The organism is Variovorax sp. 05L425 (assembly GCF_056397705.1).
Map to the genome: position 1 here is coordinate 56731 of NZ_JBFTNY010000008.1, position 115343 is coordinate 172073.

At 64.2% G+C, this 115343-nt stretch carries 90 protein-coding genes and 7 pseudogenes (2 of these 97 only partly in view); 62 read left to right on the forward strand and 35 right to left on the reverse strand.

What is annotated here, in order from left to right:
* A protein-coding gene (locus AC1DN9_RS11340; RefSeq protein ID WP_478100116.1) for an AraC family transcriptional regulator crosses the window boundary here: on the reverse strand, positions 1-10 show its start. Its footprint begins 1025 nt before the window's first position; the window shows 10 of its 1035 coding nt (coding positions 1-10); its start codon is at positions 8-10; the stop codon falls past the left edge of the window.
* Positions 11-213: 203 nt separating this feature from the next.
* Between AC1DN9_RS11340 and AC1DN9_RS11345 the strand changes: the two genes are divergently transcribed.
* From AC1DN9_RS11345 to AC1DN9_RS11385, 9 genes are all read left to right on the forward strand, one after another.
* Positions 214-1860, forward strand: a complete 1647-nt coding sequence (locus AC1DN9_RS11345; protein ID WP_478100118.1) for an AMP-binding protein — start codon at positions 214-216, stop codon at positions 1858-1860.
* 20 nt (positions 1861-1880) lie between these two features.
* Positions 1881-3521 (forward strand): alpha/beta fold hydrolase, encoded by a 1641-nt coding sequence (locus tag AC1DN9_RS11350; protein WP_478100120.1) that lies wholly within the window; start codon positions 1881-1883, stop codon positions 3519-3521.
* A 162-nt stretch (positions 3522-3683) separates the two neighbouring features.
* Complete coding sequence (locus AC1DN9_RS11355) at positions 3684-4823, forward strand: ABC transporter substrate-binding protein (RefSeq protein ID WP_478100122.1); 1140 nt, start codon at positions 3684-3686, stop codon at positions 4821-4823.
* A 144-nt stretch (positions 4824-4967) separates the two neighbouring features.
* Positions 4968-6296: an eCIS core domain-containing protein gene (locus AC1DN9_RS11360; RefSeq protein WP_478100124.1), complete on the forward strand. Its 1329-nt coding sequence runs from the start codon at positions 4968-4970 to the stop codon at positions 6294-6296.
* Between the two features lie 208 nt (positions 6297-6504).
* Positions 6505-7854, forward strand: a complete 1350-nt coding sequence (locus AC1DN9_RS11365; RefSeq protein ID WP_478100126.1) for a 2-hydroxycarboxylate transporter family protein — start codon at positions 6505-6507, stop codon at positions 7852-7854.
* Positions 7855-7971: 117 nt separating this feature from the next.
* On the forward strand, positions 7972-9258 hold the full coding sequence (locus tag AC1DN9_RS11370) for an ATP citrate lyase citrate-binding domain-containing protein (RefSeq protein WP_478100128.1): 1287 nt from the start codon (positions 7972-7974) through the stop codon (positions 9256-9258).
* A 32-nt stretch (positions 9259-9290) separates the two neighbouring features.
* On the forward strand, positions 9291-11993 hold the full coding sequence (locus AC1DN9_RS11375) for a CoA-binding protein (protein WP_478100130.1): 2703 nt from the start codon (positions 9291-9293) through the stop codon (positions 11991-11993).
* Between the two features lie 54 nt (positions 11994-12047).
* Complete coding sequence (locus AC1DN9_RS11380) at positions 12048-13892, forward strand: sensor histidine kinase (protein ID WP_478100132.1); 1845 nt, start codon at positions 12048-12050, stop codon at positions 13890-13892.
* Entirely contained in the window at positions 13889-15247 is a 1359-nt protein-coding gene (locus AC1DN9_RS11385) for a sigma-54-dependent transcriptional regulator (RefSeq protein WP_478100134.1), read from the forward strand. The genes AC1DN9_RS11380 and AC1DN9_RS11385 overlap by 4 nt, the downstream gene beginning before the upstream one ends.
* A gap of 21 nt (positions 15248-15268) precedes the next feature.
* Here the strand turns inward: AC1DN9_RS11385 and AC1DN9_RS11390 are convergent, their stop codons facing one another.
* Complete coding sequence (locus AC1DN9_RS11390) at positions 15269-16315, reverse strand: Gfo/Idh/MocA family protein (protein WP_478100136.1); 1047 nt, start codon at positions 16313-16315, stop codon at positions 15269-15271.
* A gap of 79 nt (positions 16316-16394) precedes the next feature.
* Positions 16395-18782: a penicillin-binding protein 1A gene (locus tag AC1DN9_RS11395; RefSeq protein ID WP_478100138.1), complete on the reverse strand. Its 2388-nt coding sequence runs from the start codon at positions 18780-18782 to the stop codon at positions 16395-16397.
* Positions 18783-18933: 151 nt separating this feature from the next.
* Between AC1DN9_RS11395 and AC1DN9_RS11400 the strand changes: the two genes are divergently transcribed.
* Genes AC1DN9_RS11400 through AC1DN9_RS11410 form a run of 3 tightly spaced genes read left to right on the forward strand, consistent with a single transcriptional unit; the run spans position 18934 to position 21053 of the window.
* Positions 18934-19350 carry a hypothetical protein gene (locus AC1DN9_RS11400; protein WP_478100139.1) on the forward strand — a complete coding sequence of 139 codons (417 nt, stop codon included), beginning with the start codon at positions 18934-18936 and terminating at the stop codon, positions 19348-19350.
* Between the two features lie 3 nt (positions 19351-19353).
* The gene (locus tag AC1DN9_RS11405; RefSeq protein WP_478100141.1) at positions 19354-20454 is read left to right on the forward strand and encodes a PHA/PHB synthase family protein; all 1101 of its coding nucleotides are present in this window, start codon (positions 19354-19356) and stop codon (positions 20452-20454) included.
* A complete protein-coding gene (locus AC1DN9_RS11410) occupies positions 20451-21053 on the forward strand; it encodes an N-acetyltransferase family protein (protein ID WP_478100143.1) in 603 nt (200 codons plus the stop codon). Before AC1DN9_RS11405 ends, AC1DN9_RS11410 begins: the two co-directional genes overlap by 4 nt.
* A gap of 64 nt (positions 21054-21117) precedes the next feature.
* On the opposite strand, the gene AC1DN9_RS11415 is transcribed toward AC1DN9_RS11410, so the two are convergent.
* The gene (locus AC1DN9_RS11415) at positions 21118-21417 is read right to left on the reverse strand and encodes a hypothetical protein (protein WP_478100144.1); all 300 of its coding nucleotides are present in this window, start codon (positions 21415-21417) and stop codon (positions 21118-21120) included.
* Positions 21418-21569: 152 nt separating this feature from the next.
* On the opposite strand from AC1DN9_RS11415, the gene AC1DN9_RS11420 reads away from it, so the two are divergent.
* Genes AC1DN9_RS11420 through AC1DN9_RS11430 form a run of 3 tightly spaced genes read left to right on the forward strand, consistent with a single transcriptional unit; the run spans position 21570 to position 25372 of the window.
* Entirely contained in the window at positions 21570-22730 is a 1161-nt protein-coding gene (locus AC1DN9_RS11420) for a mandelate racemase/muconate lactonizing enzyme family protein (RefSeq protein WP_478100145.1), read from the forward strand.
* A gap of 38 nt (positions 22731-22768) precedes the next feature.
* A complete protein-coding gene (locus AC1DN9_RS11425; protein WP_478100146.1) occupies positions 22769-23908 on the forward strand; it encodes a M24 family metallopeptidase in 1140 nt (379 codons plus the stop codon).
* A 24-nt stretch (positions 23909-23932) separates the two neighbouring features.
* Positions 23933-25372, forward strand: coding sequence for an amidohydrolase family protein (locus AC1DN9_RS11430; RefSeq protein ID WP_478100148.1), 1440 nt, complete (start codon positions 23933-23935; stop codon positions 25370-25372).
* A 47-nt stretch (positions 25373-25419) separates the two neighbouring features.
* Here the strand turns inward: AC1DN9_RS11430 and AC1DN9_RS11435 are convergent, their stop codons facing one another.
* From AC1DN9_RS11435 to AC1DN9_RS11445, 3 genes are read right to left on the reverse strand one after another with little or no spacing between them, the layout of a single operon-like run.
* Positions 25420-26454, reverse strand: coding sequence for a CobW family GTP-binding protein (locus AC1DN9_RS11435; RefSeq protein WP_478100150.1), 1035 nt, complete (start codon positions 26452-26454; stop codon positions 25420-25422).
* A gap of 2 nt (positions 26455-26456) precedes the next feature.
* Complete coding sequence (locus AC1DN9_RS11440; protein WP_478100152.1) at positions 26457-26927, reverse strand: RidA family protein; 471 nt, start codon at positions 26925-26927, stop codon at positions 26457-26459.
* Positions 26928-26953: 26 nt separating this feature from the next.
* Positions 26954-27700 carry a GntR family transcriptional regulator gene (locus tag AC1DN9_RS11445; RefSeq protein ID WP_478100154.1) on the reverse strand — a complete coding sequence of 249 codons (747 nt, stop codon included), beginning with the start codon at positions 27698-27700 and terminating at the stop codon, positions 26954-26956.
* A gap of 227 nt (positions 27701-27927) precedes the next feature.
* On the opposite strand from AC1DN9_RS11445, the gene AC1DN9_RS11450 reads away from it, so the two are divergent.
* The 17 genes from AC1DN9_RS11450 (at position 27928) to AC1DN9_RS11530 (ending at position 43495) form a co-directional block, all read left to right on the forward strand.
* Positions 27928-28902, forward strand: coding sequence for an ABC transporter substrate-binding protein (locus AC1DN9_RS11450; RefSeq protein ID WP_478100156.1), 975 nt, complete (start codon positions 27928-27930; stop codon positions 28900-28902).
* 12 nt (positions 28903-28914) lie between these two features.
* Entirely contained in the window at positions 28915-29739 is an 825-nt protein-coding gene (locus tag AC1DN9_RS11455) for an ABC transporter permease (protein ID WP_478100158.1), read from the forward strand.
* Between the two features lie 70 nt (positions 29740-29809).
* Positions 29810-30598, forward strand: coding sequence for an ABC transporter ATP-binding protein (locus tag AC1DN9_RS11460; protein WP_478100160.1), 789 nt, complete (start codon positions 29810-29812; stop codon positions 30596-30598).
* 14 nt (positions 30599-30612) lie between these two features.
* Positions 30613-31701, forward strand: coding sequence for an NAD/NADP octopine/nopaline dehydrogenase family protein (locus AC1DN9_RS11465; RefSeq protein WP_478100162.1), 1089 nt, complete (start codon positions 30613-30615; stop codon positions 31699-31701).
* Complete coding sequence (locus AC1DN9_RS11470; RefSeq protein ID WP_478100164.1) at positions 31698-32588, forward strand: dipicolinate synthase subunit DpsA; 891 nt, start codon at positions 31698-31700, stop codon at positions 32586-32588. The genes AC1DN9_RS11465 and AC1DN9_RS11470 overlap by 4 nt, the downstream gene beginning before the upstream one ends.
* Positions 32585-33931 carry a dihydroorotase gene (locus AC1DN9_RS11475; protein ID WP_478100166.1) on the forward strand — a complete coding sequence of 449 codons (1347 nt, stop codon included), beginning with the start codon at positions 32585-32587 and terminating at the stop codon, positions 33929-33931. Before AC1DN9_RS11470 ends, AC1DN9_RS11475 begins: the two co-directional genes overlap by 4 nt.
* Before the next feature lie 2 nt (positions 33932-33933).
* Complete coding sequence (locus AC1DN9_RS11480; protein ID WP_478100168.1) at positions 33934-34608, forward strand: hypothetical protein; 675 nt, start codon at positions 33934-33936, stop codon at positions 34606-34608.
* A gap of 1 nt (position 34609) precedes the next feature.
* Positions 34610-34804, forward strand: coding sequence for a 2-hydroxymuconate tautomerase (locus AC1DN9_RS11485; protein ID WP_478100170.1), 195 nt, complete (start codon positions 34610-34612; stop codon positions 34802-34804).
* Entirely contained in the window at positions 34804-35793 is a 990-nt protein-coding gene (locus tag AC1DN9_RS11490; RefSeq protein ID WP_478100171.1) for an isochorismatase family protein, read from the forward strand. The genes AC1DN9_RS11485 and AC1DN9_RS11490 overlap by 1 nt, the downstream gene beginning before the upstream one ends.
* Before the next feature lie 320 nt (positions 35794-36113).
* Positions 36114-37355 carry an MFS transporter gene (locus tag AC1DN9_RS11495; protein WP_478100172.1) on the forward strand — a complete coding sequence of 414 codons (1242 nt, stop codon included), beginning with the start codon at positions 36114-36116 and terminating at the stop codon, positions 37353-37355.
* Positions 37355-38233: a dihydroorotate dehydrogenase electron transfer subunit gene (locus tag AC1DN9_RS11500; protein WP_478100174.1), complete on the forward strand. Its 879-nt coding sequence runs from the start codon at positions 37355-37357 to the stop codon at positions 38231-38233. Before AC1DN9_RS11495 ends, AC1DN9_RS11500 begins: the two co-directional genes overlap by 1 nt.
* Positions 38226-39176, forward strand: coding sequence for a dihydroorotate dehydrogenase (locus AC1DN9_RS11505; protein WP_478100176.1), 951 nt, complete (start codon positions 38226-38228; stop codon positions 39174-39176). The genes AC1DN9_RS11500 and AC1DN9_RS11505 overlap by 8 nt, the downstream gene beginning before the upstream one ends.
* A gap of 11 nt (positions 39177-39187) precedes the next feature.
* Positions 39188-40444, forward strand: coding sequence for a hydantoinase/carbamoylase family amidase (locus tag AC1DN9_RS11510; protein ID WP_478100178.1), 1257 nt, complete (start codon positions 39188-39190; stop codon positions 40442-40444).
* 8 nt (positions 40445-40452) lie between these two features.
* A complete protein-coding gene (gene pyrC, locus AC1DN9_RS11515; protein ID WP_478100180.1) occupies positions 40453-41493 on the forward strand; it encodes a dihydroorotase in 1041 nt (346 codons plus the stop codon).
* Between the two features lie 59 nt (positions 41494-41552).
* Positions 41553-42458, forward strand: coding sequence for a helix-turn-helix domain-containing protein (locus AC1DN9_RS11520; RefSeq protein ID WP_478100182.1), 906 nt, complete (start codon positions 41553-41555; stop codon positions 42456-42458).
* Positions 42459-42476: 18 nt separating this feature from the next.
* A complete protein-coding gene (locus tag AC1DN9_RS11525) occupies positions 42477-43172 on the forward strand; it encodes an orotate phosphoribosyltransferase (RefSeq protein ID WP_478100184.1) in 696 nt (231 codons plus the stop codon).
* Positions 43169-43495, forward strand: coding sequence for a hypothetical protein (locus AC1DN9_RS11530; RefSeq protein ID WP_478100186.1), 327 nt, complete (start codon positions 43169-43171; stop codon positions 43493-43495). Before AC1DN9_RS11525 ends, AC1DN9_RS11530 begins: the two co-directional genes overlap by 4 nt.
* A 112-nt stretch (positions 43496-43607) precedes the next feature.
* Here the strand turns inward: AC1DN9_RS11530 and AC1DN9_RS11535 are convergent, their stop codons facing one another.
* The gene (locus AC1DN9_RS11535) at positions 43608-48440 is read right to left on the reverse strand and encodes an NAD-glutamate dehydrogenase (RefSeq protein ID WP_478100188.1); all 4833 of its coding nucleotides are present in this window, start codon (positions 48438-48440) and stop codon (positions 43608-43610) included.
* Between the two features lie 127 nt (positions 48441-48567).
* Between AC1DN9_RS11535 and AC1DN9_RS11540 the strand changes: the two genes are divergently transcribed.
* From AC1DN9_RS11540 to AC1DN9_RS11565, 6 genes and pseudogenes are all read left to right on the forward strand, one after another.
* The gene (locus tag AC1DN9_RS11540) at positions 48568-49023 is read left to right on the forward strand and encodes a DUF3293 domain-containing protein (protein ID WP_478100190.1); all 456 of its coding nucleotides are present in this window, start codon (positions 48568-48570) and stop codon (positions 49021-49023) included.
* A 23-nt stretch (positions 49024-49046) separates the two neighbouring features.
* Positions 49047-49160, forward strand: a pseudogene (locus tag AC1DN9_RS11545) (4-hydroxy-2-oxovalerate aldolase); the annotation flags it as partial.
* A pseudogene (locus tag AC1DN9_RS11550) lies at positions 49157-49387 on the forward strand (4-oxalocrotonate decarboxylase); the annotation flags it as partial. The pseudogenes AC1DN9_RS11545 and AC1DN9_RS11550, both read left to right, overlap by 4 nt.
* Positions 49388-49818: 431 nt before the next feature.
* The gene (locus tag AC1DN9_RS11555) at positions 49819-50583 is read left to right on the forward strand and encodes an SDR family oxidoreductase (RefSeq protein WP_478100192.1); all 765 of its coding nucleotides are present in this window, start codon (positions 49819-49821) and stop codon (positions 50581-50583) included.
* An 85-nt stretch (positions 50584-50668) separates the two neighbouring features.
* Positions 50669-50893 carry a hypothetical protein gene (locus AC1DN9_RS11560; RefSeq protein WP_478100194.1) on the forward strand — a complete coding sequence of 75 codons (225 nt, stop codon included), beginning with the start codon at positions 50669-50671 and terminating at the stop codon, positions 50891-50893.
* 47 nt (positions 50894-50940) lie between these two features.
* Complete coding sequence (locus AC1DN9_RS11565; protein ID WP_478100196.1) at positions 50941-51351, forward strand: trimeric intracellular cation channel family protein; 411 nt, start codon at positions 50941-50943, stop codon at positions 51349-51351.
* A gap of 130 nt (positions 51352-51481) precedes the next feature.
* Here the strand turns inward: AC1DN9_RS11565 and AC1DN9_RS11570 are convergent, their stop codons facing one another.
* Entirely contained in the window at positions 51482-52156 is a 675-nt protein-coding gene (locus tag AC1DN9_RS11570; RefSeq protein ID WP_478100198.1) for a hypothetical protein, read from the reverse strand.
* Positions 52157-52486: 330 nt separating this feature from the next.
* Between AC1DN9_RS11570 and AC1DN9_RS11575 the strand changes: the two are divergent.
* The 3 genes and pseudogenes from AC1DN9_RS11575 to AC1DN9_RS11585 all read left to right on the forward strand — a co-directional run.
* Positions 52487-52607: pseudogene (locus AC1DN9_RS11575) on the forward strand (integrase); the annotation flags it as partial.
* Positions 52608-52626: 19 nt separating this feature from the next.
* Positions 52627-52803, forward strand: coding sequence for a BrnT family toxin (locus AC1DN9_RS11580; protein ID WP_478100384.1), 177 nt, complete (start codon positions 52627-52629; stop codon positions 52801-52803).
* A pseudogene (locus AC1DN9_RS11585) lies at positions 52787-53008 on the forward strand (BrnA antitoxin family protein); the annotation flags it as partial. The gene AC1DN9_RS11580 and the pseudogene AC1DN9_RS11585, both read left to right, overlap by 17 nt.
* 42 nt (positions 53009-53050) lie before the next feature.
* Here the strand turns inward: AC1DN9_RS11585 and AC1DN9_RS11590 are convergent.
* The 7 genes and pseudogenes from AC1DN9_RS11590 to AC1DN9_RS11620 all read right to left on the reverse strand — a co-directional run.
* Positions 53051-53497 (reverse strand): annotated as a pseudogene (locus tag AC1DN9_RS11590) (IS6 family transposase); the annotation flags it as partial.
* A gap of 38 nt (positions 53498-53535) precedes the next feature.
* Positions 53536-54867 (reverse strand): MFS transporter, encoded by a 1332-nt coding sequence (locus AC1DN9_RS11595; protein ID WP_478100200.1) that lies wholly within the window; start codon positions 54865-54867, stop codon positions 53536-53538.
* 59 nt (positions 54868-54926) lie between these two features.
* Complete coding sequence (gene mhpA, locus AC1DN9_RS11600; protein WP_478100202.1) at positions 54927-56471, reverse strand: bifunctional 3-(3-hydroxy-phenyl)propionate/3-hydroxycinnamic acid hydroxylase MhpA; 1545 nt, start codon at positions 56469-56471, stop codon at positions 54927-54929.
* Position 56472: 1 nt separating this feature from the next.
* Positions 56473-57333, reverse strand: a complete 861-nt coding sequence (locus AC1DN9_RS11605; protein WP_478100204.1) for a fumarylacetoacetate hydrolase family protein — start codon at positions 57331-57333, stop codon at positions 56473-56475.
* Complete coding sequence (locus AC1DN9_RS11610; RefSeq protein WP_478100206.1) at positions 57330-58235, reverse strand: VOC family protein; 906 nt, start codon at positions 58233-58235, stop codon at positions 57330-57332. Before AC1DN9_RS11610 ends, AC1DN9_RS11605 begins: the two co-directional genes overlap by 4 nt.
* Positions 58232-59290: an amidohydrolase family protein gene (locus tag AC1DN9_RS11615; protein WP_478100208.1), complete on the reverse strand. Its 1059-nt coding sequence runs from the start codon at positions 59288-59290 to the stop codon at positions 58232-58234. The genes AC1DN9_RS11610 and AC1DN9_RS11615 overlap by 4 nt, the downstream gene beginning before the upstream one ends.
* Before the next feature lie 15 nt (positions 59291-59305).
* Entirely contained in the window at positions 59306-59731 is a 426-nt protein-coding gene (locus AC1DN9_RS11620; RefSeq protein WP_478100210.1) for a GlcG/HbpS family heme-binding protein, read from the reverse strand.
* Between the two features lie 108 nt (positions 59732-59839).
* Between AC1DN9_RS11620 and AC1DN9_RS11625 the strand changes: the two genes are divergently transcribed.
* From AC1DN9_RS11625 to AC1DN9_RS11665, 9 genes are all read left to right on the forward strand, one after another.
* Entirely contained in the window at positions 59840-60748 is a 909-nt protein-coding gene (locus AC1DN9_RS11625) for a LysR family transcriptional regulator (protein WP_478100212.1), read from the forward strand.
* 399 nt (positions 60749-61147) lie between these two features.
* A complete protein-coding gene (locus AC1DN9_RS11630) occupies positions 61148-61693 on the forward strand; it encodes a rhodanese-like domain-containing protein (protein WP_478100214.1) in 546 nt (181 codons plus the stop codon).
* A gap of 179 nt (positions 61694-61872) precedes the next feature.
* Positions 61873-62565, forward strand: a complete 693-nt coding sequence (locus tag AC1DN9_RS11635) for a hypothetical protein (protein ID WP_478100216.1) — start codon at positions 61873-61875, stop codon at positions 62563-62565.
* A gap of 381 nt (positions 62566-62946) precedes the next feature.
* Positions 62947-63963 carry a CysB family HTH-type transcriptional regulator gene (locus AC1DN9_RS11640; protein ID WP_478100218.1) on the forward strand — a complete coding sequence of 339 codons (1017 nt, stop codon included), beginning with the start codon at positions 62947-62949 and terminating at the stop codon, positions 63961-63963.
* An 83-nt stretch (positions 63964-64046) separates the two neighbouring features.
* Positions 64047-65003: a TauD/TfdA dioxygenase family protein gene (locus tag AC1DN9_RS11645; protein WP_478100220.1), complete on the forward strand. Its 957-nt coding sequence runs from the start codon at positions 64047-64049 to the stop codon at positions 65001-65003.
* Between the two features lie 15 nt (positions 65004-65018).
* Complete coding sequence (locus tag AC1DN9_RS11650; RefSeq protein WP_478100222.1) at positions 65019-66218, forward strand: ABC transporter substrate-binding protein; 1200 nt, start codon at positions 65019-65021, stop codon at positions 66216-66218.
* Between the two features lie 165 nt (positions 66219-66383).
* A complete protein-coding gene (locus AC1DN9_RS11655; protein ID WP_478100224.1) occupies positions 66384-67292 on the forward strand; it encodes a carbohydrate ABC transporter permease in 909 nt (302 codons plus the stop codon).
* Positions 67279-68190 (forward strand): carbohydrate ABC transporter permease, encoded by a 912-nt coding sequence (locus AC1DN9_RS11660; RefSeq protein WP_478100226.1) that lies wholly within the window; start codon positions 67279-67281, stop codon positions 68188-68190. The genes AC1DN9_RS11655 and AC1DN9_RS11660 overlap by 14 nt, the downstream gene beginning before the upstream one ends.
* Before the next feature lie 48 nt (positions 68191-68238).
* Positions 68239-69306 carry an ABC transporter ATP-binding protein gene (locus tag AC1DN9_RS11665; protein WP_478100227.1) on the forward strand — a complete coding sequence of 356 codons (1068 nt, stop codon included), beginning with the start codon at positions 68239-68241 and terminating at the stop codon, positions 69304-69306.
* Between the two features lie 102 nt (positions 69307-69408).
* Here the strand turns inward: AC1DN9_RS11665 and AC1DN9_RS11670 are convergent.
* Positions 69409-69858 (reverse strand): annotated as a pseudogene (locus AC1DN9_RS11670) (ABC transporter substrate-binding protein); the annotation flags it as partial.
* Between the two features lie 146 nt (positions 69859-70004).
* Positions 70005-70664 (reverse strand): FHA domain-containing protein, encoded by a 660-nt coding sequence (locus tag AC1DN9_RS11675; RefSeq protein ID WP_478100229.1) that lies wholly within the window; start codon positions 70662-70664, stop codon positions 70005-70007.
* Between the two features lie 897 nt (positions 70665-71561).
* On the opposite strand from AC1DN9_RS11675, the gene AC1DN9_RS11680 reads away from it, so the two are divergent.
* A complete protein-coding gene (locus AC1DN9_RS11680; RefSeq protein ID WP_478100231.1) occupies positions 71562-75344 on the forward strand; it encodes an AAA family ATPase in 3783 nt (1260 codons plus the stop codon).
* On the opposite strand, the gene AC1DN9_RS11685 is transcribed toward AC1DN9_RS11680, so the two are convergent.
* The 3 genes from AC1DN9_RS11685 to AC1DN9_RS11695 are packed head-to-tail and all read right to left on the reverse strand — an operon-like array spanning position 75332 to position 80225.
* Positions 75332-76552 carry an ABC1 kinase family protein gene (locus tag AC1DN9_RS11685; RefSeq protein WP_478100233.1) on the reverse strand — a complete coding sequence of 407 codons (1221 nt, stop codon included), beginning with the start codon at positions 76550-76552 and terminating at the stop codon, positions 75332-75334. The genes AC1DN9_RS11680 and AC1DN9_RS11685 overlap by 13 nt on opposite strands.
* A 26-nt stretch (positions 76553-76578) precedes the next feature.
* The gene (locus AC1DN9_RS11690) at positions 76579-77319 is read right to left on the reverse strand and encodes a hypothetical protein (RefSeq protein WP_478100234.1); all 741 of its coding nucleotides are present in this window, start codon (positions 77317-77319) and stop codon (positions 76579-76581) included.
* A complete protein-coding gene (locus AC1DN9_RS11695; protein WP_478100235.1) occupies positions 77316-80225 on the reverse strand; it encodes an FAD-dependent oxidoreductase in 2910 nt (969 codons plus the stop codon). The genes AC1DN9_RS11690 and AC1DN9_RS11695 overlap by 4 nt, the downstream gene beginning before the upstream one ends.
* Positions 80226-80394: 169 nt before the next feature.
* On the opposite strand from AC1DN9_RS11695, the gene AC1DN9_RS11700 reads away from it, so the two are divergent.
* Entirely contained in the window at positions 80395-81144 is a 750-nt protein-coding gene (locus tag AC1DN9_RS11700; protein WP_478100237.1) for an OmpW/AlkL family protein, read from the forward strand.
* Positions 81145-81156: 12 nt separating this feature from the next.
* Here the strand turns inward: AC1DN9_RS11700 and AC1DN9_RS11705 are convergent, their stop codons facing one another.
* The 6 genes and pseudogenes from AC1DN9_RS11705 to AC1DN9_RS11730 all read right to left on the reverse strand — a co-directional run bounded on the left by AC1DN9_RS11705 (position 81157) and on the right by AC1DN9_RS11730 (position 87713).
* Positions 81157-81423: a DsrE family protein gene (locus AC1DN9_RS11705; protein WP_478100238.1), complete on the reverse strand. Its 267-nt coding sequence runs from the start codon at positions 81421-81423 to the stop codon at positions 81157-81159.
* Between the two features lie 114 nt (positions 81424-81537).
* Entirely contained in the window at positions 81538-81825 is a 288-nt protein-coding gene (locus AC1DN9_RS11710) for a biotin/lipoyl attachment domain-containing protein (protein ID WP_478100386.1), read from the reverse strand.
* Between the two features lie 84 nt (positions 81826-81909).
* Positions 81910-83064, reverse strand: a pseudogene (locus tag AC1DN9_RS11715) (molybdopterin-dependent oxidoreductase); the annotation flags it as partial.
* 163 nt (positions 83065-83227) lie between these two features.
* Positions 83228-83686, reverse strand: coding sequence for a hypothetical protein (locus tag AC1DN9_RS11720; RefSeq protein WP_478100239.1), 459 nt, complete (start codon positions 83684-83686; stop codon positions 83228-83230).
* Between the two features lie 107 nt (positions 83687-83793).
* A complete protein-coding gene (locus tag AC1DN9_RS11725) occupies positions 83794-84810 on the reverse strand; it encodes a DHHA1 domain-containing protein (RefSeq protein ID WP_478100241.1) in 1017 nt (338 codons plus the stop codon).
* A gap of 14 nt (positions 84811-84824) precedes the next feature.
* Entirely contained in the window at positions 84825-87713 is a 2889-nt protein-coding gene (locus AC1DN9_RS11730; RefSeq protein ID WP_478100242.1) for an adenosylcobalamin-dependent ribonucleoside-diphosphate reductase, read from the reverse strand.
* Between the two features lie 139 nt (positions 87714-87852).
* Here AC1DN9_RS11730 and AC1DN9_RS11735 point away from each other — a divergent pair, with 139 nt between their 5' ends.
* On the forward strand, positions 87853-90549 hold the full coding sequence (locus tag AC1DN9_RS11735; RefSeq protein WP_478100244.1) for a bifunctional acetate--CoA ligase family protein/GNAT family N-acetyltransferase: 2697 nt from the start codon (positions 87853-87855) through the stop codon (positions 90547-90549).
* 7 nt (positions 90550-90556) lie between these two features.
* Here the strand turns inward: AC1DN9_RS11735 and AC1DN9_RS11740 are convergent, their stop codons facing one another.
* Positions 90557-91963: a phenylacetate--CoA ligase family protein gene (locus AC1DN9_RS11740; RefSeq protein ID WP_478100246.1), complete on the reverse strand. Its 1407-nt coding sequence runs from the start codon at positions 91961-91963 to the stop codon at positions 90557-90559.
* Positions 91964-92063: 100 nt separating this feature from the next.
* Here AC1DN9_RS11740 and AC1DN9_RS11745 point away from each other — a divergent pair, with 100 nt between their 5' ends.
* From AC1DN9_RS11745 to AC1DN9_RS11775, 7 genes are all read left to right on the forward strand, one after another.
* Entirely contained in the window at positions 92064-93383 is a 1320-nt protein-coding gene (locus tag AC1DN9_RS11745) for a lytic murein transglycosylase (protein ID WP_478100248.1), read from the forward strand.
* 67 nt (positions 93384-93450) lie between these two features.
* Positions 93451-94020 carry a YbhB/YbcL family Raf kinase inhibitor-like protein gene (locus AC1DN9_RS11750; protein WP_478100249.1) on the forward strand — a complete coding sequence of 190 codons (570 nt, stop codon included), beginning with the start codon at positions 93451-93453 and terminating at the stop codon, positions 94018-94020.
* Positions 94021-94039: 19 nt separating this feature from the next.
* Positions 94040-94813 carry a YoaK family protein gene (locus AC1DN9_RS11755; RefSeq protein ID WP_478100250.1) on the forward strand — a complete coding sequence of 258 codons (774 nt, stop codon included), beginning with the start codon at positions 94040-94042 and terminating at the stop codon, positions 94811-94813.
* Positions 94814-94848: 35 nt separating this feature from the next.
* Positions 94849-95838, forward strand: coding sequence for a zinc-dependent alcohol dehydrogenase family protein (locus tag AC1DN9_RS11760; RefSeq protein WP_478100388.1), 990 nt, complete (start codon positions 94849-94851; stop codon positions 95836-95838).
* Positions 95839-96011: 173 nt separating this feature from the next.
* Positions 96012-96491, forward strand: coding sequence for an H-NS family nucleoid-associated regulatory protein (locus AC1DN9_RS11765; protein ID WP_478100252.1), 480 nt, complete (start codon positions 96012-96014; stop codon positions 96489-96491).
* A gap of 192 nt (positions 96492-96683) precedes the next feature.
* Entirely contained in the window at positions 96684-100775 is a 4092-nt protein-coding gene (locus AC1DN9_RS11770) for a GMC oxidoreductase (protein WP_478100254.1), read from the forward strand.
* Positions 100687-102351, forward strand: coding sequence for an alkaline phosphatase D family protein (locus tag AC1DN9_RS11775; RefSeq protein ID WP_478100256.1), 1665 nt, complete (start codon positions 100687-100689; stop codon positions 102349-102351). Before AC1DN9_RS11770 ends, AC1DN9_RS11775 begins: the two co-directional genes overlap by 89 nt.
* Here the strand turns inward: AC1DN9_RS11775 and AC1DN9_RS11780 are convergent.
* The 4 genes from AC1DN9_RS11780 to AC1DN9_RS11795 form a co-directional block, all read right to left on the reverse strand.
* Positions 102326-104119, reverse strand: a complete 1794-nt coding sequence (locus AC1DN9_RS11780; protein ID WP_478100258.1) for a sensor histidine kinase — start codon at positions 104117-104119, stop codon at positions 102326-102328. The two genes, AC1DN9_RS11775 and AC1DN9_RS11780, sit on opposite strands and share 26 nt — an antisense overlap.
* On the reverse strand, positions 104109-104756 hold the full coding sequence (locus tag AC1DN9_RS11785; protein WP_478100259.1) for a response regulator: 648 nt from the start codon (positions 104754-104756) through the stop codon (positions 104109-104111). The genes AC1DN9_RS11780 and AC1DN9_RS11785 overlap by 11 nt, the downstream gene beginning before the upstream one ends.
* A gap of 179 nt (positions 104757-104935) precedes the next feature.
* Positions 104936-107032: a response regulator gene (locus AC1DN9_RS11790; protein ID WP_478100261.1), complete on the reverse strand. Its 2097-nt coding sequence runs from the start codon at positions 107030-107032 to the stop codon at positions 104936-104938.
* 43 nt (positions 107033-107075) lie between these two features.
* On the reverse strand, positions 107076-107693 hold the full coding sequence (locus AC1DN9_RS11795) for a response regulator (protein ID WP_478100263.1): 618 nt from the start codon (positions 107691-107693) through the stop codon (positions 107076-107078).
* A gap of 677 nt (positions 107694-108370) precedes the next feature.
* On the opposite strand from AC1DN9_RS11795, the gene AC1DN9_RS11800 reads away from it, so the two are divergent.
* On the forward strand, positions 108371-109042 hold the full coding sequence (locus AC1DN9_RS11800) for a DUF1266 domain-containing protein (protein WP_478100265.1): 672 nt from the start codon (positions 108371-108373) through the stop codon (positions 109040-109042).
* A gap of 291 nt (positions 109043-109333) precedes the next feature.
* Here the strand turns inward: AC1DN9_RS11800 and ppk2 are convergent, their stop codons facing one another.
* Together ppk2 and AC1DN9_RS11810 are read right to left on the reverse strand one after the other, a co-directional pair.
* On the reverse strand, positions 109334-110167 hold the full coding sequence (gene ppk2, locus AC1DN9_RS11805; protein ID WP_478100267.1) for a polyphosphate kinase 2: 834 nt from the start codon (positions 110165-110167) through the stop codon (positions 109334-109336).
* A gap of 23 nt (positions 110168-110190) precedes the next feature.
* Positions 110191-112134, reverse strand: coding sequence for a Na/Pi cotransporter family protein (locus AC1DN9_RS11810; RefSeq protein ID WP_478100269.1), 1944 nt, complete (start codon positions 112132-112134; stop codon positions 110191-110193).
* Between the two features lie 93 nt (positions 112135-112227).
* Between AC1DN9_RS11810 and AC1DN9_RS11815 the strand changes: the two genes are divergently transcribed.
* The gene (locus AC1DN9_RS11815; protein ID WP_478100271.1) at positions 112228-114978 is read left to right on the forward strand and encodes an HAD-IC family P-type ATPase; all 2751 of its coding nucleotides are present in this window, start codon (positions 112228-112230) and stop codon (positions 114976-114978) included.
* Positions 114979-115005: 27 nt separating this feature from the next.
* Here the strand turns inward: AC1DN9_RS11815 and AC1DN9_RS11820 are convergent, their stop codons facing one another.
* Positions 115006-115343, reverse strand: the final stretch of a protein-coding gene (locus tag AC1DN9_RS11820) for a LysR substrate-binding domain-containing protein (RefSeq protein WP_478100273.1). 601 nt of this gene lie beyond the right edge of the window; only the last 338 of its 939 coding nucleotides appear in the window; the start codon falls outside the window, past its right edge; it ends in the stop codon at positions 115006-115008.

The window sequence follows — 115343 nt, forward strand, 5'->3', positions numbered from 1 at the left end:
GATGCCGCATGTCGATGTCTCCACGTTCCGCGTGCTGTATGCCGCAAAGCCAAAAAACTGGCCGCCATTGTCACTGACGGCATTGGCATGGATTTCTACGATACAGCCACACGAGACGAGAGGCACTGCGACGAACACCGATGAAGCCCGCAGCCCCATGTGCTCTCCCGGCCCGCGCATTCGTTCGACCATCCACGCAAAGGACAGCGTTTCATGAGATCCCAGCCCTGGCTCGCCAGCTACCTCGACTACGGCATTCCAGCCGACGTCGACTTCCACGCCCACCGCTCCGTGACGGCCATGCTCGAAGACGCGATGACGCGATTCGCCGGCAAGCCAGCCTTCCGCGCCTTCGGCCAGACCCTGACCTATGCCGACGTGGACCGCCAATCGGCTGCCTTCGCGGCATCGCTCCAGCACGAACTCGGCATCCGCAAGGGCGACCGCGTCGCGGTCATGATGCCCAACCTGCTGGCCTTTCCGATCGCCTTCCTGGGCATCGTGCGCGCCGGGGCGGTGCAGGTCAACGTGAACCCTCTCTACACGGCCCGCGAGCTCGAGCACCAGCTCAACGACTCGGGCAGCGAGGTCATCGTGGTCTTCGATGGCGCCACGCCCACCCTGGCCGAGATCCTGCCCCGGACGCGCATCCGATCGGTGATCACGGTCTCGCGCGGGGACGGCGGCAATGTCGCTCTCCCCGGACCCGCGGTGGACCCACGGATCGGCGAGAGCATCGCCTTCCCGGAGCTGCTTCGGCGGGGATCGACGCTGCAGCGCCGGCCGGTGGCGCTCGACGCGGCCGACCCGCTGTTCCTGCAATACACCGGCGGGACCACCGGCGTCTCGAAGGGTGCCTGCCTGTCGCACGGCAACCTGGTCGCCAACACGCAGCAGTTCAAGGCCTTCATGCCGGACGCGACCCGCGAAGGCGCCGAGGTCGTCGTGACCGCGATTCCGCTCTATCACATCTTCGCGCTCATGGTGAACTTCATCACCTACTTCTCGGTGGGCGCCGAGAACTGGCTCGTCGACAACCCGCGTGACATGAATGCCTTCATCGACGTGCTCAAGGAGGCGCGGCCCACCGTATTCATGGGCGTGAACACGCTCTATGCCGGACTGACGATGAGCCCCCGCCTCGGCGAAGTCGACTTCTCCAGGATGCGGCTGGCGGGCGGCGGCGGGGCGGCGGTTCTGGATGCCACCTCCGCGAAATGGAAGGGCATCACGGGCAGCTTCATCCGCGAGGGCTACGGCCTGTCGGAGACGAGTCCGGTGCTCAGCTTCAACCCGGAGGCGATCCAGCACTTCACGGGCACCACGGGCCTGCCCGTGCCCGGCACGGACATCAAGCTGCTCGACGAGAGCGGCAACGAAGTGCCGATCGGCCAGCCCGGCGAGGTCTGCGCCAAGGGGCCGCAAGTGATGAGCGGCTACTGGAACCAGCCGGAGGCCAATGCCGCCGCCTTCACCGAGGACGGCTACTTCCGCACGGGCGATGTCGGCGAGATCGACGAGCGCGGCTTTCTGCGGATCGTCGACCGCAAGAAGGACATGGTCATCGTTTCGGGCTTCAACGTTTTCCCCAACGAGATCGAGGCCGTGGTCGGAAGCTGCCCCGGTGTCGCCGAATCCGCCTGCATCGGCATCCCGGACGCCAGGACCGGCGAGGCGCTGAAGCTCATCGTCGTCAAGGCGCCAGGCGTCGCGCTGACCGCGGACGAGATTCTTGCGCACTGCCGCTCGAAGCTCACGGCCTACAAGGTGCCCAAGATCGTGAGCTTCACCGAGAGCCTGCCCAAGAGCACGGTCGGCAAGATCCTGCGGCGCGAGCTGCGCGACCTTGCCGCTTCTTGAACCTCCAGGGAGCATCGATCATGACCACGCTTTCGCAGGGCATCGCGACCCAACCCGACGACCTGATCGCCGCCGCCGGCGACATCGCCGGCCGCGCGTTCCGGGCGCCGCTGACTGTGCTCGAACATGAAGCGAACGCCGTGCGCGACCTCGCGCAGGTGATCGCGGGCCGCTCGGATATCGCGCCCGCTCCGGGCGACCGCCGTTTCAGCGGCGAAGGCTGGCAACAGAACCCGTTCCACAAGCGCTACATGCAGGGCTACCTGGCATTGACGAACGCGGTGGGCGGCTTCATCGACGACCTGGGCCTGGAAGCAAAGAAGGCCCAGCGCGCCAAGATGCTCACGGGCCTCATGACCGAGGCCCTGTCACCGAGCAACGGGCTCCTGACCAACCCCGAGGCGCTGAAGAAAACGGTCGCGACCGGCGGCCGCAACCTCATCGACGGGCTAAAGAACTTCGCTGCCGACATGCGGCACAACGACGGCATGCCCGCGCAGGTCGACAAGAGCGCCTTCGAGGTCGGAGGCAACCTGGCCGTGTCGCCCGGGGCAGTCGTGTTCCGCAACGAGGTGCTCGAGCTGATCCAGTACCGGCCTTCGACCGCCAAGGTCCACGCGAGGCCGCTGATGCTCGTGCCGCCGCAGATCAACAAGTTCTACGCCTTCGACCTCGCGCCCGGCAAGAGCATGGTCGAGTTCCTCGTCGCGAGCGGCTTCCAGGTCTTCGCGGTGAGTTGGCGCAACCCGACGCGCGAGCACGCCCACTGGGGCCTGTCGGAGTTCGTGCATGGTCTCGTGGAAGCGCTGGCCGCGGTCAAGGAGATCACCGGCAGCAAGGACGTGAATATCCAGGGCGCCTGCTCGGGCGCAATGACCGTCACTGCGCTGCTGGCGCATCTCGTGGCAAGGAAGGACCGCAGCGTCAAGTCCTTCTCGCAGATGGTCGCGGTGCTGCAGCAGGGCGAGGACTCGCAGCTCGGCCTGTTCGCATCGCCCAGGACGCTGGCCCTGGCCAAGGCCGCGTCAGCCGGCAAGGGCGTGCTCGAGGGCAAGGACATGGGGCGTGTCTTCGCATGGATGCGCCCCAACGACCTGGTGTGGAACTACTGGGTCAACAACTACCTGATGGGTAATGCACCGCCGGCCTTCGACGTGCTCTACTGGAACAACGACACGACCCGGCTGCCGGCCAAGTTTCACGCCGAGATCCTCGATGCGGTCGGCAAGGGCAGCTTCGCCGAGCCCGGCGCGCTGAACGTCGCGGGCACGCCGATCGACATCTCGAAGATCACCGTGGACCGCTATGCCGTCGCAGGGATCACCGACCACATCACGCCCTGGCGCGACTGCTATCGCACGGCGCACATGCCGGGCGGCAAGGTGACCATGGTGGTTTCCTCCAGCGGACACATCCAGAGCCTCATCAATCCCCCGGGAAACGCGAAGGCCAAGTACTTCGTCAACGAGGAAGCGCCGAGCGATCCCGATGATTGGCTGGACGGTGCAACCTCCCTGGCGGGCTCTTGGTGGACTCACTGGCGTGAATGGCTTGCCGCGCGCTCGGGCCGTCTGAAGAAGGCGCCGACAGAGTTGGGCAGCGCCGAGCATCCAGCCGGCGAAGCCGCACCAGGGACCTATGTGCACGAAACGAATGGCTGACTCGACCAGGGCCCGAGCCGCCACGAAGCGCGGCGCGTTCCGTTCAAGACTTCGTCACTGCGGCCGCGGGCTGAGGAGAAAACCTAAGCAAGCGTGATCTACTTCACGCCAAAAACCTACTGTGCCGTAGTTTTGTCATGTGGGCTTCTTAGCCTCGCATCGATGAACCACCCGAACTCTCGTCAGCGCCGCCGCCTGCTTCAGGCTGCGGCTGGAACCGCCATGCTGGGCGCCTTTGCAGTTGTGCCGGCAATGGCTGTCGCCCCATCACCCGGACCGCGGGTCACGCAGTTGCTTGATATGTCGCCCGACCAGCAGGAGTTGTCGCGCGACTATGCGACCGGCATCCGCCTCGCGTTTGCCGAACTCAGGAAGGCCAACCTTCCCGCACCGCAGCTCTACACCGTCGAGACGGACGGTACGCCCCTCGCGGCCCGAAACGCAGTCCAGCTCGTCAAGAACGACCCAGCCCAGGTGGCCTTGCTGGGAACGGTGGGCGAGGGGCTGGCGCTGGCCACCCTGAGTGAAGCCAGCCAAGCCAGGCTGGACATCGCCCACGTCGCGCCCTGGCTTGCCGATTCGCAGTTCGACGGCGATGCGCGCCTGTTCAGCCTCTTCGCTTCGAGGGAAGACCAGATTCGCTATGTGCTCAGGAACCTCGCCAATCTCGGCGTCTCGGAGCTCGGCATGGTGTACCCCAACCCCGCCCACGCCGAAGCCCTTCGAGCGGGCACCGAGGCGATCGGCGAGAGGCTGAAGATCAAGGTTCGCAGCCTGGTCATTCCTGTCGGGCAGGATCCGGCGGTCTTCGCGTCGAAGGTGCGTGCGGACGCGCCTTTCTTCCTGGTCTTCATGGGGGAGGGCATCGAGCTTGCACAGTTCACCCGTGGCCTGAGCGGGCGCGGCGTGCAGCGCTACGTCGTGTGCCTCGCCGACGTGGACAGCAACACCTTCATGCAATTGAACCCCGGGAAGTCGGTCCCCATCATCTTCACGCAGGTCGTGCCCAACCCGCACTCCAGCAAGGTAGCGGTGGTGAGGGCCTATCGCGATGCGCTTGCGCGCCTGTTCGATGAGCCGCCATCGCCGATCAGTCTCGCTGGTTACCTGGCCGGCCGTTACGCCGCTCAGGTGATCGCGGGTGCGGGGCCCAATCCGACGCGGTCGAAGGTGCTTTCGGAGTTTCAGCGACGCAAGCCCGTCGAGCTGGATGGATGGCGCGTCGAGTACATGAACGGATCGCGTGCGAGCAGCTTCGTCAGTCAGACGCTGCTGAACACGCAAGGAGCGTTCATCGGCTGAGATGGCGTCCTGTCGGTTGCAATCTGCCGTGGCAGCCACTTAGACTCACCGTCTCAACGCCACGGCCGCCCCCGCCGCTTCCCGGCAGGGCCGCAATGCGGGCCGCAAGTTGCAGTGAACGCGTTCACAAACAAGGGGATGCCGATGCGCAAGTTCGCCGCGAAGCCAGCATCCAGCCGGCGATCGACGACGGGCACGTCTGCCATCGGCGCGGCTCCCTTCATTGCATCCAAACGAGGCTCCGGCAAGGCGTTGGAGCCTGCGGTTCAACGGGACATGGAGCGACACTTCGGCCACGATTTCTCGGCGGTCCGCGTGCATGCGGAGGGCACCGCTGCAGATGGCGCTCGCGCACTCGGCGCACTGGCCTACACAGTCGGTTCCGACGTTGTCTTTGCGCCCGGAGAGTACCAACCTCGGAAGGCTGCCGGCGTGCAACTGCTCGCCCACGAACTGACCCATGTCGTGCAGCAAAGTCGTGGCGGCTCACCGCCCGGCCGAGCGCAGGAGCAAGATGCCGAAGCCGCAAGTCGGGCAGTGAGTTCAGGCATCAAGGCGCGTGTGCAGGCACCAAGCGGGATCGGGTTCGCAGCCCAGCCCACTTCGCCTGTTCCTGATCCAGACGAATACATACCGATCACGGGCGCGCCCGAGCACAAGCCACTGCCGGAGACGACGCCGGAGGTGTTGGGCAGAACGGACTTGGACGAGATCCTGACGACCAATACGAGGCTCCGAGCGCGCGTCGAGAATGTGGCAAAGGAACTCGACATCGACCCCGGGCTCCTGGCTGCCGAGCTCTTGGCCGAGGAGGGAGCCTCCGTATGGTCGGGTACATCCGGCACGGTGCCATCGGAGAAGCTCGGGCTCGACGATTGGTTCGGAAAGGGCGAGAAGCCTCAACTCAAGAGCGTCATCGCAGCACATCCTGGTCTTGGACTGAAGTACGACGATGTCAAAGCCACCGGAGAAAGCTGGGACACGTCGACCGAGAAGAAGGGGGGCGCGCTGAAACCGCGAGGACGGTTGGATGCCGACAAGGCCGTCGCTGCCTTCGGCGTCTACTTGAAGATGCAGGAAAAGGTGCTGCGCGGCGCCATACAGTCAAGGGCCTCCGCATTGCGTAACTCTGCCGTCCGATCGCTGGATGATTTGACCCCGGAGCAGCGGCTAACCGTTCTCAGGGTGGGGCTGAACGCGGGCGTGGGCGTCGCGCTGGACCTTTTCTTGCGCCTCTCGAAGGGTGGAGATATCCCACGCTCCGGCAAGACGACCCGCGACGCGACCAACGCATCGCGGACGGCGGTACTCCATATGGCGCGGGCCATTCATCTTGCCCAGGCGATCTTTGGCCGCTCGCCGAGCGACTACAGACCTCCTGCGGTACCGATAACCAACAGGGAGGCAGCCGTGATCTTCGATCATCCGGAACTCAAGAAGCTTCCGGACTACATCGTCCCCCACCACTACTAGGGAAATCCCGAATCCGGCAGAACGGCTTTCCATAGCCTGCAACCGACACTCACACGACTTGTCGTAGCGCAGTTGGGCCCTGCGCCGCAGAGCGACAAGAAATCTCCTTTGAAATCAAGCACTTGGGCGGACCGACGCCCACCGCCGGCAGTGGCATGACGGTTGCTCTTGCTTGCGGGACACCCCAGCTTAGCCAAGGAGACAACTGATGAAGACGCCCAACGCGACACTTTCGCCGCCCGCCGTATCGACAACCCACAAGGGCTTTTGGCCCGAGGGTTGGTGGAAGCTCATGGAGTTCCGTATCGGCATCATTCCACTGCCGATCTACGTGTTGGCGGGCGCGCTCATCGCGGGCCTCGTTGCCACCGGCAAACTGCCCAACGAGATTTCGCTTGCGATTGTGATGTTCGCCTTCTTCGGCTTCACGCTGGCCGAGATCGGCAAGCGGATTCCGGTGATCCGCAACATCGGCGCCGCGGCCATATTCGCCACTTTCATCCCGTCGGCACTCGTCTACTACCAGGTGCTGCCGGACCAGATCGTGAAGGTCACGACCGACTTCACCAAGGTCAGCAACTTCCTCTACCTGTTCATTGCGTCCATCATCGTCGGAAGCATCCTGAGCATGGACCGGCAGGTGCTGATCAAGGGCTTCCTGAAGATCTTCGTACCCCTTGCGGCGGGCACGGTTGCCGCAGGCGCGGTGGGCACGGCCGTGGGTACGGCGCTCGGACTGGGCGCGCACCACACCTTCTTCTTCATCGTCGTGCCGATCATGGCCGGCGGCGTCGGGGAGGGTGCCATCCCCCTGTCGATCGGCTATGCCGAGATCCTCCACCAGGACCAGGGCGCCCTGTTTGCGACGGTGCTTCCCCCCGTCATGCTCGGCAGCCTGACCGCCATCATCCTGGCGGGCACCTTGAACTTCGTGGGCAAGCGCTACCCGCACCTCACCGGCGAAGGCCGCCTTCAACCCGGCGAGCATGACGACATGGACACGTCGAGGGAGGAGATCACCGGCCACATGGACGTGACGCACATTGCCGCCGCCGGCATCACCGCATTGACGCTGTATCTCGTAGGCATCATGTGCCACCGCCTCTTCGGCCTGCCCGCGCCGGTCGCGATGCTGTTCATCGCAGTCATCGTGAAGCTGACGCAAGCGGTCTCGCCGCAACTGCAGGAAGGCGCATTCGTGGTCTACAAGTTCTTCTCGACGGCCGTGACCTACCCGCTGCTGTTTGCCATTGGCGTGTCGCTGACGCCATGGGACAAGCTGATCGCCGCCTTCAACCTGCCGACCATCATCACCATCGTGGCGACGGTGGTGACGCTGATGTCGGTCGGGGCGGTCGTCGGCAAGCTCATGAGGATGTACCCCATCGAGGCCGCCATCGTGAACGCATGCCACAGCGGCCAGGGCGGCACGGGCGACGTGGCCATCCTGACGGCGGCGAACCGCATGACGCTGATGCCGTTCGCGCAGATCGCAACCCGCATCGGCGGCGCGATCACCGTGACGGTCGTGCTGATCGTCCTCGCGCGCATCTCCTAGCGCACGACCTCCGGCGCGCATCCTGGCGCGCACCTTCCAGTCAGTCGGTACCTGACGCGCCTTCCCAGGCGCGCCACGCTTTTCCTCTATTTCCCTCTTTGTTTCTATGGAGTCGTCATGCAAGTTACAGGTATGTTGCACGGAGCCAAAATGCTCCAGTTCGTCGGGTTCCCGACGACCGAGGTCCTGGGGCCAAGCGCCAGCGAGGAAGAGATCAAGGCGATGCTCGACAAGCACAAGCTGATCTTCATCAAGCCGGTGTTCAAGGGCGGCGTCGGCAAGAAGGGCAAGGCCGGCCTGATCGGCAAGGCGAAGGACCTGAAGACTGCGCTGGCCGAAAAGGAGCGCCTCTACTTCGTCGAGCACCGCGTCGGCAACGTCGTCTCCAAGGCCAATGGCGTGACCTTCGAAGCCGGCGTGCCGGCCGAGCACGAGATCTATTTCTCGATCACCGACTCCACGCATTTCCGCGCGCCGACGATGACGCTCACGCATCACGGCGGCATGGACATCGAGGAGCTCGACAAGACGCAGATCGTGCAGATTCCCTTCGATCCGCTGACCGGCCTCAAGGCCTTCGTGGTCGCCAATGCACTGTCGGCGCTCGGTGCGCCCAAGCAGATCATCTCGCCGCTGGTGCAGCAGTTGCCCAAGCTGTGGGAGCTGTATCACGACTTCGGCATGACCACGCTGGAGCTCAACCCGATCCGCATGCGCGAGGACAAGAAGGGCCGTCTCACGCCAATCGCCTGCGACTTCAAGTGCGGCTTCGACCGCGACGATCCGCGCTGGCAACGCCTCAACCTGCCGAACAGCCTTTTCGCGGTCGACTACTCCGATTTCGAGCAGGAGATCAATCAGCTGCGCACCTACCAGGGCCAAAGCGATGTGTACGTGATCAACTCGCGCGGCACCATCCTCGCGCCCACGTTCGGCGGCGGCGCCAACTCGCTGGTCACGCAAATGCTGGGCGACCAGGCCATCATCTCTTCGGACTTCGGCGGCAACCCACCCTACGAGAAGATGAAGGAGGTGGCTCGCATCTGCTTCAAGCACTGGATCAAGCAGACCAACGTGCTGTTCATCATCGGCGGCAAGTCGAACAACACCGACATCTTCGAAACCTTCCGCGCCATGGCCGACGCGCTGCGCGAGCACTTCAGCCAGCATGGACCGACGCCCCTGTATGTGGTGATCGGCCGTGGCGGACCCAACCTGGTTCGAGGCATGGGCGCGATGCGCGACACGCTCGACGCGCTCGGCGTGCCCTACAACTTCTTCGGCTTCGATTCGGACATGAGTGAAGTGGTGCAGTACGCCAGGCAGATCGACGAATGGATGAAGGCAGGCGGACGCGAGCAGATCGCCGCCCGCCTCGGCATGAACGCGCTGCAAGCCGCCTGACCGCAACCCCCAACACTCTCCAGGAGATCACCATGTACAACAAGCAAGGCGTCGGCGAGTTCAAGTATTTCGTCGGCGTGAGTTCCCTCGCACAGATCGCCACCCGTGAAGACCGGGTGTGCGTGCTCAACATCCTCGGCGGCGAGTCCAGCGAGGTCACTCCGGTCGGCCATGTGTACTCGGGCGGCAACGTCGTTTTCGGCACGTCGCCCGGACGCGCGGGCCAAGTCCTCGAAACGTCGATGGGCAACGTGCCCGTCTACAACAACGTGCTCGAAGGCCTGAACGCCGGACATCGCTTCAACTGCGGCGTGATCTACCTGCCGCCCTCGGCGGCGCGCGACGGTGTGGCCGAATTGATCCGCGTGAATCCGGAACTGAAGAAGATCTTCATCGTCACCGAGAAGCTGGCTGTGAGCGACTCGCGCGAGATCCGCGCCATGGGTCAGGCCAACGGCGTCGACATCTTCGGCGGCAACAGCCTCGGCGTGGCGGACACCTGGAATCAGGTGCGCATCGGCGGCGCACTCGGCGGCGACAGCCCCGAGGAAGCGTTGCGGCGCGGCTCGATCGCGATCTACTCGAACTCCGGCAACTTCACGACGACCATCGCAACCTACCTGCGCATGGCGGGGTGGGGCACGACCACCGCCATCTCCAGCGGCAAGGACGTCTACATCCAGTTCGCGGCGCCCGAGTTCGCGTTCGCACTCGCCAACGACAGCCGCAGCAAGGCGGCCGTGCTGTATGTGGAGCCGGGCGGCTACTACGAACTCGACGCCCACTTCACCAAGCCAGTGGTGGCCTGCGTCGTGGGACGCTGGAAGTCGCAACTCACGCGCGCTGTCGGTCACGCCGGCGCCATGGCGGGCGGTGCGGACGACGCGGCATCGAAGGAGCAATGGTTCCTCGACAAGTTCGGGCTGGACCGGATCTTCACGCCCGATGATCCTGTGGTTTCGTCGAAGGGTGCGGTGGTGACGAACATCGCCCACATTCCCGCCGCGCTGACCGCCGTCATGCGCGAGAACGCGTGCCGACCCGACTTCGAACCCGAAGGCAGCCTGGCGCTCAAGAGCTGGTTCAACAGCCATCGCGGCCTGCAGGTGCCCGTCGCGCTCGATCTTCCAACCGTGGAAGCACCCGCGCCTTATGGGCTTCAGATCGCGGCGCTGAACCGGCAGATCGGCGCGGTGTTGCCGCGCCAGACCATGAAGGACGCGTCGGGCGCATCGCAGATGGACCCCAAGTCGCAGGTGACCAGCCTCCATGGCGCATCGATGCTCGATGCGGCGCAGTACCCATTCGAAGCCAATGTGAGCTTGTCGCTGCTGCACGAGGCGGGCGGCGTGAACGACCGGGCATTGATCAACGTCGCGATCGGTGCCCATCTCAATCTGCATGGCAAGCCAGCGCTCGCAGCGGCCCAGGCGGCACGCGAAGCCGGCAATGCACCCAACAGCGTGTTGGCTGCAGCGGCGAGCATCGTGGGTCCGCGTTGCCAGATCCGCGCGCGCAAGGCAGTCGCCGCATTGATCGAAGGCTTTGCCACGGCCGGCCTGACCGACGCGCTCGACGAGACTTTCGACACCGGCAAGGTCCGGATCGCCGATACCAGCCTCTTCACCGCGACCGAGCCCGATGCAGCCGCGCAGTCGATGCTGGCGGGCCTGCGCTCGCGCGGCGCCAAATCGGTTTTCGCACGCTACCTCGAAAGCTTGCCGGGCTACCCCACCGCGGATGCGATGTTGGCCGCCATCACGACGACGCTGGCCTGGGGGCCGCTGATGCGCAAGCGCGTCTCGCGCCTCACGGCAGAAAGCCTGCCCTGGTGGATGCATCTGTTCGGCACGCTGATCGGCGCGTCGGTCGCAGCCGATCAGCATGGGCCCGACAGCTTCTGCGGCATCCCTTCTGCAGACATCCTCGAGCGTCGCCCCATCAGCGAAATCGCCTTCACCGCCTTGTTCGGCCTCAAGCCGAACGCCAGCGACCTCCATGGTTTCCAGTTGCTGGTGGGCTTGCTGCTATCCAACGGGCCGGGCACGATTTCGGCGCAGGGCGCCAAAGGCGCTGTGTCGGCGGACGGCCCGGAAGACCCGGAGCGCGTTCAGTTGAACAAGGCCTTGATCGGCTTCCTGACCCACACCGGCTTTGCGCATGGCGGCAACGGTTTCGAAGGCATTGCGTTCCTGATCGAGCAGTTCAAGGACTCAGGCCTGACCGACCCGAGTGACCCCGCACACGGCATCGATCTGAAGGCACTCGCGCTGCGCTATGTCAACGCCTACGCGCAGTACAAGTCCGACAAGAAGACCAGCGGCAGCCTGGACATCCAGAAGATCCCCGGCGTGAATCATCCGGTGTTCAAGGACAAGCCAGTCAATCACGACCCGCGTGAAGTTTTCATCCGCGAGTTGCTCGCCCGCCGCGGCGAGTACAACGTCTTCCACGATTTCTACAGCACGCTGGTGCAGACGTTGTTCGAAGCCGGCGTGTCGCGCAACGTCTATTGCGTGAACATCGACGCAGTGATCGCGGCCTTGCTGCTGAAGATGCTGTGGCAGCCTTATCTCAAGGGTGAATACAGCGGCGATGCGCTGGAGACCGCGGCCTTCACCATCTTCCTGTATCCGCGCATGCTGGGCTGTGCCGCCGAGATCGACGACCACATGAACCGCGGCCGCAACATGGACACGCGCACGCCCGCGTCGCGGTGCGTCTTCGTGGCCTAGGAGGAGAACCGCGTCCGTGCCAAACTCGGCTGGAACGCACCTTTTGGAGACAACTTGAGGCGTTTGAAAGTCAAGCCTCCGCTGCTCGCACTCGGCGCAGCGCTAGCCTTCACCGTTGCCGCGGCGCTGCTTGTCAATGGCGCAGCGATGCGGTCCGGCCTGGAGCGCCTTGGCGAGGCCGCCCGGCATCGCCTCGACATGATCACAACGCAGCTCGACGGCGAGCAGGCGCGCTTCGGCTACCTGCCGTCGCTGCTTGAAATGACGCCCACCGTGTTCGAGTTGCTCAAGACACCGGACGACGCGCCGCTGCGCGATGAGGTCAATCGATACTTGCAGGGCATCAACGCAACGGCGGGTTCCGCGACGCTCTACGTTCTGGACAGCAACGGCCGAGGCGTGGCTGCATCGGACTGGAATGAAGTCAGCACGCCGATCGGCGTCGACCTGTCGTTTCGCCCCTATGTGCAGGATGCGCTCTCGCTCGGGCACGGGCGCTTCTATGGCGTTGGCGTGACGAGCAAGCGCGCGGGCTACTACCTCGCCTTTGCACTCTTGCAGGACGGCCAGCAGCGCGGCGTCGCCACGGTCAAGGTCGACCTGGAGGGTATGGAGCGTGGCTGGCGCAAATTCCCCGGCGACGTGGTGGTCGTGGACGAGCGAGGCGTGATCATTCTGTCGTCGCGCGAGGAATGGAGGTTCCGGCCGCTTCAACCCCTGGCGCCGCAAGTGCTCGCAGCGATTGCCAGCACCCGGCCCTATGGCGACGCCAAGCTGAAGCCGATGGCTTGGAAGATCAATGAGAAGCCTGCCGCGGATACATCGCTGGTCAACGTGGAGGGCCGCAGCTACCTGGTCACCGCGCGCCCCGTCAACATGAATCAGTGGCAGCTGCTGGTGCTGGACGACACCATGCCCGTCAGGACCGACGCCCGGCACTCATGGGAGGTCGCGGCCCTGGGCATGTTGCTGATCTGGATGTTCGCTGTGCTGCTGTGGCAACGGCAGCGCGCAGTACGCCAGAAGCTTGCCAGCCGGGCGGCGCTGCAGCGGGCTCACGACAGCCTGGAAACCAAGGTTGAGCTTCGCACCGCGGAGCTGCTCGGGGCCAACGCCCTCCTGGCCAACGAGGTCGAGGCCCGCAAGGCCATCGAGACCGACCTGCGCCAAACGCAGAGTGAACTGGTGCACGCGGGCAAGATGGCCGCCCTGGGCCAAATGTCGGCCGGGATGGTGCATGAACTCAATCAACCGCTCGGCGCAATGCGCACGCTCTCCGACAACGCCTGCGTGCTGCTCGACCAGCAACGCATCGACGATGCGCGCGGCAACATGCAGCGCATTGCCCACCTCGTCGACCGGCTCGGGCGCCTGACCTACCAACTCAAGGCATTCGCCCACAAGACCGAGGTGCCGCGTGTGCCTGTCGCGATCCTGACCGTCGTGAACAACGCGAAATTCCTGGTTTCTCACCGGCTGCGCGCAAACGGTGTCGAACTCGATGTGCAAATCGAGTCGCCGGCGTTGGCCGTGCTTGCCGAAGAAGCGCGACTGGAGCAGGTTCTTGCCAACCTGATGGGCAATGCGAGCGACGCCATGGCGACCTCGCCGGTAAGGCGGCTGCAAGTCAAGGCAAGTGCAGTGGGCGACCAGTGCCGCATCGCCGTCAGCGACACCGGTCCCGGAATCCGCGAGGATGTATTGCCGCGTCTGTTCGAGCCTTTCACCACCACCAAGCCTGCAGGCGAGGGACTCGGCCTGGGCCTGATGATTTCCGCCCACATCGTCCGTGAATTCGGGGGTAGCCTGAAAGCCGAAAACATGGAGACTGGTGGCGCTTGCTTCGTGATCGAAATGCCACTCGCACCTTCACCATCAACGCGAAGGGATTCAAATTGAGCAACGAGACCGACATCCGCGTGATTTTTGTGGAAGACGACGCCGACGTGCGCCTCGGAAGCAAGCAGGCGCTCGAGCTTGCGGGCTTCGAAATCGATGCCTTCGCCGCGGCCGAGGAGGCGCAGCCGCGCATCGCGGCCGGCGTGCCGGCTGTCGTGCTGTGCGACGTCAACTTGCCGGGAATCAGCGGCACCGAGTGGCTGGGCCGCATCCGGTCCATCGACGCCGACCTGCCTGTCATCCTGGTCACGGGGCATGGCGACATCGCCATGGCGGTCCGGGCCATGCGCGACGGCGCCTACGACTTCATCGAGAAGCCCTTTCCCTCGGACCACCTGGTGGCCGTCGTGCGACGCGCCATCGACAAGCGTCGCCTGACATTGCAAGTGCAATCCCTGCATGAGCAACTCGAAAACTGGCACGGCATACAGGCCGCGATGATCGGCCGCTCGGCGCAGATGGAGCGCGTACGGCGCACGGTGCTCAAACTCGCTGCGACATCGGCCGACGTCATCATCTACGGCGAAACCGGCACCGGCAAGGAACTGGTTGCACGTTGCCTGCACGATCACAGCGATCGTCGTCGCAACCACTTCGTCGCTCTGAATTGCGGCGGACTGTCGGAAGCTCTGGTCGAGAGCGAACTGTTCGGCCACGAGGTCGGCGCGTTCACCGGCGCCACCCGCATGCGCGTCGGCAAGTTCGAGTATGCGCACCATGGCACGCTGTTTCTCGACGAGATCGAGAGCATGCCGATGCCGGTTCAAATCAAGCTTCTCCGCGCACTGCAGGAACGCAGCATTGAACGCCTCGGTACCAACAAGCCGATTGCCGTCGACTGCCGGGTGGTGGCCGCAGCGAAGGAGGACCTCAAACTTCTGAGTGACAAGCAGAAGTTCCGCGCCGATCTTTACTACCGCCTCGGCGTCGCCTTCGTCGAGTTGCCGCCGCTGCGCGAGCGTCGCGAGGACATTCCGGTGCTGTTCGAACACTTCACGCTGCTGGCTGCGAGTCGCTTCGAGTGTGCCGCGCCAATTCTGACAAACAGCCAGCTTGCTGAACTCATGGCGCATGCGTGGCCCGGCAACGTGCGCGAACTGCGAAACGTCGCGGACCGCTTCGCGTTGGGTTTGATGGGTGACCGTCTCGACCTGTCGAAGAGTCCCAACGAAGACGCGGCGACCTTGCCGGAACAGGTGGAACACTTCGAGCGTGCGGTGATCGCCGACGCCTTGCGCCGGCATCGTGGCGACGTGGCCGTCACCGCAAAGGCATTGGGCCTGCCCAAGCAGACGCTCTATGACAAGTTGCGGCGCCTCAAGATCGCCACCGATGAGTTTCGTGGCGCTGAGTGAGTGAGTCAGCGCCGGGCCATTTCAATGCCGAGGGCCAACCAGGGACACGGCTCGTCCTTCGACCGCACTTCTGGCCAGTGCCTCAAGCGTGGCAGCGATGTCGATGCTGGCCGCCGCTGCGCGATCGATGGCGGCAAAGTCGTTTTCCGCGATCACTTTGGCGAACGCCTCGGCTGCAAACCGAAAGCCGCTGCCGGATTCGGCATGGACGTCTTCGAACGGCGTTGCGGTCGTTCCGCGGCGCACGCGCATCTGGCTGGGCAGGTACCCGTGGGGATGCGTTCCGGTATCAGTGCTGGTGTGATTCAAGAACTCGGTGGTGATCACGCCGTTGGTGCCGATGATGCTGGCGAACCGATGAATGCAGACGTCCATCGCGCACGAGAGTTGCGCACGCCGGCCGTCGGCGTAGTAGAGCGTGGCCGTTGCGCTCATGTCGACGCCGGATGCCGCCCAGTTGGCATCGGCGAGAACCCGCTCCGGCGCACAGCCCATCACCAGGCGGATCAGGCTCAGTGGATAACTGCCGGCATCCAGCAGCGCGCCGCCGCCCAACTCCGGTTTCATTCGGATGTTTGTCTGAGGGCTGGGCAGCGTGAACCCGAAGCTCGCCTGGATCGATCGCACGGAACCGATGGCCCCGTCGCGCAGCAGATCGACCAGGTGGCCGGTCTGTGGCTGGAAATACCAGGGATAGGCTTCGAGAAGCATCACGCCGTTCGCCTTGGCCGCATCGAACATGGACCGGGCTTCGGCATGATTGAGCGCGAGCGGCTTTTCACTGAGCACGTGCTTTCCGGCCGCCGCTGCCTTGATGGCCCATTCGGCGTGCATGCTGTTGGGCAGCGGCAGATAAATGGCGTCTACACCAGGATCCGTCAGCAAGGCCTCATAGGTGCCGTGCGAACGGGCAATGCCTTGTGCCGATGCGAAGGCCACGGCTGTCTCGGCATTGCGGCTGGCGACGGCCACGATGTCGACCGTGGGACTCGGCGCGACGTCTCGCGCGAACTGTTTGGCAATGTTGGCACAGCCGAGGATGCCGACGCGAAGAGGCGGAGTGTTCATGAGATCAATGGAAGGCAGGGGGCAAGAAATTCCTCGTGGCCCGCATGAAGGTCAAGCACAGGGCGGAGAAGCGCCCAGTCTAGTTGCGGAACATGTCAAGGATTCGGCTGCGTTCGTCCGAAACTGACTCCTCCTTCACAGGCGCGGAAGCCTCGGCTGGTGTGGGTGTGAACATCCCCCCTGGATTCGCAAGCTCATGGCCCGGCGCGTTGTCGTCGTAGTACCACTCGCCGCCGACATGGACCACCCCGTCGGGCGGCAGAAGCTCAGTCACGGGCACGCCCTTGATCGCGGTCTCCATGTAGCTTATCCAGATCGGTAGGCTCAGGCTGCTGCCCGTCTCTTTGTCTCCCAGGCTGCGAGGCGTGTCGTATCCCATCCATGCGATCGCGGTCATCGTCGGTTGGAAGCCTGCGAACCAGGTGTCGATCGAGTCGTTGGTGGTTCCCGTCTTGCCATAGATGTCGTCGCGCTTGAACGCTTGATACGCCTTCGCGCCGGTACCGCCCTTGACGACGCTTTGCAGCAGCGTGTCCATGATGAAAGCATTGCGCTCCGGAATGGCGCGCGTCGTTTCGTTGAGCAGTGTGGGCCGCGGCTCGACCAACACTTTGTCCTTGCGGTCCGTGATGCGCGTGATCAGGTAGGGATTGAGGCGATAGCCGCCATTGGCAAACACCGAGTAGGCCGTTGCCATCTGCATGGGCGTGACCGCACCGGCGCCTATCGCCATGGGCAGATAGGCGGGGTGCTTCTCGCGGTCGAAGCCGAAATTCGTGATCCAGTCCTGCGCGTAACGGATACCGATCGATTGCGCGACGCGAAGCGTGACCATGTTGATGGACTTCATGAGCGCCGTGCGAAGGGGTACCGGTCCGGAGAAGGTGCCTCCATAGTTCTTCGGCGCCCATGGTTGCCCGCCTGTCGTGGCCGCATCGAAGAAGAGCGGGGCATCATTGACCACGGTGGCTGGCGTGAATCCTTTTTCCAGAGCTGCCGAATAGATGAACGGCTTGAAACTCGAACCTGGCTGACGCCACGCCTGCGTGACATGATTGAACTTGTTCTTGCCGAAATCGAAGCCGCCCACCATCGCCTTGATGGCGCCGTCGCGCGGATCCATGGCGACGAATGCGCCTTCGACCTCGGGTAGCTGGGTGATCTCCCACAAGTCTTTCGGCGTCTTCGCAAGGCGGATGACCGCCCCGCGACGGATCATGATGTTGCGCGGAGCCTTGTCCGACAGGCCCGATTGCACAGGCCGCAGTCCGTCTCCGATGATGTGCAAGGTCTCGCCGTTCGCACGGACGGCCGTGACCTCTTTGGCACTGGCCTTGAGCACCACGGCAGCAATCAGGTCGCCGTTGTCGGGGTGCTCTGCAAGCACGTTGTCGATCGCGTCGTCGCGTTCTTTCGGATCGCCGGGCAGTTCGATGAATTTTTCGGGTCCACGGTAGACCTGGGTTCGCTCGTAACCCATGATTCCGTCGCGCAGGGCCTTGTAGGCGGCCGTTTGATCGACCGCCGAGATCGAGGTGTAGACCCTGAGGCCCCGGGTATAGGTGGCTTCGCCATACTGCGCGTAGATCAGTTGTCGCGCAGTTTCGGCGACATATTCGGCGTGCAGGCTGACGGGGTCCGGGGCGTCGCGCAAGCGAAGCTTCTCTTCCCTGGCTTGCGCTGCCTGCTCAGGCGTGATGAAACCGTTCTCCTGCATCCGGTCGATCACATAGAGTTCGCGTTCTCGCGCCCGCGCAGGATTGTTGGCCGGGTTGTTGGCGCCGGGCGCTTTGGGCAGGCCCGCCAGCATCGCGGCTTGCGCGATGGAGATGTCCTTGAGCGGCTTGCCGAAATAGGCCTCCGAGGCCGCGGCGAAGCCGTACGCCCGCTTGCCCAGGTAGATCTGATTGAGGTAGATCTCGAAGATCTGATCCTTGGAAAGGAGTTGCTCCAACTTGAACGTGAGCAGGACCTCGTAGACCTTGCGGGTCACCGTTTTCTCCGAACTCAGGTATGCGTTGCGCGCCACCTGCATGGTGATGGTCGAGGCACCCTGGCTCCTCACTTTGTTCAAGTTTGCGACCCCGGCACGCACAAGGCCTTTGAAGTCGACCCCGTTGTGGTCATAAAAGCGCGCGTCCTCGGCCGCCAGCACGGCGTCCTTCATCAGCTTGGGAATTGCCGAGATCGGCGTGAATTCGCGGCGCTCTTCACCAAATTCGCCAATCAGAATGCCTTCTGACGAGAACACACGCAGCGGCAGCTTCGGTCGGTAGTCCTGAAGCTCGGAAATTTCCGGCAGGTTCGGATAGGCGGCCACCAGTGCAGTCAATATGACGAACGACAAGGCCAGCGCCCCCGCCAAGACCAGCCCGGTGAGCCAAAACACCACGCGCAGGAGCCAGGATCGCCAGGATCTTGAAACCGGCTTGTCGGCGTGTTCCGAAAAATGCGGTCGATCGGCCATGACAGCAAGCAAATAGCTCAGTTGCGCAGTGTCGCCGAAAATGCCGCTGTCGCGCGTATCCGCGCCTGGACGTCCACAAAGTCGGCCACGAGGATTACCATTTGCAGCCCGGCCGAGGCCTCTCGGCCGTGCGGGAGACAGGAGATGCGAAATGGCAAGCTCGTTCCTTGGCGATCCGCTGCAGATGTGGCGGGACGCCGTGACCAGACTCGAGAAGGACGTCAACTCGCTCGCGACCGGTGGCCTCGGCAACCAGGAGGTCGCTCGCTCGCTGCACCAGTTCTCGACGGTCTCGATGGGCATGCAGCAGATGCTCGAGAAGTTGATCGAGAAGTATCTGGAGAAGGCCAACCTGCCCAGCCGCAAGGAGGTTGGCGAGCTCGCGGCTTCGCTGCGCCGCATCGAAGAAAAGCTCGATCGGTTGTTGCCGCCGGAACCAGTTGCATCGAGRCCCGCGCGTACACGCAGACCGCCTGGCGAAGCACCGACACCGGCGGTGAAGGCTGCGCCGGCCGTCCGAGCGGCAGCGAGCCCCGCGCGTCGTAGCTCCCGAAAGAGCAAGGCCTGAACGATGGCCACACAGACCACCGCTTCACCCGCCGTCAGGACGCCCGATCCGGCGTTGACCGAACGCTTGCGTCTGGAGGTCGAGCGCGCCGTCCAGCGTGGCTTCAAGAGCATCGAACTGCTGGGGGCGCCCCCGCCCGCGGTCGGCGGCACACCCAAGCGTGTGCTGCACAGCCGCGGCACGCTCGAACTGGTGCACTACCGTGCCGTGGCCGATGAGGTGTATCGCGTGCCGTTGCTGTTCGTGATGGCGCCGACCAACAAGGCCTACATCCTCGATCTGGCGCCGGGGCAGAGCTTGATCGAATACCTGCTTTCGCGCGGCTACGACATCTACCTGATCGACTGGAACGCGCCGGACGACAGTGAACGCGACTTGAAGATCGAGAACTATGTGCTCGATTTCATTCCGGACTGCATCCGCCGCGTTCAGGAGGATTCGGGCGAGCAGGACGTGACCCTGGTCGGCTATTGCGCGGGCGGCATGCTGTCGGCCATCCATCAGGCCCTGCATCCCGATGGGCCCGTGAAGAACCTGGTCTGCTTCACCACGCCGATCGATTTCACGAAAATGGAGCTGTTCCGATCGCTGTCGGACCCGCGCCATTTCGACGTGGACCGGTTCGTCGACCGCGTGGGCGTCGTGCCCTCGGACATCGTCGTCGCCGGCTTCGACGCGCTGCGTCCCGCCAGTCGCATCGCCGGGCAGGTCAGGCTCTGGGACAACCTGTGGAACGACCAGTTCGTCAAGGGCTTCCGGATGATGGAGCGCTGGGGCAACGATACCTTGCCGCTACCGGGCGGCTACTTCCGCCAGACGACGCACGAGTTGCTGCGGAAGAACGCCCTGTACGAGGGGACCTTGCACATTGGCGGGCGACGGGTCGATCTCGGAAAGATCACGGTGCCTCTGCTGCATGTGGTGGCGCAGTTCGACCACATCGTGCCGCCGGACTGTGCGCGCCCGCTGGTCGAGCGTGTCGGTTCCGACGACAAGGAGCAACTCGTGCTGCCGGGCGGTCACATCAGCATTGCCGCCGGGCCCAACGCGGTCAAGCGGATGTGGCCGGCACTCGATTCATGGCTGCAAGGACGTTCGACATGACAGAAGTAGAAGCATTGCGCAACTACCCGCGCCGCATCGAATGCGGCGATTCACCCGTCGACATCGCGCGCATGCGCAGCGGCGATCGCGACGCGCTGGTTGCGTTCGTTGCGACACTGCCGGCGCACGACCTGCTGTTCCTGCAACGCGACATCAGCCACCCGAAGGTCGTCGATGCCTGGATGCGATCGATCGACGCGGGAGAACTGACGAGTCTCGTCGCGCGCGACGGCGACGTGATGGTCGGGTGCACCGCGATCTTTACCGACGCGCTGAGCTGGTCGCGCCACGTGGGCGAGCTGCGCGTGCTGGTGTCGCCCGCGTGGCGCGGCAAGGGGCTCGGCCGGGTGCTGATCCAGGAGTGCTTTGCGCAGGCTCTCGAACTCGGGCTCACGAAGCTCGTGGCGCAGATGACCACCGACCAGCGCGCCGCGATCGCCGTCTTCGAGGAACTGGGATTCCGGGCCGAAGCGCTGCTCGGCAATCACGTGGCCGACCGAGAGGGCAGACGGCACGATCTGGTGCTGCTGAGCCACGACGTGGGCGCAGTGGTGGTCCGCAATGTGTTGTATGGCCTGAGTGAAGCGCTCGGCGGATGACTCGCGCGGTCCTACTCGTCGATGCACGGAGAGGACACGTTGAACTTCGTGCCCGCGGACGATGCTATTCGACCGCCGTCGCTTCGATATGCCGCTCGAACCTTTCCAGCAGCAGATGCATTGCCTGTCGAGCCACGGCAAATTCATCGCACGCCGCGCGGGCGGCCATGTCCGCCTCATAGGCTGAGGGCGTCTCGAACACGCATTCCCACCGAACGTCGGGACCAGGGCCTTCAAGCTTCGTGAAGATCCGACCTGCCGGCAATCCCAGGCGTGTCCTGATTGCGCTGGCATGCCGGCGTTGCGCCAGCACGGCATCCGCCCTTCCGGGCAAGGCGTAGTAGTTGGTGATCTCAACAATCATGGTTTTGCACTCGTGCTGCGTTATCGCCTCCCTCAAGGGATTCGCGTATTGACAAGAATTCTACTTGATCACAAACTGTGATCACAGTATTCTTCGCACGTCGGCAGATGGTCTGTTCGACACGCGCGAGCTGATACGCGAGGAGCCGAAACATGCCAACGATTCAAACCATAGAGACAGTTCTCGTCCAGCTTCCGACGCGGCGCGAGCACAAGTGGACGGGCCTGACGGAGTCCATCGGCCGTTACTTGCTCATCAGGATGACGGACAGCGACGGCCGCGTCGGGTGGGGAGAGGCGCCAGCCCTGAAAGACTGGGGCGGGGAGTTCGGCCGCTACTTCGGCGAATCCACGGCGATCGCCAAGCTGGTGATCGAGAAGTACCTCGCGCCGTCGTTACTCGGCGTCGAGCTCGGAAACTTCGCCGAAATGCACGCCCGCATGGACGCCGTGGTCCGCGGATATCCCTACGCCAAGGCCGCGGTCGACTTCGCCGCCTACGACGTCACAGGGCGCTGGCTGGAATTGCCGGTGCACATGTTGCTGGGGGGCAGGGTGCGGTCCCGTATCCCGGTCACGCATTCCATCGGCCTGATCTCGATCGCGGAGGCGGAGAAGGAAGTGGCGCAGGTCGCCGCCGAGGGCATCAAGACGATCAAGATCAAGATCGGCGTTGATGCGAAGCGCGACATCGACATGGTGCGCACCGTCCGTGGCGCGGTGGGCGAAGACGTCGAGCTCTGCGTCGATGCCAACGAAGGCTATCGCACCCCTGGCGAGGCCATCTCCACGGTGCGCGCGATGGAGAAGTATCGGCTCAAGTATGTCGAGCAACCCGTCATGGGCATCGAGCGCATTGCCGAAGTGGCGCGCGCCATCGACCCGCCGGTCATGGCGGACGAGTCGGCCTGGAACGCCCACGATGTCATCCAGATCAGCGAGCACCGTGCCGCGCAGATCGTGTCGATCTACACCACCAAGCCCGGCGGTCTCTACAAGGCCATGGAGGTGGCCGCTGTCTGCAGGGCTGCCGGGATCATCTGCAACGTCAACGGATCCGTCGAGACAGGCGTCGGCAATCTCGCAAACATCCATCTGGCCGCCGCGGCGCCAGCTGCCACGCTGTCGTGCGTCGTTCCCGTGTCAACGCCGGCCGAATGGCAGAAGGGCCAGGTCGGCGGCATCTATTACCGCGACGACCTGATCGTCGCCCCCATGAAGCTCGTGGATGGTGCCATCGAGGTCCCGACCGCTCCGGGCATGGGCATCGATGTCGATCTCGGAAAGGTCGACAAGTACCAGGTGCGCGACTGATCACCGCCGTCCCACTCTCATCACCAGGAAAACTCAAGATGCGCAAAGCAATCATCGAACGGCAGGTCAAGGCCATGGCCGAGAACGGACTCGACGCCATGGTGTCGTGCTCGCCCGAAAACTACGCCTATGCAACGGGCTTTGTCGTGCCGTCGCAACCGCTGATCCGGCACCGCCACGCGATGGCTATCGTCCGCGTCGATGGCAAGACCGAATTGTTCTCGGTCGACATGGAAGCCAGCACGGTCAAGCGGCGAGCGCCGGACGTGCCCACGCGCATCTGGGCTGAGTTCACCGACGACGCGATGCTGGTCCTGGCGGACCAGTTGAAGAAGCTCGGACTCGGCGAGGCGCGCATCGGCATCGAGATGGACTACCTTCCCGCCGGCGATCTTGCGCGCCTGCAGAAGGCATTGCCGGAGGCCCGCTTCGAACGCTGCGAACACATCCTCGCGCGGCTGCGCCAGATCAAGACACCAGAAGAGATCGCCTTGCTGCGCCGTCTGTCACGCATCGCCGACCAGGCCATCACCGATGCGCTGGCATCCGTCAAGGCCGGCGATTCGGAGATGGACATCGCGGGGCACCTGACCCGCAACGTCTATGCGCTGGGCGCGGAGCATTTCAAGCTCATGATCATCGCGACGGGCGAACGCAGTGTGCTGCCGAACGTGGGCCCGAGCGAACGCAGGCTCAAGCCGCGTGACGTCTGCCGCATCGAGATCTTCTCGGTGATCGACGGTTACCAGGCGGGGGTGTGCCGCACCGCCGTCGTACAGGAGGCGCCTCCGCATGCGGAGCGGATCTGGCAGCACCTCGTCGACTGCAAGTACCGGATCATGGAGCTGGTAAAGCCCGGCGCAAGCTGCCGCGCCATCTACGATGCATTCATCGCGAAACTCGCCGAAGTGGACCTGCCGCCGATTTCTTTCGTCGGGCACGGCATCGGCCTGCACCTGCATGAAGATCCCTACCTCGGAAAGACGCCTATCCTCGGCCGGCCTGGCAGCGACGCCGTGATCGAGGAAGGCATGGTCCTGGGCTTCGAGCCGCTGTGCTACGAAACCGGCTTCGGGTTCGGCATGCAGAACAAGGACATGCTGCTCGTCACCGCCAACGGCTGCGAACTGTTGTCCGACTACGCCGACACCGACAAGCTGCTGGTTGTCAAAGGCTGAACATCAACACTGGAAAGATCATCCATGCGTACGCTGATCGAGCACCTTGAATTCGCGTTCCTTGTCGACGCCAGGGACACCGTCCTTCGCGACGCCAGCATCATCATCGAGAACGACCGCATCCTCGACATCGGCCCCGCCGAGCAGGTTACCGCAAGACACAAAGGCGGCAAGTTCGACCGCGTGATGGATGGTCGAATGCTCGGCATCTGCCCGGGCTTCGTGGACAGCCACGTCCACCTGTCCGAAACGCTGTCGCGTGCCGTGTTTCCCGACAACCTCAATACGCGGGCGTGGGTCTTCCACTGGGCCAAGCCCTTCTATGCTCACATCACGGAAGAAGACGAGTACTGGGGTGCGTTGCTCGGCATCACCGAGATGCTTCGCAACGGGACGACGTGCTTCATCGACATGGGCTCGCAGTACGACCCGGGCATCACCGTCCGCGCGATGGAAAAGACCGGCATCCGCGGCGTGACAGGACGACATGCGGCAGACAATCCGCCGGCCGAACTGCCGCGCGGCTGGACGGAGGAGATGGCGCGGCACCACTTCTTTCCGAGCGCCGAGGCTGCTCTCGCCGAGCTCGAGGCCTGCGTCCGCAAATACGACGGCGCCCTCGGCGGCCGCGTGCGCTGCTGGGTCAACATCGAGGGCAAGGAGCCCTGCACGCTGGAACTGCACGTCGGGGCCCAGAAGCTCGCGGAGCGCCTCGGCGTCGGCACCACCTATCACCTCGCCACATCGATCGAAGAGGCGAAGGTCTGCGAGGGCAAATACGGCATGTGGCCAATCACGCGCATCGACCGCGCAGGTGGCATCGGCTCCAATCTGGTGATTGCGCACGGCGCTGCCGTCAGCGACGAAGAGGTGTCCCTGCTCGCTCGCCGCGGCGCCAAGGTGGCCTTCTGCCCTTGCTCATCGTTCAAGCTCGGCAAGGGTGCGACCGCGATCGGAAAGTACCCGGAGATGGTCGCCGCGGGCGTCACGGTCGGTCTGGGCACCGATGGCGTGTCCGCGGCCGGGAACATGAACCTGATGCGGCAGATGCTGCTCGTTGCGGGCATGTTCAAGGATGCGCGCATGAAGCCGGACATCTTCACCGCACGACAGGCGCTGCGGGCTGCCACGATCGACGGCGCCAAGGCCGCCATGTGGGACCACGACATCGGGTCGCTCGAAGTGGGCAAGAAGGCGGACTTCATCCTCTTCGACCTCGACCACATCGAATGGACGCCGTTTCACGATCCGCTGCAGGCGCTGGTGTTCTCGGCATCCACCGCTTCCATCTCGCAGACCTGGGTCGATGGGCAAACGCTCTACAGCGACGGCAAGGTGCACGGCGTCGATGAGGCCCAATTGCGCCGCAAGGCCAGGGAACTCGCCGCCGCGGCTGTGAAGCGGGCGGGCCTGCACGAAGAGGGCGTCGAGACGACGACGACCCTCTATGACAGCGGCAACTGATGGCAAGCCGAGGCCAGGTCGTGGTCACGGATGCGATGTCGCAGTATTCAGGCGGGGGTGAGGTCGTAGACGGAGCGCAGTGAGTTCTCGATCGCCCTGGCGGTCAGGTCGCGTGCGATGAAGACGATCCATCCGGGCGAGGCTGTCCCATCGGGCCAAGTTGGCAGCCGGTCCAATGGGTAGAGGACATGTTGCACGCCCTGGACAACCACGGGCCGTTCGTCGTCCGCCACGCCCAACAGGCCTTTCACGCGCAAGATCGAGTCGCCCCTGTTCGCGAGCAGCAACTCCAGCCAGTCGACAAAGACGCTCCACTCGACCGGGCGCTCCAACTGGACGGTGAACGTCCGGATCGCCTCGTCATGACTGCCCATCAGCGGACCCAGTGGTGCGTTGCCGGCCTGCCGATCCTCGGCCGCCATCGGCAGGATCGGTCCGGATCGCCGCCATTGGGCTTCGGATTCCTCGAAGACCGCACGAGCCGCCAATCGGCCTTTGCTGGCAGTGGCGAAGATCGCACCTGGGTTTGTCGCCCGCAGCTTTTCGAGCAACACCGCGCAGTCCGACTCGTCGACCAGATCCGACTTGGTCAGGATCACCCGGTCGGCGGTGGCCAACTGCTGTCGGGCTTCTCGATGGCGGACCAGCGTCTGGTCGCCATTCACGGCATCGACGGTGGTGATGACCTGCCCAAGTCGGAACCACGGCGTCAGGATTTGCTCGCTGAGAATGGCTTGCATGATCGGCGCAGGGTCGGCCATGCCCGTGGTCTCGACGACAACGCGCGCAAACGCGGGGATGTCGCCGGTGCGCATCAGCGCATTCAGCTCTGCCAGCGTCGACACCAGGTCGTCCCGCACCGAGCAGCAAAGGCAGCCCGAACTGAGCAGCACCACGTCTTCGGCGACTTCCCGCACCAGAAGATGGTCAAGACCCGCTTCGCCGAATTCGTTGATGACGACCGCGGTATCCGACAAATCCGGATCGGCCAGCACGTGACGCAGGAGCGTCGTCTTGCCGCTGCCGAGAAAGCCGGTCAGCACATGGATCGGCACTCGGCTGTCGAGTCCGGCGCTGCTCATGCTCAGGCAATCTCGAAAATGGCGTCCACTTCCACCGCCACGTTGCGCGGCAGCGAATTGCAGCCGACCGCCGCGCGCGCGTGCCGGCCCGCGTCGCCGAACACCTCGACCATCAGGTCGGAAGCGCCGTTGATGACCTTGGGGTGCTCGCCGAACTCCGGCGTTGCATTGACGAAGCCGCCCAGGCGCACGCAGCCCACGACGCGGTCGAGGCTCCCGCCGAGCGCGGTGCGCAGCTGCGCGAGGATGTTGATCGCGCACAGCCGCGCTGCCTTCTGTGCGTCTTCGATCGACACGTCCCCTCCGACCTTGCCGACGTACTGGTCCTTGCCGCCCGCACTCGGCACCTGGCCTGCGATGTACATCATGGAGCCGCTCTTGCGCGCCGGGATGTAGTTGGCCGCGGGGGCGACCGGGTTGGGCAACTCAATGCCGAGTTGCTTGAGACGGGCGTCGTGTCCTTGCTGAGTCATGTTCTTCAGGTCCTCGATGGGTGGGTTCAGTTGCCGAAATAGAGGTCGTCGAGCGGGGCAGTCAGCAGGCTTGCCGTCTCCGGCTCGACGAGGGCGGGCGCAAGTGACTGCGCGGTGTTCCGAATGTCGCGAAGGATGCCGCGCTTGGCGACAGCGGGCTTCTTCGCCTCCAGTCCTTCGAGGATCTCGACGTGCGCCGATGCATCCCATGGCATGTCGGGCGAGAGCAGCGACAGGTACATCGTCGGCCCGAACTGCAGCCAAAGGGACTCCACGAGTGGCATGACGACTTCGGTTCCGGCCGCCTCATACAGCGTGAAGTGAAAGCGCTGGTTCGAAGAAAGGCAACCGATCAGATTGCGCTTGGCGATGGCATCGAGAAGCTCGCTGTTGATGGTCGTGAGCGACTTGAGCAGGGCAGGGGTGCAATTGCGGCACGCCATCTCCGTGGCCAGTCCCTCGATCAGTTCCCTGACGGCGAAAAGCTCGTTGAGCTTCTTGGGCGTGAGACGGGGAACGCGAACCGATCCTGTCGAGGTGTCCTCCAGCGCATTGATCACGACGAGTCGCGTCAGCGCCTCGCGAATCGGCATCGGACTGGTGCCGAAACTGGCGGCGAGCTTGCGCAGGCTCATCACCTGGCCCGGTACGAAAGCGCCCACCATCAATCCTCGTCGCAACCTCTGGAAGACCTCTTCCGGGACGCTGCCGCGTGCCCGTCTGCTCGGCTCTTCCGCGTTATGTGCTTGACGGCGGCTGGCGATCTTTTCCATGGCGCTCTCTTTTGGAATGTGTGCTTCGTGTGGAGTGCGGGTTAACCCGGTTGTTGGCGATTATATGTGTGATCACACTTCGTGATCAAGATATGCAGAAGAGCAGAACACAGATGCGAGATCGCCAACCCTAGGCCCGGCCAGCCGCTCACGCAAGTTTCGGCCCCGGTTCACCCACTCAACCATATGGCAGGTATTTCATGCGGTTCCATTATTCGGCTATTTCATTGAATTCCAGCATTCGAGCGGCGGCCGTTGCGGCGGCGCTCACGCTGACCTCGGCAGCCTGGGCCGCGGACGATGTCAACGTCCGCTTCAGCTGGAAACTCAAGGGCGAATACGCCCACATGTACCTGGCGCAAGAGCAGGGGATGTATGCGGCCAACAACCTCGATGTCCGGATGGGTGAGGGCGCGGGAGCACCCGCTGCACTGGGAGCGCTGCTGCAGGGCCAGGAAGACGTCGTGATCATGCCCGCCATCTTTGCGGTGTCGGCCATCCAGAAGGGCATGCCCGTCAAGATCATTGCCCTCTATCAACCGAAGACACCCGTGGTGCTGATCTCGCAGCCAGACAAGCCGGTGCTCAAGCCGAAGGATCTCGAAGGCAAGACGGTCGCGCACTCCGTCGGTGAAACGGGGACCTCCTACCTGGCGGTCTTCTGTGCCGTCAATCACATCGACTGCACCAAGGTGAAGAAGGTCCAGATGGACGCGCAGTCGCGCGTTCCGCAGTTCCTGCAGAAGCAGGTTGACGTGGTCAGCGTCTACAAGAACAACGACCTCCCGATCATCGAGGCGCGTATCGGCACGAAATTCCCGTCGCTCGACCTGGCGCAGAACGGCCTGGCGATCCCCGGACTGGCCGCGGTCTCGAGCAACGCCACGATTGCGAAAAAGCCGGACGTGCTCAAACGCTACCTGGCGGCGGTGAACCAGGGCATCGATGCGACCCGAAAGGACCCCAAGGCCGCGACCGCCGCGATAGCGAAAGCCTGGAAGGGCGGCCCCGCGCCCGAAGTGATCGAAGCGCAGGTGCGCGCGACGATGGAAGCCATCGAAGTGCAGCCCGGCAAGCCGCTCGGGTGGACGGACGCCCAGACGATCGCGCAGGCGCTCGAGCTCCTGAAGACCGACGAAGCCATCGGCACGCCGAAGCCGGCCGACGCCTTCTTCACCAACGACCTGCTGACCCAGCCGTAGCCAAGGTGATCCATGACTGAACTGAAACTCCCCGGAATGGTCGCGATGCCCGTCTCTAGAAGCACGAAAAAGAAACCGCCACGAGTCAGATTCTTCGAGCGCTATGCCTCCGTGCTTCTTGCGATCGGCGTCCTCGTCGTATGGCAGTTCGCGGTGCCGCTGTCCGGCCTCTCGGAATTCGTGCTGCCGACGCCGCTCGCCATCGCGAAGCGAATGGTGACCGACTTCAACCTGCTCGCGACGCATTCGTACATCACTCTGCTCGAAGTGCTGGGCGGCTTCCTCTCGGGCGTGGTGGTCGGCATTCCACTCGCGCTGGCGATCTTCTATTCGAAGGTCTTCGAGCGTGCGGTCTATCCGCTTCTCGTGGCGCTGCAGACGGTCCCGAAGATCGCACTCGCACCGTTGCTGGTGCTCTACCTGGGCTACGGCTGGGCGCCGAAGATCAGCCTGGCCTTCCTGATCTCGTTCTTCCCGATCGTGATTTCCACCGTGGTGGGCCTGCAGTCGCTCGACAAGGGCCTGGTCAACATGGTCCGCTCGATGGGCGCGAGCGAGGCGCAGACTTTCTTCAAGGTTCGCTTGCCGGCGGCGTTGCCGAGCATCTTCGGTGGCCTCAAGGTCGCGATCTCGCTGGCAGTCATTGGCGCCATCATCGGCGAGTACATCGCTGCCGAACGCGGTCTCGGCTACCTGCAGCTCCAGGCGAACTCGCAGTTCGACACCACGCTGAATTTCGCAACCGTCGTCACGATCTCGCTGATCGGTGTGCTGCTCTATTTCGTCCTTTCTCTTGTCGAGAGCAAGGTTTCGTTTCACCGCGAAAGCGCCAAGTGATGGGAATCCGCCATGAACGTGAAGAGTTTGAAGGAATGCGTCTTGCAATCCGGCGCGGGGAGTCGACGCGATGAGTAGTGCAGCCGCCGTCACCATCGAAGGTGTCTCGAAGTCCTACGAGGTGCGCACGGGCGATGACGTGCTCGCGCTCGACCGTGTCGACCTCAACATCAAGCCCGGCAGCTTCGTCGCGATCGTCGGCCCCAGCGGGTGCGGCAAGAGTACGCTGTTGTCGCTGCTGGCAGGCCTGACGCCGGTGAGCTCCGGTCGATTGGGCATCGATGGCGACATCGTCGTCCGTCCGCATCCCAAGGCCGGTGTCGTGTTCCAGTCCGACCTGCTGCTCTACTGGCGCAGCATCCTCGACAACATCCTGCTGCCCATCGAAATCAAGGGGCTGGACCGAAAGGCCTACGCCGATCGCGCGCGCGAACTGCTGGCGCAGGTCGGGCTCAAGGGCTTCGCAGACAAGTTCCCCTCGGAACTCTCGGGTGGCATGCGTCAACGTGTGGCGATCTGCCGTGCCTTGATCCAGGAGCCCGGGCTGTTGTTGATGGACGAGCCCTTCGGCGCGCTCGATGCACTGACGCGCGAGCAGATGATCATGGACCTGCAGACCATGTGGATGCGACTGCGCAACACGGTGCTGTTCATCACGCACGGCATCGACGAAGCGGTGTTCCTCGCCGATCGCGTCATCGTCATGTCGCCGCGGCCCGGCCGCGTGGATCTCGATCTCGCCATCGACATTCCAAGGCCGCGCCGCTGGAGTGGTATCCACGAAAACCCTGCCTTCCAGCACTACGTGCGGCAGGTGCGCGAGATGTTCGAAGCCAAGGGCGTGCTCGTCGCGCACTGACCAGAGAGGCAGGAATGAAAGTATCCATACTGGGCGCCGGCGCCGGTGGGGCCGCGGCCGTTGCCGAACTCACGCGGGCCGGGCATGAAGTTGTTCTCTGGAACCGCTCTCCCGAAACGCTCGTGCCCTTCCAGGCACTGGGCGGCGTGCGCTACGAAGGCGTGCTGGGCGAAGGCACCGCACGGCCGGCACTGATCACGGCGGATCTCGCTGAGGCCATCAAGGGCGCCGATGCAGCGGTGGTAACGCTGCCGACCTTTTCTCACGCGCCGGTTGCTCGCGCACTCGCCGCCGCGCGCTGGCCGGCGAACCGGCCGGTGGTGCTGAATCCCGGGCACACCGGCGGCGCATTGGACTTCGCGCACGCCTATCGAAGCGTGCGCGCCGATCTGCCGCCGATCGCCGAGTTCTCGACCCTGACCTATGTCGCCCGCAAGTACCAGCCCGACAGCGTGACCGTGACCGGCCGAGCGCGCCAGGTGCGTGCGGCGGCGCTGCCCGGTGGTGACTCGGCGCTGGCCGTCGCTTGCGAACTGTTCCCCGGGGCTGCGCCGGTCGGCGACGTGCTCGCCTCTGCGCTTGCCAATGCCAACCTGGTGCTGCATCCGCCGGGTGCGGTTCTCGCAGCGGCCTGGGTCGAAGCGACGCACGGCGACTTCACCTTCTATGTCCAGGCGATGACGCCCGGGGTTGCGCGCACCATGCGTGCGCTCGACGATGAGCGACTGGCCGTGGCCGCGGCCTTCGGCCATCGTCTGCCGAACCTTGTCGAAGAAATGAAACTGATCGGCACCGTCGAATCGACAGTCACCGACACGCAGGACTTCGTGGCCGCGATCGCGGGCGGCGAGGCCAACAAGCGAATCAAGGGCCCCGACTCCCTGCAGCACCGGTACTACCGGGAGGACTTCGGCCACGGCCTTCTTCCCTTCCTCGAAATCGCCGCGATCGCCGCTGTGGCCACGCCGGTCGCCCGCGCGCTGTACACGCTCGCGCAGGCGCTGGTCGGCATCGACTACAGCAAGGGCGGACGCACCGCCGAAGCGATGGGCATTGCGGGCCTGTCGAGATCCGAACTTCTTCAACGTGTGAGGCAGCCATGAATTGGGACAAAGTCGTCATTGCGATCGTCGGCGGCGATCGTCGCGAACAGGAAATTGCCCGCTGTGCGGTTGCGGCCGGAGCCCAGGTACGCGCCTACGGCTTCCCGTGGCCTGAGCAGGGCATCGCCGGCGTCAACCACGTGTCGAACGCGCGCGAGGCGCTGGAAGGGGCCGACATCGCGCTCTTTCCCATCCCCGGCATCGCCCCGGACGGCGCGCTCTTTGCGCCGCAATGTGCCGAACGCGTCATCCCGGACCGCGAGATGCTCGCCGGCATGCGGCGCCCGGGACACATCATCCTGGGATGGGCCGACCCCAGGCTCAAGGCCCATTGCGAGGCGCTCGGCATCAGCCTGCACGAGTACGAGTGGGACGAGGACCTGATGCTCCTGCGCGGACCCGCGATCGTCGAAGGCATGCTCAAGGTGCTGATCGAGAACACCGATATCACGATCCACAAGGCCAAGATTTGCTTGGTCGGGCAGGGAACGATCGGTTCGTTGGTCACCCATACGCTGCTGGGACTGGGCGCACATGTCCACGTCGCCGCGCGCAATGCAGTGCAGCGCGCCGCGGCCTACGCCGCGGGCGCCGAATCACATGAACTGTCCGATGTGGCCCTGGTGCTTCCGGACACGGACATCGTCATCGCGAGCGTGCCTGCGCGTGTTCTCGGGCGCGAGTTGCTCGAGACATTGCCCAGGCATGCCCTGCTCGTCGACCTCGCAGCGCCGCCCGGCGGCATCGATCGTGACGCCGCACAAGAGCTTGGGCTCAAGTTCGTCTGGGCCCGCGGACTCGGGGCACGCGCGCCCATCACTGTCGGCCGCAGCCAATGGAGCGGCGTGCGTCGCCGCATCGACAACATCTTGAAGGAAAAACAATGAGCGCCGATCTGGTGATTCGCAACGCACGGGTGGTTCGCCACGACGGAGAGTTTCACGGCGGTGTCGCCGTGAAAGACGGCAAGATCATCCTGACCGGCGCCGACAGCGCCTTGCCGAAAGGCCATCGCGAGATCGACGCCGGCGGCCGCGTGCTGATGCCCGGCGTGATCGATCCGCATTGCCACCTGGGCGTCAAGTACCCGTATGCAGAAGACATGCGCACCGAGACGGCGGCGGCGGCTTCCGGGGGCGTGACCACGGCGCTGCTCTACATCCGAAATCTCAAGCCCTCCTACTTGCCGTTCTACGAAGAACGCAAGGCACTCGGCGAGGAGAACGCGATCATCGACTTCGGTTTTCACTTCGGCATTCAGCGCGAAGAGCACATCGCCGAGATTCCCGAGATCGTCGCGAAGACCGGGGTGCGTTCGTTCAAGTGCTACTTCGGCTATGAGCCCGACAACCCGATCGGCATCGTCCCGGCGACCGATGGTTGGGTGTATGCCGCGATGCGCATCCTGGCGAAGATCCCCGGCGCGCTCATCAACGTCCATTGCGAGAACACGCAAATCGCCGCCTGGATGAAGAACGAGATCAAGGCGACAGGTCGACAGGATCTCGGCGCCTATACCGAATCCCGCCCGGCCTTCTGCGAGGTGGAGACCATCCGCCGAATGATCTTCCTTGCGGAGCGAACGGGCTGCTCGCTGCACCTGGTCCACACCTCCGTCGGCATGGGCCCGGTGCTGGCTGCCGAGGCGCAGGCGCGCGGCGTGCACGTCACCGTCGAGACCTGCCAGCACTACCTCACCCGCACGGCCTACGACAGCGACCTGGACATGCGCGCCAAGATCTCGCCACCGCTGCGCGACAAGGAAGAGCAGGAGGGCTTGTGGCGCGGCGTGCTGAACGGCTCGGTCTATAGCCTGGGCACCGATCACGTTCCGTTCCTGCCCAAGAAGCTCGAAGACCTTTGGTCCGAATTGCCGGGCGTGGTGTCCTTTCCGTGGGAGCTTTCGCTGATGCTGCACTTCGGAGTGCATCAGCGCGGCTTGCCGCTGTCGCGCCTGGTCCAGCTCAACTCGGCCAATCCTGCACGCCGCTTCGGCCTGTGGCCACGCAAGGGCAACATCGAAGTTGGTTTCGACGCCGATCTCGTGCTGGTCGACCTCGACGAAGAGCGCACGGTCCACCATACCGGCAAGGGCACCTGCATCTACGAAGGCTGGAAGCTCAAGGGATGGCCCGTGCTTACGGTGGCCCGGGGCGCCATCGTCTACGAGAACGGCAAGGTCGACGAAAGTCTCTTCGGCCGTGGGCGCTGCCTTTCCAATCCCTCGTGACCATGGAAACCGGGATTTGCGCAGGCGTGACGCGTGGTGTAGCGCCACGCACCCGGAGCGTCAGCGAGCGCATCGGAGACCTGCACGAGGCGGCGCGGGAACTCGCCGCGCTCCGGCCGCGCCCACGACTGGAGCGGCTGTCGGGCCTCCACAACCCCTGGGGCCATGCGGCTGGGCTTACCGATGCCTGGCGCTTCCTGGACTTGTGCGAGGACCCGGCCATCGTGGATCGCGTCGAAGCGGCGATCGGGCCCGACATCGTTCTGTGGGATTCCGAGCTGCACCTCGAAGCGGCCTCATACCAACGCTTCGTTCGCGAAGGGCGGGAAGGGCGCTACTGGCCTGTCATGCCACCGGCAGGTGCCGTCGTGCTCGTGGCGCCGAGGCATGCGCAGCCAGTGACGTGCCTGGAACTGAGCTGCGTCGCAACCGGCTTGCCGTTGCTGGATCCGGACGAGCCTGTGTACGTGATCCGCTACATGCCGGCGACCAGCAGCTTCCTTCGCGACGGGCGCGCGCTCGCCAACTGGATCGCCATGGAAGAACAGCCACTGATCAATCATGCCGCGCGGCCACTCTGGCTCGTGCGCGGCGAAGACCGTGCGGGCAACGATTTCGTCACGGGCTTCTCACCCCCGGTCCCGCGTTGGGCAGGAATTCAACCTAAGGAGCACTGACATGCCGTTCGTCATCGTCGAATTTTGGGAAGGTCGCACGGTCGACCAGAAGCGCAACCTCGTCAAGGCCATCACGAAGGCCATGGTCGACGAGGCAGGCTGCAAGCCGGAGCATCTTCACGTCGTGATTCATGACACGCCGAAGGACAGCTGGGGACGCGCCGGCGTGCTGGGCATCGACATGGAGGAAAAGTGATGAATCTCGACGAACTCGATCCCCGTACCTCGGCACTCCTGGTCATTGATCTTCAGAACGCCTTCATCCACGACAACGGAACGCTCGGTATCTCCGGCGTCAACACGAAGCGCCTCTCGTCGATCGTCCCGGCCCTCGCGGAGTTGATCCCGCGTTGCCAGGCGGCGGGCATTCCAGTGGTCTGGACCGTGCAGGAGCACTTCGCGGTGGACGCGAGCCGTGCCCGCAAGAAGCTCGCAGGCCACACGGCACGGCGCAAACAGGTCTCCGCTCTTGCCGGCAGCTGGGACGAGGAGATCGTCGACGAGTTGAAGCCGCTGGCCGCCTTCAATCCGTCCTACGTCATCCGCAAGCACCGCTTCGGCGCCTTCTACGAGACCCGCCTCGAGATGATGTTGAAGATGCTGGGCACCCGGACGCTCTTCGTGGCCGGAACCACGACGAACGCCTGTGTCGAGACGAGCATCCGCGAGGCCTATCTGCGCGACTATGACGTCGTCGCATTGAACGATTGCATCTCCGGCGTCAACGGCGAGTGGGAAGAAACGGCGAAGCAGGTCTGGAAGCAATACTTCTGCGAGCTGTCGGACTCCAAGGAGATGCGCGGCTGGATCGACTCGAAGTCTGCGCCGCGCACGCTCGGCTATGGCCACATGCTGCTGATGGTTCAGGACGTGGAACGCTCCACGGCTTTCTATGTGAACCAGCTCGGCTTTTCCATTCGGCCCGCGAAGCCATTGGCTGACGGCCGGCCGTTCACCGCCTTTCACCAGGGCATCGCGATCGTCGGGGGCCGGGCGCCGGCACACCGGCAGATCGATCACATGGCTTTCGAGGTCAACGATGTCCGCGCGCTGCGGGAGCGGCTGAAAAAGGCCGACGTCGAGTTTCAGCAGGATCTGCACGACGGGCCCTATGGCCTGACCATCTATGTCACCGATCCCGACGGAACCAGGGTCGAGCTATATCAGGTCGCTGCGACCGCCTGAGTGACCCGCGTCGCCGGCTGGCGGCGACGATCATCCCTACGGACGACACACGGCGTTATCGCCGTGTGTCGTTTCGTCTCATGACACCAAGGAACCTCCATGCTGATGGGCGTGCCGGCCGAAACCGCGCCAGGCGAGACAAGCGTGGTCGCGACTGCGGAGACCGCTAAGGGTTTCTACGAACCAGAAATCTCTTTGTTGGTCTCTATTTCGAGACTAAGATCGAAAACAAGAACCGGCGCAGACCCCAGCCCATAGGAGTCACCCGTCGGCCGAACAACCTCCTGGTGCCCGTGGCGCACCTCGTTGGAGCTATGTACGTGGACACGACTCTCAAATCGGTGGCGAACCCCCCAGACAGCGAAAAGGTCAGCGGGTATGCGTGGAAGGCACTTGCCGGTTCAGCGATCGGCTATGCAATGGATGGCTTTGACCTGCTCATCCTGGGTTTCATGCTCTCGGCCATCTCTGCCGATCTGCATCTGACCCCCGGCCAGGCCGGCTCGCTGGTGACCTGGACGCTCATCGGGGCCGTTGCAGGCGGCATCGTCTTCGGCTCGCTGAGTGACCATTTCGGTCGCATTCGCGTAATGACCTGGACCATCTTGCTGTTCGCCGTCTTCACCGGCCTTTGCGCATTCGCCCAAGGCTACTGGGATTTGCTCGTCTACCGCACGATCGCCGGCATCGGCCTCGGCGGCGAGTTCGGCATCGGGATGGCATTGGCGGCCGAAGCGTGGCCGGCCAACAAACGCGCTCGGGTTTCCTCGTATGTGGCGTTGGGATGGCAGGCCGGCGTGCTCGCAGCCGCCTTGCTGACGCCGCTGCTGCTGCCGCACATCGGATGGCGCGGCATGTTTCTGGTTGGCATCTTTCCGGCCATCGTCGCCTGGGTCATCCGCAATCGCCTCCATGAACCGGAAGTCTTCGTTCGCAAGCCAAAGGTCAAGGGTTCCAAGCTGAAGGCATTCCAGTTGCTCGTCAAGGACAAGCGCACCACGCGCACCAGTCTCGGCATCGTGATCCTTTGCTCGGTCCAGAACTTCGGCTACTACGGCATCATGATCTGGATGCCCAGCTTCCTGGCCAGCAAGCTCGGTTTCAATCTCACCAAGTCGGCAATGTGGACCTCAGTGACCATCCTTGGGATGATGGCCGGCATCTTCGTGTTTGGCCAGATCGCAGACCGCATCGGCCGCAAGCCCAGCTTCCTTCTCTTCCAGGCTGGCGCCGTCGCGATGGTGCTGACCTATTCGCAACTGACCGATCCGATCACCATGCTGTGGGCGGGCGCAGTGATGGGCATGTTCGTGAACGGGATGCTCGGCGGCTACGGCGCGCTGATGTCCGAGGCCTACCCGACCGAAGCGCGGGCCACTGCACAGAACGTGCTCTTCAACATCGGCCGCGGCGTCGGCGGATTCGGACCGGTGGTAGTCGGGGCGCTGGCGACGGCATATTCGTTCCAGGTCGCGATTGCCCTGCTGGCTTCGATCTACGTGCTCGACATGTTGGCGACGCTGTTCCTCATTCCTGAGCTCAAAGGCAAGGAGCTCCAATGATGCAAACGTCTGCCGACCACCAGTCGCCCGCCAGCGGCAAGGCCTGCTTCCAGCGCAATGCCGACAGCGTCGCATCGCATCGCTGCGAAGTCACCGAACACCGCTGGATCAACGACCGCTACAAGTACCTCAGGTTGACTTCGCAAGCGGACCTCGCCGGCTCTACCAAGCCCGGCCAGTTCTACCAGCTGAAGTGCCCCGGCACGAACGACCTGAGCCCGTTCCTGCTGCGGCCCATGAGTGTCTACGGTGTCGGGCCCGAAGCCGGAACGATCGAATTCCTCTACAACGTCACCGGCGTGGGCACCCATGCGTTGTCGCACCTCGATGTCGGTGCCTGTATGGACATCGTGGGGCCGTTGGGCAACACATTCGCACTGGAGCCAACTTTCAAGCGAATCATGGTCGTGGCGCGCGGCGTCGGCCTCGCCACGATGGCACCGCTGCTCCAGCACGCGGCAAAGACGGGCATCCGGATCACCGCCGTCATGTCGGCGCGCACACCGAAGGACCTGATGCGCGACGAGTTCCTGCGCGGCGCCGATGCCGACGTTCATTGCGTCTTCGACAGCGAAGGCAGTTCCTCGGTCGAGGCCATGGAGCCGCTGGTACGCCGTCTACTGCGCGCCGGGCATCACGACGTGGTCTACACCTGTGGATCGCACCGCATCCTCATGCTCCTGCAGCGGGTGCTGAAGGACTTTCCAGCCACGCGCGGCGAAGTCGCCATGGAACAGCGAATGGCCTGCGGCATGGGCGTGTGCCTTTCCTGTGTCCGCTTGTTCGACAAGGGCGGCGACAAGCAATTCCTTCGCGTCTGTCGCGAAGGCCCCGTATTCCCCATCAGCGACGTCGTCGGGGAGGTGGAGTTTGGCTAATCTGTCCGTCAAGGTCGGAGAGCTAGGCCTCCGCAACCCGGTGATGCCCGCCTCGGGCTGCTTCGCGATCGAATATGCCGAAGCGCTCGACCTCAACAAGCTCGGTGCGCTCGTGATCAAGAGCGTGTCCCCGAAAAGCCGCGCCGGAAACCCGACCCCGCGCGTCACCGAAGCCTACAGCGGCATGCTGAACTCGATCGGCATCCCGAGCAAGGGCCTGGCCTACTACCGCGATTCGGTGCTGCCGGCCTACACGCAATACGACACGCCCGTCGTGGTCTCGATTTCCGCGGACACCGTCGACGAGTTCGCCGAGGCAGTGGCCGAGATGTCATTGCCGGAGGTGGCCGTGGTCGAAGCCAACATCTCGTGCCCGAATCTCGAGGCAGATGGCATGGCCTTCGCCATGACGCCCGAGACCACGTACAAGGTGGTCAGCGCGATTCGTCGCCGCACCAGCCATCCGTTCTGGGCCAAGCTCACGCCGAACGCTTCGCACATCGCAGCCGTCGCCAGGGCGGCCGAGGAAGCCGGCGCCGACGCGCTGGTGATGGGCAACACCGTACTGGGCATGTCGATCGACGTGCGCACGCGCAAGCCGAAGCTCGGCAACGTGATGGGCGGCCTGTCGGGCCCGGCGATCAAGCCGATCGCGCTGCGGATGGTCCACCAGTGCTATCGCAGCGTGCGGATACCGATCATCGGATGTGGCGGCATATCCTGCGCGGACGATGCCGTCGAGTTCATGCTCGCCGGCGCCAGTGCGGTACAGATCGGCACCGCATCTTTCATCGATCCGGGCGCGATGCAGAAGATCATCCACGGGCTCGAAGCCTACTGCCGGGAGATGGGCGTGGAGAACATTCGCGAACTGACCGGGCAGGTCAAGCTCGACCGACAGTTGTCGGACCGGTGGCTGCGCTTTGCGCAGCAGTCGGGTTGATGGGCGAGGCCATGAGCGTTCTCGGCCTTCAATCCACCGCCGAAAAGCTGTTCTCCGACGTGCGTGATCTGACCTTCGATGGCGTCGGCGTCACGCGCGAGAGCTACGGCCGCGGCGAATCGGCGACCGCCGACTATCTGCGCGAGTTCGCAAAGGCACAGGGGCTGGACGTGCATGCCGATCGGGCGGCCAACCTGGTGTTTCGCCTGCCCGAGGCCGGCGCGTCGTCCTCGGTCTCGTGGGCCGGATCGCACATCGACTCCGTGCCGCAAGGCGGGAATTTCGATGGCTATGCCGGCGTCGTCGCCGGACTGCTTTGCTTGCTGGAACAGAAGCGCAGCGGCGAGGCCTACCACCTGCCCCTTGAAGTCATTGCGTTCCGTGGTGAGGAGAGTGCCTGGTTCGGCAAGGCCTACATGGGCTCCGGCGCGCTGTTCGGCAAGATCGGCGCGGCGGACCTCGACCTCCAGCAGCGCACGACGCGCGAGACAATGGCCGACTGCATGCGAGCCTGCGGCGCTGACATCGAGGCGATCCGCACCCAGCAAGTGCTCATCGACAAGGCCAGGGTGAAGGCCTATCTCGAACTGCACATCGAGCAGGGTCCGGTGATGATCGCCCGCCAGTTGCCCCTGGCCGTCGTCTCGGGTATCCGTGGCAACGTACGACACAACCGTGTCGTGTGTCATGGCGATGCGCAGCATTCGGGCGTGGTGCCGCGCTGGCTGCGCCATGATGCGATGTTCGCGGTGGCCGATTTGATCATGCGCATCGATGCGCACTGGCGCGCCCTGCTCGAACGCGGGATCGATCTCGTCGTGACGACGGGCATCGTGAGCACCGACCCTGCCGAGCACTCGATCTCGCGCATCCCGGGGCAGGTCAGCTTCAGCCTGGAGGCGCGCAGCAAGAGCAACGACACGCTGGAGGCGTTCTATCAACTGATGCGCGCCGAGTGCACGGCCATCGAACGGGAGCGCGGCGTCCGGTTCGAGTTCGACCGTCGCCTGCTGAGCGATCCGGCCACCATGGACAAATCGATCTGCGAGGTCCTTTCGAACGCCTGCTCAGCGCAGGGGACGCGCTTTGAAGTGATTCCCAGCGGAGCGGGGCACGACGCCTCCTTGTTTGCCAACGCCGGCATCCCCAGCGGCATGCTCTTCGTGCGCAACCAGAATGGCTCGCACAATCCGCACGAAGCGATGGACATGGGCGACTTCATGCTCGGCGTGCAGGCCATGCACGGCGCCTTCGCCCAGTTGGCATGAGGCACCTGATGAATCAATCGATCACCCTGCGCCGCCCCGACGACTGGCATCTGCACTTGCGCGACGGCGAGGTGCTCGAAGCCGCGCTGCGATACACGACGGACCAGTTCGCTCGCGCTGTCGTCATGCCCAACCTGAATCCGCCGATCACTACGGTCGCAATGGCACGCGCTTACCGCGACCGGATCCTCGCCGCGCTCGATCCGGGTGTGCGGTTCACGCCGCTGATGACGGCCTACCTCTGCGACAACACGCCTGCCGAAGATCTTCGGCAGGGGTTCGAGGAGAAGGTCTTCGCGGCAGTCAAGCTCTATCCCGCCGGCGCGACCACCCATTCGGAACTGGGCGTCACTTCGACCGCGAAGGTCGCCAAGGCGCTCGAGACGATGCAAGTGATCGGGATGCCGCTGCTCGTGCACGGGGAAAGCACTGATCCATCGGTCGACGTGTTCGACCGCGAGGCCGTGTTCATCGAGACCACGCTCCGCCCCCTGTTGCGAGATTTCCCGAATCTCAGGGTCGTGATGGAGCACATCACGACCGAGCAGGCTGTCGAGTTCGTGCTCGCCGATGCGAGTGGCCGTCTCGGCGCAACCATCACGCCACAACATCTGATGTTCAATCGCAATGCCATCTTCACGGGCGGCATCCGGCCGCACTTCTATTGCCTTCCTGTCCTCAAGCGTGAGCGCCATCGCCTGGCACTGCGAAAGGTGGCGACGTCAGGGGACCCGAGGTTCTTTCTGGGCACCGATTCGGCTCCTCACTATCGCGTGCTCAAGGAAGCGAGATGCGGCTGCGCCGGCATCTTCAACGCGCCGACTGCGATGCAAAGCTACTGCACCGTGTTCGACGAGGAGCATGCGCTCGACCGGCTCGAAGCCTTTGCCAGCCTCAACGGCCCACGCTTCTATGGCTTGTCGCCGAATGAAGAAACGGTGACGTGGACCCGCACGGACTGCCTGGTGCCCGACGACGTGGTGCTGCCCGGCGGCGCCACGATTCATCCTTTCCTGGGCGGCACCACCGTATCGTGGAGCCAGCCCTGATGACCTCTGGACCGCCATCTCCTATAGTCTCTTTTTCGATTCAAAGATTGGAAAGTGAGATGGACGCCGCCAATCAAGCCTACAAGTCCTCGATCGACTACCTGGCGCTCGGCAACCGGTTGCGGGCCTACCGGGTGGGTGCGTCCTTGCTCGCCGAGGACGTCGCGGAAAAACTCGGCATCTCCAGGGCTGTCGTCTACCGGCTTGAGAAGGGCGAGATCGTCAAGATCGAGACCTTGGAGCGTCTGGCAGCACTGCTGGACACCTCGATGGCATCTCTGCTCGGCGTCGAAGTCGAGTACTACCCGACGGCTCTCGGCCTCTTCGAACGGATGCGCCAACTGGAGGAGTCCGCCGATCGCATCCTGGCGCACTTCGAGCCGATCTCGCTGCTGCTCACGTCAGACGATTACCTGCCACTGCTGCGGGAAATGCTCGCCGAAGCTTCCCCTCGACGTGATGTCAAGTCACCCAGCGCCGCCGACATCGACAAGATGCTCCAGATCATGGAAGAGCGGCGCGCGTTCTTCCAGAAACGCAGGCCGCACATCGTGAGTCTGATCGGCCTGCGCGAGCTCGAACGCTTCATTCAGACCGGCCTTGTGGGCAGGGTCGACCTGCCGGAGAAGACCAGGGCCGTGCGCAGGCTCGCCGCAAGACGTGAAGTCGAACGCATCGCCGACCTGATGGAAAGCGAGCCGATCGACGTGCAGATCGGACTGATCGATGACGCCATGCCCGCATCGACCTTCCAGGTGTTCTCGAGCCGGGCTGGCAGCGTGCTTGCGGTCAGTCCGTTCCGCCTCGGCGAATTGCCCAACGTCAGGAACGGCATCGCCACCGTTACCGCATCGCCCGAGGCGGTTCGCATGTACGAGGCCATGATCGGCAAGCTCTGGAAGGCTGCCTACAAGGGCAGGGCGGGCGCGCAGCATCTGCGAAAACTGCTCGCACTCCTTCAGTAGATTGAACGGACTCCCATGATGACCTCACCACAATTTCCCCAAGGTCGGGCCCAGGCGGTTGCCGCCCAATTGATCGACGCGGGATGCGTGACTTTTCGCGCCGACGAGCCTTTTCGCCTCCCGTCGGGGTGGGCCAGCCCGGCCTACATGGATTGCCGGCGGCTCATCTCATTTCCCCGCGTGCGAAGGGAACTGGTAGGCCATGCCATCGAACGATTGCAGGCCAGCGGGAGTCTGAGAGACGTTGCGTCGATTGCCGGCGGCGAAGCCAGTGGTATCGCCTTCGCGGCCTGGATGGCGGAAGCGCAGGATTTGCCGTTGCAGTACGTCCGCAAGCGAGCGGCTGGAACGAATCAGATCGAGGGTGTGGTCCCCAGGGGTTCCAAAGTGCTCCTCGTCGATGACATGATGGCTGCGGGCGCTTCGAAAGTCGCATTCGTCAGCGCATTGCGCGGCGTCGGCGCCGTCGTGGAAGAGGTCTTCGTCATCTTCGACTACGGCACCTTCGAAGCCGAGGCGCTACTTTCGACGCTGGGCGTGAACGTCCATGCGTTGGCCAGTTGGCGCGACATCCTGGCCGTCGCTCGGGCACGCAACGATTTCGGCAACGCCGCGCTGGACGAACTGGACGAATTCCTGTCTGATCCATCGGCGTGGTCGCAGGCACGCGGTGGATTGGGCGCCAACCACTCACTCGAAAAAGCAACGTCATGAACTTCAAGCAAATCTCCGATCAATTCAACGACTCCGGTCTGGGCACCGACGCCTTCAAGACGCTCTACAAGTCGGCGTTCGATCTCATGAAAGAGGATTCGTCCAATGCAAGCCTCTACTTTGTGATCGGCACGGCCGCTCGCGCATTCGTGATGCGGTACGAGGACCAGGCACTCTCCGGCGAATTCGTCGACGAGGCCAAGGCGACCATGCATCGCATGAACCAGAAAATTCTGACCGCGCTGGCATCCGAGCCGGCGGAGCGCCTGCGCTTGTCGAGCGAGGTCGCAATGGACTACGAATGGAATGTGACGGCATTCTGAAACGGACAGCAGCGACGACGAGCAGGAACACGATGACAAGAACCGGAAGGACGCCGGCAAATCGGACTAATTCCGTTTCGCGTGCTTGACGCTGCGCGCAGCGATCAGGGCACTATCCCAATGCCCGCAGTTCCCGCAATGCGACAGACAGCATCGAGGCGTCAGGCGCCGGCACTGCACGCAGTTCGCCCATCAGTTCCGCCGCGCGTTCGAGCGTCCGGCCATTCGCGGCGTGCCATGCCTCGACCAGTGCCGTCGGCGACTCGATTTCGCCGCCCCCGGCCAGCACCGCTCCGGTGATCGAGCGTTGCATGCTCGACAGGTCGTCCAGCATTGCGCCCTTCGCGAGCATCTGCCAATGCTGGTCGCCGGGCAGTGCCGCGATGCGTTCGCGCAGCCACGGCATGCCGAGGCGGTTCGCGAGGTCGAAGTAGATCGCAGCCACCAGCGCCACCGGCCACCTGGCGCTGCCGGCGATCTCTGCGATGTCGAGCGTGGCGTACAGCGCGTCGAAGGTGACAACGCGCTCAGCCAGTTCGCGCGGCACGCCGCCGGCCACATAGTGCGAGACCGCGGCATCGACGCGGGCGCGCCCATCGGCGTCGAGCAGTTCAGTCAGCCGTTTCGACAGCGCCTCGACGTTCGGCGTGAAGTGCGCAATGGTCGATTCCATGTCCTCGTTGAGGCGCCGCGAGCGAAGGAACCACTTGGTGCCCCGCTCGAGTTGCCGGCTGGTGTCGATCAGCAGGCTCGACTGCACGGCGTCGTCCACGCGGTTGTCGAGCGCATCGATCGACAGCCACAGTGGCACCATGCCGAAGATCTCGCGGCTCATCAGGTAGGCACGCACAACCTCGAACGCACGGGCGCCGGTGGTCTCGACCAGGCGATGCACGAAGGTGCTGCCGATGCGGTTGATGGTGCTGTTGGTGACGTGCGTGGCGATGATCTCGCGCCGCAGCGGATGCCTGGGCATGTAGGCCGCGAACTTCTCGCCGAGCAGCTTCGGGAAGTATCGCCCCAGCGCCGTCGCGACCCACGGGTCGTCGGGCAGCGGCGAAGCCAGCAGTTCGTCGTAGACCCAGATCTTGCTGTAGGCCAGCAACACCGCGCGCTCGGGACCGGTCAGGCCCTGTCCCTGGGCGCGCCGCTCGGCCAGTTCCTCGTCGGATGGCAGATACTCGATCGCACGATTCAGCCGCCCGGCCTTCTCGAGATACTGCATGAACCGGGTCTGCGCATCGAGCAGCTGCGGCGCGATGCGCCCCGTGACCGACAGCACCTGCGTCTGGAAAATGTTGTCGCGCAGGACCAGCGCGGCCACGTCGTCGGTCATTTCCGGCAGCAGCGCATTTCGTTGCTTCTCGGTGAGCTCGCCTTCGGCGATGGGCAGGCCGACCAGGATCTTGATGTTGACCTCATGATCCGAGGTGTCCACGCCGGCCGAATTGTCGATCGCGTCCGTGTTGATGCGCCCGCCCGCCAGCGCGAACTCGATCCGGCCCAATTGCGTGCACCCGAGGTTCCCGCCTTCGGCGAGCACCTTGCAGCGCAGTTCCCCGCCGTTCACGCGCAGGGCGTCGTTGGCGCGGTCGCCGACTTGGGCGTGGCTCTCGCTTGCAGCCTTCACGTACGTGCCGATGCCGCCGTTGTAGATCAGGTCGACCGGGGCCTTGAGGATGGCGTTGACCAACTCGGTCGGCGTGAGCGCATCGGCGGTGATGTCGAGCACCTGCTTCATCTGCGGCGTGATCGGGATCGACTTGGCGCTGCGCGCGTGGATCCCGCCGCCCTCGGAGATCAGCGCCGCGTCGTAGTCGGCCCACGATGATCGCGCCAGCTTGAACAGGCGCTCGCGCTCGGCAAAGCTCTTCTGCACGTCGGGGCTTGGGTCGAGAAAGACGTGCCGGTGATCGAACGCCGCCACCAGCCGGATGTGCGGGGAGAGCAGCATGCCGTTGCCGAACACGTCGCCCGACATGTCGCCGATTCCGGCGACCGTGAAGTCGGTCGTCTGCGTGTCGATACCCATCTCCCGGAAGTGGCGCTTCACCGATTCCCAGGCGCCGCGCGCCGTGATGCCCATGGCCTTGTGGTCGTAGCCCACCGAGCCGCCGGAGGCAAAGGCGTCGCCGAGCCAGAAGCCGTATTCCTTGCTGATGCCGTTGGCGTAGTCGCTGAAGGTGGCAGTGCCCTTGTCGGCCGCGACCACCAGGTATGGATCGTCGTCATCGTGGCGCTTGACCTGCGCCGGCGGCACGATCTTGTCGCCGATACGGTTGTCCGTGATGTCGAGCAGACCGCGCAGGTAGTCCTGATAGCAGGCCACGCCTTCGCGCAGGTAGGCATCGCGATCGCTCGCGGCGGGTGCGCGCTTGAGCACGAAGCCGCCCTTCGAGCCCACCGGCACGATCACGGTGTTCTTGACCATTTGCGCCTTCACGAGGCCCAGCACCTCGGTGCGGAAGTCTTCCGGCCGGTCCGACCAGCGCAGTCCGCCGCGTGCGACGCGGCCGCCGCGCAGGTGCACACCCTCGAAGCGCGTCGAGTACACGAAGATCTCGAACATCGGCTTCGGCGCCGGCAGGTCGGGCACCTTCGACGAATCGAACTTGAACGACAGGAAACCGCGCTGCCGCCCCGCCGCATCGCGACGCCAGTAGTTGGTGCGCGTGGTGGCCAGGATCAGCGACAGGTACTGCCGCAGAACGCGGTCTTCCGACAGGTTGGCCACGTTCTCGAGCGCGGCTTCGATCGCGCGCACCTTCTCGCCGGCCAGCGTGTCGTCGCCGCCGCCGGCCTGCGCCGGATCGAAGCGCAGCTTGAAGAGTTCGACCAATGCGCGCGCAATGGGCGCGTTCGCCACCAGCGTGCTTTCCATGAAGGGTTGCGACAACGCGAAGCCGATCTGCCGCATGTACTTCGCGTAGGCGCGAAGCACGACGATCTCGTGCGCGGGCAGGCGCGCTGCAAGCACCAGGCGGTTGAAGTCGTCGTTCTCGACCTCGCCGCCGAGAACGGCGGCGAACGCATCCTCGAACACCGGTCGCAGCGCGTCGACCTCGATCTCGGCATCGCCCAGCGCGCTGCGCAGTCCGAAATCATGGACCCAGATGGGCGACGCGCCCTGCAGTGCAAGGCGGTACGGATGTTCGTCGAGCACCTTCATGCCCAGGTGTTCGAGCATCGGCAGGCTGGTCGACAGGATGAGCGGTTCGCCGCGCCGCAGCACCTTGAAGCGCAGCGTGCCTGGGGACGCCTCGAGCGGCCGGTAGAGATTCATGCCGAGCGGTTGCGTGTCGCTCAGCTGCTCCATCAGCTCGATGTCGTGCACGGCGGCGCGCGCCGCGAACTCGTCCCGGTAACCGGCCGGGAATGCGCCGCCGAACTGGCGCAGCAGCGCGTTGCCGTGCGCTTCGCCGGTCGCCTCGATCAGCGCCGACTTCAGGTCGTCGTCCCAGCGGCGGGCGGCGACAGCCAGGCGCTGCTCGAGATCGCGTACGTCGAAGGGCGGGATGCTGCCGGGCCGGGTGCGCACGGTGATCTGGATCAGGGCCAGGACTGATTCCGACAGCTGCACGTTGAACTCTGAACTGGTGCCATTGAGGGCATGGATCAGGATCGCCTGCCACTTCTCGCGCAGCTCGGTCGTGTAGTTCTCGCGGGGCGCGTAGATCATGCACGCCACGAAACGTTCGAACTGATCGCGCCGCACGAACAGGCGGAAGCGCTGGCGCTCGCCCAGGTGGAGGATGCCCATGGATGTGGACAACAGCTCGTCGGCGCTGGTCTGGAACAGCTCGTCGCGCGGATAGGTTTCGAGGATGTTGACGAGTGCCTTTCCCGAGTGGCTGCCGCGCGCGAGCCCTGCGCGCGCGACCACGTCGGCCACCTTGCGCCGCAGCAGAGGAATGTCGGCCGGGCTGGCGCTGTAGGCCGTGGAAGTGAACAGGCCGAGAAAACGGTCTTCGCCGCAGACAAGGCCTTCGGCATCGAAGCGCTTGATGGCGATGTAATCGAGGTAGCCGGGCCGGTGCACGGTGGAGCGCGAGGTCGACTTGGTGACCACCAGCAAATTGGGTCGGCGTGCGTAGGCGCGCACCTCCGGGGGCAGCGCCGCGAAGGCGGCTGCCGCATCCTTGGTCGTCTCGCGCAGGATGCCGAAGCTCGAATCCGGCAGGACTTTGAGGGCGTCCTCGCCGTCGACCTTCACCAACTCGTGGCTGCGGTGACCCAGGAAGGTGAAGTGGTCATCGTTCAGCCAGCGCAGAAAGGCCTGGCCTTCGGCGAGTTCCTGCGGCGGGATTGGCGGCGCGCGCTCGTCGAGGCCCCGAACGATGTCCAGTACGCACTCCTTCATCGCCTTCCAGTCGGCCACCGCCGCCCGCACGTCGCCGAGCACGCGCGCCAAGTCGGTGGCAAGCGCCTCGAGGTGGCCCGCGTCGGCCACGCGGTCCACCTCGACGTGGATGAAGGACTCGCGGCGGGCATCGGGCGAAGGCGTCTCTGTAGCCAACCCCTGGAGCGTGCCTTCGCTGTCGCGGACCACCCCGACCAGTGGGTGGATGATCAGGTGCAGGGTCAGCCCGTGGCGATTGACTTCCATGGTCACCGAATCGACGAGGAACGGCATGTCGTCGTTGACCATCTCGATGATGGTGTGCGTCGACTGCCAGCCGTGCTCCGCGATCGTCGGGTTGAACGCCCGCACCCGGGCGTGACCCGGCTTGCGGTTGCGCGCAAAGCCCCAATGCGACAGCGCGGCGCCGTACAGGTCGGCCACTTGGCGATCCGCCAGGTCTTCAGGGTCCACCTGACCGAAGTACTGCCGCGCGAAGGCGGCGAGAAGGTCCGTCTGGTCCGGGGCGACCTTGGCGTGAATCAGTGCAACGACCTCGTCCAGGCGTTCGCCTCGGCTTCCTGTCACGGATGCATCGGTATCCATGCTTTTCTCCTGATCGGCGCGATGTAGGCCACTGTGGAAGCGACCGGGCGGAAAAGCAAGGGGCCGACTGCACCTGCGCAAACCCTTCAGCCTGATGGTGCCATCCAGGACGGCGGGAAAATGCCGCATGTCGTTGCTGGCCGTCAGTCACGCAAATCCCAGCGTTGAGGAGGTTATCGCCTCCTACCGCGCCGCGCACTACTGCATCGAGCCTGCAGGTGCATCCGCTGTGATACTGCGCATCGGTGAGCGGTCAGCCGGGTTGGCTGCGATATACAGCGAATTGGGCGTGGACAGCTGCGCATTCCTCACCGCTTCGAACCCGTTGGGGGTTGCCTTGCGCGATGCGGACAACGCGGTCGCCATGACTGCGCTCTGCGTTGATGTACACGCATTGGGTCTCGCGCTGTTGCCCGGCGTCAGCAGAGATGGAGACCCTGCCAGCAGTTGGCCCGGCGAAGAGAGCGTTGCAGTCCTCGGCATCAGTCGAGACGCGGCACGTGAGCTAGGGCATCGCTACCAACAGAACGCCATCGTATGGGCAGGCTCCGATGCTGTGCCCGAGCTGATCCTCCTTCGATAGCCCGGAGCCCGCAGCAAACGGCAATGGTGGTCGAACTCGGACGGCGCGGCATGGTTGGCGGCCAGGAAGACATGATCGAGGACACCGTGATGACACTCGCGCGGGCGCGAGGCGCGGCGCAGGAGGCGACGGCATGAACCTCGACCTGAAGACGATTGCCGCGCTCGCGGAGCATCTGGAAAGCTGCGAACTCGGCGCGTGGGACACGCCGAAGATCACCGACGAGTATCCCCAGATGGACTGGGACGACGCCTACGCGATCCAGAACGAGATCCGTCGGCGCAAGATCGCGCGTGGGCATCGAATTGTCAGTCTCAAGGCCGGCCTGACGTCGCACGCGAAGATGAAGCAGATGGGCGTGACCACGCACCAGATAGTTTACATAATGCAAATTGTATGACCTTATCCTGTGGGCCCCAAGTTGTAATGTCGCGTTTCAGCAAAGTTCAGATGTCGCGCAAGCCTGCTCGGCTTTGCCCTCTGCCCTCGCCTTCAGGGGTTGCGCGTACAGGTACAGCTTGCGCTCTCGGAGAACCGAACAAGCGCGACGTGGCCCTGTCTGAAATTGAGGCATCGCGTTGGGAAGTGCATCAGGAGCCAATCCGACCGTGGAGAACATAGGCCGCTGATACGACCGAAGCCTGCTCGCTTTCGCGCTCGATTTTCATTGCGACTCTTTCCAGTCATGTTCGAAGAACCCGAACATCTGCATCGAAAACATGGCACGGCAAATTCGAAGCCAAGGAAGATTATTGGGGCACGGTAAGTCACCGTTTCAACCCAAGGAAAATCATCATGAGTCGTCTGAAGGACAAGGTTGCCATCATTACCGGTGCGAGTTCTGGTATCGGTCGCGCGACCGCATTGTTGTTCGCCGCTGAAGGCGCCAAGCTGGTCGTTGGCGCCCGGCGCAAGGCGGAGCTCGAGAGCCTCGTCGCGGACATCGAGCGGGCGGGCGGCACGGCAGTCGCAGTGGCTGGCGATGTGCGTTCCGAAAGCTATGCAAGGGAATTGGTCGCTACCGCCGTCAGCCGCTTCGGTCGCCTGGATATCGCCTTCAACAACGCCGGCGTGCTGGGCGAAGCCGGCGACAGCACCACCGTGTCCGAGGCGGGATGGAGCGACACCATCTCGGTGAACCTGACGGGGTCCTTCCTCGGCGCCAAGCACCAGATCGCCGAGATGCTCAAACACGGCGGCGGCTCTGTCATTTTCACGTCCACCTTCGTGGGCTACAGCTTTGCATTCCCGGGGGTGGCTGCCTATGCCGCGAGCAAATCGGGCCTGATCGGCCTGACACAGGCCCTGGCTGCCGAGTACGGGCCGCGCAACGTGCGCGTCAATGCCATCTTGCCGGGTGCAGTCGAAACGGACATGTACCGTCAGATGAACGACACGCCCGAGAAGACAGCTTTTGTGGGTGGCCTGCATGCGCTCAAGCGTGCAGCGCAACCCGAAGAGCTTGCGCGCTCGGTGCTCTATCTGGCGTCCGACGACTCCACTTTTGTAACCGGCACCGCGGCCCTGGTAGACGGCGGCGCTTCGATCACACGGACCTGACACACACGCATGCGCTGAGCCCGAAGCGGCGTCGGCCCGGAACCGCACCGCCTTCTTTTGATTTCCAAACCCGGACAGAGTCGAGGTGCGGGTCTGGGCCGAACTCCTGCCGCTCGGCTCCGAGCGGGATCCCCTCGCCCGTTTGCAACTGCGCCCCGGCAATACGCGCTCGGACGACTACATCCAGCAGATTGCACAGGGCGTGGACGCCGAACTGGAGGGTCTTGATTTTCCCGGGATGTTCCGCCAGCGGGATGAATTGTTGATTCAGTTGATCGCGGCGAAGGCGGCGAAATCGCAGATCCCGTAGCCGGCGGAATTGCCCGAGTACCCTGGCCTGAGGCGCATCATGCACTCATGAACGTCCACGAACTGGCCCTTGCCGGCCTGAACGACCACCGCTTGTTCACTGCGCTCGATGTTCGACTCCTTGGCCTGGGGCTGTTCGCCGTGACCGGCGCGCAAAAGGCCATGATCTTTGGTCACAGCGCCGAGGTGGCCGTGCTGACGGGCGTGGCCACCGTCGTGGGCGGCGGTGTGATGCGCGACCTGCTGCCCAATCGGGTGCCGGTGATCCTCCGGCGGGAGATCTATGCGTCGGCTGCGCTGGTGGCCGCCGTCATCGAGGTGGCTGGCGAGCGCCTCGGATGGGTGTCGAACGGGCGGACCTGGATCGCCTTGATGGCGTGCTTCGCACTGCGTTACCTGTCGCTGCGCTACAAGTGGAACTTGCCGCGCGCTTCCGGACGCGACCGCAAAGGCGACTGATTTCGACCAAGCGCCGAGCGATATCGAGGACGGCGCTGCGGGCCGAGGCCACCGCATCGTCATTCGGGTTCGATGCCGGCCGCGCGAATCACCCGCCGGATCCAGCATGAGCTGGTGGCTTGCGAGAAGCTCAGATGATCTTGAGTCGGCGCAGTTCCGGCGCCAGGCTCACGCCCCCTGCCCGCTTCACGGCCTGGTTGACGGCGGCGCGCAGCGAGCCCAGGTCCTCTTGCACCATGCGCTGCACACATTCGAGCGCGGTGCTGCGCTCGAGCATGCCCTGATAGGGCTCGTCATTTTGCCCGATTGCCACGATGGCCTCGTCGTTCGCAAGGCGGTACAGCAGCAGCATCCAGTGGTGGTTTTCCAGCAAGGGGCACTCGTGCTGGCGGGCCTGGGCGTAGGCCGGAGAAGCAGCCACGGCGCGCACCGCGCACGCGAAGGCCGCCAGGACTTCAGGTGAGGCAGTTGCATTACCGCCCTCGCTTGCCACAGCAATGCACGCCGCGGCACGCACCAGGTCGCTGCTGGGGCCGCCCTTGCCGCTGCCTTGCTTTTCGTGCTCTTCGTAGAGCGCCGTCAACTGCCCGGGCGCAATCGCTGCGCCGGCTAGCCAGAGGCTGCTCGTGTCCACCAGGTAGACAAAGGCGTCCACCGACTCCGGTTCGCGATCCGGGTGGAGGTCCAGGCCCCAGTTCGGGCTCGGCTCATTGAGACTCGCGACGACACCTTTCCAGAAGGCGGCTTCCGGAGCGGTGCTGCACGCGCATTGGCGCAGAAGTGCGTCGAGCCTGGGTGAGGTCAATCTGCGAGTCCTGAGGGGCGTCGATCAAATCGTATGCCTGTACACGGCCGAACGCACGCGCTTCTTTGGAATTCTCGTGCTCTTCTCTGTTCTCACCCTCATATATTCCCAAGCCTGAGGGCCGCGTTCGGCCAAGAGAGAAAGGCACGCTCATGCAGCATGACGACGCAGATCACGTTGAAATGTCGACCCGGAAGGCAGCGCCCACAACCATCGATGAGTACGTCTCGGGATTTCCGCCGGATGTGAAAGCGATTCTTCAGAAGATTCGGCAGACCGTGCGAAATGCTGCGCCCGCTGCGGAGGAAGCCATAAGCTACCGGTCCGGTCACCTGCGACGACACCCTCCGAGGAAAACGCGATCGCGCCCTTCTGCTGTTCGCCTGGGCCACCGAGTAGGCGGCGTCGCTCGGAGGTGGCCGCGGCGACCCTGGAGAACCTGCGGCGCATTCAACGCACCCTTGCTGCTTTTGGAATATGCCGCGCACAGCCGTCAAGAATCCCGGCTCCACGCCTTGGGCAAAACCGACGACGGGCGCACATTGCACATCACATTCACTTTGCGCCAATCGAGCCTGTTGATTCGCGTCATTTCAGCCAGGGACATGCACCGAAAGGAGCGAGCCATTTATGAACAAGCAGACTAAGGCGATCCCGAAGTTCGCCACCGAAGCGCAAGAGCGTGCGTATTGGGAGAAGCATGACTCGACGGACTACCTTGACTGGTCGAAAGCCAAGAAGGTAGCGCTGCCCAACTTGAAACCCACGACCAAAACCATTTCGCTGCGCCTGCCTCAGCACCTGCTGGACTCAATCAAGGTCGCGGCGAACGCCCGCGATGTGCCTTACCAATCGCTGATCAAGGTCGAGGGGCAGATCCTACGGCCACGCGCTGGCTTTGGCGGCCGGATAGCTACGCAACTGGTCGGTGACGATTTTGCGCGGTACCTCCGGGCAGGCGGCGAGCACGCACTTGAAGAAGCGCTTTGCTGCGAGCTTGTCGCGGCGCTTCTGCAGAAGAATTTCGAGTTCAGCGCCATGCTGATCGACGGCGCGCCACAGCAAGTAGGGCTCGCCGCGCAGCGTCACGAACATCTCGTCCAAATGCCAAGTCGATCCCGGCTTGCGGCGCGCAGCCTTGACGCGATGCGCAAAGCTCGCGCCGAATTTGTCGCACCAGCGCTGGATCGTCTCGTAGCTGACGACAACACCGCGCTCGAACAGCAACTCCTCGATGTCGCGCAGGCTCAGTTGAAATCGAAAATACCAACGCACCGCCTGGCTGATCACCGCCGCCGGGAACCGATGACCGTGATAGAGCGATCTCGTCGTCCTTTGCATCGGGGAAGCTTACGCCATCGGCAACGTGACAATGCCGCCTACAGCGCGCGGCGCGACGATTCGGGCGCGAACAGGATGCCGATGAAGGCGCACACGGCAATCACCTCGAAGTAGATGATCACCGGCATGAAGCTGGCGTCGTTGCCCATCAGGCCTGTGGCGATCAGCGGTGCCAGGCCGCCGCCGAGCACGATGCCTAGTTGCTTGCCGAGCGAGCCGCCGCTGACGCGCACTTCGGTCGGAAACTGCTCGGCGGTGAACGCCGCTTCCGGCGCGAACATCATCGCGTGCACCACGCCCAGGGTGATGACGAGCGCGCCGCTCATCAGAATGACGTCGCGCATGTCGACGATCTGAAGGAACACCGGGAACCACACCGCCGCGAGTGCAATGCCCAGCAGCAGCAGCGGACGACGGCCCCAACGGTCGCTGGCCATCGCGATGAGCGGGACCATGACCATTTCGAGGACGTTCGCGAGCGTAGTACCTGTCGTGATGCCCGATGGGGACATGTGCAGGCGCTTGACCGCATAGCCGAGCACGAACACCGTGGCAAGGTATTGGAACGAGCTGTGCACCATGTTGATGAGCACCGCGCGCACGGTGGGCAGCTTCCACGACCGCAGCACCTCGACGATCGGCATGCCCGCGACCTGGCGACGCGCCTTCAGTTGCTTGAAGAGCGTGGACTCGTCGACTTGCAAACGGACATAGGTCCCGACAGCAACCATCACGATGCTGAGCAAGAACGGCACGCGCCAGCCCCATTCCTGGAAGGCCTGCGTGCCAAAGGCGCCAGTCATCATCGCGATCAATCCCGACGCGACGATCACGCCGACCGGTCCTGATGCGTTGATCGCTGATGCGAACAAGCCGCGCCGCTTGGCGGGCGCCCCCTCGAGCGTCAGCGTCACGGCGTTCATGTACTCGCCCCCGAATGCGAACCCCTGCACGAAGCGCAGCACGATCAGCATGACGGGCGCCCACAGGCCCGCGCTCGCATAGGTCGGCAGGCAGCCGATGAGGAAGCTGGCGATGCCCATGATCAGCAGCGTCAGCATCAGCACCACCTTGCGCCCGATCCGGTCGCCGTAGTGACCGAACACGAGACCACCCAGGGGGCGCGCGGCGAAGCCGATCGCGAAGGTGGTGTAGACGGCCAGCGTCCCTGCCAGCGCGTCCATCTTCGGGAAGAAGGCTTCCCCGAACGCAATGGGCGCGATGAAGGCGTAGCAGAAGAAGTCGTAGTGCTCGATTGCCGACCCGAGCGAGGCGGCTGCCAGCAGGCGCGCGTGCGCCGCGCCGCTGCGGGCCGCCGGCGCCGCCGGGGTTGGCAGCTCCGGGGCCGTGGCGGTGGAAGGTGAGTTCATTGCATGTCTCCAATTGTGTTGTGTTATTTAGTCGTCGGGATACGGTATTCGCCGCGAATTCAGCGCATGCGTGCACGCCATTCGTTCACCAGGTCCTGCACCTCCGCGGGCATGCTCGCGACGCCGAACACGTAGTGGTCGGGTCGCACCAATGCCGCGACGCATTCATGGCGGCGCATCCAGCGCGCCAGCACCTCGTCCGTCTCGACGAGTCCGGCGTCGCCGGCAGTCACGACGGTCAGTCCGTCCGTGAGAGCCGGACGAGGCGCGGAAGGGAGCAACACCAGCCGCCATCCGTGTCCGGCCACTTCGTCGAAGCGCAATCGCTCGCCGCGCTGCATGAGCCACGGCTGAGGAAACAGCAAGCCGTTGGCGGAATGCGGGGTGCGCGAGAGCAATCCACACGTGAGATGAGGCAGAACCTCCTGGCGAGGCACGTCCTTCACCACGCCGCCCGTTTCGGCGAGCAGCCTGCGGTCGCGTTCGCGCGCCTTGGCCGGATCACGCTCGCAGATCACCGCGCCGATGGCCTTGATGCGCGTGGTCAATTCCTGCACATGCGCCTTGCGTTCCTCGCCGTAGCTGTCCAGGAGCGCCTCCGCGGCCGGACCGGTCACTTCGCCCTTCAGCACGCTGGCGAGCTTCCAGCCCAGGTTGGCGACGTCGCGCACGCCCTGGCACATGCCCTGTCCGAGGAACGGCGGTTGCTGGTGCGCCGCGTCTCCGGCGATGAATACGCGGCCATCACGCCAACGGTCGGCGACCAGCGCATGGAAGCGGTAGCTCGCCTGACGCCACAATGTGCCGTCCTCGGGCGTGAGCCAGCGCGACAAAAGCTCCCAGGTGCGCTCCGGAGTTGCCGCGACCTTCGGGTCTTCGCCTTCCTTGAGCGAGATCTCCCATCGGCGGTGATTTCCTGGGCCGATGACCAGAGTGCAGGGCCGCTCGGGATCGCAATACTGCACGCTCGTCAGAGGCAGCTTGGCAAGCCCGCGCTGGTTGACCAGCACGTCGACGACCAGCCATGGCTCGTCGAATGTCAGGTCTTCGAGGTACAGGCCGGCGTTGTCGCGCACCGAGCTCGAGGCGCCGTCGCAGCCGATCACATAACGCGCGCGCAACGCTGAGGTCGAGCCGTCTTCATGCTTCAGCGCAAGCACCACGACTTCATCGTCCCGTGTCTGCGCGGTCACTTCGACGCCGAGTTCCACGTTCACATTCGGCAAGCTGTGCACGCGGGCGCGAAGCGCCTCTTCCACCGGCGGTTGGCTGAACACATTGGACGGCGTGTAGCCGAGCGGATACGGCGGTGCGACCATCGTGAGACGCTTGATCAACTGGCCGTCGACACCGAAATATTCCGAGGGCGTGAACGGCTCGACGTGCGGCATCACCTGATCGATCACGCCGATCTGCTGGAACACCCGTAGGATCTCGTGGTCGAGCGCGATCGCACGTGGCTTGTCATAGACCTCGCGTGTCCGGTCACCGACCCAGACTTTCAGGCCGGCGCTGCCGAGCAACGCTGCAGCGACCGCGCCCGTCGGGCCGAAGCCGACCACGGCGACGTCGTACACGTCGCGTTCCTGAGGGAGCGCGGTCATCCTATTTTTCGTCGACAACGGTGTTCACGAGCGTGCCAATGCGCTCGATCGCGACTTCGAAGCGGTCGCCGGCCTTCATCCACACCGGTGGCGTGCGGCTCTGGCCGACACCCGCCGGCGTTCCCATGACGATCACGTCGCCAGGCTCCAGCGTCAGGCACTCGGTGAGCAGCGCGATGGTCTCGGCAACGCCCCAGATCATGTCGGTGGTGTTGGCGTCCTGCATGATCTCGCCGTTCAAACGTCCGGAGATGCGCAGGCCTTCGGCCCCGCGCGGCAGTTCGTCGGCGCTGACGAGCACGGGACCGAAGCCACCGGTGGCGTCGAAGTTCTTGCCGATCGTCCACTGCGGCGTGCGCTTCTGGTAGTCGCGCACCGAGATGTCATTGAAGCAGCTGTAGCCGAAGACGAGATCGAGCGCCTGCTCCTGCGACACATGCTTGCCGCGCTTGCCGATCACGACGGCGAGCTCGGCTTCATAGTCGAACTTCTCCGACACGCGCGGGCGCAGCGCCTGCGCGCCGTGCGCCAGCAGCGAGCTCGCGCCGCGGTAGAAGAACCACGGGTACTCCGGCTTCTGGCGCCCGCTCTCCTTCGCGTGGTCGTAGTAGTTCAGGCCCAGGCACACGATCTTGCCAGGCGCCGGCACGAGCGGCGCAAGCGCCAGCGACGCCAGCGGCTGGCGCGGCGCACCCGATGCCAGCGCCGCCTTGGCGACCGCGCAGAGGTCTATGCCGGCAAGCAGCGCCGCGCGCAGGTCCGCCGGGACTTGCGGCTGTGCGTCGTTCAGATCGACGACAGCGTCGCCTTCGACGGCGCCCAGGCGCGGCTGGCCATTGCGCAAGTAGGTGGTGAACTTCACTCCAGAATCTCCTTGATAAAAAAAACAGAACGCTGCGCTTCCTTGAGGCGCGGACTTGGCGGTTGGGAAATGCCCCATTGGTCGACGCGGCCGGGTGGCCATGTCCAGTCGCCGGGACCGCCGACGCGATAGCTGTCGTCGATCTGCTCGACTTCGGCCGTGTATTCGATGACTTCGCCGAAGGGGCCGACGAAGTAATTGAAGGCGTTGTCGCCAGGACCGTGGCGGCCAGGACCCCACTCGATACCGAAGCCCGCATCGCGCATCCGACCGCCGCCGCGCATGACCGAGTCGAGATCGGGCATCAGGAACGCGATGTGATTGAGCGCGTCGTTGTCCGCATCGCCCAACGCGATCGAATGGTGATCACGGTTGCAGTTCATGAAGGCCATGATCCGCGTGCGATCGGACAGCGTGAAGCCGAAGGCGCTCTCCATGAAGCGACGCGTTGCGTCCACCGCATGGCTGTTGAGCACCGCATGCGCGAGGCGGACCGGGCGGTCCCGCTGCTCGGTCGCGTCGGCGTGGCGCTCGTCGCCGTGCACGATCTGGAAAATGCGGCCGTCCGGGTCGCGAACGGTGAGGCCGGTGCCGCCGCCGAGCTCGGCCAGCGGCGCGATGGCCCGAAGGATCTGGCCGCCCGCCGCCACTGCGGCATCGGCGATCGAGGACAGTGTCGCGGCACTTCGGGCGCGCAAGGTCACGCAGCGAATCGCCGTGACCGGTGCCGCACGCAGCGCAAGCAGGTGATGATCAGCACCCGTGCCGCGCAGATAGATCGCGCCGGTGCCGCGCGACACCACGCTGAGCCGCCAGACCTCCGTGTAGAACGCCTCGGCGCGTTCGAGGTCGGGAACGTCCAGCGCTACGCTGCGCAGGCCTTCAATCCAGGGAGAGCTCATGGTGTCTCGGGTGTTTCGGGTGTGTCGGAAGCGATGCCGAGAAAGCGCTCGGCATTGCGATGGACGAGCGCGGCGACCGTGTCCTCGTCGAAGCCTGCGGCTTCAACGTGCGCCACGGGCGTGCGGTCATGAAAATTGAAGGGGTAGTCGGTGCCCAGCATCAGTTGGCGCTCGCCAAACGCCGATACCAGATGCCGCAGCGTGGGGACATCGAACACCAGCGTGTCGAAGAAGAGCTTGCGCGCCTGGTCGACCGGCGACTCGCGCACCTGATCCTTGAGCGCCGGAAAGACCTGCCACCCCTGCTGCAGCCGGGGCAACAAGGTTGCCAATGTGCCGCCGCCGTGGCTGAACGCGATGCGCAGGCGCGGACAGGCCAGCATCAGGTTCGCAGTGATCACCGACGCGGCAGCGAGACCGACGTCGGTCGGATAGGCCAGCACCTGCTGCAGAGGCGCTGGACCGACGAGCCTGTCCATGCCAGTGGGCTTCAGCGCATGCACGAAGACGGCGACGTCCAGCGCCTCGCAGGCCTGGAAGAAGGGCAGGAACCGCGGATCTCCGATTGCCACTCCGTTGACGTTGCTGCCGATCTCGACGCCCGCGAGGCCCAGTGCGCCGACAGCATGCTCAAGCTCGGCGATCGCGAGGTCGAGGTCCTGCAGCGGCACGGCCGCCAGCCCGATCAGTGCGCCATCGCCTTCGGCCACCATGGCGGCGGTGTGTTCGTTCAAGTAGCGAATCAGCGTCTGTGCTGCGGGCGCGTCCAGCCAGTAGCTCAGCAACTCCGGCATGGGCGAGATCACCTGACGCTTCAAGCCCATGCCCGGAAGATCGGCCAGCCGGCGTGGTGCGCTCCAGCACTTCTCCGAAACGGTCCGATACTGCTTGCCCGCGATCATCACGTGGCGATGGCACATGCCGTTCTGGTCCGGCGCCGCAATGGTCGAAGGCCAGGACGAAGGAACGGCGCTACCCATCCAGGCGGGAAAGCGTTCGGGCACGACGTGCGCGTGCACGTCGACGCCATTGCAGGCATGGCAATGAGGGCGCATGGTGCGGGTCCGCGGTCAGGCGGCCAGAAGGCCGATGGCCTTCACTCCGGCGATGCAATCGGCTTCGTCTTCGTCGCCCGTGCCGCCGGAAGCGCCTGCGGCACCCAGGATCCGACCTTCGCTGTCCTTGATCAGGACGGCGCCGATCTGCGGCAGGAAGCGCCCGTTCGCCGTGGCGGCCAGCGTTGTGAAGAAGTTGGGGTTGCCCTTGGCACGCTCGGACAGCGTGCGGCTGTTGACCCCCATGCCGACCGCGCCCCATGCCTTGCCGGTGGCAATGTCGATCCGAAACATGCTGGCCCCGTCTTCGCGCTGCGCCGCGATCAGATGACCTGCGGCATCCAGAACGACGACCGCCAGCGGCGGATGGCCGGCGGCACGTGCGGCGCCGAGCGCGGCAGCAATGAGGTCGTTCGCAAAGGCGAGCGTGAGTTCGGTCATGACTTGTCTCCAGTCCAGCGCGATGCTGTTTTCCTTGATCTGGCGCGAAGTCTAGGCAGCCGCATCGAATCCAAGAAGCCCATTCCATGGATTCATAGAATCCATGCCATGGATATACGGCAAATCGACCTCAACCTGCTCGTGGTGTTCGACGCCATGCTCGAACACCGCAGCGTCACGCGCGCCGGCGAAGCCATCGGCCTGAGCCAACCCGCGACAAGCGCCGCAGTCGCGCGCCTGAGACTGATGTTCGAAGACCCATTGTTCGTGAAGGTCGGCGCGCAGATGCAGCCCACCGCGCGAGCGCAGGCGCTACAGGTTCCGGTGCGGCGCGTCATCGACGCAGTCAAGAACGAAATCCTTCAGCCGGCCGGTTTCGATCCCGCGCGCAGCGAGAGAACCTTTGTCGTGATCACGCCGGACATCGGAGAGATCCACTTCGTTCCGCCACTGATCCGGCGGCTGGCAGAAGCCGCGCCGAGCCTGCGGCTCAGTGCGGTTTCACGTCCGCCGGAAGCTGCCGCCGAAGCACTGGCCAGCGGCGCGGCTGACCTCGCGCTGGGCTACTTTCCGGATCTCAAGGGCGCCGGCTTCTACCAGCAGAAACTGTTCGAGAACCGCCATGTCTGCATGGTGCGCCATGACCACCCGCATGTGGACGACGGACCGCTCAGTCTGGACCAATACCTCGCCTTGCGGCACGTCGTCGTCCGGCCCGACGGGCGTGAGCATGTCTTTGAGCAGTTTCTCGCCAGGAAGGGCCTTCGGCGACAGGTTGCGCTCGAACTGTCTCATTTTCTGAGCCTGTTGCCCATCATCGAAAGCTCGGACCTCGTCGCGACCGTCCCGAGCGACTTGGCATACGTGTGCCAGCGCTATGCAAAGGTTCGAATCCTCGCGTCACCCATTGCTTCCCCGGCCATTCCGGTGCATCAGTTCTGGCATCGAAGAGCCAATCGGGACCATGCGAACAGGTGGCTTCGCACACAGGTGCAAGCGCTGTTCGCGGGTCACTAGCGAGACCGGCGGGACTGAGCGCGAAGCAGGTGGTCCACTGAGCAATCTTGATGTAGGTCAATTCGGGTCCTTCGGCGCCAGCAGCCACCAACTCGCGCCGCCAGGCTTGAAGCAGCGAACTCTTGCCGCATCCGGCCGGCGCCTGAATGAAGGCGAGCCGGCGACCATGGTTGTTGGCGAGCCGCGCGAGGAGCGCCACACGCGGCAGCAACTGACCGCCGGCGCGCGGGAGCGATCCGGGATCGTGCTGCGCGTCGATGGGTCGATGGGAAGGCGCTTTCGGCATCAGAACGGATTCTCGTGCAGAGCCTGCAGCGCGGTGCAGTGCCGACGCCCGGTTGCGACCGAGCACGAGGCGCAGGCCGCTACCTGGCACTGATCTCACTTGGACGCCGTGGATTGGCCGAGCCACTCCTGCGTCGCGGCTGCAGCGGCGTTCATGGCGGCACCGATCTGCGGAGTGGCCAGGAAAACGTTCTCCTCGCCGATCATCTGAAGCATCCCGGTACGCCCGAACGTCTTCATTTGGTCGACGTCGGCCCGAGCTTCGATTTCGAACGCCGGCATCTTCCGCGGGCTCACTACCTGCTGCCCTCGACCCTGGACCCGCTGGCTGCCCTTCAACAGAATGGACACCGCATCGTCTTCAGCTCGCCGGACGGACTGGCTGCCCGTCTCGTGGCCCGCGATGCGCGTAAGCGGTGGCCCGAGAGCGATGCAACCTGGCTCGTGGGCGGCACCGAAGCGTGGAGGGCAGCGGGTCTGCCGATCGAACAAGCCTGGGAGCCCGCCCAACTCCTCACGCCCATTGACGATGACTGGGGCTCCGTCATGCGCGTGCCGGCATCGCGGCGCGACCGCGCATGGACCGACTACCTTGTCTGGGAGCGAGGCCTGAGCGACCGCGTCGCGCGCGACCCCACCGTGCGCTTCCATTTCTTCTGAGCTCACATCCATGCAGGCCGCATAAGGTTGCACGCTTTCATTCGTTCAAGAACGTATCCATTGCAGGCATAGGCCTGCTGACTCCACCGCCGCGACCTCGCTTGCAGTTTCACAATCGCCATCGACATACTGCGCGAAAAATGTCCTTCACATTAACTTCAAGGCGGAGGGGCTGAGAGATGAAGAAGTACATTGCAATCCTCGCGGCAGCGCTCGCCGCGCCTGCCTTGGCTGGTGCGCTGGACGGTGTCCCCGTGCTGGGGACCGCTCCGGGTGGCGTCACGATCTACGACAAGCCATGCCTCAGCGGCAACAAGGCTGATGAAGGCTTCGTTGCCGTTCGCGGACAGCAAGCCGGATGCTTCATCGAGGAAGGCAACTACAAGGCCAGGATCGAATGGCTTTCCAGCGGGCGGATCGAGCGTGTTGACGAAGCGAAAACCCGCGCGCCCGCCCCGCCGGTGTACCGCGACCAGTACGGCAACCAGACCAAGTCGCCGCTCCAGCTGTGCAAGGAATCGCGAGCGGCAGGAAACCCGGTGACGGAATTCTGCTTCAGGCAGTTCCAAGGCGAGGCGTGGTTTGGACCGGGTGGCCCGCTTCACCCCAGCGATAAGCCTGGGCCGTCTCCGGAGGATGTCAAAGCCAAGCAGGATGCCAAGCGCGCGGAACAGTGCGCGAAGGAAGCGCGTGAGATCGATTACTACATCGGTGTACGCGAGCAAGGGCGCAGCTATCGTGAAGTTTCAAATGCCCTCCGAGGCGTTGGGACGCCTGAGGACGTTCAGCGCCACACCCGCCTGCTGGACTTGGTCTACAACTCTGACGCCGCGCACATCGAGGCGTTCAAGAAGGGATGCACACAACGATGAATACCAAATCCTGCCGCGCAACGACCTATCTCAGAGTATCGAAACCGGATGACGCCGCCCAATCGAGATGGGGCGCGCGCTGCCTACTTCAGCGGAAACAGGCAACATGAGGAGATCCTCGGGTCATCGAATGGAAGCGGACGCGATTGTCGGAACGGGCAATGGGCACTGGCCGAAGCACCGGCGACCCTGCGGATTCTGAGGATGCCCGGCGTGCCTGCAAACGAAGGAATGCGCGTTTGCAGATGCGTTTTCCATTGGCCGCAAGGACTCAGATCATTCCCTTATTTGAAAGCAACGAATCGGTAGTTCGGGATCTGAAAGTACGCCAGCAGAATCGGCCGCCTATTGCCATTGGCACTGCTTTCTCGTTCAGGTCCCATGAATTTCCAACAGTTGCGTTCCGTCCGCAAGGCCGTTCGTTGCGGCTTCAATCTCACCGAAGCCGCCCATGTCCTTCACACCTCGCAGCCGGGTGTCAGCCGACAGATCCGTGAACTGGAAGACGAACTCGGCGTCGCGCTGTTCGCCTGTGCGGGCAAGCGACTGACGGGCCTGACGGCGCCGGGCGACCATCTGCTGCCCATCATCGAACGCGTGCTGCTCGAGAGCCAGAACCTGCGCCAGGCCGGACAAGAGTTCCTTGCGCAAGAGGACGGCCTGCTCTCCATCGCCGCGACGCACTCGCAAGCGCGTTACGCATTGCCGATTGCTGTTCAGGAGTTCCTGGGCAGGTTTCCCAACGTGCAATTGCACCTGCGCCAGGGCTCGCCCAAGCAGATTGCGCAAATGCTGCTCGACGGCGAAGCCGACGTCGGAATCGCCACGGAAGCGTTGAGCGACTACCCTCAACTCGTCACGCTGCCGTGCTTTCGCTGGACGCATTCAGTGATCGCACTGCCGGGCCACCCCTTGCTCGACGGGCCGCTGACCATCGAACGACTGGCGGCCTACCCGCTCGTCACCTACGACAGCGGCTTCACCGGGCGCACGCGCATCGACCAGGCGTTCGCAGACGCCGGCCTGGAGCCCGACCTGGCCATCACCGCGATGGACGCCGACGTCATCAAGACCTACGTCGAACTCGGCATGGGTGTCGGGATCGTCGCGGGCATCGCATTCGAAGCGGAGCGCGATGTCCGGCTGCGCGCGGTCGATGCGGGGCACCTGTTTGGCATCAACCTGACGAAGGTCGCGGTACGGCGCGGGGTCTACCTGCGCAGCTTCGTCTACGCCTTCATCGAGGCATTCGCGCCCACCTTGACGCACACCGCGGTGGAAGACGCGCTCGACGGAGGCGTGGCGGAGCGGAAGAGCGAGTCGTTTCCCGCGTCGGCGCTGGTGCAACTGCTCGCGCACAAGCCGAATGTGAACGGCGAGGCCCTTTCAGCACATTGAGTTGGCGCTGCGATGCGCAGCTCGTTCCGATGACGGTTCGACCGTCCCCCATCACGACTTCCATTCCTTCAGGAGAATTCCCGATGAGCCACGACATCTCTTCATCCATCGACACCAGCATCGGCGACCTGCGCATCAGGCGCGTGGCCGGTCACATCGGTGGCGAGGTCCAGGACATCAAGCTCGGCGGCGATCTGCCGGCCGACGCGATCGAGCAGTTGAACGCCGCACTGGTCAAGCACAAGGTGCTGTTCTTCCGCGGCCAGGATCATCTGGACGACGCAGCGCACCAGGCCTTCGGTGCGCGATTCGGTCGCACGGTCGCGCACCCGACCGTGCCCCCGGCACAGGGCACGAAACTGTTCGAACTCGATGCCTCCAAGGGTGGCGGCAGGGCCGACTCGTGGCACACCGACGTGACCTTCGTCGATGCCTTTCCGAAGATCTCGATCCTGCGCGCCGTGACCATTCCGGCCTATGGCGGCGACACCGTCTGGGCCAATACGGCCGTCGCCTACGAGCGCCTGCCGGCCCAACTCAAGCAACTGGCCGACAGCCTGTGGGCTGTCCATAGCAACGACTATGACTATGGCGCTGACCGCGTGCTGGTCGAGAAAGAACGCCTGCGCCACCACCGCAACGTCTTCGTGTCCGCCGTCTACGAAGCCGAGCATCCGGTGGTGCATGTGCATCCCGTGTCTGGCGAGCGCGCGCTGCTGCTGGGCCATTTCGTCAAGAAGCTCGTGGGCCTGTCGAGCACCGAGTCGACGCGGATTTTCGAACTGCTGCAGAACCGCGTCACGCGGCTCGAGAACACGGTGCGCTGGAATTGGCGGCAGGACGACGTGGCGATCTGGGACAACCGCGCGACGCAGCACTTCGCCATCAACGACTACGGCAACCAGCCCCGCCTGGTCCGCCGCGTGACCGTCCACGGCGACACCGCGGTGGCGCTCGACGGCCAGCGCAGTCGCACGCGCAGCCGACCTGAAGCAACCAACGATGCGCGCATCGACGAAGTCATTTCCGCCACCGCCTGAACCTGAGACATTGCCATGACCCAGGAATTCTCCGCTCACGATCGTCATCGCCGCGCTTTGCTCCACGCAGGGGCCGCACTCGGCGCGTCGACATTGCTTCCAGGCCTCGCGGCTGCGCAGGCCGGCGCCAGGAAGTACGCCGGCGTGACGCTCAATGTCTCGACCTTCAGTGCCGCCTATCCCAAGCTGCTCCAGCAGTGGCTGCCCGAGTTCGAGGCGCTCACGGGCGCCAAGGTGAACTTCGACGCACCTTCCTTTCCGGTCTACAACCAGCGCGCCGACCTGGAGCTGTCGACCAAGGGCTCGGCCTATGACGTGGTCAACGTCACCTTCATCTACTCCAGCCGCTGGATCAACTCGGGCTGGCTCACCCCGCTCGACGACTTCATCAGGAATCCCAATCTCACGCCGGCAGACTGGGACATCAACGACTTCCTGCCCGGCGCGCGCGCGCCGGAAACGGGCAAGGACGGCAAGCTCTATGGCGTGCCCTGGACGGCCGAAGCGCTGTTGACGGCATCGTCCCGCTTCGACCTCGTGGAGAAAGCCGGACTGGCCTTTCCGGACACCACCGACGATCTCGTGAAGGTGCTGCGCGCCGTCAACAAGAAGGAACGCGTTGCCGGCTTCGTCGCCGACAACCACTATGGATGGACCTTCGTTCCCTACCTGCACGCCTTCGGCGGCGACGTGTTCCGGAAGGCGCCCGACGATTTGTTCCCCACGCTGGACACCCCCGAGGCGATCGCGGCCGGCGAGTACTACGCCAACCTGCTGAAGGAGTTCGGGCCGGACGGCGCCATCACCTACCAGCCGGACCAAGTCACGCAGGCGCTCAAGCTGGGCCGGGTGAACTTCACCGATGCCGGGCAGTTGCACCTGGCGCAGTTGGGCGACCCGGCCACGAGCAAGACGATCAAGACCGTCAAGTTCGGTCTGCTGCCCAAGGGACCGGCCGGACGCTTTCCCGGCACTGCGGTGCATGGGCTGGGCATCCCTGCAGGGTCGAAGCAGAAGGAAGCGGCCTGGGCCTTTATCCAATGGGCATTGAGCAAGCAGATCACTTCGCGCGCGGTGGCGGCAGGCTACGGTTCGCCGGCGCGGCGCTCCGACATCGACTCCGCGGAGTTCCGGAAGAAGCAGATCATCAACGGAAGCAATCTCGCGCAGCTGTCGCTCGATTCGATCGAGCTGGCGGCGAAAACCGGCCACTGAAGTACCGCACCGTCTCGGTCTACCCGCAGGTCGACCAGCAGCTGAACAAGGCGATCGAGCTGATCGCCAGCGGCCAGCTCACGGCCAAGCAGGCCTTCCAGCAGGCACAGGCCAATTCGATCGCCGAGCTCAAGCGCGCCGGCGCGAAGCTCTGAGGACTTGGGTGTGGCGCATGCACTTCCTGCAGGCAGCTGGCAGACGGAGCGGCGCCGCGCCTTCCTGCTCGGCCTTTCGCCTTCGCTCATCGTCCTGCTGCTGATCACGCTGGTTCCGGCCGCCGCCTTGGTGGTGGCGAGCTTCACGCCCCTGCAGCTCACCGATCCTTCGGCCACCTTCCGCTTCGACGACCCGCTGGTCAATTACCGCCAGTTGCTGCATGACGATCGCTTCCTCGCATCCGTCGCGGTGCAGCTGAAGCTCTCCGCGTCCAGCGTGGCGCTGCAGTTGGGGGTCGGGCTCGGCTTGGCGCTGCTGCTGAACGGAAAGTCCCGAGTGCTCGAGGGCGCCAGGACGGTGTTCCTGATCCCGATGGTGCTGCCGCCGATCGTCGTTGCCCTGATCTGGAAGATCATGTACACGCCCGACGTCAGTCCAATCCATCGCACGCTCGAAGCGATCGGCTGGCCGGTGCGTTCGCTGATCGCCAACCCCGACACCGCCCTGTGGGCGATCTCGCTTGCGGACACGTGGCAATGGTTTCCCTTCACCATGCTGATGGTGCTGGCGTCGTTGCAGATGATTCCGGACGAGCCGCTCGAAGCCGCGACGCTGGAGGGCGCCAGTCGCTGGCAGCTGTTCCGGTACATCGTGCTGCCCTACATCCGCCCCGTGCTCGTCGTGTGCGGACTATTCCGGCTCATCGACAGCTTCAAGGCCTTTCCGCTGATCTACGTGCTGACCAATGGCGGGCCCGGGTCGGTGACCGAAGTCACCAACTACTACGGGTTCATCCAGGCGTTCAACTTTTCCTATTGGGGCTATGCCAGCGCGATCGCGACCGTCATGCTGGTGGGTGTCTTCGTTTTGAGCTGGCTGGTCGGAAAGCTGGGATGGAGCGAGCATGACAAGCGCTAGCCGTGCATGGGGTATCGACATCGACGAACGGGAGCCCAGCGGCCGCGAAGACGTCTCGGCGACCCGCCTTCGAGCGCCCGCCCGGCGTCGATCATGGCTCTCGCGGCATGGGCGCGCGCTCACCGTCGCGCTGCTTCTGCTCGTCGTCCTGTCCCCCTTCCTCTGGCTTGTGCAACTCGCCTTCCGGCCAGCGGCCGAAATCTTCGAAGACAGCCTGCTGTTCGTTCCGACGCTGGACGGCTTCATCAGCCTGCTGCAAGGCAATTTCCTCAAGTCGTTCGGCAACAGCCTGCTCGTGAGCACGCTCTCCACCGTCTTCTCGATGCTGATCGGCGTGCCCGCGGCCTACGCCCTCACACGCTGGGAGTTCAGGGGGCGCAACCGCGTTGCGCTATGGATCCTGGTGACGCGCATGGCACCGCCCATCGCCTTCACGATTCCCTTCTTTCTCGCCTATCAGTACCTCGGGCTGCAGGACACGGCGATCGGTCTCGCCATCGTCTACCTGACCTTCAACCTGGCGATCGTCATCTGGCTGATGCAGACCTTCTTCGAGGCGGTGCCGGCATCGCTCGAAGAGGCGGCATGGATCGACGGCTGCGGCGTCTGGCAGGCGTTCTGGCGCGTGTCCCTGCCGCTCACCGCGCCAGGTCTCGCGGCCACCGCGGTGCTGTGTTTCATCTTCTCGTGGAACGACTTCTTCTACGCGCTGATCCTGACCAGGACCAACGCCATCACGGCGCCGGTGGCGATCGTCAATTTCCTGCAGTACGAAGGATGGGAGTGGACCAAGATCGCCGCCAGCGGAACGCTTGTGATGCTCCCCGTCGTGGTGTTCACGGTACTCGTTCGAAAGTACCTGGTGCGCGGTCTCACGGCCGGCGGCATCAAGGACTGACCGTTCCCCCCTTCCTCCTCCTTTGTTCCTCGACTCCTCGATACCTCCATGGCCTCCATCACCATCCGCCACCTCACCAAGAATTTCGCGGCGACGCCCGTCATCCGCGGGATCGACGTCGAGATCCGGGACAGCGAATTCGTCGCACTGGTCGGGCCGTCCGGCTGCGGGAAATCCACCCTGCTTCGCATGATCGCGGGCCTGGAAAGCGTCGACACGGGCGAGATCTTTCTGGGGGAACGGTGCATCAACGACGTCGCCCCGCGCGACCGCGATGTCGCCATGGTGTTCCAGAACTACGCGCTCTACCCGCACATGACGGTCGGCCAGAACCTGGGCTTCGGTCTGAAGATCCATGGGCTCAGGCCTGACGACATCGCACGCCGTGTGCAGCAGGCGGCCGACACCTTGGGCCTCGGCGACCTCCTGCAACGGCGCCCGCGCCAGCTCTCGGGCGGCCAGCGCCAGCGCGTCGCCATGGGGCGCGCCATCGTGCGGCAGCCTCAGGCATTTCTGTTCGACGAACCGCTGTCGAACCTCGATGCCAAGCTGCGCGTGCAGATGCGAACCGAGATCAAGGCGCTGCACCAACGCCTGGGCACCACCACGGTCTACGTGACCCACGACCAGGTGGAGGCGATGACCATGGCCGACCGCATCGTCGTGCTCAAGGACGGACGGGTCGAACAGGTCGGCGCGCCGCTCGAACTCTACGACCGGCCCCGCAATGCCTTCGTGGCGGGCTTCATCGGCTCGCCGGCCATGAACTTCATCCCTGGACACCTGCAACTCGACGGCGCCCCATTCGTATTGACGGACGACGGCTTGCGCCTGCCACTGGCAACGGTGACGCACGGGTCGCACGGCGATCGCGTGCTCTATGGCGCGCGCCCGGAGCACTTCACGATCGATCCGGGCAGTGGGCTGTCCGCCGAGGTGATCGTCGTCGAGCCGACCGGCGCAGAAACACAGGTCGCGCTGCGCTTGTCCGGCCAGACCGTCATGACAGCATTCCGCGACCGCATCAACGCGCGACCGGGTGACCACCTGGGATTCTCGCCGGTGGCGGCCAAGGCGCATCTTTTCGACGCCGCCGGCGGCCAGCGGCTGAACTGAGGGCACTCAGTTGTACAGAGACGGCAGCGGCGCTTCGTCCTTGCCCTTGGCCGCGGGTTCGCCCAGCGCGAGCATGAGCCGATTGGCCCAGTTGAAGAATGCGGCTTGGCTGATGGATGGGCTCCAGACGTAGTCGCCGCCCTTGGTGAAATCGGGGTGCGAGTTGGTGAAGCCCAACTGCACCAGGCCTGCGCGCTGGTAGATCGGCGAGGCGGCCATCGATGCCGGACTGGAGAAGTCGCCGAGCTCGATCTGGATGCGCTTGTCATTCACAAATTTCTGCGCCAGGCCGACGGCCTGCCGCGGGTCGCTTTGGCTGTCCTCGAACACGTAGGTCAGCGGGCGGCCGTGGATGCCGCCGGTGGCGTTCACGTCCTCCAGCGCGAGATCGAAACCGGCCTTCCACTGGGCGCCGTACTGCGCGTTCTGCCCGGTCAGCGGGCCGCTGACGCCGAACCACACGGGGTCGCCGGCAGCCGGTGCGGCGGATGCGACGATCGGTGCCAATAGAAACGCGGCTGCGAGGTGGAGAAAGGCTTGACGGTGCAACATGCGGAGCGCTCCAGGACAACGGAAGACCGCGATTCTTCGACGGTCCTGTAACGTTGGGAACGAAGAAATCGGCGCGATCTTCATCGAAATTCGAATAAGGCCTCCCAGATTTTCTGACGAAGGCCGCTGCGATCCCGCCATGCGCCTCAGAAATCCGACGACCTGACGACGATTGGCTCTCGGCGTGTGCCGTTGTAGCGCGACCAAGCAGCCACGTTGATGGCCACATGGTTCTCTTCGTACGCACTCACCGCACGGCTCGCGCCATCGGAGGCTTGCACATAGGCACCGAAATGGGATGCCAGCGCGTCGTCCGTGATCAGCGCGTCGATCTCCCGGCCTTGCGCGGGCAAAGTAAAGGCCACACCGTTGCCGACCCAGCGCGCGCCACGCGAGCCTCCGATCCGGTGGCCGCTGGCATCTACTCCAACAACGGGCTCCAGCGGCGCCGGCTCCGTGTCGACCGATTCCACGATGGGTTCCGGCGCAGCATCCGGAATGACCTCGCCCGACAGCACGTCCCTGCTGATAAAGAGCATCTCGAAGTCGCAGATCTGAATGATGTCGTTGTCCAGCAGCGGGCGCACCGACACGTCCTCGCCGTTGACGAGCGTGCCGTTGGTGCTGTGGAGGTCGTGAAGGGTGACGAAATTTCCGTGCCGCCTGAGGATTGCGTGGACCTTGCTGACGGTGCCCGCCGCAAGCACGAGATGATTGGTCGGGCCGCGCCCGATCCTGAACTCCCCTTCGAGTAGCCGGATCATGCGCCGCACGACGGCATTCCTCGTCACGATCAGCGTCGGCATCGCTCGGACCCTCCTTGCGCATCGATGGTAATGCTGCAGAGCCGCAATTCACGTGCCAGTCACGTGACGAGAGCAGTGAGATCAACTGATACAGGCCGCGCGTTGGCGTTTCCAGGCGTCTTCATGCTGATGGCGCCTCCGCGAATGCCGGGTGAGCGAGGGGTGGCGTGAGACTTGGTACGGCACGGGTCGTCGCCTAAAAAAGCCGCAGGCGCTTGTCGCCAACACAAGCCAACCAATAGGCCCCGTCTTGAATCCCTGCTATTTCGCAAAAGCTCTGCCCGTGAAGAGCGCTGCGCGCTGATCGGCGTTGACCGAGCGTGATGGCTCCGTCACCGGAAATGTTTCGTTGGCAGGCCGTTGGCCGGCAGCGCCTGAGCTCGACGCCGGATTGAGTCGACCCTCAACCTTCAATCCAAGAAGTGATTCATGGTCAACGCACGTTGGCGCCGTATGCTCTCCTCGGCCGTGCTCGGAGCCGCTGTCTTCGGCGCCCGGCATAGCCGAGGGCCGAGAAGACGAGTTCCGTTCCATTGCGAGTCGTGAAGTGGCGTGAATTCATTGCATGCCAAGTAGAAATGTCGCAAAGTCTGCGCCCCCCACGAGGTCGATCAGGGCTGAGCCGCGGGGGACGCCAAGCTGCCGTAGCCCGCCTTGGAATTGTGTGCGACAACTGGCATTGTTGATCCAGCGTTCCTGCGGCCCCACAATAACCTGCAGTTCGAGCCATGGGCCGCTCGACGAACTGCGAGGCCGTGCTGACGACCGTGCCGGCCCAAGCTCCAGGGTGCTGCCACTATGAGTGAGTTGGATGTTGCACACGCGTTCGCACCAATGCGCCTGCTCGGGCTGGTGCCGGTCGATGGGTCCCCAGTCCTGGTGCCAGGCGCTGTGCTCTTGGCCGATCTGGCCGACTTCACCGGATTGACCGAAGCGCTCGCTGCGAGCGCTGGTGCCGACGGGGGGGAACTGGTCAGTCGCGACCTTAACCATGCACTCGGACCGGCGGTCGATGCGGTCATGTCCGAGGGCGGCGAAGTTGCCAAGTTCGCTGGCGATGGCTTGCTCTGCATCTTTCTCGGAGGTGACGCCGCCGTGGAAGCGGCATCGAGGGCCTCGCATGCGATCGCCCAATGCGCCGTCCGTGGACCTGACGGCAAGAACCATGGCTTTCGCAGCGCGATCGCGCACGGCTCCATCAAGCTTGCGCGCATAGGAGGTCACCGCGAACGATACGAGTTGGTCGCGGGCGGCGATGCGGTCGAGCATGTCTATAGCCTCGTCGAAACGGCCGTTGCCGGCATGCCTGGCAGCATCGCGCGGCTCTCCTCGTCCGGTTTGAAGGTTCCACTCCATGACACCGCGGATGCAGATCCCTCCTCGTACCTTCCGGCATACGTCCGCGCACGGCTCCCTGAAGGTTTGACGGACTGGATGAGGGAGTTCCGCACCCTCACGATCGCTTTCGTCGGCGCAGACCTCGCCGCTGGTCAGAGGTCGTTGCAGGACGTGGCGTTGGCAATCCAGACTGCTGCCGATGGCCAGGGGGGACAACTTGTACGCTTCAGCCTGGAGGCCCAACGCCTCGTTGCCGAGATTGCGTTCGGACTGGTGGTGGGCGTAGCCGCTACCGGCCCCCCCGAGGCTTTGCAGTTTGCGGCGCTCGTAGTGCGCGACATCGCGGGCGCGCGTGCCGGCATTTCGACGGGAAGGGTGTTTCTGGGCCCGATAGGATCAGAGTCGCGGCGGCAACTGACCTCGTTGGGTACGGCTGTCAATTTCGCGGCGCGATTGATGCAGCATGCCGCTTCGGGAGAAGTGCTGGCCGATGACACGACGTGGGCGGCAGCAAGCGGGAGCGTCCAGGGCTCGCATGCCCAGGCGACATTGAAGGGGATCGGCGATCGCGCCTTCTGGCGACTGGAGATCGCCCATCTCGGAGTTTCGATAGAGAAGGAGGAGTTTTTCGGCCGCGACAAGGAAGTCGGGGTCGTCCGCGAAGCACTCGCGATGGGGGGACGAAAAGCTTGCCCCATCGTCATTCAGGGTGAAGCAGGCATCGGCAAGAGTCGATTTGCCAGATGGCTTTCCAGTGAACTGCGGATGCGTGGGAGCTTTACGTGGACTGCAATCGCCACGCCGGTCGGGCGAGACACGCCCTACTCTGCCCTTGCCTCCGTCATCGAAGATCTTTGCGGACTTCAGCCGGGAATGGACGCTGCACACAGGCTGAGCATCGTCGCCCGGCAATTGCTCGGCAGTTCAGATCGGGCGCCGTTGCTGGGCGACGCCTTGCGTCTGGCGCTACCCGACACGGCATCCACGGAGGCGCTCATCGGTGGGGTCCGAGCCGACAACATCCGCGAGGCGCTGTCGATGCTCTTCGCTGATCGAGCTGATCGCGACGCGACCGCGCTGATCGTCGACGATGCACACTGGCTGGACTCCTCGAGTTGGGCATTGCTTCAGCGCTTGGCCTCGGAAGTAGACACGCTCCGTATTGTCATCGTCGCGCGTCCCATGGTCGGCATGGAGCCGACGTCGCTGCAGACCATCCGCGCTCGCAATGCGCTCATCGTTCATCTGGAGCCGCTGTTGCCGCAGGACATTACCGCCCTGTTGACGAGCCGGATGGAATCCTGCGATGTGCCTGCGACAGTCGCCGAGTGGGTTATCGAGCGGGCCAAGGGCAACCCATTCTTCGCGCAAGAGCTTGCTGCCATGCTCATCGCCCTCGGCAAGGTCGAAATCCGGGCGGGCGCTATCGCGCGGACGCCAAACGCCTCCGAACTCAGCGACCTGCCGCTGGCAACAACGATTGAAAGCACGATCGAGCAGCGAATCGACAGCCTCAGAGTGGACGACGCCGCTGCACTCAAAGTTGCAAGCGTCATTGGGCCGACATTCTCGATCGAGGAACTGAGCAATCTTGCTTCGCGGTCCGGTTCGGAGATCGCGGCGACGGTAGAGCGACTGGTCGCGTCCGACATGACTTTGCCGGTCGGACCGGAGACATTCGCCTTCCGACATCGGTATACCCAGGAAGCGGCATATCGCATGCTGACCGGTGACAAGCGCCGCCTCCTGCATCGACGGATGGGCCAGGCAATCGAGAGTCGCCTTGCCCAGCGCGCTGAAGAGTGTGCCGGTGAACTTGCTCACCATTGGTTCGCTGCGCAGGAGTGGCCCAAAGCCCTGCATTGGCTGGAGTTCGCTGGCATGCAAGCGTTGCGCACGGGCGCGGATCAGGAGGCCGTCACTCATTTCCGTCGGGCGTTGTCCATCGGCAAGGATCAGCCCAGAGGACGGCTGGCGGCTTGGCACCGTCAACTCGGTCGCGCGCTCCTTGGGCTGGGGCAGGTGGAAGGCGTCGCCGTCGAGGCTCGAAAAGCGTTCGAACTCCTCATCCGGCCATTGCCGAATAGCCCGACAGGCTGGATTGGCCTGACTGCCATCTCGGCATTCGATCGACTCTCCGCACCCCTGTCCAGCCGCGTCGCGACTCTCGCGTCCCATCTGGGAACGCGACAGATTCCAGATGAGGAATTGATCGAAGGCGCCCGCGCGGCCGGCCTGCTGGCGGAATCGGCCTACTTCGTCAACGCCCCCGAGATGATGCTTGGGAGCGCCTTGCTCGCGGTGAATCTGGCGGAGCGGGCGTCCAGCGCGGCCCCGGTGTCAGTAGCCTTCGGCATGCTCGGCGTCGTAGCCGGAATGGCGCGGCTGCACGGGATCGCACTTCGCTACCTCCGCCGAGCCTGCGCCCTCTCGGAGGATGCAGGAGATCCCCTCCAACAAGGCGTCGCATGGTTCTACACCGGCATGTACTTCGGCTGCATCGGCGATTGGGATGCGTCGCTCGAGGCCGAACAAAGGGCTCTGTCCTTTACCGAAGAACTGGGTGCCCATGCGCAAAGCGGCTTCCAACTCACAATCATCGCCACAAACGCGCTCTACACGAGCGAATACGCCAAAACGCGTGCGTGGATGAAGATCGTTTGGGAACACGCAGAACGCTCGGTCAATGTTCAACAGCAAGGCTGGACGCACAATGTGCTGTCGGTCGCGGACCTTCATCAGGCGCACTACGGAGAAGCCCTCTTGCGATCGGAGCGTGCGCGACAGATTTTCCTCGTGGAGCGCGACCGCATCTCGCTGATAATTTCCGAAGGAGTGCAGTGCGTCGCACTGTGCAGACTGGGCCGCATGGCAGAAGCTATCGTGGGCGCTGACCGAGCCAGCGAAGTCATTGCCGGTGCCAGGCCAACAACCTGGGGGCAACTCGAAGGTTTTGCCGGACCGTGTGAAGTCTATGCGACTGCGTTGGCACATGGCCTTCTGACGAAGGCGGAGGCCCAGCGGCGTGCGCGAGCGGCGATGGTGGGCCTACGCCTGTTCGCCATTGTTTTTCCCTTTGGCCAGGCTCGCTATCACTGGATCTGCGCGCTCTTCAACATCGCATCGGGAAGAATTGCCTCAGCCAGACGCCGGTTGCGGCGCTCGATTGTTCTGGCACAGCGATTCCGCATGACCTACGAGGAAATGCACGGCATTGAGCTATTGGCGGGCTTGGTTTCCGCCGACGAGCAATCCAGGCTGCTGGATCAAACGCACGCGCTCAAGGGACTCGTCGAGGAGACCGCCGTGCGAGCGACCCACGCTCAACATCAGCCGGCCTGACAACGAACCCGGGCGCATATGCGCTCGAATAGACGATAGAGGCCGTAGAGCGTGCGGTTGACAAGCACGAACTCGGGACGAATGCCTGAAAGCGCGCGGTCCTCCAGCATGCGAACGAAGCGTTTGCGGCCTTCTGCGACAAACTCGGGTCGCTCACCGAAATCAAAGCGTTCCGTCAGGAGTGGAACCGCCAGCCATTCGCGAAATGGCAGCAAGGATGAGCGATCGACATGCCACGCTTCATCGGTCGACAAGTCCGCGAACAGGCCCATATCGAGGTAAACCGCATGGGCGGCCTCATCGTCGCGAGTTGCAGCGGCACGCCAGATACGCACGATCATGTCCTGGCAATCGTCGGGAATCCACCGAGTGCAACCGAAGTCGATCAGCCCGACCTGGCCTTCGGGCCCGAAGAGGATGTTTCCCGGATTCGGATCGGCATGTATTCGGCCGAGCACGTGTACGGATTGCATGAAAACATCGTGCAAGCGCTGTGCTGCAAAGTCCCTTGCGCTCTGCCCCGGCTGTTTCACCAGCCATGCGTCCAAGTGAAGGCCGGGCAGCCTTGCCATCGTGACCACGCGCGAACTCGACAACGATGGAAAGACCTTCGCAACGGTGACGCCTTCGATCGAAAGGCGCGCATCGAACCACTCCAATGCCTGAGCTTCCTGGACATAGTCGCATTCCTCTTGCAGTCGTGACCCGACCTCCACCAGCAGATGCTCATAGTGCGCACGGTGTGGCAGCATCCCTGCGGCGCGGCGAAGCAGGCGCATGTCGGCGCGCACAACCTCCGACATGCCCGGGTACTGGACCTTCACGGCCACCTCCTGGCCATCGAGCGTCGTGGCTGCGTGAACTTGGCCGAGGCTGGCACAGGCGAATGGCGTTGGGGTGAAGTCGGAGAACAGTTTCTCGACGCGGCCGAGATCCGCACGTATCGTATCGAGCACGAATGCCGGCCCCATGACGGGAGCCTGGAGGGAATGGCTCGCCACATCGAAGTCCGGACTCACATCGCTTTCCAGGCTCAGGAACTGGGCGACCTTGTGCGCGGCACCGCGCAACTCGAGCAAGGCCGCCATCACCGCGTGGCTGGGCCGCGATCCCCTGCTCGCGTCGGCGCGCGAGGGACCGAAGCGCTCGAGGACGCTTTCGGTTCCCGCTTCGAGCGCGGCGCGCCCGAGGCGAAGGCCGCGGGCCATCTCGGTAATCTGAGGCGCGTGCGCGTTCACGTCCGTTGCGCTGGTGAGGGATGAAAGGTGCGCAACACCTCGAGCAGGCTGAGCGGATCCGCAAATCGCCCTGCCCGCTCGGGTTTCAGGAGAATGTCGAGGACGGGCCTGATGAACTGCTCCTGCTGTTGGGCGTAGAGGCAATGTAGGTGCACCAGCAGGCCCGCGTGTCCGAAGTCGGCCCGTCGTATCAGGAGCGCGTCGAGCAGGTAGCCAATGGCGTCGACCAGTTTCAACGTGTGGGCGTACATGAGGGAGCGGTCCGCTTCCCAGTAGTTGATAAGCGCCAGCGCCAGCGCAACGAGTGCGTCAGCCAGTTCCACGCGAACGTCCTCGTAGCGGACATTGGGCGGAAAGCTGAGATTGGAGTGGTTCGCATCGAGCCAGACGATAAAGTAGTTGTCGGCAACCGAATCGCGCAAGGTGCGCAGTTGCGGCAAATGGAGCAAGCCCATGGCCCTGAGCGCCGCGATCCAGGCCCGACTGAAGTCCCGGTAGTCTTCCAAGTTACGCAAGGTCGGAAGCATGAAGCCCGTGAAGGCACCATGCAGGCCGGGATCCAATGGCACGTCGGGAACCTCTGATGAAAACCACTCCTCTCCCAGCGCTTCGCGGCTAGGGTAGAGGTGATAGAGGGTCTTGACGTCGATATTCAGCTTGGTCGCGACCGACCCGAACGAGGCCAGGTAACCCAATTCGTTGAAGGCGCCGACGACACGGGCGTGCAAGGGATTCATGGTTGCCTTTCGAAGATTGCCCCGACGATCGGGAAATCGACCTTGCACCCCAATGCCTGGAGGACGTCCCGTGCCGCTTCCAGGCCGGACGTGATCGCGGCTTCGATCGAGCCACAGGAGAGCGCGGAGCGGGTCCAGTCGCCGGCAAGCCAGAGGTTTTCGACATCAGTTTCGTATACGTAGAGTCGTGCTTTTTGCGTCTCAACGTCGGCGCAGACATAACGCGCGCTTTCCTTGTCGTTCACAATTAAAAATGGCGCATGGGCCCGGATGCCGTCTTGGAGCATGCTTTGGTTTTGCTCGAGCCACTTGTCGAGCTCGACGTTAGATTTGCCCCATTGACGAGCCACATCGTCATCGACGTCGCCGCACGCATATATCGGAGGATGGCGGTAGGTATCCGCGGACTCACTACCCCCGTTGTCGGCGCCCTCCTTGAGATGATCCATCGAAGCCGTGCACGGAAGCGTTCCTTTGAGCGCAGAGATGATCGCGTGCTCGAAGCGTGGATCGCCATTCGTCCAGTTCTGCAGGCCAATAGTGGCACGGCTGTGGATATCTTCGAGCTTTTCGGCGAGATCAGCCGGAAGCCCAGGGACGCTCCCCTGAAACGGAGGTATCGCGAGCACACACGCGTCAAAGGGACGGATGTGCATTTCGTTGACCTTGTCGTATTGGAGATCGACGCGCCATCCACGGCGCCTATCGGTTGCGTCTGCCGGCCAGATGCCGAAATTCGCGTCAGTCTTGCAGTTCTTCGTCTGCAGGAGCGTCACGAATTTGAGGCACTTGCTTTCGATGGTGACACCGGTCACTTCGGTGCCCAACAGTATTTCGACGCTGCTGTCTCGAAGACTCTCATAGATCGGACCGATGATTGCCTCGCCGGTTCCTCCAAGCATTCGCTGGTACGGCGCCAGTTCATAAGTGAGCACAAGGCGAGCCAATCCATTGATGAAGGTGCCCGCCGCGATCTGGTCCGGCGTGGTGAATAGTCCTGCAGTGACTGCGGCCAGGATCCGACTCCGACCTGAGAATCCTTCAGCCACGCCATACCGTATCAGCCAAGCATCGATCGACCTCGCATCCTGGAGTTGAAGGGCCCGAATCCAGCAACCATAGAGCTCTCCGGGGAGGTTACGCGGGTCATCGACAGCCCAGCGTGGAAAGAGCTGCACCTCGTCGAGTCCAATGGCAATCGTCGTGGCGAGCTCCACCACCTCGCTGGCCAGGCGAATCTTTGGGTTTTCGTCATCGGCGGGTAGCGCAAATCGAGCAAACCATCGAAACAAGCGCGCCATCGGCGCCACGTCGCTTTCGAGAGGAGGAGACGAAACGAAGCTCTTTTCAGTTTCCGGATGAATGGGGTCGTCGAGCATTTCGAGTCGGTAACCCAAGGTCAGCTCGGCCCAGAAAAGGCGCGATAGTAGCCAGTTGAGCATCATCGCCACCAGTTGCCATGTGACGATCGGAATGAAAGGCGGCGCCTCCAGCAGGGAAATTTGTCGCGCGATGAGCGTGAACGTTCTCAACAGCGGTCGCGGTCGATTCGTCGAAAGTTCAAATGCTGCCGCTTCTTTTTTGGCCTTCTCACTAAAGCTTGACTCACGCTTGGTGTTTAGCACCAGCCATTCCTTGAGCGTGGCTGGATTGCGGCAGTCACATTTCTTCCAAGGTTCGAACGGCAGTTCCCATGGCCTCGCAGGATTGCCCGCTTTCTCGTACGGAACCCGCATGTTCGAAAGGTCCTGGAGCGTGTCTGCGGCACCAACTGACTCCAGAATCGCAGGCAGGTTGGCATAGAAACCCATGGCCACATGAAGGCCGTGCTCTTCGATTCGGTACTTCTCGTTGTCGGTGCGCCGTCCGCTAGCCGCCTTCCCGCCCAAGCGACAATCTTTTTCGACGAGCGCTACTTTCACCTTCAGGCCACTACCTGAAGTCCAGGCCGGCTTTCCGGACTGCAAGATTGGATTGGAAAGAAGCCACGCACACGCCAGCCCTGCAGGACCACCCCCAAGCACGGCCACGCTGGCCTCGTTGCTCTGGGGGGAAATCTTCTTTTCCCATTTTGGCGGCTCGGGGCACTTCAAGATTGGCGGCTGGGCTCCTGCCGCCTCGAAGAAGCCGGTTGCCCATAACCAAAGCTCGGCCACGAAGGCCGCCGAAAGGATGGCGGCGTAGTCGTCCTTGACTGGGCGCAGTACGGCAGCTCGCTTCTGCAGTCGAAGTTGTGTACCAGATGCATCGCCGCTAAGTTCGATCCATCCCGTGTCCTCTACCAAAGTCAGCATGTCCGGACCGTGGACGGCTGACACGAAAACATAGCTGTAGCGGCGATGGCCGCTTCCATCCGGCGCATCGCTGCCCTCGGCGGTAATTTCTATCGTCTCCTCCGTCTTCAGCCCGGTGACGAGGGGTTTTCCGAGATCGGTGCACTTTGTCAGGCGACCTCGCCAGAGTGAACCTTCGCTACAAAGATCGTCGAAGTGCAGTTTGGTGATCTGGGGCGTTGCCTCGCCCCAGCGCCTCGGAAAATCCGCAATCTCCAGTGCCTTTGCGAAAGGAAGTGGAGAGGTCATCCACGACGTGATGGCCTCCACGGTCCGTGGCACCAACGGCTTTCCGGGGTCTGTCTTCGCCACCGGCGTGTCACCCGAATCTCCGCAAACTCTGAGCGCCGGGGGGAGCATGTTTTCGAGTTCAAGCCACTGCTTGATTTCCGGAAGCATAGGGTAGGAACCCGCATCACTTGCGGCCCACTTGGAAACTTCCAGGAAGTTGCGCACCTCCTTTTCGCGGGTTTGTCTTGCTCGCGACCAACCCAGCAGAAGCGCCATGGCCTGGGCTTCCAGCGGAGCACCGAGCTTCGCGAGGTATTGCGCGCGGTCGAAGTCGTCTTGCATCGTTCCACCCCCCACAGTTGTAGGCGAATGCTCGCCGTACTGCCCGTGCGCGTCAACTGCCGCATGCGGAGCATCCCATCGATCACTCCCCACAGTTGGTGATCCCCAGCAGGCCAAACACACCCAGAATGCCATCACAGCTAATTCAGCAAGCACAGGAGGACTGGCCATGACGAAGTCCCGACCCGCATCGCACCGATGCGTCATCCTCCGTGTCGTCGCGCTCGGCATGGCAATGGCCGCATGCGCAGCACACGCCGACTCCGCAGGCAGCAACGTCTTTTCGATCGGCTGGGTCTACCTGAGCCCGCGGAGCTCCAGTGGACCCACGACGCTGGTTCAAGTCGGAGGCGTGCCCGTGTACCAGCCGCAAGCCGGTACCGGCGTGAAGGTACAGGGCGCAGGGACTGTCCTGCTGGCCTACGAGCACTTCTGGACGGACCAGTTCTCGACGCAGTTGGCCCTGGGCATCCCGCCCACCCACAAGTTCGAAGGCACCGGTCAGGTCGCTGTATTCGGCGTGCTCGGCGAAGCGCAACAGATCAGTCCGACCGTGCTCGCGAAGTACAACTTCGGCGAGCCCGGTCAAACGCTGCGGCCCTATGTCGGCCTCGGGTTCAACTACACATGGTTCCGCAACCCGCACATCACCAATGCCGCCTTCCAGGCTGCGAGCTATGGACCCGCTTCCGTGACCGGCGTTTCCGGAAGCCCGTCCTGGAATCCGGTCCTGAGTGCCGGGTTGAGCTACCGGCTTGACGAGCATTGGTCGCTTTTCGCGTCGCTCAGTTACGCGCCGCTCACCACCGATGTGACGGTCGACGCCGTCAACACCTCGCTCGGGGTCCCTGTGAAGACGATGACCGAGGTCAAGCTGCGTACATTGGCAACCGCTCTCAACCTCGCTTATCGCTTCTAGGTCGACAAGCGACTAGAACACCATGGTGCGCCAGCGGAGATCGCTCGCGCGGTCCAGGAACTGCACGGCGCCGCCGCGGCCCGCACATTCCGGAATCAGTTGCGCAGCATCAAGTCCATGCGCCTGCAAGGCATCGGAACAGGCGTAGAAGACAGCGCCCAGCTTCGCGGCTTCCTGCATCGAGTCGTAGACAGTCTTCGGATGGCTGGATGGCCGCAGCGATGCGGCCACACCTGCTTGCAGCAGCAGCACGCTCCGCGCCGTGAAATAGACCTCCACCGGGAGATCGAGCGCTGCCGCGTGAAAGAACGGCGTTGCCAGACGGTGCGGCGCGTCGGGCTCGCTCGCCCAGCAGGATGGCGAGTCCAGCCGCCGTGTTGTCTGCGGATGCGCTCACGACAGGTCCTTCACCGATTCGGCATGCCGCCCCATCGCGCGGGCGACTTGCGCGCCCTGCACGAGTTGCGGCAAGTTAGCCTGAAAGTTCCGCAAGCGCAGTCGCGCAAGCCATCCCTTGCCGTACGGATCGAGGTGAACCAGCTCTGGCTTCTCCTCCAGAAGCGGGTTCGTTTCCAGCACTCCGGCGGACCGGTCTTGTTGTACTGGAAGAAGCCCACCACCGCCGCGCCGACCAATTGCGGCCAGCGCGAGCGGCTTGGCGGCGCCCTTCCACAGCGACATCCATGGGCTGATCTTCGGATCGGAGGGCAGCCCGTGATAGAGCTCCGGCTTGTCGCCGTGCTGCAGCACGACATCACGTGCGTGTAACCCCAGGTCGGTCAGGCCCTGGATGTTGCTGTGTCCCCGCAAGGCGTTCATGCCGCCGCCGGCGATGCCGACGTAGCCGAGCAGCAATTGAACGATCGCAGCGGTGCGGATCATCTGCGATCCCTGGCTGTGCTGCGTCCACCCAAGCGCATACATGATTGTCATGGCCTTGTTTGGCACGGCGGCGGTCGCGACCATTTCGCACACCTAGAGGAACTTGTCCTTCGGCGTGCCGGTGATCTTGCTCGCCGACGTTGAACGACGCGTTGGTGTAATTCCTGACGTAGTCCTGCTGCAGCTTGTTGTTGCTCAGCAGATAGTTGATGACGCCTCCAAGGAACGCGATGTCGCTGCCCGCGCGGATCGGCGCGTAGAAGTCGCTCATGGCCGCCGAGCGCGTGAAGCGCGGGTCGACGACCACGAGCTTCGCCTTGTTGTGATGCTTGGCCTCGATCCCCCACTTGACGCCGCAGGGGTTCGCCTCGGCCGCGTTGCCACCCATGATCAGGACAGGATCAGCGTTCTTGATGTCCACCCAGTGGTTCGTCATCGCGCCGCGTCCGAACGTCGGGGCCAGACTGGCCACCGTCGGTCCGTGTCAAGCGCGCGCCTGGTTGTCGAAGACCAGCATCCCCATCGAGCGCATCGCCTTGTGGGTGACGTAGCCCGTTTCGTTGGAGGATGCGGAGGCGCACAGCATGCCGGTGCTGAGCCAGCGGTTGACCAGTTGGCCGTCGTCGTTCCTGGCGATGAAGTTCGCGTCGCGGTCGGCCTTCATCAACTTGGCGATGCGCGACATGGCCTCGTCCCACGAGACCCGCTTCCATTCGCTGCTGCCGGGCTCACGCATCTCCGGGTACCTGAGCCGGCTCGGGCTGTGCACGAAGTAGAGCAACCCGGCGCCCTTCGGACAGAGCGTGCCGCGATTCACAGGATGGTCCGGATCGCCCTCGATGCGAATGATCGATGAGGTGACGTTCTTCGCCTCGTCGCCCAGCCTGTACATGATGACTCCGCAGCCGACGGAGCAGCACGGCACGTGTTGCGCGCCTCCGCCAGTGCCAGCGTCGTCGAAAAGCCGAGTGCGACCGGGCTGGATGCCGCCAGCCCCGCGCCGCTGACGCGGAAGAATTGCCTTCGGTTCATACCCATCGTGAGCCTCCTGCGGTCGAAGGCGGCACCGAGTTCGGCCCGACAAAAGTGCGCGCCCGTACCTCAACTGCCACAGTGGGCAGTACAAAAACCCAGGCAGCAAGGATTGAAAATCTTTATGAATCTCGATTCATAGTAAGTTTCAACTTACAGCAGTTCGAATTCAGTCGACGTAGTCCAGAAAAAGGGGTGTCACTTCCTGGAGAAACATCAATTCCCTCGGGGAGATGCTTCGCGGCTCCAGATCGAAATGAATGAACGTGCCATAAGGCGTTCCGTCGCGGCGCTTGAGCAAGCGCCCGTAGTAGGACTCGATGAGGCCGGCATGGGGGTGGTCCGCCAGGAGCAGGTCCTTGGAGGCGTGACTGGTCAGGAATTCCCCCTTCTCGATCGCAAACCGGCAAAGGCTCTTGCTGAGAGGAACGACCTTCAGCCAGGTGCGATATTCAGCGCTGCGGTCGAAGACGTAGGCCGCGCGCATCGTCTCGCCGACCAGCTTGTAAAGGCCTGTGTACCGATACTGCGTCCGGTCGTTGAGCAGCGCCAGCGCACGGTGAATTCCGTGAGTCGCAAGCGTGTTGCGAACCGCGTCGGCTTGCGTCGACAAATCAATCTCAAGCATCAAGGATCTCGGAAAAAAGGCAGAAGACCAGGACATGCCCGGCCGCCGGGGATTATTGGCGCGGGCGACAAACCCTGAATATATGGGGGCAATGGGGCCCCAAGGCTTCAACTGGAATCCGCCGGCGGCGGCTCCCTCCAGCGCTTCTTCGCAAAGGCCTCGACGAAACGCGGCAGTTCGTCCAGCGCGAGCCCGTCGATGCCTGCGGCCCGGGCGCGACCACCGCCGCCGAATTCGTGGCACAGCTCGTGCGCGCCCCACGGCGAAGCCAGCGGTGCGCGCACGCTGACGGCATAGCCGTTGCCTTGCGCCTTCAGCACCGCGTGCGCGCGCTGGGGCTCGGCATTCGCGAGTTCATTGGCGAAGCAGCCGAGCACGCGCCGGCTCCAGGGCGCATCGGGAAGAAGGTGCGCGCTGGCGAGCGCCCCCTGGCACAGCGGAGGCACCACGAAGGCCTGCCGGAGATCCTTGCGACGCATGACATCGATCTCGTCGACGACGGCTTCGTGCGCAAGCATGTCTCGCGGATCCGGATAGCGCAGCATGATTTCGTACAGGCGCCGCGGCGCGATGCACACATCGCGCTCGTCCTCGCCGTAGGCGTTGTAGTTGATCGCCTCGCCGAGGCGACGAAGCAACGCGCAATCCCCCGTGTCGAAGCCGGCGCCCTGGAACAGGCGCTCCGCCGCCATCGCCAGGTTGTCTCCGTAGGCGCCCACCAACGCCCAGGCACGAAACGCACCGCCGAGATGACGATCGACGAGCAGACTGGTGCAGACGTCGCTCGCGCCATCGATGTGCGCTTCGAGCAGCGGATGGTCAGGAACGCGCTGCACTGCGTGATGATCGAAGTAGCGCACGCGAACGCCGGCATCGAGCAGCCGAAGCAGGTCGGCGTGATTGCGCTGCATCGAAAGATCGAAGACGTTGACCTCGTCGCCGGCTTGCGCGCGCACTTGCGCAAGCAAGGCGATGTCGTGCTTCAAACCCGTCACCAGCGCGGCAGGCGACGGATCGTGCAGGTGCCATTGCACCGCGGCGCACAAGCCGTCGGCATCGCCGTTGCACACGTCGATGCGTTGCGGGTTCGTCGGAGGGTCAGCGGGATCAACAGGCTTCGTCATAGGGACCACCCTTGCTAGCCGCAACTTCCGATGTGGCCGCATGCCGTGCAGAAGTCGCATCCGTCCTTCTGGATCATCGTGGCGTTGCCGCATTCGGGGCACAGCGCACCGGGCATCGGCGGCGGCTGGTCGGACAGGGTCGCCGGCGCCTGCAGGATGCCCATCGCCCTCAGGGGGTATCCGTCGGCGTCCAGCACGCCCAGCATGGCGTAGCGATGGATGATCAGCCGCGCGACGTAGGCCACGGTCGATGGCCAGACCTGCTGCCGCTGGGCGCCGCTCGGCAACCCGGGAACGAATGCCAGAAAGTGCCCCAGCGGTTCCGCGTAGTTCAACAGCTTTCGCAACTTCATGCCGATCCATGCCGGGTCGAGCACGCGCATGTCCAACGAAAGAATACGCACCAGGCCGTCCAGTGCCCTCGGGTAGTTGCCTGAAAGACCCAGCGCGCAAGGCCGAGCGACCTTGCCGCCCTGCCCGTCCGGCAGCAGGACTTCCTTGAGCATCAGCGTGAATGTCTCATCGCTCGCCGGATTGTGGACGTCCACCGCCCAGGCGAGCGTTCCGTTCGGTCCGGTCTGCGGTTCGTCCCGGCTGAACAGGGCGTCGATGACCGGCGTGGCCGCGCGCTCCTCGCCCTGCCACAGGCCCAACTGGTCGCAGCGCCAGCGGATCACCGCCGCGGTGGCCGCCACCACGCCGGGAAAGCGCCGCATCTCCCCATTCGGCGGGAAAGGCATCTCGAAGGAGCGCTCTTCCTGGACGGTGGTCAGCACGTCGAGCTTGAGGCGCATCCACGTCGGGTCTTTCGCGCGCAGGTCCATCGACAGTGTTTTCGCCAGCGCGCCGAGGCCGCGGGGCTGCTCAGCCCCATTGACCCAGACCTCGAACGGGGCCGGCTTGCCGTCTTCCGGCAGTTCGCCGATGAAAAGCGCGAACTCGCCGTAGGGATGGCGAACCATGTACGACCATGCCGCATTCCCTGCCGGCAAATCCGGACGCCCAGGCCAGCGCAGCGATGCCAGCACCGGCTGCGGCATGCGCTCGAGCAGCAGGCGCTCGTTCAACGGCCCGGCGTCGATCGTCATGGGCTGCTGCGCGCTCGCGGGGGCATGCGTGCTCAGCACCGCGCCGAGCACCGCATTGGGCCGGTAGGTGGCCAGCCCCTTCAGGCCGGACTTCCAGGCGCGCAGGTACAGGTCCTTGAAATCCGCGTAGGGATAGTCGGCGGGCACATTCACCGTCTTCGAGATGGCGGTGTCGACATGCGGCGCCACGGCCGCGACCATTTCCTCATGCGCCTGTGCGCTCATCTGAAGCGCCGTCACGAAGGCCTGCGTGAGCGGCGCGTTCTCGCCCTTGAGGTGCCGATACAGCCGCCACGCGTGATCCTCCACCGCATGTTCCTCGAACCCGCCATCGGGCGTTCGCTTGCGGCGCGTGTAGGTCCACGAGAACGCCGGCTCGATCCCGTTGCTGACGTTGTCCGCGAAGGCGAGGCTGATGGTGCCCGTGGGCGCGATGGAAAGCAGGTGCGAATTGCGCAGGCCGGTCGCACGGATGCGCTCCTTGACTGCTGCCGGCAGCCGCGAGGCGAAGGTGCCGCGCTGGAGGTAGAGATCGGCATTGAACAGCGGAAAGGCGCCCCGCTCCGCCGCGAGTTCGACCGACGCCCCGTAGGCGGCGTCGCGCAGCACTTCGGCGATGCGACGCGCGGCATTGCGCGCCTCGGCGCTGTCGTAGCGCAGGTTCAGCATCACCAGCGCGTCGCCGAGCCCCGTGAACCCGAGGCCGATGCGCCGCTTGTTGCGCGCCTCTTCCCGCTGGCGATCCAGCGGCCAGAAGGTGATGTCCAGTACGTTGTCGAGCATGCGCACCGCCAAGGCCGCCATGCGCGCAAAGGCCTCTTCGTCGAAACTTGCGTCCGCTTCGAAGGGCGCGCGCACGAAGCGCGTCAAATCGATGGACCCGAGGCAGCAGCAGCCGTAAGGCGGAAGGGGCTGTTCGCCGCAGGGATTGGTGGCCGCGATGCTCTCGCAGTAGGACAGGTTGTTGTCGAGATTGATCCGGTCCAGGAAAAGAACGCCCGGCTCGGCATGGTCGTAGGTCGACCGCATGATCTGGTCCCACAGCGCGCGAGCGGCAAGCGACCGGTAGACCCACAAGCCATCCTCGCGCTGGCGCGCGCCCGCGGCCAGCAGTCGGGGCCCCGGCGCGGCCCGATGCACCAGTTCGAAGGTCTTGTCCTCCTGCACCGCATTCATGAACGCATCGGTCAGGCCGACCGAGATGTTGAAGTTGGTCAGGTCGCCGTCATCCTTGGCGTGGATGAATTCCTCGATGTCCGGATGGTCGCAGCGCAGCACGCCCATCTGGGCGCCCCGGCGCGAACCGGCGGACTCGACCGTCTCGCATGAACGGTCGAAGACACGCATGTACGAGACCGGCCCCGACGCACTTGACCGCGTGCTCTCGACCCAGGCGCCGCTCGGCCGGATGCGCGAGAAGTCATAGCCGACGCCGCCGCCCCGGCGCATGGTTTCGGCGGCTTCCGTGAGTGCAACGTAGATACCGGGATGGCCGTCGTCGTCGGATGCAATGGAGTCCCCCACCGGCTGCACGAAGCAATTGATCAGTGTCGCGGACAAGGCCGTGCCGGCCGCCGACTGGATGCGCCCCGCGGGCAGGAATCCATCCTCCAGCGCTTGCAGGAAGCGAGGCTCCCACTGCGCGCGCAGCTCGGGTTTCTCGGCCTGGGCGATCGCCCGGGCCACGCGGCGGCGGACGTCGTCGATGCTGCGCTCATTGTCCTTGGCGTACTTTTCCAGCAGCACCTCGTGGCTGATCGGCTGCGGGGGCAGCGTCTGCCGCGTGGGCGAACTCTTCAGGGCATCTGTCGTCATGGCGCTCCCGTCCGGACGAAGCACAGGTCTACATGATGCGAGGCGGCGGGGGCTTCGTCCACCCCGGGGGCTTTTTGCTTCTTCAACCATGTCGCGGTAGGCTCGCCGCTCGCACCTCCAGAGCGTGCAGACTGAGCCCATGGACAAGCACTACCTCGCTCCCTTGTTTTCCCCTGCCTCGGTCGTCGTCTTTGCCGGCGCCCGCGGCGAATCGGGCGGATCGGCGCCGCGCGCGCTGGTCGGCACGCTGCAGGACGCACTGCGCGCCCAGCGCTATGCCGGCACGCTCCACTTCCTCGACATAGAGACCAGCGGAACGCTGGCCGACCTTGCGCAGGCGCGAGCGGACCTCGCCATCATCGCGTTGCCCCCGCAGGAGATCGCCGCGGCCCTGGAACTCGCCGGGCGCATCCGCTGCAGGGCGGCATTGGTGATTTCGAGCGGCATCGACGACGGACAGGCCACGGCCCTGAAGAAGATCGCGCAGCGCGAGGACGTGCATCTGCTGGGTCCCAACTCCCTGGGATTCCAGCGCCCCCATCTGCAACTCAACGCCAGCGTCGCCGGCCCCCTGGCCCGGGCCGGCTCGCTGGCGATGGTGTCGCAGTCGGGCGCGCTCACCGCGTCCATGCTGGATTGGGCCCGCAAGAACATGGTGGGGTTTTCGGCCGTCGTCTCCGTCGGCTCGCACAGCAGCCTCGACATTGCCGAGGTGCTGGATTTCCTGGCGCACGATCCCCAGACGCAAAGCATCATCGTGTACTTCGAAGGCATCAACAACGCGCGGCACTTCATGAGCGCGCTGCGTTCCGCGGCCAACGCCAAGCCGGTGGTGGTGCTGAAAGCCGGCCGCAAACCCGCCGGCAACGAGGCCGCCCAGACGCACAGCAGCACCATCGTCGGCAGCGACGACGTGTTCGACGCCGCGCTGCGTCGCGCGGGCGCCGTGCGGGTGCGCTCGTTCGTGGAACTGTTCTCCGCCGCCAAGTGCCTGGCTTCGCGCTATAGGCCCGTGGGGCGCCGCCTCGCGATCATCACCAACGGGGGCGGCCCCGGCGTGCTGGCGGCCGATTGGGTGAATGAGATTTCGCTCCAGCTTGCGAAGCTCTCTCCGGCCTCGGTCGCCGCCCTCTCGCCCCAGTTGCCGGCCTCGGCATCGCTGTCCGATCTGGTCGACCTGTCCGAAGAAGCCACCCCGGCGAACTACGAGGCGGCCATCGCGGCGGCAGGCAAGGACCCGCAGGTCGACGGCTTGCTCGCCATCTATTCGCCGAAGACGCGGACGGACGCATCGGCGATGGCACGCGCCCTTGTCAGCGCGCACGGCTCGATCAGCAAACCGCTGCTGTCGTGCTGGATGGGTGATGCCTCGGTCGGCGAAGGCCGCGCGATCATCAACGAAGCGGGCATCCCGAGCTTTCGCACGCCCGAAGCCGCCGTCGGCGCCTTCGGCAACATCGCGGCCTTCTATCAGAACCAGCAACTGCTGCAGCAGATTCCGCCGCCGTTGTCGACGATGGCCAAGCCCGACATCGAAGGAGCCCGGCTGGTCATCGAGAGCGTGCTGGCGGAGCGCCGCAAGGTGCTGACAGAGATGGAGTCCAAGACGCTGCTCTCGGCCTTTCACATCCCGATCACGAGGACCCTGCTGGCGCGCAGCGCCCACGAGGCCATGATGATCGCGACGCAGCTCGGCTTTCCGGTCGCGCTCAAGATCGATTCGCCCGACATCAGCCACAAGTCCGACGTGGACGGCGTGGCGCTCAACATCATGAACGGCGCCAGCGCGCGCGACACCTACCGCGACATGGTGGAACGCGTGGCGCGACTGATGCCCGAAGCGCACGTCAACGGCGTGACGGTTCAGAAAATGGCGCGCGCGCAACGCGGCCGCGAGATCCATGTCGGCCTGGTGACCGACAAGCCCTTCGGCCCCGTCATCGTCTTCGGTGCGGGCGGCACCATGATCGAGCTCATCAACGACCGGTCGATGGAGCTGCCGCCGCTCAATACCTTTCTCGCGCGGCAGCTGATTGCACGCTCGCGGGTGGCCGAGACCCTGGGAGAGTGGCGAGGCGCCAGCGCGGTCGACATGGAGGCGCTCGAGCAGCTGTTGCTGCGCGTCTCCGAAATGGTGTGCGAGCTGCCCGAACTGCGCGAGATGGACATCAACCCCATCATCGTCGACGCCTCGGGCGCGGTGGCGGTGGATGCCCGCATCCTGATCGACAGCGCGCCGCGCCCGGCCGGCGGCCGCTCGAACGACTACCACCACCTCTCGATACTCCCCTACCCGGCCCGACACGAGCGCACGTGGCCGATGCCCGGCGGCGGCATGTACACCGTGCGACCCATTCATCCCGGCGACGCCCCGATGCTGCAGGAACTGGTGCAGCACCTGTCGCCGCAAAGCCGGTACTTCCGCTTCGTGTCCTGGTTCGAGGAGCTGCCTGCGACCATGTTGTCGCGCTTCACCCTGATCGACTACGACCGGGAGATGGCGCTCGTGGCGGTGTTCTTGGAACGCACCACGGACGCCGCCGGCGAAATCCACGAAACCGAGCGCATCGTCGGCGTGTCGCGCTACATCACCAATCCGGACCAGGAAAGCTGCGAGTTCTCGCTGCTGGTGGCGGACGAATTCAGCGGCAAGGGAATCGGGTCGCGACTGATGGAAAGCATCATCGAGGCCGCGCGCGAGAAGGGTCTCTCGGAGATCGACGGCCTGGTGCTGACGAGCAATTCCGAGATGTTGAAGCTGATGAAGAAGCTGGGCTTCTCGGTCAAGCGCTTCGACGAGGATCCCGACTTCAGGCTGGTGACCTACGCCCTCTGAGCGCCGCTCAGGAGGACGGTCCTGCGACTACCCTCTGCACCTTGCCGCTGCGGCCGACACGTCCGGCTTCGCCGCTGCGGCAACGAATGTTCACGCCGACCGCGCCCTGTGATTCGAGGAACGCGCCGAGCACCTGGTGCGCGCGCCGAAGTGCAAGATCGGCCTCGACGCCGCGCAGGCCGGTTCGCAGCAAGAGCTCGCAGGGCCCTTCCTGGACGAGTTGGAAATCGAACAGGCCGGCATCTTCCTCAAGCATCGTGCTGAGCGCGAGGGGCAGCATGCGGACCGAACCCGCGTCTTCGCGGCCCAGGTGCAGCGTGTCGTCGCAGCGGCCCTGCACCTCGACCACGGGCAGGCTGGAGCCGCAGGCACAGGCGTGCGCATGCACCGTGACACGATCGCCCAGGTCGTAGCGGATCAGCGGTTGCACATGGTTGGCCAGGTTGGTGAGCAGGGTCGTCGCACCGGCCTTGCCGGGCGCAACGGCGTGGCCCTGCGCATCCACCGTCTCGAGGATGACCCAATCGCTGTTGAGATGCAGGTGGCCCCTGTCGCACTCGGATGCCAGCGAGAGGAATTCCGACGCGCCGTAGCTGTTGGTCACGGGGCAACCGAATGCGCCTTGGACGAATTCGCGCTTGGCCGCCGAAAGGTCCTCGCCGCCGACCCACACTTCGCTCGGCGACGTTCGCAGCCGGCCATCCATGCGTTCTTCCGCCAGCAGCGCCGCGGCACTCGGGTACGTGGCAAGAATCGTCGGCGCGAACGCATTCAGGTCCGCCACGATGTCCTTCACAGGCTGGAGGAACGAGATACCGCGCAGGCGGCCCGACAAGGCCGGGTTGAGGCGCCGAAGCCGCTCGATCGACACGGTGCTCGCGAAATGACCTCCGGTCGCACCGACGAACGCAATGCGGTCCGCCAGGCCCCACGGGTCGAACAGCCGCTGCAACGGTCGAAGCACCGGCCGCCGCACGGCCTCCAGTGCGTCGTAGACCGCCATCGCCATGGTGTCCTGCACGAAGATCCCCGACTCGCCGCTGCTGCCCGAGCTTTCCCACACCACATAGCGCTCCGCGAACGGCTCTGCAATCCGGGCGCGATCGGCCACGAAGCGGCGCAGCGCGTCCAGACGGAGGCCCGGATCGGCGACCCAATCGTCAAAGCGCTTCATGAGGTCGGCCTTGTGCATGACCGGCAAGTCTTCCAGGCGCAGGCGATCCGGATCGCCGCAGCCCTTGAGCACCCGGCCGTACAACGGCGACTTCCGCCTTGCCGACATGAGCAATCGGCTGAGGCGTTCGGCCCGTCTCGATGCCAGCGCATCCGAAGTTGCGCGCGCAGCCATGGCGACGTCGACCGCGACCGTGCCGGACAGCCAGGCGTCGAGCGGGGGCGGTGGAACTGGACTCATGGGGCTGCCCACGCAAGGCACGCGGGTCTTGCGGTGTACGCCTGCGGACGGGATCGCGCAACTGCAATCGCCATATCGCCCGGAGGTGAAAATCCGGGGGATGCAACAAGCCAACTCCCCGTCGCTTCGTTTTCCCGGCATCGTCTGCTTGACGCTCGCGATCGCGCTTCTCGCGGGATGTGCCTCGACGCCGCCGGCGGCAACATCCCAGCCCCCTGCACCTGCACCGAGCGCCCGGCCCGCGCCGGTGCCAGCGCCTCCTCCAGCGCCGCCCTCAGGCGTTGACGACGCGGCGGTCCAGCAGAAGTTCGCCAAATGGGTGGCGGATTTCCGCGCATCCGCGCGCGCGTCGGGCGTCAGCGAAGCGACGCTGCGTATCGCGTTCGACAATGTCCAGTTCCTGCCGCGCGTCATTGAACTGGACCGCGCACAACCCGAATTCACGCGCTCGGTGTGGGACTACCTTGACAACACCGTGACACCCCAACGGGTCGCACTCGGCCAGGACAAGCTGCAGCAGGTGCGCAACGAAGCCGATGCCGCCGCTCGCCGCTATGGCGTTCCGCCGAGCATCGTGGTCGCCATCTGGGGCATGGAAAGCAACTTCGGCGGCAATTACGGCAGCACACCCACCATCGACGCTTTGGCAACCCTGGGCTTCGAAGGACGCCGCGAGGACTGGGCACGCCGCGAGTTGCTGTCGGCGCTGAAGATCCTCGACAACGGCGACATCGACCGCGACCACATGATCGGCTCCTGGGCCGGCGCCATGGGCCAGACGCAATTCCTGCCGTCGAACTTCCTGGCCTACGCGGTGGATGCGGACGGCGACGGCCGGCGCGACATCTGGGGCAGCATGGGCGACGTCACGGCCTCGACCGCCAACTTCCTGTCGCGCTCTGGTTGGCAGGCAGGCCAGCCCTGGGGCGTCGAAATCCGGCTGCCGGCCGGCTTCGACCACGGCCGCGCCGACCCTGCGGTTCGTCAATCCACGGCCCAATGGACCGCCGAAGGGGTCCAAGCCATGAACGGCAAGCCGCTGCCGGACTTCGCCGACGGCTCGATCCTGCTGCCCGCGGGCGCGCGCGGGCCGGCCTTCCTGGTCGGACCGAACTTCCGCGCGATTCTTCGCTACAACAACTCGACCAGCTACGCGCTCGCGGTGGGCCTTCTCGCACAACGGCTGGATGGCGGCCCCGGCGTCCAGGCGGCGTGGCCACGGGATCTGGGCACCCTCTCGCGCAGCCAGATCATCGAACTGCAGACCGCCCTCAATCAGCGTGGCTTTGCCAGCGGCGCGCCCGACGGCGTCATGGGGCCGGCCACCCGCGACGGGGTCCGCCGTTATCAACGCAGCATCGGCGTACCCGCGGATGGCTATCCGAGCGCGGAACTGCTTCTGCGTTTGCAGCAGCCCTAGTCTCGTTTCCTGTCGTTCAGGGTAGGATTTCGAAAGCCCGCGCGGCACCCCCGAAAAGGAGCAGACGATGACGAGTCCCAGATTTCGTTCGATCACCCTTGCCATTGCCTTGGTGTCTTGCGTGCCGCTCGCCAACGGCGCGGGGTTTGCGCTCAGCAGTCCGGGCATCAAGTCCGGCGGCACGCTGCCCGACGCTCAGGTCTTCAACGACTTCGGCTGCAAAGGGAAGAACATGTCCCCTCCATTGAAGTGGAGCGGCGCGCCCAAGGACACGAAGAGCTTCGCCCTCACGGTGTACGACCCCGATGCGCCCACGGGTTCGGGGTGGTGGCACTGGGTGGTCTACAACATCCCCGCCACGGCGACCGAACTGCCTGAGGGCGCCGGCACCGTCGACAGCAAGAGTCTCCCGGCTGGAAGTGCCCAGGCGCGAAATGACTTCGGCGTACCGGCATTCGGTGGTGCGTGCCCGCCGCCAGGCGACAAGCCGCACCGCTATATCTTCACGGTCTACGCGCTGAAGACCGACAAGCTGGAAGTTCCACCCGAAGGCACGCCGGCGCTGGTCGGTTTCATGGTGAATGCCAACAAGCTGGGCGCTGCCACTTTCACCGCGAAATACGGACGATCGAAGTAACTCGTCCATTGGCCATTCGATGCGCAGACTTCGCTTTCTCACCAACCGGCACCGTGCGCCTTCGACGAACCATGCGCTTGGCCTGTTGCTGGCCTTCAACGCCGGCGCGGTGAACGCTGGCGGTTTCCTGGTGCTGCACCTCTATACGTCGCACATGACCGGCTTCGCGTCGCAACTGGCCGATGGCGCGGCTCTGGGCGATCCGAGGCTGCTGCTGAATGCGATGGGCGCCATCCTCTCGTTCCTGACAGGCGCCGCCACGACGGCCATGTTGGTCAACTGGGGGCGCCAGCATCGCATCCACGGGGTCTACGCCCTGCCCCTGCTGCTTGAGGCTGCGCTGATGTTCCCTTTCGGCTTGATGGGTGCCATCACGCTGACCTGGACCACGCCCTTTGCCGTGCCGCTGACCGTCCTGCTGCTGTCATTCATCATGGGGTTGCAGAATGCGGTGGCATCGAAGACCTCGGGCGGCAGCATCCGGACCACGCACATGACGGGCAACATCACCGACCTGGGTATGGAACTCGGCAAGATGCTCTACTGGAATCGCAAGAGCCACGAATCGGGAGGCCGCGTCAGGCACAACCGCAGTCGCATGCGGCTGTGCGGTGGGCTGATCGGCATGTTCGTGCTGGGTGGCGTCGTCGGGGCCCTCGGCTTCAAGTACGTCGGATTCATTTGCGTGGTCCCGCTGGCCGCGTTGCTGATGGCGCTTTCCCTTCCTCCACTTCACAGGGATTTGAGTCGATTCAGGCGTTGGTTGGGGGGCGCTTCGAGCTCTACCGTTTGATGTTCAGCGGCCTTGATCCGACACGAGTGATGGCAATGCGGGCAATGGTGCTTCATGCGCCCGGCCAGCCGCTGCGACTGGACGAGCGCCCGCTTCCGGACCCCGCCAGCGGCGAATTGCGCCTCCGCGTGCTGGCATGTGCGGTCTGCCGCACCGACTTGCATGTGGTCGACGGCGACCTGCCGATGCACACGCTGCCGATCGTGCCGGGCCACGAGATCGTCGGCGAGGTGGAGGCGATCGGTGCCGGCGTGCACGCGCATCGCATCGGCGATCGTGTCGGCGTGCCCTGGCTCGGCCATACCTGCGGGCACTGCGCGTTCTGCGCCAGCGGGCGCGAGAACCTCTGTGACACGCCGCGCTTCACCGGCTATGACCGCGATGGCGGTTTTGCGAGTCACGTGGTTGCGGAGGCCGAGTTCTGCCTTCCGCTCGGCGCAACGACGCAAGACCCTGCGCACATCGCGCCCCTGATGTGCGCCGGACTGATCGGCTGGCGCAGCCTGAAGGCGGCTGGAGAAGACGCGCGGCGCCTGGGCATCTACGGCTTCGGCGCCGCGGCGCACCTCATTGCCCAGGTCGCCGTCGCGCAAGGGCGGCAGGTTCACGCCTTCACGCGGCCGGGCGACCTGAAAGGTCAGTCATTCGCCAAGACGCTCGGTGCCGTGTGGGCCGGAGGCTCGGACGAGATGCCCGCCGAGCCACTCGATGCCGCGATCATCTTCGCGCCTGCAGGCGATCTCGTGCCCCTCGCCTTGCGTGCAGTGCGCAAGGGCGGGCGGGTCGTTTGCGGCGGCATTCACATGAGCGACATTCCCGCCTTTCCCTACCGCCTCCTCTGGGAAGAGCGCCAGCTCGTCTCGGTCGCGAACCTGACCCGCGCAGATGCCCGCGAGTTTCTCGACGTCGTGCGAACGCATCCACCGCAAGTTCATGTCACGACCTATCCGCTGGTGCAAGCCAATGAAGCGATGGCGGACCTGCGCGCCGGCAAGCTTCAAGGCGCCGCAGTCTTGATTCCTTGAAAGGAATCCCATGTCCAGGCTTCGTGTTGAATTGCGGGTGAACGCGCGCCACATGTCATTTTGAAGAAGTGCCGAGTAGAGTTGCCGAGCAAATTTCAGAGTGTCTATTTCTTCTTGAAACGCTTCAGTCAGGTTGGCGCTCTATCATTGACTCACATTTGGAGCAATTATTAATGACTCAGAGCTACAGCCAGATTCAGAAACAGATCCAGGTTTTGCAACTCAAGGCCGAAAGACTGCGTGACAAGGAAATCGAAGGCGTGGTGGCACGCATTCGTGTTGCCATCGAGCATTACGGACTGACTCCTGAACAACTGTTCGCGAGAATCCCCACCGAACGCAAGACTCGCGGATCAGCCATTGCAGGCGCGCGCGCAGTACGCTACGCCGACGGAAAGGGAAGCACTTGGGGCGGCATTGGCAAGCGACCGGACTGGCTGCGTGAGGCCCTCGCGGCAGGACGATCACTCGAAGAATTCGCGACCAACGCGGTCGCAAAACCGAATGGCCGCCGAGCCGCCGTGAAACGGAAGAAGTCCCGGGTTCTTTACCGGGACGATGCCGGCCACACCTGGTCAGGCATGGGACCTCGGCCGCGTTGGCTCAAGGAAGCCATCGAAGCCGGAAAGACATTGGAAGAGATGTCCGCCTGAAATCGCCCGAGGGCGTGCGCGTCTCCTGATTCGCGGGCATTGATTCCGTGCGTGGCGGACTCTGCCGGATGATCGATTGCCCGGTCTTTCGGCCGGCCCGCCTCCTCCTTCTTGCGGATGGACAGCAGCCACCTCGCTGTGCTGAACTCGCACACCGCCGCGATGGCGCGGAGGCATGCGAGGGACCCCGCAATGGACGACCAACAACAACGCGCCACGGCATGGCTGTCATGCGATCTCGCCGAATTGGCTGAGGAGATGCGGCTGTACGAGACGCCTCATTGCAAAGACCCCAAAGACTCCAAAGACTCCAAAGACAAGCCGCACTTCGATGTCGTGATCGTCGGCAGCGGCTATGGCGGCGCCATGGCCTTGAGCGAACTTGCAGGCCAGGGAATCGACGGTATGCCTTTGCGCATCGCAATGCTCGAGCGCGGCAAGGAGTACCTGGCGGGCGCCTTCCCGTCGCGCATGGGGGATCTGGCGGGCCATGTGCGATTCAGCCGCGCAGGAACCGGTGCGGTGCATGGACAGATGCCGGGACTCTTCGACCTGCGGATCGGCGGGGACGTCAATGTGGTGCTGGCGAACGGGCTGGGAGGCGGCTCGCTGATCAACGCGGGGGTCATGGCCGCCCCGCTGCCGGAGGTCTTCCAGGACCCTCGCTGGCCCGATGGCATCAGGAACGATGCCGATCTCCTGCCTGCGATGACACAGGTCAGGCGGCAACTGGAGTCGACGTCGAGCCAAGCGTTCTCCGGTCGTTCCGACTTGATGACAGTGCTGGGACGAGGATCTGCGCATGCCGTCGACATCACGGTGGCACAGCAGGACGACACGAAGAGAGGCATCAAGCATTGCACCGGTTGCCGCGATTGCGCCACAGGCTGCAATGAACGAGCGAAGCTGTCGCTCGACGTGACCTTGATCGCGGACGCCTGCGCGAGGCATCCGGAGCCGCTGCGTATCGTGACCGGCGCGACGGTGACAACCTTCGCAAGGCTGGGTGAGTACGACTGGAAGGTCTCCGTGACGCACACGGATACCGAGCTGCGTCGCCACATCCGGGTGCCCTATGTGTTGCGCACGAGGTGCCTCATCCTCGCGGCAGGCGCGCTCGGCTCCACCGAACTTCTCATGCGTGCCCGCAAGGACAAGCTCGCGGTATCGGCCGTGCTGGGCGAGCGCTTTTCGACCAACGGCGACAACCTGAGCACCATCTACCGACAGGCAGCAGCCGTGCCCTCCGTGGTGGATCAGGACGGACCGACGATCACGCGGATGATCGACTTGCGCGAAGCGCACAAGAGGCTCAAGGCAAGCGATTCGCCTGTCGTGATCCAGGACCTGGCCATTCCGGCGGCGCTGCGTCGCCTGCTGGAAGAAAGTGCCACCACCGTGGCCACCATCCGGTCGCTGACGACGGCGGACACGCGACGCTATGTAGGTGGTGAGGACGAGCACGACAGCGCCGGCATCGACAAGGATGCGGTCGACAACAGCCTGGTGGTGGCGGTGATCGGGCACGACAGCGCGAGCGGGCGGCTCTCGCTGCCGCCCGACGCGCCCGAAGGCACCAAGGGCAACAAGGGCACCCCAAAAGCCACCCAGGGCACGCTCGGCGTGGTTTGGCCGGAGGTGCGCGACGACCCAAGCTTCGAGCACCATCAGGACATCCTCGAGCGCCTGGTGGCCGATCATCTTCCGGGCGCGGCCGTTTTGCCGAATCCCGTGTGGCGTCCCCTGCCTGACGTGCTGGAACAGCTTTACGGCGTGGCTCGTGGGCCGGTCCTGACGGTCCATCCGCTCGGAGGCTGCGCGATGGGGGAGACCGTCGCGACCGGCGTGGTCGACGAATACGGCCGTGTCTTCGAGGGCGATGCCAAGGGCGGTGTACACGAGGGACTGGCCGTGCTGGACGGCTCGATCATGCCGACTTCGCTCGGCATCAATCCGTCGCTGACGATCGCGACCCTGGCACGTCGCGCGATCCGGCAACTGCGGGTTAAATGGGGCTTCGCTCCACTGGATGCAACCACGCACCCGCTGCGGTCACCCGCGGGCTCGACGCCGCCGAGGCCCGTGTTCACTCATCCGGCGGCACCAAGGCCGGTCCGGCCGACCTGCATCGAGATGACCGAGCAGATGAAGGGAAGCGTGACGGTCGAGTGCGACGGCAAGTCGACGCCGCTGGATGTGGAACTCACGCTCTGGTTCAAGCCGACCCCGATTCCCGATCTGATCGCTGCGCGCTCGAAACGGCAACTGGTCGTCGATACGACGCGCAGCCGCGTGCGGCTGTTCACGCCCTCGCCGGCCCGAGCGCCCGTCATCGCACTGGGCGCGCCCACCGACCCGGGGACGCCGGCGCAGGACCTGGTTCTTGAAGCACCAATCAGCGGCGACCTGACCTTGATGCGCCATTCGCCGTCCGGCCGCCTGTTTCGCACGATCTCGGGGCTGTGGTCATGGTTTCGCAATCGCGGACTGCGCGACATCACGCAATCGGTGGTCGACAGGCTTCTCGGGAAGGCTCCCAAGCGCAAGACCAGCATCTGGACACTCGTCAAATCCGTGTTCGACCTGGCCTCGCGCGCGGCCGATACGAGGCTGCTCGAATACAAGCTGGAGCTTCTCGAGCCCAACCAGGTGGCGAAGTCTCTCGGCCTCCCGATGCACTGGGAAGGCCAACGCATCCGTGCGGTCAAGCGCTTGACCTACGAGCACGCCGCGAATCCGGCCAACCAGTGGATGTATGCGGACCTCCTCGAATTTCCACATCGCGACCCCGGGGACCCGTGCAAACCACTGGCCGTCGACCTGCCCTACTTCGGAACGGTCAACGTTCCGCTGGTGCGCGTCGTGTCGCAAGCCGATCAGGCGAGCGCATTGGTCGACGTCGCGTCGCTGCTGCTGTACGTGGCGCGGGTCATGCTGCCGCTGCATGCGTGGTCGCTCCGGCTTCCCGATCGTCCGGAGCCTCGTGTCGCGCAGCGCCTGCCGGGCGCCATCAAGGGCCTGCCGGCGCCCGAGATCGTGGAACTCACCGTCGACGTGCTCAGGAATGGCGACCCCGTCCGCCTGCGCCTGACGCGCTACGGGCCGGGGGCCAGGCGCGACGCCAACCCGGTGATGCTCATCCATGGCTACAGCGCCAGCGGCACCACCTTCGCCCATCCGCTGCTGCCGGGCGGCGGTCTCGCGGGTGCGCTGCACCGCGACGGACGCGACGTGTGGGTACTCGATCTGCGCAGCAGTGCAGGCATGCCGACCGCGCGAGAACCATGGTTCTTCGAGCAGATGGGTTGCCAGGACATCCCGCTCGCCGTCGATTACATCTGCCGCAGCATCCGCGAGGAGCGCAAGGAGCGCAAACAGGGCGAGGAGTGCAAGGTGCGCGTCGACATCGTCGCGCACTGCATGGGCGCCGCGATGCTGGCGCTGGGACTGTTCGGGGATCGGGTGGAGCCCGGCGTCGACCGTTTCCCGGCGCTGCGGAAGGCGCTGCCGGATCGCCTGGGATGGCTGGTGCTGTCGCAAGTGGGCCCCGCGCTGGTCATGTCGCCGGCCAACATGGCCCGCGCATATCTCATGCAATGGCTGCGGCAGTTCGTCGGCCTGGGCAGTTTCGAATTCACGCCCGACAAGCCGGGCGTTGCCGACGACATGGTCGACCGCCTGCTCGCGGCGGTCCCCTACCCGCCCGAGGATTTCGTGCGCGAGAACCCGATGTGGCCGCCTTGGGAACGCACGCCCTGGGTCGGCGCGAGGCACCGCATGGATGCGCTGTACGGCGTCACCTTCAAGCTCGACGGCATGTCCGACGCGGTGCTCGCGGCCATCGACGATTTCTTCGGGCCGATGAATCTGCAGACCGTCGCCCAGGTCATCGCATTCGCACGCTACGGCGTGGTGACCGATCGTCGCGGCAACGGCGCATGCATGGTGCCAAGCCGTATCGCCAAGGTCTGGCAGACGGAGGAACCCACGCACCGCACGCTGTGCCTGCACAGCACCGACAACGGGCTGCTCGACATCGCGACACGCCGGAGGATGGCCGATCTGCTCAATGATGCGCACTGCGGAGGGCAGTCGATGGAGTTCCAGGACATGGGCCATCAGGACAGCCTGATCGGCGGCCATGCGCCGATCGTCTATCGCGCCATCTGCAAATTCTTGTCGAAGGAATCGAGCCATGACCACGAACCCCGGGTTGACCCCTCGAGCGCTGCTGCACAAGGTGCTGCCGCCGAGGTCCTTCGCAGCGCCGCCCAGCCTCGATGACGAGAAGCTCACCTGCCGGGTGAGTTTCGACCAGCGCAATGGCGTCCCGGCGCGGGCCGTCCTCATGCGGGTCGAGCGGTACGACGATCAATGGAAGATTCTGCAGGATGGGCGGCCCATCGATCTGCCCGATGTCCGCCGAATCGACGCCGAAGAGGTCGTGACCGGTGTTTCCGCCGACGGCATCGTGACCGCCACGCCGACCTGGCCGCCGGGCGCCGATCGCGCGGTACTCCTGTTGATTCATCCGCAGACGGCCATCCGCGGCGATATGGACTACGACGAAATCGTCGATCACAAGGAGCCGGTCTCGCTCGAAGGCGGCGTCGTGACCCGCCACGGCGCTGCCGCGTATGAGGCGAATACACACGCCGCCTTTGCGGTCAGCAGTTGCCAATACCCCGCCGGCATGCTCGACGGCAGCGTCCGGGTGAGGAGCCGCGCGCTGGACGACCGCTACATCGGTCCCTCGGAACGATCGCTCTGGCGACTGGGCGAGCGCCTGGAGATCGACCCCTCGATCCGGTTCACCGTGCTGACGGGCGACCAGGTGTACGTGGACCGCACGGCGGGGCTTTTCGATCCCAGCAAGCTGCTCGAACGGCTCGCGTTCGCGTACGAGGCCTTCATGCTCAATGCCGGCTTGCAGCGCGTGCTGCGCGTGGCCGGCACCGACATCTTCCCGATGCTCGACGATCACGAAGTGTCCGACAACTGGGAGCCCCGGCCTCGTGGCTTCGGCCATGACGAAATCCAGGACGAGATCAAGCAGGCTCGGGACCAGTACGTGGAGCGGCAACGGAGCATGTGGCCGCTGTCGATCCGGAAGAGGTTGAACAGCGAACAGAACACGCAGAACAAGCGGAACAAGCCGTTGTGGGCAGCGACGGAGGTGCACGGCTACCCGTTTTTCTTCACCGACGTCCGCACACAGCGAACGGGCCGGACGATCGAAAACCTGAGAGACGGCACGGCCACCATCCTGGGACCGGACCAGCCGAAGGATCTGTTCAATTGGATCCAGCAGCAGGGCCCCCAGGACCACCCCAGCTTCGTCGTCTCGTCATCGATCCTTCTGCCGCGCTACCTGTCGATGCAGAGATGCGCCGTCACCAGCGAATGCATGGGGTTGGCCCTGCAGACGGATTCGTGGTCGGGATACCCGAATTCGCTACACGATCTGCTGGCGTGGGTGTACGACGCGAATGCGCAGCGGATGGTCTTCCTGTCCGGCGACGAGCACCTGTCCATGCTCGCGACGATCACGATCGAATGCGTCGACTCGCCGGGCAAGGTGGTCACCATCCATTCCATCCACAGTTCGGCGCTGTATGCGCCCTACACCTTTGCCAATTCCTCGGCAGCGGACTTCGCGTCGCCCGATTGCTTCGCGTTCGACCACGGCATCGGTGCGGGCAAGCGGCGATTCGTGTGCCGCGTCACGACCTTCTTTCCCCACAGCGGCGACGGCTTCACGATCGTCCGGCCTTGCCGGACCGGGGCTTCCTCCTGGCGCCTCGATGTGGAGTTCGACGGCGCCGAGGGCAAGGTCAGGCGAACGATTCAGCTTTCATAGGTCCGCGACCCGCTTCGACGGCGCGACCCATGGCCTGGATCAGCTGCACGCCGTCCACAGGCTTGTAGAGCACCGTGATGCCGGCTTTTCGCGCATCGGCGATGCGCCTCGGTTCGGTCTCGCCCGTGATCATCAGCCCCGGCGCATCGCAACCGCGACGCTTCAACGCCTCCCATGCGTCGAGACCGGATGCGTTGTCGCGCAAGCGGAAGTCGATGAGCAGCACGTCGGGCGCGAAGCCCCCCTCATGAATCTGCTCGGCTTCCTTTTGGTCGCTCGCCGAGCGCACCTCCCAGCCGAGCGTGGACAGCAAAGTGGTCAACGATTCCCGGATCTCGGGCTCGTCGTCGATGAAGAGGACCCGCCTGCGCACGCTGGCCGGGTCGAACGCCGCGGCGGCGCGATTCAATTCCACGCCCGCGCGCGCGGGCGATGGAATCCGGGGTAGCGAGATCTCGAACACCGCGCCCTGCCCCGGCGCGCTGTTCATCCTGACTTGGACCGCGAGAAGGTCGGCGATGCGCCGCACGATCGCCAAGCCGAGCCCCAGTCCGCGGCTGCGATTGCGTTCGGGGTTGCCCACCTGATAGAACTCCTCGAACACATGCGCCTGCGCCTCGATCGGAATGCCGGGCCCCGTGTCGGACACGCGGATGCACACTTTCTCTTCGTTGGCGCCGTCCGCGAAAGCCTCGATCGACACGTGGCCTTCGCGGGTGAACTTGATCGCATTGCCCACGAGGTTCTGCACGATCCGGCGCAGCAGCGCCACGTCGGTGCGCACCCACAGGCCCTTGTGATGGCCGCCGAGGCACCGCAGATCCAGATCTGCCGCATGCGCGACCGGCGTGAAGGTTTCGCAGGTGTGGGCCAGCAGTTGCATCACGTCGACTTCCCGCGACTCCGCCCGCACCGCCCCGGCGTCGAGCTTGGAGACTTCGAGCAGGCTGTCGAGCAGCGAACTGCTTTCCGACAAGGCGCGGCGGATGCCCTGCCCTACCTTGTCCAGCATCTCGTCGCCGCTCAGGCGTGCGAGTTCCTGCACGGTCGCCGCGTTGTACGACAGGGCCGTGAGCGGTTGCCGCAGATCGTGGCTCGCGGCGGCGAAGAACCGGGTCTTGGCTTCGCTCGCCTTTTCCGCCCGGTCGCGTTCGCGGCGCAGCGATTCCGACAAGGTCACCAGGGTGACCAGGGTCCGTCCCTCATCGCGCACATAGAACGTGAGCACCGTGAACAGAAGCACCAGCAGCGTCGCGATGGCCGTGCCTTCGATCGTTCCGCGTGTGAGCCACGCGATCGACAACGTGCCACCGAGGATCGCCGCCCAGCCCACGTAGCTGCGCAGATGTCCGGTCACAGGCGAGATCGCGCCCACGGCGCTGCCGACGAAGATCATCGTCAGCACGTAGTGCAACTCGCTCACCGGCCGGGCGAAGATCATCAGCACCACGCCGGCGCGCAGAACGGCCAGCACGACCATGGCGGCGGCCGAGCGCGAGAGCCATTGCGCCGGCGTGACGCGACCCGGCTCGCCGAGCCACAGCAAGTAGACGACCCGGATCACGTGTGCCGTCGCCATGATTCCGAACCAGATCCATGCATAGGCGCCGAGGCCGGCCTGCAGGGCGACCCATGTCACGAAGCCGTCCGCGAAGAGAAGCGGCACCAGCAGACGCCGGAGCTGCTGGATCGACAGCCGCGCCTGCTCGGCTTCGACGAGCGGTGTGAGTTCCGCGGCCGGCAGGCCGACGCTCGCGTCAGTGATCACCTGCGCCCCTGACGCGAGCCTCGTGCGCTGCTTCTCCCCGCTTGTGTACGCCCACGATCTGAAGGATGGCCCGCACATGCGTCTTCACCGTGGTGTCGGAAATGTCGAGATCGCGCGCGATCTGCTTGTCCGATGTGCCCCGCATCAGCGCGCGGAAGACCTCCGCCTGGCGGGGCGTCAATTCGGGATAGAGGGCCTCGACATCGATGGGATGCACGACGCCGCTGGGCGGTCCCTCGCCTGCACGGCCGGCGTGTCGTGGGGGGCGGCTGACCCCGCCGCGAAGGGCCACGCGAACCGCGTCGAGCAGCGCGGCAGGGTCGGCGCCTTTCGAGACATAGCCGGCAGCGCCGAGGGCGAGCGCCCGGTCCATGACGACGTCGCGGTCGTCGCCGGAGACAACGATGATGGGGGTATGGCTGTTCGTCTCGCGCAGGGCACGGATGGAGGTTTCGCCGTCCTGCGTGCCCAGCCACCAGTCGAGCAGGACCAGTTCGTACGGAAAGGTCTCGATCAGGCGCTTGGCGCTTTCGAGATCCCGCGCCTTGTCGAGCGAGGCGTCGGGCATGATCAATTGAAGCAGGAGCTCGAAGGAATCCCCGACGAGTTGATGGTCTTCGATCCAGAGCGCGCGCATTCAGGTGTCTCCCGGGCTGCCTGCAATACCGAGCGAATATCCCGAAGGCCACGGCAGCCGGAACGCAACCTGGGACGCGAAGCTGGCGCCAGACTACCACTTTGCAAATCCCGGCGGGGTCCTTCTTTCGAAGGAGTGACGGTGGCCTCGATCGGCGGCATTCCGGCCACAGGCGCCGACTATGGCGCGGGTACCGCGTAGCTCTGCAGTTGCGCCGAAATGGCCTCGTTGAGCTGCTGCAGGGCCGCACTCAACCTATGGACTGCCGCGGCCATTTCTTCCCTGTCCCCCGACTTGAACGCCGCTTCGATTTCCTCGCATCCACGCACGACCTGGCCGGCCTTCACGATGCCTGCCGCACCCTTGATCCGGTGCGCGCAAGCGGCCGCATCGCGAAATGCGCCGGACCGGGCCAGCGCCTGCAATTCGATCAGGTCGCTGAGATTGGTCCGCAGCAATGCATCGAGGAAGCTGGCTTCCACCGCGTCATCGCCACCCGAACAGGCTTTCAGCGATCCCGCGTCGAAAGGCTCGTCCTGACGCGCCACGGACGGCTCCGACGCCAGGTTCAAGAGATCGCCCTCGCCAGGCAGGTGGCGAACGAGCGCCTGAAGCAGTTCGTCGATGCCGACAGGCTTGATCAGACACTCATCCATGCCCACGGACAGGGCATGGCGCCGGTCTTCTTCTTGCGCGTGTGCCGTGCAGCCGAGCACGGGACCGGGTGGCAAGCGCCGCCGATGTTCCTGGGTGCGGATGGCTGCGGTCAATTGGTAGCCGTCCATGACCGGCATCGAGCAATCGGTGATGACCAGATCGAACACATCGTCGCGCCACATCCGGAGCGCCGCCTCGCCGTTGTCCGCGGCCGCGCAGCGAAATCCGAGATGCTCCAGCTGGCGCTGGAGCAGCAGTCGATTCGCCGGGTGATCGTCGACCACGAGGATGTTGTAGCGACCGCGCTTGCGCAGCCGCGGGAGCGCCTCGGGCTCGCCCAGGATCGCCGGCACGGGCGGGGCCAGCACGGGCAGTTCAAGGGCCACACGCACGCAGGTGCCACGCCCCGGCTCGCTGTCCACGGAAATCTGGCCCTTCATCTTCAGGCAGAGGCGCTGAACGATGGGCAGTCCGAGCCCCGTACCCCCGTTGGTGCGCGGCCCTGCCGATTCGGCCTGGAAGAACGCCTGGAACAGGTAGGGAACGTCTTCCGCCGCGATCCCGATGCCGGTGTCCTCGACTTCGAGCGAGATCGCCTCGACATCGCCGGTCCTGCCCGCGTGGGCAAGGCGTACCCGGATGCCGCCGCTGTCCGTGTATTTGATCGCGTTGCTGACGAGGTTGTTGACGATCTGTCGGAAGCGCAAGGGGTCGGCCTCGTGCCACATCGAAATGGCAGGATCGAACGCCACCTCGATCGACAGCCCGCGTTGCCGCGCGAGGCAGTCGAAGACGCGTGCGACGTCGCTGACGATGCGCCGAAGCTGCGTGGGCTGCGGCACGATCTCCAGCCCGCCGGCCTCGATCTTGGAGATGTCCAGGATGTCGTCGATCAGTTCGAGCACGGACTTGGCAGAGCCGTGAGCCAGCTCGATAGACTCCTTGTCTTGCGCGTCGAGATGTCCCTTGCGCAGCAGCAGTTCGAGCGTGCCCATCACGGCGTTCATCGGGCTGCGAATCTCATGACTCATGGTCGCGAGGAAATTCGACTTCGCCCGGTCCGCCGTCTCGGCCTTGGTGCGGGCGGACTCGACCAGTTCGAGCAGGTCGTAGCGCTGGGTCATGTCGACGACGCCGGCCACCACGGCGACGGGCGAGCCTCCGTCATCGAGAGAGATCGGCGCGGCCCAGTGAAAAACCTTCTGCGCCTTGCCGCCGAACGTCAGGTCGATGTCTCCGCTCACGGGCAAGCGCTCGTCGAAGACCTTGCGATACCGCCGCTCCATCGCCTCGGCGACCTCCGGGTTTTGTGTTCCAAGTGGAAGCTCGGTGAGCTTCTTGCCCAACAGCGTGTCCTCGGAAGCGCTGCAGCCGCGCCTGAATGCCTCGTTGCACAGCGTCAGTCTCAGGTCGCGGTCGCGAACGGCGATGGCGTGAGGCATGCCGTCGAGCATCGCCTGGCGGAAGGCAAGTTCTTCACGGAGCTTCTTCTTCACGGCGAGCGTTCTGCGCATCTGCTTGCGCAGCGAGCGGTTCCAGATGGCGAAGATGCCGAGACACACGAGCAGCACCGCGCCGGCCCCGGAGCCCCAGCGGTAGTAATGGCTCCAGTCGGTCACCGGGGGGTGCAGCAACAGGAGGCAGGTCGGATACCAGCGGGCTTCATGTGATCAGTTGATGCCTGCGCGCGATATCGACCAGCTCGACGATGGTGGAGATGCCGAGCTTGTCGAAGATCCGTGCCTTGAAAGTGCTGACGGTCTTGTTGCTGACGAGAAGGAGGTCGCCGATTTCCCGGTTGTTCATTCCGCGTGCGAGATGCTGCATGACCGTCAGCTCGCGATCCGTGAGGTTCGACAGGGGCGACGCGCCGGTGTTCGTGAACGACACGATGGCGGAAGTCGGAAACACGCTGTAGCCCGCCACCACCGACTTGGCGGCTTCCGCCACCTTGCGCATGTCGTCGCCCTTGCTGAGGAAGCCGCCGGCACCGGCCTGCATCGTGCGCGTCGCGAAGATGGTTTCCTGCTGCGCCGACAACACCAGCAACTTGATATCGGGATGCTCGGCCCGGATGCGCCCGATGAGGTTGAGACCGCTCATTCCGGGAAGGTCCAGATCGAGGATCACGAGAGTCGGCAACTTCTCGCGAATGATCGCGAGAGCGGGCTGTCCGGAGGCGGCTTCGCCCACCACCTCGAATTCGCCGCTCGCCTCGAGCGTCGCCTTGACCGCGAGGCAGATTGCGGGATGGTCGTCGACCACCACAACTGAGTACATGTCGCTTACTTTGGGCTGCATTGAATTGAAACTCAGTGAATGATCCGGGCGCGAATTGTTGGCGGCAATTCGCGCAGAAATTGTGCGATTGGATAAACCGTTGCGCGACTACCGCTATTGCGCATCCGGTCGGTTCAATTTTCCATAGATTGAACCGCGACACATCTCTGAATGACGAAGGAAATTTCTTTGTCCCACGCAGAAACTTCTGATCCATCCCGTGCGAAGCTTCTAATTTTGACAATCATTGGGATGAATTGCGCAGTAGTTCACAGGCCAATGTTCCGCCAAGTCGTTGGGATCGTCCGAATCTGAAGCCCAAGCATTAGCGATCGTCATTGGAAAAGAAATTTCTGATGACCTCCAGAGAATTTGCTGATGGATTCCGAGAGTCGATCAAATCAGAATCGACGCCCTTTGAATCTATTTGCAAAAAACATGGGCCGGACTGAATTGACGATTGATGGGAGGCGGGCTTTCGGGCACTTGAATTGGCGCAGTCCGGGCATCGGGAAGCGCAGGGCCCGGATCCAGCTGTCGGTACCGGAGCTCTCCTGATGGGGCTGATCGCCTTGGTGTCTCTGGTGCCAGTCGTTTTGTGCGCCCTGGTCTATTCATGGCCAGGTCTATCGTCCGCGCACCGTGGCCGGATGATCCGCTTCGAGCCAACGGAACCGATGTCTCGCGAGCAGCTGTTTCAGTCCATGCTCAGCGCCAACTTCGCGCTGCTGTTGCACGATGACTTCAATCAGCTCGGCAGCGCCCTGCCCGACGAACAGGCACGCGAGAGCCTCGCTATCCATTGGGGCGTGGATTCCATGCCCACGTACCGGGTCGAACTCGAGACCCAGTTGCGGCGCCTGGGCGATTCGCAGATCCGCAGGGCACTCCCGACTGCAAGACCACGGACGAACGTCGAGCATCCGGAATTCGTGACGCCGCGCGTTCCCGCTGGACACTTCGACCTGCTCACGCACGATCAGATCAGCGTGCTGGCTTGGGACATCCAGCAACTGGCTTACCTGGTGCGCCTCGGTTACAAGGTCGACTATCTGCCGCGCGACGATGCGCAAGCCATTCTTCAAGACGTTGCCGCGCTGGCGCGTTCACACTTTTCATCGTGGAGCGACTATTCGCTGTCGGCACTCGTGGGGATGCGCCTACGCGGTCCGATGGAGATCTTCGGTGTGTCCGAATGGAACCGCTTTTCGCAAACGCACGCGCTGTTGCTCACCGGTCGCGCAGGATCCCCGCTCGCTGAAGCGGCGGCGTGGCGTGACGTTTCGTCAATCGGCGACGTATCGGGCGGACCGTTCGGCGCCGTGCCCGCTCCGGGCCTCAATGTGTAGCGAACGCCGCCAGATTCAACGTGAGCGCCCCCCAGCCCCGGAATTTCAGAACGAGGCCTTGACACGTCGTCGCTCGGTCAACGCCTATCGACGCCTTGGCGTTGAGGGCTTCTGCGACACAAGCAAGGATCGATGATGGGAACGCTCGGGTGGGTTGCGTTGGCGATGGGCGCCGCTGGAATCGTTGTCTTCATGCGCCACAAGATCGGCAAGGAGATCGACCGGGGTTGTCCATTTTGAGGAACTCTGCGTGGCGATTTGCGCAAAGTACTCGATGACCCCATAGGCACTTCAGTACTTGTCCGGGACGCGGTTGTAGGCATATTCCGGCTCTCTGTATCCCTTCGCCTTCTGCCTGGGGGGAAGATCGACCTCTGGGAAATCGATTCCCTGATAGGGGACCAGGCTCAGAAAATGCGCGATGCAGTTCAGGCGGGCGCGTCGCTTGTCGTCGGCGTCGACAACGAACCACGGCGATATCTTTGTGTCGGTCGCAGCGAACATGGCATCGCGCGCGCGCGAATAGTCGTACCAGCGCCGGTGCGACTCCAGATCCATGGGACTCAGCTTCCAGATTTTCCGGGGGTCGTTGATGCGCTCCGAAAACCGGCGGGTCTGTTCTTCCTTGCTGACATCGAACCAGTATTTGATCAGGGTGAGTCCGGAATCGATGATGTCCTTCTCCCAGGCCGGACAGAGTCTGAGAAAGCGATGGTATTGGTCGTCGGTACAGAATCCCATCACCCTTTCGACGCCCGCACGGTTGTACCAGCTCCGGTCAAAAATCACGATCTCTCCCGCTGCGGGAAAGTGCTCGAAGTATCGCTGGAAATAAATCTGGCTGCGCTCCCTCTCGGACGGCGCAGGAAGCGCAATGACCCGGAAAACGCGCGGACTGACGCGCTCGGTAAGCCGCTTGATCACACCGCCCTTGCCCGCCGCGTCCCTGCCTTCGAAGACGACCATGATTCTCGCGCCCGTGTGCTTCGCCCAGAACTGCACCTTGACCAGTTCGGCATGCAGCAGCGCGATGGCCGCTTCATACTCCCGCCGCGAGAGCTTTGGCCTCGGATCTGACTGCGGGCGTTCGCTCCGGCTGGACTTCCTGTCTTTTGCGTGGCTCATGATTTCACCATCAACTGGATGCGCTAACGAAAAGCTTCCGTGGTCTTCGCGATCGCCCTGGAAAACTGGGCGATCTGCCTGAATTGCTCGATCAGATCCGCAGCCAGCCGGTAACTCAGCACGTCGGTTTTGTCGGCCAGTTGGAGTTTGCCAAGCAAGCCCTGGCGCGCCGTTTCCGCCAACGCTTCGATTTCCGCCTTGGCTGCGATGACCTGAGACACTTCGCTCTCGTCAGGCTGGCCTATCGTTGCAATGGCCTGTTCGAGGTTGCGAATGATGGCGTCGCCAAACTTGGACGAAGCCTCATCGCGCAATCGCGCCAGGTCAATCTGTTGCGTCAACCTTTGCTGACTGACGGCGACCACACCGGTTCCGACAACGCCGCTGACGCCTTCCAGATTGGTGGCAATCTGTGCGAGCGCGACCATCTGCCGGCCTTCCTCCTCGGAATGCTCCACCTGCGACAACTGGCCGATGTAGTGAAGAATCTCCGACGCCAGCTGGTCGGTTTGCTTGTCCTGCTCCAGCAGGCGATTGATATCCTCGATGCTTCCGCTGGCGACCGTGTTCCGGCTGCTACGAACGATTTCCAGGACGTGCTGACCCAACCTTGTCAGCTCCATGCAAATCCGCTGAAGTCCTATCGAGGGTACCGTCAACGACGACTCATCGAGGTAAAGAGCTTCGCCAACCGGCTTCACTTCCGGCGACCGCCTTGGAACGATGAACTGCGCAAGCCTCGCGATCGGCCCGGCGAACCAGATCAGCACCAGTGTGCTGACCACACTGAAAATCGTGTGGGTGTTCGCCACCTGGCGCGGCGTCTCGGCGGCCAGCCGCGCAATGCCCTGCAGCTCCGGGTAGGAGGGTGAGACATGTCGCACCAGGTCCGCCATCTGCGGGATGAAGAAAACCCAGAAGAGCACCCCAAGCATATTGAAGAGAAGGTGGACCACGCCAACCTGGACCGCCTCGGCCGGCTTACCGATTGCGGCGAGTAGCGCCGTTCCGCAAGTGCCCACGTTGGCGCCGAGAATCAGGGTGATGCCCGCCTCCAGCGGCATCAGCCCCTGACTGGCAAGCGCAATCACGACGGCAAGCGTCGCTGCGGAACTTTGAACGACAGCTGTGAAGATGGCGCCCACGGCAATTCCCAGAAGCGGGTTCTCCATCGTCTGCATCGCGTCAATAAACGGCTGAAACGTCCGCAGTGGACGGGTTGCGTCTCCCATGAACTGGATGCCCAGAAACAGCAACCCGAGACCCATCACGGCGCCGCCGAGGTGCCGCGGCAGGTCGCGGCCCGAGAACGCATGAAGCAGAAAACCCAGCGCGAGCATGAACGGCGTCAGTCTCGACACGTCGAAGGCAATGATCTGAGCAGTGACGGTCGAGCCGATATTGGCGCCCATGATCATGGGCACGGACTGACTCAACGTCATCAGTCCAGCGGAAACGAAGCCGACCATCAGAACCGTGGTGATCGTCGAGGAATTCAGCAAGGCGGTCACGAAAGCCCCGGCCAGAACACCGCGGAACCGGCTCGCGGTCAGCACACCTAGCAGGGCCTGCAATCGGGACCCGGCGATCGCCTTCAGGCCATTGGTCATGAACTCCAGGCCGAGGAGAAAAAGAGCAAGGCCACCGACCAGCAATCCCAGCATGTGGACCAGGTTCAGGCTGATCGGTTCGATTTCGGCGGCAGAAGGAGTCATCGCGCGTTCTTGATGTGTTTCCCGGAAGGAACCCTCGCCGGACAGCGGCCTGTGCATTCCGATTTCCGTCCAGACCGCCAGATTACCGCCTGTGGCACGCCGTGTCGAAACATGGGTGCCCCGAGGTGGCGGCGGCGCCGTGATCGGCATGGAAAAGCCGACCAGGATCGCTACCATGATGACAGCCGCTTGGGCGACGCTCATCGACAGCATGAAGAGAATGGCCCTCTCGACGACGTTGTTGTAGACCATCGGCCCTCGCGCGCACGGCTGAGCTGAGTGAAGTCGATCGGTAAACCGCCGGGTTCGTCGGGGCCTGTGGCTCGGCAATAACGGAGCATGCGAATGAACACAGCAGCAACCGCCAAATCCGCTAGCGATGCAATTGCCTGGCACTCGTGGACCGCCGACGAGGTGGTGAAGCGACTCGCGACCAGCGTCGCGAACGGCCTCGAGGCGGGCGAGGCCTCGACCCGTCTGCAGAAGTACGGGCCGAACCGGTTGCCGGAAGGAAAAAAACGCGGGCCGCTCATGCGCCTTCTTTCCCAGTTCAACAACATCCTCGTCTACGTCCTGCTCGGCGCCGGCTTCGTGAAGCTGATGCTCGGCCTATGGCTCGATGCCGGGATCATCTTCGCCGTCGTGCTTCTCAACGGGCTGCTCGGCTTCATGCAGGAAGGCAAGGCCGAGAAGGCGCTCGACTCCATCCGCAACATGCTTTCCGCCGAGGCGAGGACGACGCGAGGCGGTGAGACGCGCATGATCCCGGCTGACGACCTGGTGCCCGGGGACGTGGTGCTCCTCGAATCCGGCGACAAGGTGCCTGCGGATCTGCGCCTCGCTGACGCGAAGAACCTGCGCACCGAGGAGGCGGCGCTCACTGGTGAGTCGGTCCCGGCGGAGAAGACCATCGACGCAGTCGCCGAAAAGGCGACCGTGGGCGACCGAGAGAACATGGCTTTCTCGGGCACGATGGTCGTGTCGGGCCGCGCGACCGGGATCGTGGTCGCCACCGGCAGCGAGACCGAACTCGGCAAGATCAACCAGTTGCTCGCTGGCGTGAGCGCGCTCGAGACACCGCTTCTGCGCCAGATCAAGCGACTCGGCTACATGATCACCGCGGTCGTCGGGGTCGTGAGCGTGGTGGTGTTCGCCTACGGCCGCTGGGTGATGGGCATGGAGTTCGTCGAGCTGTTCCAGGCGATCGTCGGCATCGCGGTGTCGCTGGTTCCGGAAGGCCTGCCGGCTCTGATCACGATCACGCTGGCGATCGGCGTGCAGCGCATGGCGAGTCGCAACGCCATCATCCGGCGCCTGCCGGCGGTGGAGACCCTCGGCTCGGTGTCGCGGATCTGCTCGGACAAGACCGGCACGTTGACGCTGATGGAGATGATGGTGGTCTCCGCCGCCACGGCGGAGGTCGAGTACCAGATCAGCGGCAACGGGTATGCACCGGAGGGCGAGGTCAAGCAGGACGGGAAGCCCGCCGACAAGAGCCCGGTGCTCGAGTTGCTCGGCCGCAACTCGCTTCTCTGCAACGACGCGGAGTTGTTTCAGCAGGAAGGGGTGTGGAAGGTCGAGGGCGACCCGACGGAAGGGGCGCTCTATCCGTTCGCGAGCAAACTCGGGATGGCGCGGGAAGCCGAGCAGAAGGCCTGGCCGCGGATCGACGCGATCCCGTTCGAGTCGGAGCACAAGTTCATGGCGACGCTCCACAGGGGCGCCGACGGAAAGGAAATCCTGCTCGTCAAGGGCGCGCCGGAGATCATGCTCGAGCACTGCGATCGGCAGCAGCTCGCCGACGGCAACCAGGCGCCTCTCGATCACGACCGCTTCATGAAGGTTTCGGACAAGCTCGCCGGCCAGGGCGAGCGCGTGCTCGGGCTCGCGTGGCTCGAGAGCCCAGGCGTAACGGCAGGCAGCCTCGGCCCGGCGGACCTGCCCCGGAACCTTGTTCTGATTGGCCTGATTGGCCTTCTCGATCCGCCGCGGAAGGAAGCCATCGAGGCGGTGAAGGAATGCCACGGCGGCGGCGTGCGCGTCACCATGATCACCGGCGACCACAAGATCACCGCTGCGGCGATCGCGAAGATGCTCGGCATCGGCGACGGCAAGACGGCAGTCACTGGTGCCGAGATCCAGGAGATGAATGAGGCGGCGCTGCAGGAGGCGGTCCGCAACGTCGACGTCTTCGCGCGCGCGAGTCCCGAGCACAAGCTGCGTTTGGTCAAGGCGATCCAGTCGAACAAGCAGATCGTGGCAATGACCGGCGACGGCGTGAACGACGCGCCAGCGCTCAAGAAGGCCGACATCGGCGTTGCGATGGGCATCAAGGGCACCGAGGTGACCAAGGAGGCGGCCGAGATGATTCTCGCCGACGACAATTTCGCGTCGATCGGCGCGGCGGTGAAGGAGGGACGGACCGTCTACAACAACATCGAGAAGGCCATCCTGTTTCTGTTCCCCACGAATTTCGCCCAGGCGCTGGTGATCGCGGTGGCGATCTTCCTCGGCTTCACCCTGCCGATCACCGCGCCGCAGGTCCTGTGGGTCAACATGGTCACATCCGTCGCGCTCGGACTGGTGATCTGCTTCGAGCCACACGAGGCCGACGTGATGACCCGGCGGCCGCGTGCGGTCGACCGTCCGATCCTCACCGGCTTCGGGGTCTGGCGCGTCATCTTCGTGGGGCTGGCGCTGCTTGTGTTCACGCTGGGGGCGTTTTTCTGGATGAAGGGGCAAGGTGCATCGGACGCGCTCGCCCGCACCGTCGCAGTCAACGCAATCACCATCGGGCAGTGCTTCTACCTCCTGAACAGCCGCTACCTGCTCGACAACGCGCTGTCGATCAAGGCGCACTTCGGCAACAAGTACCTGCCGCTCGGCATCGGCGCAGTGGTGGTCCTGCAATTGCTCTTCACCTACGCGACACCGTTCCAGCGGCTGTTTGACAACGAGGCGATCCCTTTCTACGCGTGGCCGTGGCTCATTGCGGGTGGCTTCGTTTTCTTCCTCGTTGTCGAACTCGAGAAGTTCATCATCCGCTCGAGCAGCGGGTTGCGGGGCGCCGTCACGGCAGTGGAGGCGGGTGCGTGACCAGTCCGGTGAGCTACGAGGCGCGCTTCAGGTTCGCGTATCGCCCGTGCTTGCTGCGATAGCTTCGCGTAGCAGTTTGGCCAATCGCGCGACCGGCGCCTCGGGCTCTGCCTGCGCCCGGTACATGGCTAGCGCGAGTGACGGCAATGTCGGCAGTCGGGTGCCCGCGCAATCCAGCACGCGCACGTGTGGCGGCAAGCCGAGCGGCGTTCGCACCGACAAGCCCAGGCCGGCCGACGTGGCGGCCCAGAGTGCGGCAAGGCTGGCGCTGGTGAAGGCGTGTCGCCACGCAATGCCTGCCCGGTCGAGCATCGACGTGACGATGTCGCGCAACGGGCACGGTGCATCGAGCAGCACCAGCGGCA

What these genes read in the sequence shown, in the direction of transcription:
- AC1DN9_RS11685 (WP_478100233.1), bottom strand. Translation starts at nt 76,552, where the DNA reads ATGGCCCGCGGCCTTCGCCTCGGGCGCGCCGCGCTCGAAGCGGGAACC.
- AC1DN9_RS11690 (WP_478100234.1), bottom strand. Translation starts at nt 77,319, where the DNA reads ATGAATCCCTTGCACGCCCGTGTCGTCGGCGCCTTCAACGAATTGGGT.
- AC1DN9_RS11795 (WP_478100263.1), bottom strand. Translation starts at nt 107,693, where the DNA reads ATGTACTCAGTTGTGGTGGTCGACGACCATCCCGCAATCTGCCTCGCG.
- AC1DN9_RS11425 (WP_478100146.1), top strand. Translation starts at nt 22,769, where the DNA reads ATGCGCAAAGCAATCATCGAACGGCAGGTCAAGGCCATGGCCGAGAAC.
- AC1DN9_RS11765 (WP_478100252.1), top strand. Translation starts at nt 96,012, where the DNA reads ATGACTCAGAGCTACAGCCAGATTCAGAAACAGATCCAGGTTTTGCAA.
- AC1DN9_RS11740 (WP_478100246.1), bottom strand. Translation starts at nt 91,963, where the DNA reads ATGAGTCCAGTTCCACCGCCCCCGCTCGACGCCTGGCTGTCCGGCACG.
- AC1DN9_RS11475 (WP_478100166.1), top strand. Translation starts at nt 32,585, where the DNA reads ATGAGCGCCGATCTGGTGATTCGCAACGCACGGGTGGTTCGCCACGAC.
- AC1DN9_RS11415 (WP_478100144.1), bottom strand. Translation starts at nt 21,417, where the DNA reads ATGATTGTTGAGATCACCAACTACTACGCCTTGCCCGGAAGGGCGGAT.
- AC1DN9_RS11420 (WP_478100145.1), top strand. Translation starts at nt 21,570, where the DNA reads ATGCCAACGATTCAAACCATAGAGACAGTTCTCGTCCAGCTTCCGACG.
- AC1DN9_RS11510 (WP_478100178.1), top strand. Translation starts at nt 39,188, where the DNA reads ATGAGCGTTCTCGGCCTTCAATCCACCGCCGAAAAGCTGTTCTCCGAC.
- AC1DN9_RS11650 (WP_478100222.1), top strand. Translation starts at nt 65,019, where the DNA reads ATGACCCAGGAATTCTCCGCTCACGATCGTCATCGCCGCGCTTTGCTC.
- mhpA (WP_478100202.1), bottom strand. Translation starts at nt 56,471, where the DNA reads ATGACCGCGCTCCCTCAGGAACGCGACGTGTACGACGTCGCCGTGGTC.
- AC1DN9_RS11710 (WP_478100386.1), bottom strand. Translation starts at nt 81,825, where the DNA reads ATGTCGCTGTGGAAGGGCGCCGCCAAGCCGCTCGCGCTGGCCGCAATT.
- AC1DN9_RS11490 (WP_478100171.1), top strand. Translation starts at nt 34,804, where the DNA reads ATGAATCTCGACGAACTCGATCCCCGTACCTCGGCACTCCTGGTCATT.
- AC1DN9_RS11470 (WP_478100164.1), top strand. Translation starts at nt 31,698, where the DNA reads ATGAATTGGGACAAAGTCGTCATTGCGATCGTCGGCGGCGATCGTCGC.
- AC1DN9_RS11665 (WP_478100227.1), top strand. Translation starts at nt 68,239, where the DNA reads ATGGCCTCCATCACCATCCGCCACCTCACCAAGAATTTCGCGGCGACG.
- AC1DN9_RS11430 (WP_478100148.1), top strand. Translation starts at nt 23,933, where the DNA reads ATGCGTACGCTGATCGAGCACCTTGAATTCGCGTTCCTTGTCGACGCC.
- AC1DN9_RS11525 (WP_478100184.1), top strand. Translation starts at nt 42,477, where the DNA reads ATGACCTCACCACAATTTCCCCAAGGTCGGGCCCAGGCGGTTGCCGCC.
- AC1DN9_RS11800 (WP_478100265.1), top strand. Translation starts at nt 108,371, where the DNA reads ATGTCTCGCGAGCAGCTGTTTCAGTCCATGCTCAGCGCCAACTTCGCG.
- AC1DN9_RS11435 (WP_478100150.1), bottom strand. Translation starts at nt 26,454, where the DNA reads ATGAGCAGCGCCGGACTCGACAGCCGAGTGCCGATCCATGTGCTGACC.
- AC1DN9_RS11445 (WP_478100154.1), bottom strand. Translation starts at nt 27,700, where the DNA reads ATGGAAAAGATCGCCAGCCGCCGTCAAGCACATAACGCGGAAGAGCCG.
- AC1DN9_RS11360 (WP_478100124.1), top strand. Translation starts at nt 4,968, where the DNA reads ATGCGCAAGTTCGCCGCGAAGCCAGCATCCAGCCGGCGATCGACGACG.
- AC1DN9_RS11345 (WP_478100118.1), top strand. Translation starts at nt 214, where the DNA reads ATGAGATCCCAGCCCTGGCTCGCCAGCTACCTCGACTACGGCATTCCA.
- AC1DN9_RS11480 (WP_478100168.1), top strand. Translation starts at nt 33,934, where the DNA reads ATGGAAACCGGGATTTGCGCAGGCGTGACGCGTGGTGTAGCGCCACGC.
- AC1DN9_RS11815 (WP_478100271.1), top strand. Translation starts at nt 112,228, where the DNA reads ATGAACACAGCAGCAACCGCCAAATCCGCTAGCGATGCAATTGCCTGG.
- AC1DN9_RS11610 (WP_478100206.1), bottom strand. Translation starts at nt 58,235, where the DNA reads ATGAGCTCTCCCTGGATTGAAGGCCTGCGCAGCGTAGCGCTGGACGTT.
- AC1DN9_RS11755 (WP_478100250.1), top strand. Translation starts at nt 94,040, where the DNA reads ATGCGCAGACTTCGCTTTCTCACCAACCGGCACCGTGCGCCTTCGACG.
- AC1DN9_RS11720 (WP_478100239.1), bottom strand. Translation starts at nt 83,686, where the DNA reads ATGCTTGAGATTGATTTGTCGACGCAAGCCGACGCGGTTCGCAACACG.
- AC1DN9_RS11520 (WP_478100182.1), top strand. Translation starts at nt 41,553, where the DNA reads ATGGACGCCGCCAATCAAGCCTACAAGTCCTCGATCGACTACCTGGCG.
- AC1DN9_RS11365 (WP_478100126.1), top strand. Translation starts at nt 6,505, where the DNA reads ATGAAGACGCCCAACGCGACACTTTCGCCGCCCGCCGTATCGACAACC.
- AC1DN9_RS11555 (WP_478100192.1), top strand. Translation starts at nt 49,819, where the DNA reads ATGAGTCGTCTGAAGGACAAGGTTGCCATCATTACCGGTGCGAGTTCT.
- AC1DN9_RS11455 (WP_478100158.1), top strand. Translation starts at nt 28,915, where the DNA reads ATGACTGAACTGAAACTCCCCGGAATGGTCGCGATGCCCGTCTCTAGA.
- AC1DN9_RS11355 (WP_478100122.1), top strand. Translation starts at nt 3,684, where the DNA reads ATGAACCACCCGAACTCTCGTCAGCGCCGCCGCCTGCTTCAGGCTGCG.
- AC1DN9_RS11530 (WP_478100186.1), top strand. Translation starts at nt 43,169, where the DNA reads ATGAACTTCAAGCAAATCTCCGATCAATTCAACGACTCCGGTCTGGGC.
- AC1DN9_RS11565 (WP_478100196.1), top strand. Translation starts at nt 50,941, where the DNA reads ATGAACGTCCACGAACTGGCCCTTGCCGGCCTGAACGACCACCGCTTG.
- AC1DN9_RS11485 (WP_478100170.1), top strand. Translation starts at nt 34,610, where the DNA reads ATGCCGTTCGTCATCGTCGAATTTTGGGAAGGTCGCACGGTCGACCAG.
- AC1DN9_RS11640 (WP_478100218.1), top strand. Translation starts at nt 62,947, where the DNA reads ATGAATTTCCAACAGTTGCGTTCCGTCCGCAAGGCCGTTCGTTGCGGC.
- AC1DN9_RS11460 (WP_478100160.1), top strand. Translation starts at nt 29,810, where the DNA reads ATGAGTAGTGCAGCCGCCGTCACCATCGAAGGTGTCTCGAAGTCCTAC.
- AC1DN9_RS11540 (WP_478100190.1), top strand. Translation starts at nt 48,568, where the DNA reads ATGTCGTTGCTGGCCGTCAGTCACGCAAATCCCAGCGTTGAGGAGGTT.
- ppk2 (WP_478100267.1), bottom strand. Translation starts at nt 110,167, where the DNA reads ATGAGCCACGCAAAAGACAGGAAGTCCAGCCGGAGCGAACGCCCGCAG.
- AC1DN9_RS11725 (WP_478100241.1), bottom strand. Translation starts at nt 84,810, where the DNA reads ATGACGAAGCCTGTTGATCCCGCTGACCCTCCGACGAACCCGCAACGC.
- AC1DN9_RS11700 (WP_478100237.1), top strand. Translation starts at nt 80,395, where the DNA reads ATGACGAAGTCCCGACCCGCATCGCACCGATGCGTCATCCTCCGTGTC.
- AC1DN9_RS11370 (WP_478100128.1), top strand. Translation starts at nt 7,972, where the DNA reads ATGCAAGTTACAGGTATGTTGCACGGAGCCAAAATGCTCCAGTTCGTC.
- AC1DN9_RS11350 (WP_478100120.1), top strand. Translation starts at nt 1,881, where the DNA reads ATGACCACGCTTTCGCAGGGCATCGCGACCCAACCCGACGACCTGATC.
- AC1DN9_RS11745 (WP_478100248.1), top strand. Translation starts at nt 92,064, where the DNA reads ATGCAACAAGCCAACTCCCCGTCGCTTCGTTTTCCCGGCATCGTCTGC.
- AC1DN9_RS11660 (WP_478100226.1), top strand. Translation starts at nt 67,279, where the DNA reads ATGACAAGCGCTAGCCGTGCATGGGGTATCGACATCGACGAACGGGAG.
- AC1DN9_RS11620 (WP_478100210.1), bottom strand. Translation starts at nt 59,731, where the DNA reads ATGACCGAACTCACGCTCGCCTTTGCGAACGACCTCATTGCTGCCGCG.
- AC1DN9_RS11465 (WP_478100162.1), top strand. Translation starts at nt 30,613, where the DNA reads ATGAAAGTATCCATACTGGGCGCCGGCGCCGGTGGGGCCGCGGCCGTT.
- AC1DN9_RS11595 (WP_478100200.1), bottom strand. Translation starts at nt 54,867, where the DNA reads ATGAACTCACCTTCCACCGCCACGGCCCCGGAGCTGCCAACCCCGGCG.
- AC1DN9_RS11695 (WP_478100235.1), bottom strand. Translation starts at nt 80,225, where the DNA reads ATGCAAGACGACTTCGACCGCGCGCAATACCTCGCGAAGCTCGGTGCT.
- AC1DN9_RS11405 (WP_478100141.1), top strand. Translation starts at nt 19,354, where the DNA reads ATGGCCACACAGACCACCGCTTCACCCGCCGTCAGGACGCCCGATCCG.
- AC1DN9_RS11625 (WP_478100212.1), top strand. Translation starts at nt 59,840, where the DNA reads ATGGATATACGGCAAATCGACCTCAACCTGCTCGTGGTGTTCGACGCC.
- AC1DN9_RS11760 (WP_478100388.1), top strand. Translation starts at nt 94,849, where the DNA reads ATGCGGGCAATGGTGCTTCATGCGCCCGGCCAGCCGCTGCGACTGGAC.
- AC1DN9_RS11770 (WP_478100254.1), top strand. Translation starts at nt 96,684, where the DNA reads ATGGACGACCAACAACAACGCGCCACGGCATGGCTGTCATGCGATCTC.
- AC1DN9_RS11615 (WP_478100208.1), bottom strand. Translation starts at nt 59,290, where the DNA reads ATGCGCCCTCATTGCCATGCCTGCAATGGCGTCGACGTGCACGCGCAC.
- AC1DN9_RS11395 (WP_478100138.1), bottom strand. Translation starts at nt 18,782, where the DNA reads ATGGCCGATCGACCGCATTTTTCGGAACACGCCGACAAGCCGGTTTCA.
- AC1DN9_RS11675 (WP_478100229.1), bottom strand. Translation starts at nt 70,664, where the DNA reads ATGCCGACGCTGATCGTGACGAGGAATGCCGTCGTGCGGCGCATGATC.
- AC1DN9_RS11440 (WP_478100152.1), bottom strand. Translation starts at nt 26,927, where the DNA reads ATGACTCAGCAAGGACACGACGCCCGTCTCAAGCAACTCGGCATTGAG.
- AC1DN9_RS11735 (WP_478100244.1), top strand. Translation starts at nt 87,853, where the DNA reads ATGGACAAGCACTACCTCGCTCCCTTGTTTTCCCCTGCCTCGGTCGTC.
- AC1DN9_RS11535 (WP_478100188.1), bottom strand. Translation starts at nt 48,440, where the DNA reads ATGGATACCGATGCATCCGTGACAGGAAGCCGAGGCGAACGCCTGGAC.
- AC1DN9_RS11750 (WP_478100249.1), top strand. Translation starts at nt 93,451, where the DNA reads ATGACGAGTCCCAGATTTCGTTCGATCACCCTTGCCATTGCCTTGGTG.
- AC1DN9_RS11730 (WP_478100242.1), bottom strand. Translation starts at nt 87,713, where the DNA reads ATGACGACAGATGCCCTGAAGAGTTCGCCCACGCGGCAGACGCTGCCC.
- AC1DN9_RS11635 (WP_478100216.1), top strand. Translation starts at nt 61,873, where the DNA reads ATGAAGAAGTACATTGCAATCCTCGCGGCAGCGCTCGCCGCGCCTGCC.
- AC1DN9_RS11410 (WP_478100143.1), top strand. Translation starts at nt 20,451, where the DNA reads ATGACAGAAGTAGAAGCATTGCGCAACTACCCGCGCCGCATCGAATGC.
- AC1DN9_RS11500 (WP_478100174.1), top strand. Translation starts at nt 37,355, where the DNA reads ATGCAAACGTCTGCCGACCACCAGTCGCCCGCCAGCGGCAAGGCCTGC.
- AC1DN9_RS11390 (WP_478100136.1), bottom strand. Translation starts at nt 16,315, where the DNA reads ATGAACACTCCGCCTCTTCGCGTCGGCATCCTCGGCTGTGCCAACATT.
- pyrC (WP_478100180.1), top strand. Translation starts at nt 40,453, where the DNA reads ATGAATCAATCGATCACCCTGCGCCGCCCCGACGACTGGCATCTGCAC.
- AC1DN9_RS11785 (WP_478100259.1), bottom strand. Translation starts at nt 104,756, where the DNA reads ATGCGCGCGCTCTGGATCGAAGACCATCAACTCGTCGGGGATTCCTTC.
- AC1DN9_RS11810 (WP_478100269.1), bottom strand. Translation starts at nt 112,134, where the DNA reads ATGGTCTACAACAACGTCGTCGAGAGGGCCATTCTCTTCATGCTGTCG.
- AC1DN9_RS11775 (WP_478100256.1), top strand. Translation starts at nt 100,687, where the DNA reads ATGACCACGAACCCCGGGTTGACCCCTCGAGCGCTGCTGCACAAGGTG.
- AC1DN9_RS11645 (WP_478100220.1), top strand. Translation starts at nt 64,047, where the DNA reads ATGAGCCACGACATCTCTTCATCCATCGACACCAGCATCGGCGACCTG.
- AC1DN9_RS11375 (WP_478100130.1), top strand. Translation starts at nt 9,291, where the DNA reads ATGTACAACAAGCAAGGCGTCGGCGAGTTCAAGTATTTCGTCGGCGTG.